This window comes from Delftia sp. CH05 (assembly GCF_009827015.1).
Classification (GTDB): domain Bacteria; phylum Pseudomonadota; class Gammaproteobacteria; order Burkholderiales; family Burkholderiaceae_C; genus Comamonas; species Comamonas tsuruhatensis.
Genome location: NZ_WUMG01000016.1, coordinates 1 through 105171 on the forward strand (window position 1 = coordinate 1; position 105171 = coordinate 105171).

Annotated in this window: 100 protein-coding genes, 4 tRNA genes and 1 pseudogene; 51 read left to right on the forward strand and 54 right to left on the reverse strand. The window is 66.7% G+C overall.

Annotated elements, in window-relative coordinates; translation table 11 throughout:
* The coding region (locus tag GRX31_RS30805) for a hypothetical protein (RefSeq protein WP_237426684.1) at positions 1 to 347 on the forward strand (347 nt) is incomplete at its 5' end.
* Between the two features lie 34 nt (positions 348 to 381).
* On the opposite strand, the gene GRX31_RS14585 is transcribed toward GRX31_RS30805, so the two are convergent.
* The 3 genes from GRX31_RS14585 to GRX31_RS14595 all read right to left on the reverse strand — a co-directional run bounded on the left by GRX31_RS14585 (position 382) and on the right by GRX31_RS14595 (position 1733).
* A complete protein-coding gene (locus GRX31_RS14585; RefSeq protein ID WP_046240535.1) occupies positions 382 to 987 on the reverse strand; it encodes an ATP-dependent Clp protease proteolytic subunit in 606 nt (201 codons plus the stop codon).
* 78 nt (positions 988 to 1065) lie between these two features.
* Complete coding sequence (locus GRX31_RS14590; protein WP_160853285.1) at positions 1066 to 1422, reverse strand: SRPBCC family protein; 357 nt, start codon at positions 1420 to 1422, stop codon at positions 1066 to 1068.
* Positions 1419 to 1733, reverse strand: coding sequence for an ArsR/SmtB family transcription factor (locus GRX31_RS14595; RefSeq protein ID WP_016454521.1), 315 nt, complete (start codon positions 1731 to 1733; stop codon positions 1419 to 1421). The genes GRX31_RS14590 and GRX31_RS14595 overlap by 4 nt, the downstream gene beginning before the upstream one ends.
* 238 nt (positions 1734 to 1971) lie before the next feature.
* Here GRX31_RS14595 and GRX31_RS14600 point away from each other — a divergent pair, with 238 nt between their 5' ends.
* Entirely contained in the window at positions 1972 to 2556 is a 585-nt protein-coding gene (locus GRX31_RS14600; RefSeq protein WP_160853287.1) for a DUF4124 domain-containing protein, read from the forward strand.
* On the forward strand, positions 2557 to 2856 hold the full coding sequence (locus tag GRX31_RS14605) for a hypothetical protein (RefSeq protein ID WP_160853289.1): 300 nt from the start codon (positions 2557 to 2559) through the stop codon (positions 2854 to 2856).
* A gap of 205 nt (positions 2857 to 3061) precedes the next feature.
* On the opposite strand, the gene GRX31_RS14610 is transcribed toward GRX31_RS14605, so the two are convergent.
* Positions 3062 to 3448, reverse strand: a complete 387-nt coding sequence (locus GRX31_RS14610; RefSeq protein WP_047325945.1) for a hypothetical protein — start codon at positions 3446 to 3448, stop codon at positions 3062 to 3064.
* Positions 3449 to 3554: 106 nt separating this feature from the next.
* On the opposite strand from GRX31_RS14610, the gene GRX31_RS30560 reads away from it, so the two are divergent.
* The 3 genes from GRX31_RS30560 (at position 3555) to dbpA (ending at position 7428) form a co-directional block, all read left to right on the forward strand.
* Entirely contained in the window at positions 3555 to 3866 is a 312-nt protein-coding gene (locus GRX31_RS30560) for a hypothetical protein (RefSeq protein ID WP_193584884.1), read from the forward strand.
* Positions 3867 to 4009: 143 nt separating this feature from the next.
* Positions 4010 to 5686, forward strand: a complete 1677-nt coding sequence (locus GRX31_RS14620) for a hypothetical protein (protein ID WP_160853291.1) — start codon at positions 4010 to 4012, stop codon at positions 5684 to 5686.
* Between the two features lie 341 nt (positions 5687 to 6027).
* Entirely contained in the window at positions 6028 to 7428 is a 1401-nt protein-coding gene (gene dbpA, locus GRX31_RS14625; protein WP_016454517.1) for an ATP-dependent RNA helicase DbpA, read from the forward strand.
* A gap of 162 nt (positions 7429 to 7590) precedes the next feature.
* On the opposite strand, the gene GRX31_RS14630 is transcribed toward dbpA, so the two are convergent.
* Positions 7591 to 8538: a LysR family transcriptional regulator gene (locus tag GRX31_RS14630; protein ID WP_160853293.1), complete on the reverse strand. Its 948-nt coding sequence runs from the start codon at positions 8536 to 8538 to the stop codon at positions 7591 to 7593.
* Positions 8539 to 8604: 66 nt separating this feature from the next.
* On the opposite strand from GRX31_RS14630, the gene GRX31_RS14635 reads away from it, so the two are divergent.
* Positions 8605 to 9387 (forward strand): SDR family NAD(P)-dependent oxidoreductase, encoded by a 783-nt coding sequence (locus tag GRX31_RS14635; protein WP_160853295.1) that lies wholly within the window; start codon positions 8605 to 8607, stop codon positions 9385 to 9387.
* A gap of 63 nt (positions 9388 to 9450) precedes the next feature.
* On the opposite strand, the gene GRX31_RS14640 is transcribed toward GRX31_RS14635, so the two are convergent.
* Both GRX31_RS14640 and GRX31_RS14645 read right to left on the reverse strand, forming a co-directional pair.
* Entirely contained in the window at positions 9451 to 10488 is a 1038-nt protein-coding gene (locus tag GRX31_RS14640; RefSeq protein WP_047325948.1) for an LLM class oxidoreductase, read from the reverse strand.
* Between the two features lie 20 nt (positions 10489 to 10508).
* A complete protein-coding gene (locus GRX31_RS14645; RefSeq protein WP_047325949.1) occupies positions 10509 to 11132 on the reverse strand; it encodes a glutathione S-transferase family protein in 624 nt (207 codons plus the stop codon).
* 117 nt (positions 11133 to 11249) lie between these two features.
* Between GRX31_RS14645 and GRX31_RS14650 the strand changes: the two genes are divergently transcribed.
* From GRX31_RS14650 to GRX31_RS14660, 3 genes are read left to right on the forward strand one after another with little or no spacing between them, the layout of a single operon-like run.
* Entirely contained in the window at positions 11250 to 12152 is a 903-nt protein-coding gene (locus GRX31_RS14650) for a LysR substrate-binding domain-containing protein (protein WP_160853297.1), read from the forward strand.
* 29 nt (positions 12153 to 12181) lie between these two features.
* Entirely contained in the window at positions 12182 to 12649 is a 468-nt protein-coding gene (locus GRX31_RS14655; protein ID WP_016454514.1) for a MerR family DNA-binding transcriptional regulator, read from the forward strand.
* Positions 12642 to 13097 carry a PaaI family thioesterase gene (locus tag GRX31_RS14660; protein ID WP_160853299.1) on the forward strand — a complete coding sequence of 152 codons (456 nt, stop codon included), beginning with the start codon at positions 12642 to 12644 and terminating at the stop codon, positions 13095 to 13097. The genes GRX31_RS14655 and GRX31_RS14660 overlap by 8 nt, the downstream gene beginning before the upstream one ends.
* Positions 13098 to 13196: 99 nt before the next feature.
* Here GRX31_RS14660 and GRX31_RS14665 read toward each other — a convergent pair whose 3' ends face one another.
* The 3 genes from GRX31_RS14665 to GRX31_RS14680 all read right to left on the reverse strand — a co-directional run bounded on the left by GRX31_RS14665 (position 13197) and on the right by GRX31_RS14680 (position 18931).
* Positions 13197 to 14498 carry an MATE family efflux transporter gene (locus GRX31_RS14665; protein ID WP_160853301.1) on the reverse strand — a complete coding sequence of 434 codons (1302 nt, stop codon included), beginning with the start codon at positions 14496 to 14498 and terminating at the stop codon, positions 13197 to 13199.
* A gap of 959 nt (positions 14499 to 15457) precedes the next feature.
* Positions 15458 to 16573, reverse strand: a complete 1116-nt coding sequence (locus tag GRX31_RS14675) for a 3-deoxy-7-phosphoheptulonate synthase (RefSeq protein WP_160853305.1) — start codon at positions 16571 to 16573, stop codon at positions 15458 to 15460.
* Between the two features lie 72 nt (positions 16574 to 16645).
* Positions 16646 to 18931 carry a hypothetical protein gene (locus tag GRX31_RS14680; protein WP_160853307.1) on the reverse strand — a complete coding sequence of 762 codons (2286 nt, stop codon included), beginning with the start codon at positions 18929 to 18931 and terminating at the stop codon, positions 16646 to 16648.
* A gap of 176 nt (positions 18932 to 19107) precedes the next feature.
* Between GRX31_RS14680 and GRX31_RS14685 the strand changes: the two genes are divergently transcribed.
* From GRX31_RS14685 to GRX31_RS14705, 5 genes are all read left to right on the forward strand, one after another.
* Entirely contained in the window at positions 19108 to 19851 is a 744-nt protein-coding gene (locus GRX31_RS14685; RefSeq protein WP_016450321.1) for a GntR family transcriptional regulator, read from the forward strand.
* Positions 19848 to 20666 (forward strand): 3-hydroxybutyrate dehydrogenase, encoded by an 819-nt coding sequence (locus tag GRX31_RS14690; RefSeq protein ID WP_160853309.1) that lies wholly within the window; start codon positions 19848 to 19850, stop codon positions 20664 to 20666. The genes GRX31_RS14685 and GRX31_RS14690 overlap by 4 nt, the downstream gene beginning before the upstream one ends.
* 75 nt (positions 20667 to 20741) lie before the next feature.
* A complete protein-coding gene (gene fahA / locus GRX31_RS14695; protein WP_160853311.1) occupies positions 20742 to 22058 on the forward strand; it encodes a fumarylacetoacetase in 1317 nt (438 codons plus the stop codon).
* 98 nt (positions 22059 to 22156) lie between these two features.
* Positions 22157 to 23728: an SPOR domain-containing protein gene (locus tag GRX31_RS14700; RefSeq protein ID WP_160853313.1), complete on the forward strand. Its 1572-nt coding sequence runs from the start codon at positions 22157 to 22159 to the stop codon at positions 23726 to 23728.
* Between the two features lie 175 nt (positions 23729 to 23903).
* Complete coding sequence (locus tag GRX31_RS14705; protein ID WP_151019665.1) at positions 23904 to 24257, forward strand: I78 family peptidase inhibitor; 354 nt, start codon at positions 23904 to 23906, stop codon at positions 24255 to 24257.
* 76 nt (positions 24258 to 24333) lie between these two features.
* Here the strand turns inward: GRX31_RS14705 and hemW are convergent, their stop codons facing one another.
* The 4 genes from hemW to GRX31_RS14725 all read right to left on the reverse strand — a co-directional run bounded on the left by hemW (position 24334) and on the right by GRX31_RS14725 (position 28210).
* Positions 24334 to 25578: a radical SAM family heme chaperone HemW gene (hemW, locus tag GRX31_RS14710; protein WP_160853315.1), complete on the reverse strand. Its 1245-nt coding sequence runs from the start codon at positions 25576 to 25578 to the stop codon at positions 24334 to 24336.
* Complete coding sequence (gene rdgB, locus GRX31_RS14715; RefSeq protein WP_016450315.1) at positions 25575 to 26177, reverse strand: RdgB/HAM1 family non-canonical purine NTP pyrophosphatase; 603 nt, start codon at positions 26175 to 26177, stop codon at positions 25575 to 25577. Before rdgB ends, hemW begins: the two co-directional genes overlap by 4 nt.
* Before the next feature lie 99 nt (positions 26178 to 26276).
* Positions 26277 to 27182: a PP2C family protein-serine/threonine phosphatase gene (locus tag GRX31_RS14720; protein WP_016450314.1), complete on the reverse strand. Its 906-nt coding sequence runs from the start codon at positions 27180 to 27182 to the stop codon at positions 26277 to 26279.
* Complete coding sequence (locus GRX31_RS14725) at positions 27179 to 28210, reverse strand: serine/threonine protein kinase (RefSeq protein ID WP_016450313.1); 1032 nt, start codon at positions 28208 to 28210, stop codon at positions 27179 to 27181. Before GRX31_RS14725 ends, GRX31_RS14720 begins: the two co-directional genes overlap by 4 nt.
* A gap of 89 nt (positions 28211 to 28299) precedes the next feature.
* On the opposite strand from GRX31_RS14725, the gene GRX31_RS14730 reads away from it, so the two are divergent.
* The 4 genes from GRX31_RS14730 to GRX31_RS14745 all read left to right on the forward strand — a co-directional run bounded on the left by GRX31_RS14730 (position 28300) and on the right by GRX31_RS14745 (position 32458).
* Positions 28300 to 29193, forward strand: coding sequence for a YicC/YloC family endoribonuclease (locus GRX31_RS14730; protein WP_017407182.1), 894 nt, complete (start codon positions 28300 to 28302; stop codon positions 29191 to 29193).
* Positions 29194 to 29237: 44 nt separating this feature from the next.
* Positions 29238 to 29867, forward strand: a complete 630-nt coding sequence (gene gmk, locus GRX31_RS14735) for a guanylate kinase (RefSeq protein ID WP_016450311.1) — start codon at positions 29238 to 29240, stop codon at positions 29865 to 29867.
* Positions 29868 to 29885: 18 nt separating this feature from the next.
* Positions 29886 to 30089, forward strand: coding sequence for a DNA-directed RNA polymerase subunit omega (gene rpoZ / locus GRX31_RS14740; RefSeq protein ID WP_016450310.1), 204 nt, complete (start codon positions 29886 to 29888; stop codon positions 30087 to 30089).
* Positions 30090 to 30190: 101 nt separating this feature from the next.
* A complete protein-coding gene (locus GRX31_RS14745; protein ID WP_016450309.1) occupies positions 30191 to 32458 on the forward strand; it encodes a RelA/SpoT family protein in 2268 nt (755 codons plus the stop codon).
* 27 nt (positions 32459 to 32485) lie between these two features.
* On the opposite strand, the gene GRX31_RS14750 is transcribed toward GRX31_RS14745, so the two are convergent.
* Positions 32486 to 33343, reverse strand: coding sequence for an NAD-dependent protein deacetylase (locus GRX31_RS14750; RefSeq protein WP_052151735.1), 858 nt, complete (start codon positions 33341 to 33343; stop codon positions 32486 to 32488).
* Positions 33344 to 33431: 88 nt separating this feature from the next.
* Between GRX31_RS14750 and GRX31_RS14755 the strand changes: the two genes are divergently transcribed.
* On the forward strand, positions 33432 to 34826 hold the full coding sequence (locus GRX31_RS14755) for a lytic murein transglycosylase (RefSeq protein WP_160853317.1): 1395 nt from the start codon (positions 33432 to 33434) through the stop codon (positions 34824 to 34826).
* Positions 34827 to 34830: 4 nt separating this feature from the next.
* Here the strand turns inward: GRX31_RS14755 and greB are convergent, their stop codons facing one another.
* From greB to GRX31_RS14770, 3 genes are all read right to left on the reverse strand, one after another.
* A complete protein-coding gene (gene greB, locus GRX31_RS14760) occupies positions 34831 to 35397 on the reverse strand; it encodes a transcription elongation factor GreB (protein ID WP_012203948.1) in 567 nt (188 codons plus the stop codon).
* Positions 35398 to 35514: 117 nt separating this feature from the next.
* Positions 35515 to 35591 (reverse strand) — tRNA-Arg (locus GRX31_RS14765).
* Between the two features lie 159 nt (positions 35592 to 35750).
* A tRNA-Arg gene (locus tag GRX31_RS14770) sits at positions 35751 to 35827 on the reverse strand.
* A gap of 183 nt (positions 35828 to 36010) precedes the next feature.
* Between GRX31_RS14770 and pdxR the strand changes: the two genes are divergently transcribed.
* Positions 36011 to 37540: a MocR-like pyridoxine biosynthesis transcription factor PdxR gene (gene pdxR / locus GRX31_RS14775; protein WP_160853319.1), complete on the forward strand. Its 1530-nt coding sequence runs from the start codon at positions 36011 to 36013 to the stop codon at positions 37538 to 37540.
* A gap of 47 nt (positions 37541 to 37587) precedes the next feature.
* On the opposite strand, the gene GRX31_RS14780 is transcribed toward pdxR, so the two are convergent.
* Both GRX31_RS14780 and GRX31_RS14785 read right to left on the reverse strand, forming a co-directional pair.
* Positions 37588 to 39030: an amino acid permease gene (locus GRX31_RS14780; RefSeq protein WP_016450754.1), complete on the reverse strand. Its 1443-nt coding sequence runs from the start codon at positions 39028 to 39030 to the stop codon at positions 37588 to 37590.
* Positions 39031 to 39154: 124 nt separating this feature from the next.
* Positions 39155 to 39553: a nuclear transport factor 2 family protein gene (locus GRX31_RS14785; protein WP_016450755.1), complete on the reverse strand. Its 399-nt coding sequence runs from the start codon at positions 39551 to 39553 to the stop codon at positions 39155 to 39157.
* A gap of 334 nt (positions 39554 to 39887) precedes the next feature.
* On the opposite strand from GRX31_RS14785, the gene GRX31_RS14790 reads away from it, so the two are divergent.
* On the forward strand, positions 39888 to 41309 hold the full coding sequence (locus tag GRX31_RS14790) for an NAD(P)/FAD-dependent oxidoreductase (RefSeq protein ID WP_160853321.1): 1422 nt from the start codon (positions 39888 to 39890) through the stop codon (positions 41307 to 41309).
* Between the two features lie 80 nt (positions 41310 to 41389).
* On the opposite strand, the gene GRX31_RS14795 is transcribed toward GRX31_RS14790, so the two are convergent.
* Together GRX31_RS14795 and GRX31_RS14800 are read right to left on the reverse strand one after the other, a co-directional pair.
* Positions 41390 to 41791 (reverse strand): group II truncated hemoglobin, encoded by a 402-nt coding sequence (locus GRX31_RS14795; protein ID WP_034367729.1) that lies wholly within the window; start codon positions 41789 to 41791, stop codon positions 41390 to 41392.
* A gap of 39 nt (positions 41792 to 41830) precedes the next feature.
* Positions 41831 to 43345, reverse strand: a complete 1515-nt coding sequence (locus GRX31_RS14800; RefSeq protein ID WP_160853363.1) for an MFS transporter — start codon at positions 43343 to 43345, stop codon at positions 41831 to 41833.
* Positions 43346 to 43550: 205 nt separating this feature from the next.
* Here GRX31_RS14800 and GRX31_RS14805 point away from each other — a divergent pair, with 205 nt between their 5' ends.
* On the forward strand, positions 43551 to 44432 hold the full coding sequence (locus tag GRX31_RS14805) for a LysR family transcriptional regulator (protein WP_160853323.1): 882 nt from the start codon (positions 43551 to 43553) through the stop codon (positions 44430 to 44432).
* A gap of 753 nt (positions 44433 to 45185) precedes the next feature.
* Here GRX31_RS14805 and GRX31_RS14810 read toward each other — a convergent pair.
* Both GRX31_RS14810 and GRX31_RS14815 read right to left on the reverse strand, forming a co-directional pair.
* Positions 45186 to 47720 (reverse strand): ABC transporter permease, encoded by a 2535-nt coding sequence (locus tag GRX31_RS14810; RefSeq protein WP_160853325.1) that lies wholly within the window; start codon positions 47718 to 47720, stop codon positions 45186 to 45188.
* A gap of 84 nt (positions 47721 to 47804) precedes the next feature.
* The gene (locus GRX31_RS14815; RefSeq protein WP_016450761.1) at positions 47805 to 49025 is read right to left on the reverse strand and encodes a porin; all 1221 of its coding nucleotides are present in this window, start codon (positions 49023 to 49025) and stop codon (positions 47805 to 47807) included.
* Between the two features lie 247 nt (positions 49026 to 49272).
* Here GRX31_RS14815 and GRX31_RS14820 point away from each other — a divergent pair, with 247 nt between their 5' ends.
* Genes GRX31_RS14820 through GRX31_RS14830 form a run of 3 tightly spaced genes read left to right on the forward strand, consistent with a single transcriptional unit; the run spans position 49273 to position 52223 of the window.
* Complete coding sequence (locus GRX31_RS14820) at positions 49273 to 50241, forward strand: Bug family tripartite tricarboxylate transporter substrate binding protein (protein WP_017407306.1); 969 nt, start codon at positions 49273 to 49275, stop codon at positions 50239 to 50241.
* A 20-nt stretch (positions 50242 to 50261) separates the two neighbouring features.
* Complete coding sequence (locus tag GRX31_RS14825; RefSeq protein WP_016450763.1) at positions 50262 to 51107, forward strand: TauD/TfdA dioxygenase family protein; 846 nt, start codon at positions 50262 to 50264, stop codon at positions 51105 to 51107.
* 57 nt (positions 51108 to 51164) lie between these two features.
* Positions 51165 to 52223 carry a 3-keto-5-aminohexanoate cleavage protein gene (locus GRX31_RS14830; RefSeq protein ID WP_126312797.1) on the forward strand — a complete coding sequence of 353 codons (1059 nt, stop codon included), beginning with the start codon at positions 51165 to 51167 and terminating at the stop codon, positions 52221 to 52223.
* A gap of 4 nt (positions 52224 to 52227) precedes the next feature.
* Here GRX31_RS14830 and GRX31_RS14835 read toward each other — a convergent pair whose 3' ends face one another.
* The 5 genes from GRX31_RS14835 to GRX31_RS14855 are packed head-to-tail and all read right to left on the reverse strand — an operon-like array spanning position 52228 to position 57253.
* Positions 52228 to 53310 (reverse strand): AraC family transcriptional regulator, encoded by a 1083-nt coding sequence (locus GRX31_RS14835; protein ID WP_160853327.1) that lies wholly within the window; start codon positions 53308 to 53310, stop codon positions 52228 to 52230.
* Between the two features lie 12 nt (positions 53311 to 53322).
* On the reverse strand, positions 53323 to 54294 hold the full coding sequence (locus GRX31_RS14840) for a quinone oxidoreductase family protein (RefSeq protein ID WP_046240897.1): 972 nt from the start codon (positions 54292 to 54294) through the stop codon (positions 53323 to 53325).
* 39 nt (positions 54295 to 54333) lie between these two features.
* On the reverse strand, positions 54334 to 55302 hold the full coding sequence (locus tag GRX31_RS14845; protein ID WP_063327991.1) for a Bug family tripartite tricarboxylate transporter substrate binding protein: 969 nt from the start codon (positions 55300 to 55302) through the stop codon (positions 54334 to 54336).
* 14 nt (positions 55303 to 55316) lie between these two features.
* Complete coding sequence (locus tag GRX31_RS14850) at positions 55317 to 56375, reverse strand: 3-keto-5-aminohexanoate cleavage protein (protein ID WP_160853329.1); 1059 nt, start codon at positions 56373 to 56375, stop codon at positions 55317 to 55319.
* 29 nt (positions 56376 to 56404) lie between these two features.
* Positions 56405 to 57253, reverse strand: coding sequence for a TauD/TfdA dioxygenase family protein (locus tag GRX31_RS14855; protein ID WP_016450062.1), 849 nt, complete (start codon positions 57251 to 57253; stop codon positions 56405 to 56407).
* A 162-nt stretch (positions 57254 to 57415) separates the two neighbouring features.
* Here GRX31_RS14855 and GRX31_RS14860 point away from each other — a divergent pair, with 162 nt between their 5' ends.
* The 3 genes from GRX31_RS14860 (at position 57416) to nirD (ending at position 61565) form a co-directional block, all read left to right on the forward strand.
* Entirely contained in the window at positions 57416 to 58423 is a 1008-nt protein-coding gene (locus GRX31_RS14860) for an AraC family transcriptional regulator (protein WP_160853331.1), read from the forward strand.
* A gap of 251 nt (positions 58424 to 58674) precedes the next feature.
* A complete protein-coding gene (nirB, locus tag GRX31_RS14865; protein ID WP_160853333.1) occupies positions 58675 to 61191 on the forward strand; it encodes a nitrite reductase large subunit NirB in 2517 nt (838 codons plus the stop codon).
* 32 nt (positions 61192 to 61223) lie between these two features.
* Positions 61224 to 61565: a nitrite reductase small subunit NirD gene (nirD, locus tag GRX31_RS14870; protein ID WP_047325972.1), complete on the forward strand. Its 342-nt coding sequence runs from the start codon at positions 61224 to 61226 to the stop codon at positions 61563 to 61565.
* A gap of 41 nt (positions 61566 to 61606) precedes the next feature.
* Here the strand turns inward: nirD and GRX31_RS14875 are convergent, their stop codons facing one another.
* Positions 61607 to 62377, reverse strand: a complete 771-nt coding sequence (locus GRX31_RS14875) for a hypothetical protein (protein ID WP_237426686.1) — start codon at positions 62375 to 62377, stop codon at positions 61607 to 61609.
* 286 nt (positions 62378 to 62663) lie between these two features.
* Positions 62664 to 62897 carry a hypothetical protein gene (locus tag GRX31_RS14880; protein WP_160853335.1) on the reverse strand — a complete coding sequence of 78 codons (234 nt, stop codon included), beginning with the start codon at positions 62895 to 62897 and terminating at the stop codon, positions 62664 to 62666.
* 37 nt (positions 62898 to 62934) lie between these two features.
* On the opposite strand from GRX31_RS14880, the gene GRX31_RS14885 reads away from it, so the two are divergent.
* From GRX31_RS14885 to GRX31_RS14905, 5 genes are all read left to right on the forward strand, one after another.
* Positions 62935 to 63462 (forward strand): low molecular weight protein-tyrosine-phosphatase, encoded by a 528-nt coding sequence (locus GRX31_RS14885; protein WP_442874082.1) that lies wholly within the window; start codon positions 62935 to 62937, stop codon positions 63460 to 63462.
* Positions 63463 to 63484: 22 nt separating this feature from the next.
* Positions 63485 to 64252 carry a hypothetical protein gene (locus GRX31_RS14890; protein WP_046240903.1) on the forward strand — a complete coding sequence of 256 codons (768 nt, stop codon included), beginning with the start codon at positions 63485 to 63487 and terminating at the stop codon, positions 64250 to 64252.
* A 248-nt stretch (positions 64253 to 64500) separates the two neighbouring features.
* A complete protein-coding gene (locus GRX31_RS30810) occupies positions 64501 to 65178 on the forward strand; it encodes a hypothetical protein (protein WP_236884691.1) in 678 nt (225 codons plus the stop codon).
* Positions 65179 to 65652: 474 nt separating this feature from the next.
* A complete protein-coding gene (locus GRX31_RS14900; protein ID WP_160853337.1) occupies positions 65653 to 66693 on the forward strand; it encodes a hypothetical protein in 1041 nt (346 codons plus the stop codon).
* The gene (locus GRX31_RS14905) at positions 66684 to 67730 is read left to right on the forward strand and encodes a hypothetical protein (RefSeq protein ID WP_202396592.1); all 1047 of its coding nucleotides are present in this window, start codon (positions 66684 to 66686) and stop codon (positions 67728 to 67730) included. The genes GRX31_RS14900 and GRX31_RS14905 overlap by 10 nt, the downstream gene beginning before the upstream one ends.
* Positions 67731 to 67812: 82 nt before the next feature.
* Here GRX31_RS14905 and GRX31_RS14910 read toward each other — a convergent pair whose 3' ends face one another.
* The 4 genes from GRX31_RS14910 to GRX31_RS14925 form a co-directional block, all read right to left on the reverse strand.
* Positions 67813 to 69651 carry a sensor domain-containing diguanylate cyclase gene (locus GRX31_RS14910; protein WP_016450069.1) on the reverse strand — a complete coding sequence of 613 codons (1839 nt, stop codon included), beginning with the start codon at positions 69649 to 69651 and terminating at the stop codon, positions 67813 to 67815.
* Between the two features lie 226 nt (positions 69652 to 69877).
* The gene (locus GRX31_RS14915; protein WP_160853339.1) at positions 69878 to 70543 is read right to left on the reverse strand and encodes an SCO family protein; all 666 of its coding nucleotides are present in this window, start codon (positions 70541 to 70543) and stop codon (positions 69878 to 69880) included.
* 123 nt (positions 70544 to 70666) lie between these two features.
* Positions 70667 to 71035, reverse strand: coding sequence for a DUF2946 family protein (locus GRX31_RS14920; protein WP_016450071.1), 369 nt, complete (start codon positions 71033 to 71035; stop codon positions 70667 to 70669).
* Positions 71036 to 71060: 25 nt separating this feature from the next.
* Positions 71061 to 71798: a helix-turn-helix transcriptional regulator gene (locus GRX31_RS14925; protein WP_223275176.1), complete on the reverse strand. Its 738-nt coding sequence runs from the start codon at positions 71796 to 71798 to the stop codon at positions 71061 to 71063.
* An 86-nt stretch (positions 71799 to 71884) separates the two neighbouring features.
* Between GRX31_RS14925 and GRX31_RS14930 the strand changes: the two genes are divergently transcribed.
* Positions 71885 to 72505 carry a hypothetical protein gene (locus GRX31_RS14930; RefSeq protein ID WP_046240915.1) on the forward strand — a complete coding sequence of 207 codons (621 nt, stop codon included), beginning with the start codon at positions 71885 to 71887 and terminating at the stop codon, positions 72503 to 72505.
* Between the two features lie 108 nt (positions 72506 to 72613).
* Positions 72614 to 73378, forward strand: coding sequence for a 3-oxoadipate enol-lactonase (gene pcaD / locus GRX31_RS14935; RefSeq protein ID WP_160853341.1), 765 nt, complete (start codon positions 72614 to 72616; stop codon positions 73376 to 73378).
* 57 nt (positions 73379 to 73435) lie between these two features.
* On the opposite strand, the gene GRX31_RS14940 is transcribed toward pcaD, so the two are convergent.
* From GRX31_RS14940 to GRX31_RS14950, 3 genes are read right to left on the reverse strand one after another with little or no spacing between them, the layout of a single operon-like run.
* Positions 73436 to 75127, reverse strand: coding sequence for a cobaltochelatase CobT-related protein (locus tag GRX31_RS14940; protein WP_160853343.1), 1692 nt, complete (start codon positions 75125 to 75127; stop codon positions 73436 to 73438).
* A complete protein-coding gene (locus GRX31_RS14945) occupies positions 75117 to 76094 on the reverse strand; it encodes an AAA family ATPase (RefSeq protein ID WP_013803829.1) in 978 nt (325 codons plus the stop codon). The genes GRX31_RS14940 and GRX31_RS14945 overlap by 11 nt, the downstream gene beginning before the upstream one ends.
* Positions 76087 to 76914 (reverse strand): IclR family transcriptional regulator, encoded by an 828-nt coding sequence (locus tag GRX31_RS14950; protein WP_016454304.1) that lies wholly within the window; start codon positions 76912 to 76914, stop codon positions 76087 to 76089. Before GRX31_RS14950 ends, GRX31_RS14945 begins: the two co-directional genes overlap by 8 nt.
* Before the next feature lie 131 nt (positions 76915 to 77045).
* Between GRX31_RS14950 and xsc the strand changes: the two genes are divergently transcribed.
* The 4 genes from xsc (at position 77046) to GRX31_RS14970 (ending at position 81530) form a co-directional block, all read left to right on the forward strand.
* Positions 77046 to 78857, forward strand: coding sequence for a sulfoacetaldehyde acetyltransferase (gene xsc / locus GRX31_RS14955; protein WP_126312785.1), 1812 nt, complete (start codon positions 77046 to 77048; stop codon positions 78855 to 78857).
* A 212-nt stretch (positions 78858 to 79069) separates the two neighbouring features.
* Positions 79070 to 80044: a bifunctional enoyl-CoA hydratase/phosphate acetyltransferase gene (locus GRX31_RS14960; RefSeq protein ID WP_160853345.1), complete on the forward strand. Its 975-nt coding sequence runs from the start codon at positions 79070 to 79072 to the stop codon at positions 80042 to 80044.
* Positions 80041 to 81087 carry a YeiH family protein gene (locus GRX31_RS14965; RefSeq protein ID WP_016450079.1) on the forward strand — a complete coding sequence of 349 codons (1047 nt, stop codon included), beginning with the start codon at positions 80041 to 80043 and terminating at the stop codon, positions 81085 to 81087. The genes GRX31_RS14960 and GRX31_RS14965 overlap by 4 nt, the downstream gene beginning before the upstream one ends.
* 137 nt (positions 81088 to 81224) lie before the next feature.
* Entirely contained in the window at positions 81225 to 81530 is a 306-nt protein-coding gene (locus GRX31_RS14970; protein WP_016450080.1) for a hypothetical protein, read from the forward strand.
* 27 nt (positions 81531 to 81557) lie between these two features.
* Here the strand turns inward: GRX31_RS14970 and GRX31_RS14975 are convergent, their stop codons facing one another.
* On the reverse strand, positions 81558 to 82451 hold the full coding sequence (locus tag GRX31_RS14975) for a LysR family transcriptional regulator (protein WP_016450081.1): 894 nt from the start codon (positions 82449 to 82451) through the stop codon (positions 81558 to 81560).
* 101 nt (positions 82452 to 82552) lie between these two features.
* Here GRX31_RS14975 and GRX31_RS14980 point away from each other — a divergent pair, with 101 nt between their 5' ends.
* Positions 82553 to 83521, forward strand: coding sequence for an NAD-dependent epimerase/dehydratase family protein (locus GRX31_RS14980; RefSeq protein ID WP_160853347.1), 969 nt, complete (start codon positions 82553 to 82555; stop codon positions 83519 to 83521).
* A 64-nt stretch (positions 83522 to 83585) separates the two neighbouring features.
* Here GRX31_RS14980 and GRX31_RS14985 read toward each other — a convergent pair.
* The 5 genes from GRX31_RS14985 to GRX31_RS15005 form a co-directional block, all read right to left on the reverse strand.
* A tRNA-Gln gene (locus tag GRX31_RS14985) sits at positions 83586 to 83662 on the reverse strand.
* Between the two features lie 77 nt (positions 83663 to 83739).
* Complete coding sequence (locus GRX31_RS14990; RefSeq protein WP_133072785.1) at positions 83740 to 84720, reverse strand: CobW family GTP-binding protein; 981 nt, start codon at positions 84718 to 84720, stop codon at positions 83740 to 83742.
* Complete coding sequence (locus GRX31_RS14995; protein ID WP_160853349.1) at positions 84717 to 86381, reverse strand: amidohydrolase; 1665 nt, start codon at positions 86379 to 86381, stop codon at positions 84717 to 84719. The genes GRX31_RS14990 and GRX31_RS14995 overlap by 4 nt, the downstream gene beginning before the upstream one ends.
* 14 nt (positions 86382 to 86395) lie before the next feature.
* Positions 86396 to 87778: a sodium:solute symporter family protein gene (locus GRX31_RS15000; RefSeq protein WP_016450085.1), complete on the reverse strand. Its 1383-nt coding sequence runs from the start codon at positions 87776 to 87778 to the stop codon at positions 86396 to 86398.
* A gap of 13 nt (positions 87779 to 87791) precedes the next feature.
* Positions 87792 to 87998 carry a DUF3311 domain-containing protein gene (locus GRX31_RS15005; protein ID WP_016450086.1) on the reverse strand — a complete coding sequence of 69 codons (207 nt, stop codon included), beginning with the start codon at positions 87996 to 87998 and terminating at the stop codon, positions 87792 to 87794.
* A gap of 142 nt (positions 87999 to 88140) precedes the next feature.
* On the opposite strand from GRX31_RS15005, the gene GRX31_RS15010 reads away from it, so the two are divergent.
* A complete protein-coding gene (locus tag GRX31_RS15010) occupies positions 88141 to 89061 on the forward strand; it encodes a LysR family transcriptional regulator (RefSeq protein WP_047219220.1) in 921 nt (306 codons plus the stop codon).
* Here GRX31_RS15010 and GRX31_RS15015 read toward each other — a convergent pair.
* On the reverse strand, positions 89046 to 90008 hold the full coding sequence (locus GRX31_RS15015) for a LysR family transcriptional regulator (protein WP_160853351.1): 963 nt from the start codon (positions 90006 to 90008) through the stop codon (positions 89046 to 89048). The two genes, GRX31_RS15010 and GRX31_RS15015, sit on opposite strands and share 16 nt — an antisense overlap.
* 138 nt (positions 90009 to 90146) lie before the next feature.
* Here GRX31_RS15015 and pdxA point away from each other — a divergent pair.
* Positions 90147 to 91172 (forward strand): annotated as a pseudogene (gene pdxA / locus GRX31_RS30815) (4-hydroxythreonine-4-phosphate dehydrogenase PdxA); the annotation flags it as partial.
* Between the two features lie 804 nt (positions 91173 to 91976).
* Here pdxA and GRX31_RS15025 read toward each other — a convergent pair.
* Positions 91977 to 92327, reverse strand: a complete 351-nt coding sequence (locus GRX31_RS15025; RefSeq protein WP_160853369.1) for a DUF1304 domain-containing protein — start codon at positions 92325 to 92327, stop codon at positions 91977 to 91979.
* Positions 92328 to 92426: 99 nt separating this feature from the next.
* Positions 92427 to 92807: a bacteriocin gene (locus GRX31_RS15030; RefSeq protein WP_160853353.1), complete on the reverse strand. Its 381-nt coding sequence runs from the start codon at positions 92805 to 92807 to the stop codon at positions 92427 to 92429.
* 401 nt (positions 92808 to 93208) lie between these two features.
* Between GRX31_RS15030 and GRX31_RS15035 the strand changes: the two genes are divergently transcribed.
* The 4 genes from GRX31_RS15035 to GRX31_RS15050 all read left to right on the forward strand — a co-directional run bounded on the left by GRX31_RS15035 (position 93209) and on the right by GRX31_RS15050 (position 94969).
* Entirely contained in the window at positions 93209 to 93565 is a 357-nt protein-coding gene (locus tag GRX31_RS15035; RefSeq protein WP_016450092.1) for a PRC-barrel domain-containing protein, read from the forward strand.
* 119 nt (positions 93566 to 93684) lie between these two features.
* Entirely contained in the window at positions 93685 to 94035 is a 351-nt protein-coding gene (locus GRX31_RS15040) for a four-helix bundle copper-binding protein (protein WP_016450093.1), read from the forward strand.
* 152 nt (positions 94036 to 94187) lie between these two features.
* On the forward strand, positions 94188 to 94547 hold the full coding sequence (locus GRX31_RS15045; protein ID WP_016450094.1) for a hypothetical protein: 360 nt from the start codon (positions 94188 to 94190) through the stop codon (positions 94545 to 94547).
* A 140-nt stretch (positions 94548 to 94687) separates the two neighbouring features.
* A complete protein-coding gene (locus GRX31_RS15050) occupies positions 94688 to 94969 on the forward strand; it encodes an H-NS histone family protein (protein WP_012203893.1) in 282 nt (93 codons plus the stop codon).
* Positions 94970 to 95087: 118 nt separating this feature from the next.
* Here the strand turns inward: GRX31_RS15050 and GRX31_RS15055 are convergent.
* Positions 95088 to 95177, reverse strand: a tRNA-Ser gene (locus GRX31_RS15055).
* 33 nt (positions 95178 to 95210) lie between these two features.
* Positions 95211 to 96527: a serine--tRNA ligase gene (gene serS / locus GRX31_RS15060; protein WP_016450096.1), complete on the reverse strand. Its 1317-nt coding sequence runs from the start codon at positions 96525 to 96527 to the stop codon at positions 95211 to 95213.
* 137 nt (positions 96528 to 96664) lie between these two features.
* Between serS and GRX31_RS15065 the strand changes: the two genes are divergently transcribed.
* Positions 96665 to 97363, forward strand: coding sequence for a CBS domain-containing protein (locus tag GRX31_RS15065; RefSeq protein WP_017406743.1), 699 nt, complete (start codon positions 96665 to 96667; stop codon positions 97361 to 97363).
* 76 nt (positions 97364 to 97439) lie between these two features.
* Here GRX31_RS15065 and ispH read toward each other — a convergent pair whose 3' ends face one another.
* Positions 97440 to 98438, reverse strand: coding sequence for a 4-hydroxy-3-methylbut-2-enyl diphosphate reductase (gene ispH, locus GRX31_RS15070; RefSeq protein WP_016454293.1), 999 nt, complete (start codon positions 98436 to 98438; stop codon positions 97440 to 97442).
* A 1-nt stretch (position 98439) separates the two neighbouring features.
* The gene (locus GRX31_RS15075; RefSeq protein WP_016450099.1) at positions 98440 to 98910 is read right to left on the reverse strand and encodes an FKBP-type peptidyl-prolyl cis-trans isomerase; all 471 of its coding nucleotides are present in this window, start codon (positions 98908 to 98910) and stop codon (positions 98440 to 98442) included.
* Positions 98911 to 99007: 97 nt separating this feature from the next.
* Between GRX31_RS15075 and radC the strand changes: the two genes are divergently transcribed.
* Together radC and GRX31_RS15085 are read left to right on the forward strand one after the other, a co-directional pair.
* Positions 99008 to 99688, forward strand: coding sequence for a RadC family protein (gene radC / locus GRX31_RS15080; RefSeq protein ID WP_160853355.1), 681 nt, complete (start codon positions 99008 to 99010; stop codon positions 99686 to 99688).
* A 62-nt stretch (positions 99689 to 99750) separates the two neighbouring features.
* Positions 99751 to 100410: a Smr/MutS family protein gene (locus tag GRX31_RS15085; RefSeq protein ID WP_013803859.1), complete on the forward strand. Its 660-nt coding sequence runs from the start codon at positions 99751 to 99753 to the stop codon at positions 100408 to 100410.
* A 30-nt stretch (positions 100411 to 100440) separates the two neighbouring features.
* Here the strand turns inward: GRX31_RS15085 and GRX31_RS15090 are convergent, their stop codons facing one another.
* Positions 100441 to 101724, reverse strand: coding sequence for an MFS transporter (locus GRX31_RS15090; protein ID WP_017406746.1), 1284 nt, complete (start codon positions 101722 to 101724; stop codon positions 100441 to 100443).
* 35 nt (positions 101725 to 101759) lie between these two features.
* Positions 101760 to 102266, reverse strand: coding sequence for a MarR family winged helix-turn-helix transcriptional regulator (locus GRX31_RS15095; protein ID WP_160853357.1), 507 nt, complete (start codon positions 102264 to 102266; stop codon positions 101760 to 101762).
* A 105-nt stretch (positions 102267 to 102371) separates the two neighbouring features.
* On the opposite strand from GRX31_RS15095, the gene GRX31_RS15100 reads away from it, so the two are divergent.
* Positions 102372 to 102980, forward strand: a complete 609-nt coding sequence (locus tag GRX31_RS15100; protein WP_160853359.1) for a PaaI family thioesterase — start codon at positions 102372 to 102374, stop codon at positions 102978 to 102980.
* A 72-nt stretch (positions 102981 to 103052) separates the two neighbouring features.
* On the opposite strand, the gene GRX31_RS15105 is transcribed toward GRX31_RS15100, so the two are convergent.
* Positions 103053 to 105131 (reverse strand): bifunctional 2',3'-cyclic-nucleotide 2'-phosphodiesterase/3'-nucleotidase, encoded by a 2079-nt coding sequence (locus GRX31_RS15105; RefSeq protein ID WP_160853361.1) that lies wholly within the window; start codon positions 105129 to 105131, stop codon positions 103053 to 103055.
* Between the last annotated feature and the right edge of the window lie 40 nt (positions 105132 to 105171).

A 105171-nucleotide genomic window follows, 5' to 3' on the forward strand; every position in this document is an offset into this window, starting at 1 on the left:
GGGTTAGCGTTTCGCGCTGGTTGCTGGCGTGGGGTGGGGTCCTGTTTTTGACCCTGCCGGGGGGTTGTTTTTCGAGGCCGGGTCTCGGCCCGGCGGCCGACCTACTTTCCTTTGTTTCGCCACCGGTACGCCGGCCGAAGGAAAGTAGGCAAAGCAAAGGCGACCCGGATGTCCGCGACCCCTTCGCTTCGCTGCGGGGCAACCTGCGTCGTGGCGGTTGCGGGGTTCGCCGTGAAACTCACTTCGCGCTGCGCGCTACGTTCAAACATCACGGCGAGTCAGATCACGAAGCAAGCCTGTCCTTCGGCAGGCTTGCAACCCCGCAACCGCCACGACGCAGGCGCTGACATACGGGGGTGGGGAGAGGGGGCGCGCTGCGGCTCAGGGAGTTACTGTGCGCCGGTCCAGAACCTTGTCTATCAGGCCCCATTCGCGGGCTTCTTCTGCGGTCATGAAGCGGTCGCGGTCCAGGTCGCGCTCCACCTCTTCGTAGCTGCGGCCGCAGTGCTGGGCGTACAGGCGTGTCACGCGGTCCTTGGTGCGCAGCATTTCCTCGGCATGGATGCGGATGTCGGAGGCCTGGCCCTGCACGCCGCCCAGCGGCTGGTGCACGTGCAGGCTGGCATTGGGCAGGGCCATGCGGTGGCCGGGCTCGCCGGCCATGAGCAGGAAGGAGCCCATGGAGCGCGCCGTGCCCATGCACAGCGTGTGCACGGGGGATTGGATGAACTGCATGGTGTCGTACATGGCCAGCCCGCTGGTGATCACCCCGCCCGGCGAGTTGATGTAGAGGTGAATGGGCTTGTCCGGGTTCTCCGCCTCCAGGAACAGCAGTTGCGCGCAGACCAGGGCAGAGACCGCGTCGTTGACCTCGCCGTTGAGAAAGATCACGCGGTCGCGCAGCAGGCGCGAGTAGATGTCGAAGGACCGCTCTCCGCGCGCCGACTGTTCGACAACCATGGGGACGAGCATCATCGATTCGCGCATGGGCGAACTCCTGTGTGTGGTGGTGAAAAAGAAAGGGCTGCGGCCCTGCGCCGCATGCCCCGTTGCCCGGGCAGGGTTTCAGGTCGCGTACATCAGGAAGCCGCCGTCGTTGGCCGCCTCCCTGGCCGGCTGCACCCGCGCATCGGTCAGCACATGGACGATGCGCAGCAGCGTGCCGCCATCGGCGCCGGGGCTGATCTGCAGGTCCACCGTGCTTTCAAGAAAGGGAGGCTCCGCCTCGCGCAGCCGCAGGCGCAGTTCCTGCTGCGGCACCTGCCGCAAAGGCTCGGCATGCTCGGTGCCCGGCAGCCACTGCGCGCGCAGCTCGGGAATGCTCAGCGCGCGCCAGACCTTCTCGGGCGGAGCGTCCAGCGCGTACTCCTGCACCAGCTCGCGGGCCGCATCGTCGGTGTCCATATCGCTCATCTTGTTCATTGGTCCATGTCCTTGAGCAGGCCCTTGAGTGCATCCACGCGCTGCGGCCAGTAGGCGCGGTACTTCGCCAGCCAGCCCGCAATCTGCGCCAGCCCTTCGGGATCGACCTCGTAATGCATGAAGCGCCCCTGGCGCTGCTCGCTCACCAGCCCCGCGTTGCGCAGCACGGCCAGATGCTGGGACATGGCCGACTGGCTGATATCCATCCCCTCGCGCAGCGCGCTGGCATGCATGCTGCCAGCGGCCAGCTTCTCGAAGATGGAGCGGCGCGTAGGGTCGGCCAGGGCCTTGAAGATGTCGTTCTCGGGCATGGCGACACTTTAGCAACCACTTATTTCAAATGCAAGCGGTCCATGGCAAACGCCACCGACAAGGCCTGCTCAAGGAAGTCTGGCTCGGCGGGTGAATTGGTGGGTTGAAGTGGCTGACGTATAACCGCTGCACGGGGCCGCAAAAGAGTCAGGAAACCCGTCATTTCCAGCCCCGCAGCGCATTGGCAAAGCCGAGGGCAAAGGCTCGCAGCAGCCAGTTCACTTCATTGGAGACTCAATGGCCCATTCATCCACTGGCGGCAGCAGACCTGCAAAGCACACTTCCCTCAAGCCACCCCGAAACAAGACCGCTCTGCTGAAAAGCCTGCTGTGGATAGCGGCCGCAGTCGGCCTGGCCCCCGATGCCCAGGCCGTCATGAAATGCCTTGCCGACGGAAAAACCTGGTACCAGGATGCCCCTTGCCCGCAAGGCACCACCGCCAAGCCCATGCAACTGGACCCGCCCCCTGCATCCCCCGGGCCTTTGCGGGACACAATGCCGACCGAGCCCGCCACCAAGCCCGCGTCTGCCCCCGCACCACAGGCTGTATCGCCCTCCTCCATGCTGGAGGAAGAAGCGCGCATGTGTCTTGACTGGTACCAGAAGAATGCCGGCCTGCCCCCGGGCGCAACGTACCTGAGTGCCACCAAGGATCGCCGGGTGGTGACCCTCGTGATTGCCGCCCCCGTTTCCATGACAAACCACACGGGCGCCAGAGTGCAGGGCACGACGCAGACGCCAGCTTCCTGCGAGATCAACGGCGGCAAGCTCGATGACGGATGGACGCGCACCCATGCCCGGCGTGGCAACTGGATTCAGTGAATGCAGCCCCGCAGCAAAACTTTGAAATTCAACCCAATGGACACGCGCATCCTGCTTTTGCATCTGGAGCACCCGCTGCAAGCCTATTCAGGCAGTGCATCGCCCGTTGAAATCGTCCTGGCCGGCCTGGGCTACGAAGCCTCCGACTACTGGCCGGGCTTGGCCATCGAATGGCTGGAGCAAGGTGCACCAGTGAACGCTGAGGTGCTTCAAGCGCTGGCTCGGGTATCTGAGAACAAGCACATTTCCCAACGGATTCGGCATCGCTGCTTCGCCGTTCTGCGCCGACATAAGGCGTAGCTGCATAGGGAACGGTTGCCAACGCCAAGCCTCTAGCGTCGCCAAAAAAAGCCCAATCAGTACGAGCCTGCAGCGACGAGCATGGCTCTGTTCAAAACTCCGTCGCCACAGTGCACGAATTCATGGCTCCGGCGAACTGCAGCCTTCCAACGCACGCAGATTCCCTGCATGTGAAGCGCAGGCAATATGTTCGCGCCCTCCCCCATCACGACACCCCAGCCGACAAGCCTTCATCCGCAAACCGCTTGGCCGCCTTGAGCAGATAGCTCACGGCATAGAGGATGGGGTCGTCAGCCTCGTCGCCATTCAGGTGGTCCACCACCTCGATGGCATAGCCCAGGTTCACCGCCGTGTCGTGCAACAGGCCCAGCAATTCCTTGTCCTCAGGCTCCAGCGACTGCGCCTGATCGGCCTTCACGTAGTAGATGCGCAGCAGATCCCGGCAGACGCAATTGATGGCCGTGATGTTGTGGCGTGCGTGCAGGTCCAGCACATCCAGCGCGGCGCCCATGTGCAGGACGGCGTCGATGGCGAGGTCGGCGAGCCGAGGCGCGGCAGAAGCAGCCGTTGAATGATCGGGATGATGAGGCATCCTGCGATGCTCGTTGAATCGGCGAGGGGCGTCTCTACGGAATTCGTAGAAGGAAGCCGAGCCAGGATGGTTGTCTTCGGCTTGGATACGACGATGGCGGCCACCCGTGGAAAAGTCTCACCGGATTGCGCAAATCCTCGGAGTGCCGACTGCCTACCTTTACTGCGAGGACGATGATCTTGCTGAAGTGATCCTGGCGTGGAGCACGCTTGCTCGCGGCGGTCGGGCGCAGGAGAAAAAAGCTGTATTGGGGTTGGTGGCTAGGCGGCAGGGGGAACGCCTGGGCAGCCGCTATGACGGGATGTCGGCAGGATGGGGCGGCAAGAGATTGCTGGCTGCGTATCGATATCGCCAAGAGAAGCTGCTCCTCTCAGACGACGGCAACCGGCCAAGAGCGGACATTGCTTTTATCCGATAGTCAAATCCAAAGCCGAATTTGCAACGTCGATTGAAAGTCGCAAAGGCTGGATATGGGTGTGTGGACAAAGTGTCAAGCTAACGGGCACCGAGCTTGGACACAATGGCGCCTCAGACGCCTTCTCGCCTGTCTACACCCCCCTCATGTCTTCCAACATCCTGACCTTTACCTGCATCGGCGCTGATGCCCTTATGCTCTCCGCGCTGCACGGTCACCTCCAGACCGCAGTCGGCCAGTTCGCCGACCAGTGGCCCGCGCCGCTGCAAGCTTGCTTCGACGACTGGGAGAAGCCCTTCGTGACCAGTACGTCGCTGCGGGGCGAGACGCTGCGCTTCGTGATTGACACCTCATCCGGTGACGAATTGGAGAAGGCGCATATCCAGGCACTGCACGACGCCGGCGCGACGCACATCCGAGTGCGCATCTGGTACGGGCAGGTCGGCGAAACGCGAACGCTGCATTACCAAGGCGGCAAAAAGGTTGCTGCCAAGGCCTTCCCGGCGCCGATGCTGACTGAGGAGGAGGAGCTGCTGGAGCTGCTGCTGGACGGCAAGGAGGCTGCCTTCGCCAAGGCCATCAAGGCCGGCGCACCGAAGAATGCCGTGGTCGATGGCACGCCGCTTCTGGTGCATGCGGCCAAGGCCCGGCTAGGCAAGGCGGTGTCGGCGCTGCTGGACGCGAACGTCGACCTAATCGCCTGCCTGGCCTGGGTCGACGAGGTCGCAGAGGTTGTGCAGAGCTACGGCGGCAAGAACACTCCGGCACTGCTGCGCACGCTCGTGCAGGCGCCACAGGCCGACCCCGTGGCGCTGTGGCGCTCGGAGTGTGTGCTGCGCGCGCTCTGCGAACATCCCGAACTGCTGGCCTTGCTGGCCTCTCGCGAGGGCGTGGACGTCAACGCGCAGATCCGCTGGGCCCTGCACCCGGAGCAGGTGAGGGGCAGCCTTCTCTTCAACAGTGTGAGTTTCTTTAAGGACCGGCTGGACGTGCTGGCCGTGCTGGAGACACTGGGCGCGCGCTCCGTTGCGCCGCCGGCCATGAGCGATCAGCGCCGCCTGGAGCGCCTGTACTGGCAGGAGCGCGACGCAGGAACCGTTGCCGAGCTGGTCGCCGCAGGGGTGAATCTGGACACCCCGCTGTGGGATGACCGCCCCACCTCCCTGCTGCGTAACGTCATGCGCCACCCGACGATGGGTTGCCAGCCGCTGACCCTGGCCAATGAGTTGCTCACCAACGGTGCCAGCGCCGCGTTCTGGATGGAGCCCGATGCGTTTCAGCGCGAGGTGTTAGTTGGCATTTTCGACGCCAAGGAGCGGGCGCTCATGGCCGACGTCCCACTGAACGGCGACCGACACTTCGTCCCGGCGCGCGATGGTCAGTTGATCTTGGATTTCTTGGCCGGGCTGCTTGCCCAGGGGTTAGACGCCAACATGCCTGTGCGCCTGTGCTTGCACAAATTGACGGGCAGCGGCATTGACGCTGACTTCCGCTACAAGCGTCTGTACTGGCGCGGCTCGCTGCTCGGTGCCGTCGCGCTGCAGCTGTGCGGTCGCGGCAGCGAGATGCGCCCGATCTGCCTACCGCTGGCGGCGCTGCTGCTGAGCTACGGCGCAGCCCCCGATGACGCAGGCGATCTGGTGGATAGCACGAAAGGCGAGATCTACTGGGACATCTTGCTGCGGGGCGACTGGAGCCGCGAGGCGTGGGACAGCCATCCCCCGACCGGCACGGTGGTTGAACGACTTCGCCATCGACAGAACCAAGTGCCGGACGAGGTCGACGCAGAACTCATCGCGATTTTGGAGAAGCGCGGCCGGTAGTAGGCCAGCCGACCGCTCGCCAGCCAACGTTTGCAAGAGCCTTCAGGCTTGCATTGAGTTACGCCGATGCGGCCGCAGGTCTTCGAAACTGGGGTGCTCTGGACGACCGCTTTTGAATTTGCTTCGAAGACCGCAATGGGTCGCCAGCCGACTGCTGGCCGGCAGCTTCAGGCTGGTTGCTATCTGTTAGCCCCACGGCAGACCTCTTGCCATCCATGCCGTCAACACCCAGCTTCCCGTCTTCTCGCACATGCCGGCAATGGCCCAGCAAGCCCCTGTTCTTTCTCAGTGACCAGCGTGCCGCGCCCCGGTCCTGAGAGCGCCAAAACTAAAATGCCGCCATGACTGCACCCTCGGCTTCCCCCCATTCCTTCGACAAACTTGCGCTTTCGCCTGCGACGCTCGCCAATCTTGAGCGGCTCGGCTACCTTGAAATGACGGCGATTCAGCTCGCCAGCCTGCCCCCTGCGCTTGAAGGCAAGGATGTGATCGCCCAGGCGAAGACCGGCAGCGGCAAGACCGCAGCCTTTGCCCTGGCGCTGCTGGCCAAGCTGGATACGCGCAATTTCTCGGTGCAAGGCCTGGTGCTCTGCCCCACCCGCGAGCTGGCCGATCAGGTGACGACCGAGATTCGCCGCCTGGCGCGTGCGGAAGACAACGTCAAGGTGGTGACCCTGTCCGGCGGCGTTCCGCTGCGCGGCCAGAACGCGAGCCTTGAGAACGGCGCGCACGTGATCGTGGGCACGCCCGGCCGTGTGATCGATCACCTGGACCGGGGCAATCTGAACCTTGATTCGCTGAACACCTTGGTGCTTGACGAAGCAGATCGCATGCTCGACATGGGTTTCGTCGATGACATCGCCAAGGTCGCCAAGCAGTGCCCCCCGCAGCGCCAGACCTTGCTGTTCTCCGCCACCTACCCTGAAGGCATCGCCAAGCTGGCCGCGCGATTCATGCGTGACCCGGTCACGGTCAAGGTCGCCGCGCAGCACAGCGGCGAGCAGATCGAGCAGCGCTGGTACGAGGTGGACAAGGAAGAGCGGCTGCCTGCGGTGGCTCGCCTGCTGGAGCATTTCCGGCCCGAGAGCACGCTGGCCTTCTGCAATACCAAGGCGCGCTGCCGGGCCCTTGCCGAGCTGCTGCAGGCCCAGGGCTACAGCGCGCTGGAGCTGCACGGCGATCTGGAGCAGCGTGACCGTGACCAGGTGCTGGTGCGCTTCGTGAACGGCAGTTGCTCCGTGCTGGTCGCCACCGATGTGGCGGCTCGCGGGCTGGATGTGACCAACCTGGGCGCCGTCATCAACGTGGACATCACGCCCGACCCTGAAGTGCACGTGCACCGCATCGGCCGCACAGGCCGCGCCGGCCAGAAAGGCCTGGCCCTGAGTCTTGCGACGATGGACGAAATGGGCGCGGTCGGAAACATCGAGCAGATGCAGGGCAGCCCATCCGTCTGGTACCCGCTGGACGAGCTGACGCCGACTCCCGGCGGCCGGCTCCTGCCATCCAAGGCCACCATCCACATCAATGCCAGCCGCAAGGACAAGATCCGCCCGGGCGATGTGCTGGGCGCGCTCACCGCAGACCTGGGCTACACCCGCGAGCAAGTGGGCAAGATCGACATCAACGAGTTCGCAACCTATGTGGCCGTGGACCGCAAGATTGCGCATGACGTGGTTGCCCGGCTCAATAGCGGAAAGATCAAGGGGAGAACGGTGAAGGCGCGCTTGCTCAAGGATTGAGCGGTTGCAGGCGCCGAGGCACGAACGACCACAACGGGTCGTTTCGCGCCAGCCACTGCCCATTCTTGTTTCGTTGGGATCGACGGCCAACGATGGTCCTGGCTGCTCACCGGGTCCGTCGGCCGCGCCCTCGCCTTGAACGGTCTGGAAAGACCGGACCTGTCATGACTGCGCGGCAGGGTTGGCCGCTTCGGCTTTTTCTGCGGGCGGCTGCAGCCCTTCGGCCAGCGCCGCGCCCAGCGCGTCGATCACTGCCCGCACGCCCGGCACGTTGCGGCGGTCGCGGTGATAGGCCAGGTACACCGGGCAGGACGGCAGCGGCGCATCCACCTCCAGCCGTGCCAGGCCGGGCACGGCATGGGCCATGGCGTCGGGCAGCAGGCAGATGCCCTGGCCTTGCTCCGTGGCCTCCTGGCGGGCCAGGTCGGAGCCGGATCGAAAGACGAACCGGGTGGCGCCCCGGCTGGCCAGCCACAGGTTGGAGGTGTCCTGCCGGCCGGTGGCCAGGTCCTGTCCCACGAAATCGTGGCTGGCGAAGTCCTGCACGCGCAGGCGGCGACCCGGCAGGCGCTGCTCGACATAGCCGTGCGAGGCGTACAGGCCAAACGTCAGTTGCCCCGCCCCTTTCTCCACCACCACGGCCGAGCTGGAGCGCCCGACCCGGAGCGCAACGTCCACTTCGCGCCGCCCGACATCCGTGAAGCGCGACTCCACGGCCACTTCGATATGCAGCCCGGGGTGCGCGCTTCTCAACTGCGAGAGCACGGCGGTCACCGGCTTCACGAAGCCTTCGCCCATGCTGACGCGGATGGTGCCGGTCAGCGCATGGGCCTTCTCAGCGGGCCGGTCGTCGCGCTTGATGCCGCCCAGTCCCAGCTCGAATTGCTCGGCCAGCTCCACCAGTTCCATCGCATCGGGCTCGACCGTCGTCCCTGAGCTGCTGCGGTGTACCAGGGCGCGGCCCAGGGATTGCTCCAGCGCCTCGATGCGCCGCGCGACGGTGGAGGTGGACAGGCCCAGGGCAGCGCCTGCGGCCAGCAGGCTTTGGTGGCGGTGAAGCGCCAGGAGCACGCGCAGGTCATCCCAGGTGGTGGGCGGTTGGTTTTTCATGAATGCAAATCAGCTTACCAGCGCTGCCCATTCCCAGGCGGGCCCCCTGTCGCAATACTCGAGTGCATGAAAACCCCTTTTGATTTCTCCCAGAAAACCGTCCTGGTGACCGGCGCCTCCATGGGCATCGGTGAAGTATTCGCCAGGGAGCTTGCCCGCCGTGGCGCCAAAGTCGTGCTGATCGCGCGCAGCCGCGACAGGCTCGAGAAGCTCGCCCGCGAATTGCCCGGCGCCGAATTCCTGGTGGAGGACCTGGCCGCACCCGGGGCGGCCCGGCGGGTCTTCGAGGCCGTCAGCGCCAGGGGCCTGCTGCCGGACCTGCTGGTGAACAACGCCGGCTTCGGCACCCACGGCAGGTTTGATGAACTGGCGCTGGACATACAGCGGGAGGCCATCGATCTGAATGTGGGCGCCCTGGTGGAATTGACGCACCTGTGTCTCCCCGCACTGGAGCATCGCCAGGGCGGCGTCATCAACATCGCCTCCACGGCAGCGTTTCAGCCGGTCCCGTACATGGCGGTCTACGCCGCGACCAAGGCCTTTGTCCTTTCGTTCAGCGAAGCGCTCTGGGCCGAGTACCGGCCGCGCGGCGTGCGCGTGCTGGCGTTGTGCCCGGGCGCTACCGACACGGCGTTCTTCACCCGCGCCGGCGAGGCCGCATCCTTCGGGAAAAAAGCATCCAGCGAAGACGTGGTTCGCCTGGGGCTGAAAGCCTTCGACGACAACCGCGCATCGGTGGTGCACGGCTGCGCCAACTACCTGACGGCCCTGGGCGGGCGCATTGTCACGCGCGAGTTCATGGCCCGGTTCACGGCGCGCGTGATGAGTCCTGCAGCGCAGCCGGCTTGAATGCCCCCGGTCTCAGGGATGCAAGTTCGCCGCGACCCGGCCATTCCTGGCCCAGGCCTGCGTTCACCAGTCAGCCGCCACTGCCGGCAGCCCTTCGTGCGAGGGAAAGTGCGGCAGCACCTCCTGGGCCAGTTCCTCCAGCACCTCGGCGGGCGGGCGCTGTGACCACTGGATGCCCAGCGCCGCGTGGTTCACCCCCGCCGCCTGCCACTGTTCGAGCAATGCCACCAGTCCCTTGCGCCCGGTGCGCAGGACATAGCCCCCATGCAACGGGGTCGGGGGGTGGCCGGGGTCATCGACCAGGTCGATCCACTCGTTCGTCATGTGCGGGCGGAACGCGCCTCCAGGGATCAGGTCACGCCAGGCGCGGATTTTCTCGGCCAGGTGCTGGGGCCCCCGGGGGGTATGGGTGGCACCGGGGTAGGTCAGCCAGCCATCTGCATGCTCGGCAATCCACGCCAGCGACTGGCCGGACGATCCCGTCACCATCAGCGGAATGCTCCCCGCAACGGGCTGGGGGAGAAACTCGGCGCCTTCCAGGCGCCCCAGCGGGGAATCGATGTCCAGGTGCCCGGGCTGCATGAGCTGGCGCATATAGGCAACCGCGTGGGAAAAGCGCTGTGCCCGGGCCTCGTGTTCCAGCCCGTAGGCGGGAAACTCCATCGGCCTGTCGCCGGAGGCCACGCCCATCACCAGCCGGCCACCGGAAAGCTGGTCAATGCTTGTGGCGGCCTTGGCCAGGTCGATCGGATGGCGCAGGGAGACGATGGCGCTGCCGGTGGCCAAGGCGACCTTGCGGGTACGGGCCGCCAGAAAAGACAGGTAGGTGAAGGGGTCGAATACCTGCCCGGCGTCCCCGAACGAGGGATCGAACAAGGGGACATCGCGCACCCACACGGCGGCAAAGCCATTCTGGTCGATGCGGGTGACCAGATCCGCCTGCCCGCGCAGCACCGACATGTCGCCCTTGTAGCTGCGCAGCGGCAGGAAGATGCCCACGGTCAGCCGGTCTGGTGCGAACATGCGCCGGTAGCCAGGGTGTGCGTAGAACGAGGCATAGGAAGCCCCGCCCGTGCGCGGGGAGAGAGGAGTTGCATTCATTGTCTGGACCTGACTCGTGTTCATGCGCCGGTTGCCGGTGCCGGCAGCGTGATGCCCTTGCGCACCGCAGGCCGGGCCGCGACCCGCTCATGCCATGCGCTCAGATGGCGGTGCCGGCTGAAGTCGAAGTGGATGATTCGCGCGATGTGCATCCAGCCGAAATGGGCAATGTCTGCAATGGAGTAGCTGTCGCCAGCCAGATAGGGACGGCCTTGCAGCGCGTGGTCCAGCACCGTGAACGCCTCCTCCGTCAGGCGCCGGTAGCGTTCGATGGCCGCAGGGTCAGGGCTGTCCGCGAACAGCTCGAAGTGCACGCGCTGGCCCAGCAGCGGCCCGACACTGGACGCCTGGAATTGCAGCCATTTGATCGCCTCCCAGCGGGCCTGCAGGTCCGCTGGCAGCAGCTGCCCGCTCCTGTCGGCCAGGTACAGAAGAATGGCCGCTGACTCAAACAACACCACACCCGTCTCGCTGTCCGTGAGCACGGGAATGCGGCCATGGGGATTCAGCGCCAGAAAGGCCGGCTGCCGGTGCTCGCCTTCATCGATGCGCACATGGTGCAGCTGGTAAGGCAGCGAAAGCTCTTCCAGCGCAATGGTCGCCTTGAAGCCATTGGGGGAGCTGTCTGAATAGAGATGGAGCATATAACTTTTAGATAAACTGAATTCATAGAATCACTGGCAAGACTTATTCTCAAGCGATAAACATCTCATTCAAAGCGATGATTTTTGCTCCATGAATTTAGTAAATCTAAAAACAATATGACCTATCCATTGCAGGCGCTGCGCACTTTCGTGGAAGTGGGGCAGCGCAAAAGCGTCAAGGCCGCGGCGCAGGCCCTGCACGTCACGCCCGGCGCCGTCAGCCAGCAGATCCGCGTGCTGGAAGACCGCCTGGGAGTGGTGTTGCTGGAGCGTGAGCGCCTTGGCATGCGGCTGACCGAGGCAGGCGCCAGCGTGTTCCCCAGGCTGCGTGAAGCGTTTCTTCAAATCGACCAGGCCATGCACGACCTGGAAAGCACCAAGGCAAGACGGAGCCTGACCGTCAGCACGGTCGCCACGTTCGCGGCATCGTGGCTGGTGCCCCGGCTGGGGCGTTTCAAGCAATTGCACCCGGACATTGAAATCCGCGTGGAGGCCACGTCGGAACTGGTGGACCTGCGGCGCGACCGGGTGGACGTGGCCTTGCGCCATGGGCTGGGAGACTATCCGGGGCTGGAGGTTCTCCCCCTCATGGCGCCGGTTCTGACGCCCGTCGCCTCGCCGGGATTCCTGAAGGCGCACGGGGCAGTGATCCATGAGGCCGGCGATTGCCTCGACTACCCCCTGCTGCATGACGGCGACCGCGCAGACTGGCCGCTCTGGCTGAAAGCGCATGGCGTGGCCGACGACATGCGCGCGGAGCGCGGCAGTGCCTTTGACGATGACTTCCTGCTGATCCGTGCGGCAGAGGCTGGCCAGGGCCTGGCGCTGGTGCCGCAGGCCTATGCCCAGGAAGAAATCGCGGCGGGCCGGCTCATCCAGGTGCTGGACAAGCCATGGCCCGCACGATTTGCCTACTACGCGGTGACGCGGCCCGGAGCGGCCGACCGCCCCGAAGTGCGCGCGTTCCTGGACTGGATTCGCGACGAGGCGGGAAAAAACCTGCCCCCTTCCCAACCCTAGCCCAGCACGAGCCTTGCTAGCCTTGGCACATGCTGATCTCCGAACTCGCCCGGCTCACGGGCGTCTCCATCCACGCGCTGCGGCACTACGAGCGCGCGGGCCTGCTCAAGCCCCGGCGACTGCCCAATGGCTACCGCGACTATCCGCGCTCGGCCCGGCGCGAGGTGGTGTTCATCGCCATGTCCCGCGCGCTGGGGTTCGGGCTGCCGCGCATTGCGGAGAACCTGCGCGCCTGGCGTGCGGGGCGCATAGGCCCCGGTGACCTGGCCGATGCCGTGCAGCAGCGCGTGCAGGAGATAGACGAACAGATCGCCGCGCTGCAGGCCCAGCGCGCCCAGGCCCTGGACCATGTGCAGTGGCTGCGCGCCCGCCAGGCCGAGCGGGATCTGGCGCAGACGGCACCGGCCCCATCCAACGCACCCGACAAACCCGCCGCGCCCTGGCCGCGCGTGCGCCGTGCCGCTTCACCCACCACGAAGGAGACAGGCCATGACTGAGCCGACCACCCACCCCACCCCATCCACCCAGGCGCTGCAGAACGCCGTGCTGGCCATGCCCATGGCGCGCACCCTGGGCCTGCGCTTCGTGCGTGCCGAGCCCGGAGCCACCGAGCTGGAGATGCCCATTGCCGATGCCCTGTGCTTTCAGCCGGGCCAGTTGCAGGCCACGGCGGTCTTTGCACTGGGCGACTTTGCGGCGGTGTCGGCCGCAGGTTCACTGCTGCCTGCCGGCTGGGCCAATGCCACGGTGGACGGCAGCGTGAAGCTCTTCGCCCCCGCACGCGGCACCCACCTGCGGGCGCGCGGCCGCGTGGTGGATGCCGGCCGCGTGCTCAGCATCTGCGCAGCCGACCTGTTCGCGGTGGCCGAGGATGGTCATGAAACGCATTGCGCGACCTGGCTGGGGACTGCGCGCAATCTGGAGCCCAGGCCAGCGCGGGCCTGAGGGCGCTCCCGCCGCCTCCCCACCCCGTATGTCAGCGCCTGCGTCGTGGCGGTTGCGGGGTTGCCGAAGGACAGATCACCTCGCCAAGGGCCACCACTGCTACAGGCTCTGCTTCAAGCCAATCTTCTCTTCGGATAGGGAATCTCGCCTGTTGCGGATAAGCAGGACCAACAGCGCACAGGACAGGAGAGAAGAAAATGAGAAAACATAATTGATCATGGAATAACTGGAGCCATGAAATCCCAATGACATCGGGGCAAAAAACACCAATGCGTAAACAACCCAAAAAATGATTCTTGACGACCAATAAAAGCCTAGCCCGCCAGAAATTGCTGCCGCATAGAAAAACCCCACATCCGTAGTTCCTTTGCACACCAAGGAAAGGAACCCCTCACCGACAATTTGATAACCATTGGCCATCGATATTTCATAGAACAGCATGAATACAAACAATGCAACAGCCGGAATAATGGCACAATAAATCATCAATGAAGAAGAATCTTTGATGAACTGAAATTGCACTGCCCATCTTCCACGATTTTTTGATATCTCCATCGCCAGAAGAGCACAGACTCCCATGGCAGGCAGTTCTGCCAAAAGCAATATGGCAGAAGCTTGGGATTGAATTGCAGAATACATTGCACCCAGCCCTGCAACAGACATTGACAATATATAAAGCAGATATTTTCCAAAGAAAGAATTGGCATAGCCAGGAATCAAAACGGAAAATATTCTTCTGCCAGGCAATCCACGAAAATTGAATGAAAAACCGAATTGACAGTATTTCCGCATCAAAGCATATGCGGCAATGGAAAAAATGATGTCACTGAACAGATAGGCAAGAGCGACCGAGTCATCACTCATCCACTCATTCCTCCCAAGCAGCACCAGCACAACAATCACACAGGCTGCATGGAAAAAAACCTGCCACATTCTGAATTTTGCAACGATGGCAGTATGTGATCTTGACTCAAGAACGCAGCTACATACATTGATGATTCCGAAGAATGGAATACACAGAATTATCAATCTTGCCTGCGATACGGCCCCATCCAACAGTTCCTCTGGCAAACCGGATATCAGGGTTTTCGAGATAACAGGAAGCCAATACACCAGAATAAAACAAAACCCGGTGTATAGGAGGACCAGCCAAAGCAGCAAACTGATGAGTGAGTCTGACTGCTCCTTATCTTTGCTGGCAGCCATTTCCGAAAAGAAGATGGCGCCAATACTCGCCGGAAATACAAAGAAAAGTGAAGCAAAGGAAAGGGCGATGCTGAATTGGGCAACAAGAGCAGGGCTATGGAAACTAATGGCAAAAATGGTGACCATGGAGGCAAGCGGTGGTGCGGAGCGCCCAACTGCGAGGTCAAATACCCGCTTTGCATCACCAGGCCTCATTTCCAACCCTCCTCCGCAGAATCAAAGCTCATGATATATGACCCAAATTCTTTGAAATGAAGATCCTGGGTTACTTTGAAGGAGTCATGCATTCTCTTATTATCCTCCGGACCTCTCATTCCGAAGTATGGATAATGATGAAAATAATGACCAAATATATTGTAGCAATCCTTGAAGTATTTCTCCGTGTCCAAAATATGATGATGCCATATTTCATCAATTTCCGAAGAAGGAGGTATATGATCGTACGATCGGTAGTATTTCCTATTTATCCATAGAAAATTTTTGTAATAACGAATAGCCACCTCCAATGCATCATTGCTCCACAATATTGCAATATTAGGATCAGGCTGCGTCAACTTCAAAAATAGCATACTAAAATCCATCGATTCTATATATATTCTTGATTGATCCAAATCAGGCTTGACCAACATCTTTCACCTCATGCATTGTTTGTGATATTTCAACAATGAAAAAGGGGCGTTTGCCCCTTTCTTTAAGTATGGTCAGGCCATCTGCCTTCACAATGCTGACCAGTTGCCATTTTTTGGCTAGACACGCATTTCATGATTTTTCTCTTCTGGATTTTCATATCAGTCCTCTGACGAATTTCGATCACTGTTATCAGCAATCGGTCGGCGTGATACCAACCCATGTACACCTCGCATGTGAATAAAACATGCGGATGCAGCAATTGAAGTTTCTTTTTAGCCAATCCGAATTGGCCAAATCATTGATTGCAAAACTGCATGACGCAATCGGACTGGTCTGAAAAGCGTGATGCGGGCATGCGCTGCCCCAGCATCTGAATGAGATCTCGCAGTCTGCCGACCCTGTCTTTACATCGGCGACCTGTATGCACGCCACTGCGCTGTAGCGGTTGCAGCATTGCAGTCCTGCCGAAGGACAGGACTGCTCCCTTGTCTGACGCGGGTCCAAAACAGACCCGACCAGTCAACTCACCCCCGCAGCTTCGCCCGCCGCGCCTTCACTGCTGCAGCCAGCTGCTCCAGCACAGGCACGGTCTGCTCCAGGCTGATGCAGGCATCGGTCACGGACACGCCATGCGCCAGCGGCTGGCCGTTCACGATGTCCTGCCGCCCTTCCTGCAGGTGGCTTTCGATCATCAACCCCGTGATGCGGGCATCGCCACCGGCGATCTGCTGGGCCACGTCGGCCGCCACGTCGATCTGGCGGCGGTGCTGCTTGCTGCTGTTGGCGTGGGAGACATCGATCATGACCTGCGGGCGCAGGCCTGCGCCTTCCAGCAGGGCGCAGGCGGCCTGCACATGCTCGGCGCCGTAGTTGGGCTGCTTGCCGCCGCGCAGGATGACGTGGCAGTCGCCATTGCCGCGGGTCTCGAAGATGGCGGACTGGCCCATCTTGGTCATGCCCATGAAGGCGTGGGGCGCGCTGGCCGCCTGGATGGCATCGCTGGCCACCTTGACGCCGCCGTCCGTGCCGTTCTTGAAGCCCACGGGGCAGGACAGGCCGCTGGCCAGCTGGCGGTGGCTCTGGCTTTCCGTGGTGCGCGCGCCGATGGCGCCCCAGCTGACCAGGTCGCTGATGAATTGCGGCGACAGCAGGTCCAGGAATTCCGTGCCCACGGGCAGGCCCAGGGCCAGCACGTCCAGCAGCAGGGCGCGGGCCATTTCCAGGCCTTCGTTGATGGCGAAGCTGCCGTCCAGGTGCGGGTCGTTGATGTATCCCTTCCAGCCCACGGTGGTGCGGGGCTTCTCGAAGTAGACGCGCATGACCACGAGCAGCTCGCCGGCCAGGGCGTCGGCCTGGGCCTTGAGCTGGCGCGCATAGTCCATGGCCTGGTCGTGGTCGTGGATGGAGCAGGGTCCGACGACGACGATGAGCCGGTCGTCCCGGCCCTGCAGTACGTCCGAGATGGCGGCGCGGCTGGTTTCCACCAGTTGCTGCGCGGCTTCGGGCGCGGGCAGCCATTCCTGCAGCAGGGCCGGGGTGATCAGGGGGCGCACGGCCTTGATGCGCAGGTCGTCGATGCGGGTGGTGTCGTGCGTGCTCAGGGGCACGGCACTGCGTTGTACGTGGGTGGGGGTGGTCATGGCGCTATTGTCGCGCCTTGAGGTTTCCCGACCGGGGCGGGGCAAGTGCCCTGCCCGCCCCTTGGCATCGACTTACTGGGCCGCCGCTGCAGGTGCCGCTGCAGGTGCCGCTGCAGGTGCCGCTGCAGGTGCCTGTGCCGCTGCTGGCGCAGGCGCAGGTGCGGACTCTGGCGCAGTCGGCACAGCGGCCGGTGCCGCGCCGTACTGCCAGCCGGCGGGCAGCAGGCCATCGACCCAGTGCAGGCGCCAGGCCATCAGTGCCAGCAAGGCCACCACGGCCAGCGCCACCAGGGTGTTGCGCAGGCCGTTGCCTTCCGCATAGGGATCGCCCGCCGTGCGCCGTGCGCCCACCGGCACCTTGGCGGTCTGCGACAGGCTGCGGCCCAGCGGCAGGTTGATGCGCATGCGGCCGTTGATGGCCCAGCCGCTGGCGTCCAGGATGGGCCCCAGGCTGCGCTGGCGCAGCTTGAGCCAGGCAATCATCATGCTGGGCCCTGAGATGGCCGCGATGAGGCCGACCAGGGCCACGGGAATCCAGGGCCCCAGGTCAATGAACTTGCCGAAGATGCCCACCAGCACGGCGCTGATGGAGCCCAGGGCCACGCCCAGGGCGGCCACGGTGCCCACATCGGTCTTGCGCGGGGCGGCGGCCGCCGTGGCCGTGGCGGCGCTGGCCGCTGCGGTGCCGGGCGCCGTGACCAGCTGGCCGGCCTGTGTGCCCAGGCTGGCGGTCACGCCCTCCTCCTTGGCCGAGGCGCGCTTGGCCACCTGTTCCTCCACCATGCGCAGGAATTTCTTGTAGGGCAGGAAGAAGGCCTGGCCGATGCTGGTGGGGTTCTCGATGAGCTTGACGATGGTGGCGTCCCAGTCGTTGCCCGCGCGGTCATAGAACACGCCGTTGCGGCCCACGAAGAGAAAGTCCACATCGCCCGCCGTGAAGGCCGCGACGATGGCTTTCTTCTTGCCCTCGCGCCGGAGCTCGCAGTAGGCCAGGCAGGTCTTGGCGCGGCCGGCCAGCGCGGCATGGGCAGCCGTGTCGCTCACTTCCACGGTCAGGTCGCAGCTGCGGGCATCCAGGTAGAGCGTGCCGGCCTGGAAGGCCGCGCCCTCGCGCCGGTAAAAGAGGCTGAACGAGACGAAGTTGTTGAGCAGCGCCAGCAGGTCGCGCTGCAGGCGGATGAGCTTTTCCAGCGCCACGGCCTGCAGGCTGTGTTCCTTTTCGGACTCGTCCTGGGCGATGAGGTCCAGCAGCGCGGCTTCCTGGCCGCCGTCCAGCAGCGCCTGCACCTCCTGCTGCGACAGGGCATCGAGCGGCGTGGCGGGCCGGGCCGCCAGCCATTGGCGGCAGGGCTGCAGGGCGGCCTTGACCTGTTCCCACTGCGCGGCGGTGATCTCCTGCAGGTCTTCGCCCAGCACGGGCTGCACGGCCTGCTCGCGCAGCGCCTGCAGCGCGCCGGCCCATGCGGGGTTGACGCCCTGGGCCAGCGGCAGCGCGCGATCGGCCGCCACGGCGGCCAGGGGCAGCGCGGCAATGGCTTGGGCGCCGCTGTCCAGCACTTCGCGGCCCAGGGCGGCATAGCCCTCCACGGAGGGGTTGAGCGGGTCCTGCGCGCGCGTGTCGAAGGCGGCCAGGCGTGTGCGTGCGAAGAAGTCGTCCACCTTGGCCTGGACCGCGTCCACGGCGCGGGCGGCGGCTAGGGCCTGGTCGCGCTCGGCAATGCCGCAGCCCAGGGCCTCGGCGCCCGCATGCCAGTCGCGCAGTGCGCGCAGGTCCGCATAGAAAGCCTCTGCCTGCTGGCGCGCGATGCCGGCCACGCCGTCGGCGCCGGCAGCGGTGCCGTAGGCCTTGCCAATGCGTTCGATCAGCTCGGCCAGTGCCTTGTCGCCCTCGGCCGTGGCGGGGCTGACGATGCCGTCGCCATTGAAGCGCATGGCCGCCAGGGAGGCCAGGCGCTCGCGCACCTGGGCCAGGCTCAGCGCGGCGCCGCCGGCCTGACCGGACAGGGCCAGCATGCGCTCGGCCTCGGCATGCAGCAGGGCGCCCTGCTCGCTGTCGCGCTCCAGGCTGGACAGTTGCAGCACGTCGCCGCCATCGGCCAGCACCTGCGGGTCGCGCACGCGCGCCACGGCCCATTGGCAGGCGGCGATCAGCTCGGGCGGGCGGATGCGGCCGTCCTTGTCTTCGTCGATCAGGTCCAGCGTGTCGCTGTCGAACTCGATGCCGCGCGTGGGGCAGGCCAGGGCCACCCACAGCTTCTGGTCCAGCTCGCCGATGTGCGCAATGTCCTGCCCGGTGCGGATGACCACCTGGTCCACTCCACCGGCGCGAAAAAACTCCCAAGCATGTTGCTGCTGCATGAAATACCCAACGGCCGCTCTGGCCAACGTTCGAAAAACGGAAAAAGGGCCGCAGTTTAAAAGTCATTCGGCCTGTCCAATTGAAGACATTTGTCAACGACGGGCGTCAGTGCAGGCTGTCAGGGCTATTGCTTTGTGCAAAAATAAAAGCACTGAATAGATACTTTATTGCCTTCATGCCCTCCAACTCCACCGCGTCGGCCCCTCAACAAGGCCGGGACAAGCTGCACCTGCAGCTGGCGCGGCTGTTCCGCAGCAAGGTGTCCACGGGCGCCTGGCCCGTAGGCAGCGCCATTCCCACGGTGCAGGAGCTGCAGGCGCTGCATGGCGTGTCGCGCACCACGGTGCGCATGGCGCTGGGCGCCCTGGTGGCAGAGGGCCTGCTGCTCACGCGCAAGCGCGGCGGCACGCGGGTGATTGCGGCGCCCTACAAGCCGCCGTCCTTTCTGCTGCCCACCAGCTGGAAGGAGCTGGTGGCCTTTGGCGCCCACATCGGCCAGATCACCCTGCACACCGGGCGGGACTGCCTGCCGCCGATTCCCGAAGGCTTCCCCGACGTGGGCCGCATGGCCCCCGCCTACGTGCACCTGCTGCGCGTGTACGACCATGACGCGGCGCGGTTTTGCCTGTCGCAGCTGTACCTGGAGCAGGAACTGTTCCCCGAGATCGAGGCCCAGCTGCAGCGCAGCTCCCTGGCCGTGGCCCTGAGCAGCGACCCCTCGCGCATTGCCGTGGCGCGCCAGCACCTGAGCGTGGCGCCGGCCGACGAACTGGCCGCCGAGCACCTGGGCGTGGCCCTGGGCACGCCGCTGATGCAGGCGCTGCGCTGGGCCTGCAATGCCGACGGGCTGCTGATCTACTGGGCGCGGGTCCGCTTTCTCAGCGAGTACGTGCATATGGAAATGGATCTTCTGAAATGAACCCCACCCCCTCCACCCCGGCCAGCCGCCCGCATGCGGGCCGCGTGGCCTGGATCACCGGCTCGACCAGCGGCATCGGCCTGGCCGTGGCGCGCCATCTGGCCAGCGAGGGTGCAGCCATCGCGCTGCATGGCCAGGCCGCCGCTTCTGCCGAGACCGATGCGCTGGTGCGCGAGATCGCCCAAACGCATGGCGTGCCGGTGCGCCACTACGGGCTGGACCTGCGCGACGGCAGCGCCATCGCCCCGCTGGCGCAGCGCATTGCGGCCGAGATGGGCGCCATCGACATCCTGGTCAACAACGCAGGCATGCAGCATGTGAGCCCGCTGCTCGAATTCCCGGCCGGCAAGTGGGACGAGCTGCTGGCCGTCAACCTATCGGCGCCCTTCCACGCCATCCAGGCCTGCGCGCCGCAGATGCTGGAGCGCGGCTGGGGCCGCATCATCAATATCGCCTCGGTCAGCGGGCTGGTGGGCGTGGCGCGCAAGCCGGCCTATGTGGCCAGCAAGCACGGGCTGATCGGCCTGACCAAGTCGGTGGCGCTGGAGTTCGCCACCACGCCCGTGACCTGCAACGCCATCTGCCCCGGCTGGGTGCTGACGCCGCTGGTGCAACGGCAGATCGATGCGCTGGCCGCGCACGAGGGGCTGGATGCCGACGCGGCGGCCCGCCAGCTGCTGGGCGCCAAGCAGCCCTCCCAGGCCTTCGTGACCGTGGAGCAGGTGGCGGCGCTGGCCGGTTTCCTGGCCAGCGAGCAGGCCGCCCAGGTGCGCGGCGCACACTGGAACATGGACGGCGGCTTTGCCGCTGCCTGAGCCGGCCACGCCTCGCCCTGCCCCGCCAAACCCCTTTTCATACCAACGACAGACAAACCCAACCAGGAGAGACAGATGTCCTTGAACGAAACCCATGACGCAGGCCTGCGCAGCTGGGTGGCCTCGGCCAACACCGGCGCCAGCGACTTCCCCATCCAGAACCTGCCCTACGCGGTGTTCCGCCGCGCAGGCAGCCAGGAGGCCTGGCGCGGCGGCGTGGCCATCGGCGACCAGGTGCTGGACCTGGCGCGCGCAAGCGCCCTCAAGGCGCTGGGCGATGCCGTGCAGCCGCAGCTGGAGGCCGCTTCGCAGCAGCGCCTGAACGGCTTCATGGCCATGGGGCCGGCCGCCTGGTCGGCCCTGCGCCTGGCGCTGTCGCGCGCGCTGCGCGAAGGCGCTGCCGCGCAGGACGCCCTCAAGGATTGCCTGGTACCCCAGGCCGAGGTGGAGTACGCCGTGCCGGCCCAGGTCGGCGACTACACGGACTTCTATACCTCGGTGCACCACGCCACCAACGTCGGCAAGCTGTTCCGCCCGGACAACCCGCTGATGGAGAACTACAAGTGGGTGCCAATTGGCTACCACGGCCGCGCCTCCAGCCTGCGCGTGTCGGGCGTGGACTTCCGCCGCCCCATGGGCCAGCTGAAGGCGCCCGACGCTGCCGCGCCCGCACTCAAGCCCTGCGCACGCCTGGACTATGAGCTGGAGATGGGCATCTACACCGGCGCCGGCAACGCCTGGGGCGAGGCGATTTCCATGGACGAGGCAGAGAACCACATCTTCGGCCTGTGCCTGCTCAACGACTGGTCGGCGCGCGACATCCAGGCCTGGGAATACCAGCCGCTGGGCCCCTTCCTGTCGAAGAACTTCGCCACCACGGTCTCGCCCTGGATCGTGACGCTGGAGGCGCTGGAGCCCTACCGCACGGCGTTCACGCGGCCCGCCGCAGATCCCCAGCCCCTGCCCTACCTGAGCTCGGCCGCCAACTCCGAGCGCGGCGCGTTCGACGTGCAGTTGAGCGTGGCGCTGGAGACCGGCCGCATGCGCGCCGAAGGCCAGGCGGCCCAGCAGATTACCCACACCAGCTACCGCCACGCCTACTGGACCATGGCCCAGCTGGTGGCCCACCACAGCGTCAACGGCTGCGACCTGCAGCCCGGTGACCTGCTGGGCACGGGCACGCTGTCCGGCCCCACCTCCAGCGAAGCCGGTGCGCTGCTGGAGCTGACCGAAGGCGGCAAGAAGCCCGTGGCGCTGGCCAATGGCGAGAGCCGCACCTTCCTGCAGGACGGCGATGCCGTGATCCTGCGCGGCTGGTGCGAGAAGCCGGGCGCCGCGCGCATCGGCTTCGGCGAGTGCCGCGCCACGGTGCTGCCCGCGCGCCAGGGCTGACAGCAGCCTCCAATCGATCGGGCGCGATGGATTCGCCCGATCGATAGCCACGAATGTCGTGATTCCGACAGCCACGAGTGCATGACACAATTGCTGACATGCCCGCCCCATCGGAAGAAGCCCTCTCAGCACCTCCCGCCACCATCGACTTCGGAAGGCAGGCGGCCCCTGCACGGCAGGAGCCCGCCTTTGCCGAGCCCGGCACCGCCAAGAGCCCCAGCAAGCTGCCGCCCTCGATCGCCAGCGCCTTCGCCGCCGCAGCCTATGCGCTGCAGCACGGCGATGACGGCCCAGCCGCCGACGAAAGGGCGGCCCCCGGCGCAAGTTCCGGCACGAATTCCGGCACGACCAGCTTCACCGGTGGCCAGGGTGCAGGCCTGATGCCCGGCCTGTACGCCAGCCTGATTGGCGAGCCCTCGCGCGACTACTACCTGCGCCTGTTCGAGCGCTTCGATGCGCTGGGCAAGCCCCTGCCCACCTGGAACCTGGCCGCAGGCCTGTTCACCCTGCCCTGGTGCGGGCTGCGCGGGCTGTGGCAAGAGGGCGGCCTCTACGCGCTGGCCGCCGGCGGCACGGGCCTGGTCTGGGGCCTGCTGCTGCGCCCCGCGCTGGGCCTGCCCCCGGCCATAGCCCACGGCATCGATGCCATGCTGGTGCTGATGGCGATTGCCATTCCCGGCCTGGGCGCCAATGCCCTGTACTGGCACCATGTGCGCCGCCTCACCCTGCAAGCCATTGGCGAGGCCCCCAACATGGCCGCAGCGCACGAACGCCTGGCCCGCCGCGCGGCCACGCCCTTGCGCAAGCGCCTGGCCGTGGCGGCCGGTGCGGTGCTTGCCGCCGCTGCGGGTGCCGGCATCTGGGCGCTGTCGGGCACGCCACATTTCATGGCGGCACAGACCGAGGTGATTCCATCCGAAGCCGTACCGGCCGCTGCACCAGTTTCGCCAGCTGCACCAGCCGTGGCGCCAACGCCCGCCGCAGCCGTAGCTGCCGTTGAAACGCCAAGGACGGAACCGGCGCCCACACCCGCCCCCACTCCCGCACCCACGCCCCAGCCGCAAGAGCCAGTCGCCCAGGCCGAGGCGCGCCCTGATCCGCAAGCGCCCTTGCCCGTTGCCGGCAGCACCGTCTCCGGCACGGTCGAACCCATGCCCGTAGTAGCAGCTGCCGGCGCTGCGGGTGCCGTCGCGGCCACTGCAGCGGCAGCCATTCCCGTCAAGGCCGCGTTGGTGCCAGCCAAAGCGCCTGCGCCTGCACCTGCACCAGCGTCCGTACACACAGCCACTCCAGCGCCCGCCAAGCCCTCCAAGGTGGCGGCTGAAACCAAACCAGCCAAGCCTGCCAAGCCTGCCGAACCCGTCGCAAAGGCCCCGGCACCTGCCAAGCCTGCCTCGGCGGCTCTGGAGCCGGGCAACTACTACATCAACATCGGCGTGTTCTCTGAAGCCGCCAATGCCGGGCGCGTGGTGGAGCGGCTGGAGAAAGCCAAGCTGCCCACGCTCAGCCAGACCCTGCACAGCAACAAGGGCGAGATCGTGCGCGTGCGCTCGGGCCCCTTTGCCAAGCAGCGCAGCGCCGATCAGGCGGCGGCCAGGATACGCGCCATGGGCCTGGAGGCCACGGTCTTCCACCACGCCCCTGCGGAAGGCCGCAGCGCGCGGCGGTGATGCCCTGGCAGCACCTTGGCAATGCCTTCGTGATGCCTTTGCTGCCGCCTGTTACTTCCGCATGCCAATGGCACCGCCCGAGCCCGGCTAAGGTATGCGGCGTTGTCCGAGGCGATGCGCCAGCGCCCGCCCTGATACTGCGCAGCACACACCCCCTGAATTGAGGAGACAGACCATGCCGACGATCACCACCCCAGCCCTGCACCGCCGCCTTGCCGCCCTGGCCCTGCTGGGCGCCACCACCCTGGTTGCGGGTTGCGCCGGCATGAGCAATCCTTTTGGCGGCAGCAGCGGCGGCGCGGCGCAACCGGCCCCGCGCCCCGTGCAGGTCTGCAATGCGGCATCGGCCCAGTCCTTCGTGGGCAAGAGCAATACCTCGGCCACGCTGGAGGCCGCCCGCAAGCAGTCGGGCGCCTACATGGCCCGCGTGCTGCGCGAAGGCCAGCCAACGACGATGGAGTTCAACCAGGAACGCCTGAACCTGGTGGTCGATGGAACCGGCCGCATCGTGGCCGTGCGCTGCGGCTGATCGCCGACCGATTGCGCTGTGGCGCTGGATGAAGAAAGGACGCCGAGGCGTCCTTTTTCAATCGTCGTCGGCCCGCTCACTCTGCCAGGAACAGCTCCTGCAGGTCGCTGAGGAAGTCAAAGCCCCGCTCCGTGGGCACCACCCGGCCCAGGTCGCGCTTGATCAGGCCCTTGGCCTGTGCTGCATCCAGCCCCTTGGCGATGGACGACAGCGGCAGGCCCGTGCGCTCCATGAAGTCCTGCAGCGCAAAGCCTTCGCGCAGGCGCAGCGCGTTGAGCATGTACTCGAAGGGCAGGTCGGCGCGGCGCACCTCGCCGTCCTGCGCCAGTGGCGCGCCGGCCAGGGCCTGGTCCATGTAGCGCGCGGGATCGCGAAAGCGCACCTGGCGCACGATGCGGTGGGCAAAGCTGAGCTTGCTGTGCGCGCCCGCGCCAATGCCCAGGTAGTCGCCGAACTGCCAGTAGTTGCGGTTGTGCCAGCACTGGTGGCCCTCGCGCGCATAGGCTGATATCTCGTAGCGCTGCATGCCTGCGGCGGCGGTGCGCGCGGTGATGCGGTCCAGCATGTCGTAGGCCAGGTCGTCCTCGGGAATGGCCGGCGGGAACTTGGCGAAATACGTATTGGGTTCGATGGTCAGGTGATAGACCGACAGGTGCGGCGGCGCGAAGGACAGGGCCACGTCCAGGTCACGCGCCAGGTCCAGCTCGGTCTGGCCGGGCAGCGCGTACATCAGGTCGATGTTGAAGGTCTCGAAGCTGTCGGCCGCCTCGCGCACGGCCGCACGCGCCTGGGCGCCATCGTGCACGCGGCCCACGGCCTGCAGCAGGCGGTCGTCGAAGCTCTGCACGCCAATGGACAGCCGCGTGACACCGGCCGCGCGGAAGGCGCGGAAGCGGTCGGTCTCGAAGGTGCCGGGGTTGGCCTCCATGGTGATCTCGCAGTCGGCCTCCATGCGCAGGCGCGCACGGATGGCGGCCAGCAGCCGGTCGATGGACTCGGGCGCGAACAGGCTGGGCGTGCCGCCACCGATGAAGATGCTGTGCACGGTGCGGCCCCAGATCAGCGGCAGCGCGCTTTCCAGGTCGGCGACCAGGGCGTCGATGTAGCGGTCTTCGGGCAGCTCGGGGCCGTCGCGGCCGTGCTCGTGCGAGTTGAAGTCGCAGTACGGGCACTTGCGTATGCACCAGGGCAGGTGCACGTACAGCGACAGCGGCGGCAGGCTGCCCAGCTGCAGCGTGCCGGGGCGCATGTAGTGCTGGATGTCGCGCTGCACGGCGGCCTGGGCGCCGGCGGCCGCATCCTGGGGCTGGATGGGAATCATCGCACCCAGCGCTCGCGCACGAGTTCGATCATCTGCAGCGTGGCGCGGCCGCGGTGGCTGTGCGCGTGCTTCACGGCCGGGTCCATCTCGGCGAAGGTCTGGCCCAGCTCGGGGATGTACATCACGGGGTCGAAGCCGAAGCCCTGCGTGCCACGGCGCTCGGTGGTGATCTCGCCGAGCACACGGCCCATGGCGATCAGCGGTTCGGGATCCTTTGCGCTGCGAACGCCCACCAGGGTGCTGACCATGGCGGCGCGGCGGTCGGCCACGCCCTGCATCTGCTCCAGCAGCGCGCGCACGTTGTTGTCGTCGCTTTTCTCGTAGCCGAACTGCGTGCAGTAGTAGGCCGTATCCACGCCCGGCAGCCCGCCGAAGTGCGAGACGCACATGCCGGCGTCGTCGGCAATGGCGGGCAGGCCCGTGCGCTCGGCCGCGAAGCGGGCCTTGGCCAGCGCGTTCTCCACAAAGGTGCAATGCGGCTCGGGCGCCTCGCCCTCGAACAGGTCGCCCTGGCGGATCAGCTCCACCCCCAGCGGGGCGAACATGGCTTGCAGCTCGGCGAGCTTGCCGCGGTTGTTGGAGGCCAACACAATCTTCATCGTAGAAATCCATTCGGGCGCCCGTGCGCCCTTTGTCGTCAATAGGTTCGGTAGTCCATGCGCGCCAACGGCACCGCTGCCGCGGGCCAGCAGCGGCATTCAGCGCTTGAACTGGCGCTCGGCCGAGCGGCGTATCGCTTCGTTGATCTCGGCGATGGAGCGCTCGATGGCCGCGTCGTCGAGCTCATCTTCCAGGTCTTCGATTGCCCCGCCCTGGATCGTGGATTCAAACGCGTCGTTCTCGATGTCCTGGGTGGAGATGCCCATGGTGGACTCGAAGGCGTCTGGCGTCTCCCACTCCATGGCAATGGCCGTGACGTTGTCGCTGGCATCGCCCGCATTGCGCAGTGCCGTATCGACCAGCTGGGGAATGGCCTGGGACACGGTGCGGCCGTGCAGGGTGCGCAGCAGGTGCCCTTCGTCCACGCTGCCCCACAGGCCGTCGGAGCACAGCAGCAGCTTGTCGCCCTGCTCCAGCCGGCGCGGCTCGGTCACGTCGTAGATGGGCTTTGACGGAGAGCCCAGGCAGGTGAACAGCACGTTGCGGCTCGATGTCTTGAGCTGGGCCGCGATCTCGCCCATCTCCAGATAGGAGTGATCGCGCGTGCGCACCAGCAGCTCGCCGCCGCGAACCAGGTACAGGCGCGAGTCGCCGCAATGGATCCAGGTGATCTTGCCCTTCTGGATGACGGCGGCGACCAGCGTGGTGCGCGGCGTGTCGATCATTCCCTTGGCGCTGGCATAGCGCAGGATCTGCCGGTGCGCGTGCAGCAGCGCATCGACCAGAAAGCCCTGCGGATCTTCGAGCAGCGGCTTGGCCTGGCGCTGGAAATGCACGGACATCACCTGCAGCGCCAGCTGCGCGGCGACCTCGCCTTCGGGATGGCCGCCCATGCCGTCGGCCAGCACGAAGAGCACGGCTTCCCGCGTGTAGCAGTAACCCATGCGGTCTTCATTGAGCGCACGGCCGCCGCGGCGGCTCAGCTGGAATACCGAAAACCTCATGGCTTGCGCTCCTGGCCCACGGCTGGCAGGCCCGCTGCGCCGCTGATCTTTTGCATGTTCTTCTTGGCGTCGGTCACCAGCGTGTCCAGCTGCAGGCGCATGCGCTCGGAGACGCTGAGCTTGGTGTAGCGGCGCTCGCCTTCGCGGCTCAATTCCTTTTGCAGAGCAAACACCGACTGCGGACGCGATCCCGGGTCCACGGCCATGCACCACTCGACCACCTCGATGAGATTGTCCGAATACACGCCGCGCAGCTTGGTCAGCGCCAGCGTGAGCCGGTCCTTGTCCTGGCGCTGCGGCGCCTCGTTGGGCGGAAATCCCTGCATGCAGGCATAGATGCAGGCGCCGATGGCGTAGATGTCGGTCCAGGGACCCAGCGATGCGTCGCGGCGGTACATCTCGGGCGCGGCAAAGCCCGGCGTGTACATGGGGCGGATGAAGTTGCCTTCCTTGGACAGCACCTCGCGCGCCGCGCCGAAGTCGATCATCACGGCACGGTCGTCATTGGTGATGAAGATGTTGGCCGGCTTGATGTCCAGGTGCAGCATCTTGTGCTGGTGCACGATGCGCAGGCCGCGCAGCACCTCGTCGAACAGCGAGCGAATGGTCGATTCACGGAACACCTTCTCGGCCTTGAGCTCGCGCGCGGTGACGACGAAGTCCTGCAGGGTGGCGCCCTCCAGGTAGTTCATCACCATGTAGACGGTTTCGTTCTCGCGAAAGAAATTGAGCACGCTGACCACGGAAGCGTGCGAGATCTGCGCCAGTGAACGCCCTTCCTCGAAGAAGCTCTTGAGGCCCAGGCGGTACAGCGAAAGTTTTTCGGGCGCCACGGCGGGCTGCAGCTCTCCGGGGGCACGGGTGGCCAGCGAGGCGGGCAGGTATTCCTTGATCGCCACCTGCTTGCCCTCTGCATCCAAGGCCAGGTAAACGACGCCGAAACCGCCGGAAGCAAGCCTGCGCACTACCCGATAGCCGCCGATCGTGCTGCCTGGCGGCAATGGCGCCGGCTTGATCTTGGAAGACATTTTTCTCCGGTGAGTCTCAGGGATGGGGCGAAACCCGGATAATCGGGCAATTGCAAGCATCCATCAAAAGTCCAATGCCAGTTTACAGCATGACCGGATACGCCAGTGCCCAGCACGGCGCGTCCGAAGAAGATGGTGGAGCGTCGGGCCGCAACAGCCGGCTCGGTCTGGAGATCCGCTCGGTCAACAGCCGCTTCCTGGATCTTTCGTTCCGCCTGCCCGACGAACTGCGCGCGCATGAGCCAGCCTTGCGGGCCCTTTTGACCGCCCGCCTCAAGCGCGGCAAGGTCGAGGTGCGCGCCGCCATCGACAACGACGACGGCAACTCCCTGCCCGACCCCTCCACCGCCATGCTGCAGCGCCTGGCCATGCTCCAGGACACTGTCCAGTCCTGGCTGCCCGACGCCCGCAGCCTGTCCGTCTCCGACGCCCTGCGCCTGGCCAGCGGCAGCGGCAACTCGGCCGTTGACTGGAGCAGCGTGCTGCCCACGCTGGCAGAGCAGGCCCTGACCGAACTGCTGGAGGCCCGCGCCCGCGAAGGCAAGCGCCTTGCCACCATGCTGCTGGACCGCATCGCGCAGCTGCGCAAGCTCGCGGCAGATGCCACGCCCCTGGTGCCCCAGCTCGTGGAGCAGCAGCGCCTGCGCTTCATGGAGCGCTGGAAGGAAGCGATGGCCCTGGCCGAAGGCGCCGTGGCGCCCGAAGCCGCCCAGGACCGCGCCCTGACCGAGGCCACCGCCTTTGCCATCCGCATCGACGTGGCCGAGGAAGTCACCCGCCTGGACTCGCACCTGGACGAGATCCAGAGCCTGCTCAAGAAGGGCGGCGAGATCGGCAAGCGCCTGGACTTCCTGATCCAGGAACTGCACCGCGAAGCCAATACGCTGGGCTCCAAGTCCGCCACGCTGGAGCTGACCCGCATCAGCGTGGACATGAAGGTGCTGATCGAGCAGATGCGCGAGCAGGTGCAGAACATCGAATAAGCCCAACACAGATGCCCATGCGTGAACACACTGCGCAAAATTCCATGGATTACCCCGGAAACCTCTTTGTCGTCTCGGCCCCCAGCGGGGCCGGCAAGTCCAGCCTGGTGCGCGCGCTGCGCGAGTTCGATGCGCGCGTCTCCCCTTCCGTCTCCCACACCACGCGCGCGCCGCGTGGCCAGGAAAAGCACGGCCGCGAGTACTACTTCGTCTCCGACCAGGAGTTCGACGCCATGGTGTCGAACAACGCCTTCGTCGAATGGGCGAACGTGCACAGCCGCCGCTACGGCACGGCCAAGAAGGCTCTGGAAGAGCGTATCCAGGTCGGCACCGACGTGCTGCTGGAGATCGACTACCAGGGCGCACTGCAGGTCAAGCAAGCGTTTCCGAACGCCGTCCTGATCTTCATCCTGCCGCCCAGCTGGGACGAGCTGCGTGCCCGCCTGGAAAACCGGGGCGAGGACGCGCCCGAGGTGATCGAGCTGCGCCTGAAGAACGCGGCCGAGGAGATGGCCCAGGTGGCGAAATTCGACTTCGTTATAATCAACGAATTGTTCGAGAGCGCACTGTTTGATCTCAAGACGATCATCCACGCCCAGCGCCTCAAGTATGCGGCTCAGCGCAGCCGCCGCGCAGAGACCTTCGAGTCTCTCAATATTTCTGAACCCAACTGACGTTTCCCGGAGATCCTGATGGCACGCATCACTGTTGAAGACTGCCTGGAGCAGATCCCTAACCGCTTCCAGCTCGTGTTGGCCGCCACTTACCGCGCACGCATGCTGAGCCAGGGTCACACGCCCAAGATCGAAACCAAGAACAAGCCCGGCGTCACCGCGCTGCGCGAGATCGCCGAAGGCAAGGTCGGCATCGAGATGCTGAAGAAGGTTCCGGGCTGATTTGCTGCAAAGCAACACAATGGCCCCACAAAGAGCACCGCACAGCGGTGCTTTTTTTACATGAAGCCTGCACAAACCAGCATGCACGCTACATTTAAGTCATGAAAGCGGCCTTGACTTCGTTCACAGCCCCCTCTGATCCCGTACCGCCACCCCGGCCCGAGCGCATGTCTGCAGAGCAGGCAACCGCCGTGTCGGCCAATGCCTTTGCCGGACTGATGGAGCACCTGGGATACCTGGATGCCACCAGCATCGAGCAGGTGCGCGAAGCCTATGCCTTCGCCGACCAGGCCCACAGCGACCAGTGGCGCAGCAGCGGCGAACCCTATATCACCCATCCCATCGCGGTCACGGCGCTGTGCGCGAGCTGGAAGCTCGACGCCCCGGCCCTGATGGCCGCGCTGCTGCACGATGCGATGGAAGACTGCGGCGTCACCAAGGCCGATCTCGCCCAGCGCTTCGGCCAGGACGTGGCCGAGCTGGTCGACGGCCTCACGAAGCTGGACAAGCTGCAGTTCAACACGCGCGAAGAGAACCAGGCGGAATCCTTCCGCAAGATGCTGCTGGCCATGGCGCGCGATGTGCGCGTGATCCTGATCAAGCTGGCCGACCGCACCCACAACATGCGCACCATGGGCGACATGCCGCGCAGCAAGTGGGGCCGCATCTCCTCGGAAACGCTGGAGATCTACGCACCCATCGCCCACCGCCTGGGGCTGAACCAGACCTACCGCGAGCTGCAGGACCTGGCCTTCCGCCACCTGCATCCCTGGCGCTACGCCACGCTGGAAAAAGCCATCGCCCGCTCGCGCAAGCGACGCCGCGACCTGGTCCAGCGCGTGCAGGACGAGGTCAATGCCGAGTTCGCCGGCGCGGGGCTGCAGGCCCGCCTTGCCGGCCGCGAAAGCACGCTGTATTCGCTCTATCTGCGCATGGAGAAGAACCAGCTGAGCTTTGCCAAGGTGACGGACATCTACGGCTTTCGCATCATCTTGCCGCGTGTGATCGATTGCTACACGGCGCTGGGCGTGCTGCACCAGATGTACAAGCCCATGCCGGGCCGCTTCAAGGACTACATCGCCATTGCCAAGAACAATGGCTACCAGTCGCTGCACACCACGCTGGTGGGTCCCTCGGGCGTGAACATCGAGTTCCAGATCCGCACCGAGGAAATGCACATCGTCGCCGAGGCCGGCGTGGCCGCCCATTGGCTCTACAAGGCCCAGCCCGGCCACGATTCCGAGCAGCTGGGCACGCAGTGGCTCCAATCGCTGCTGGACATCCAGAACGAGACGCGCGATGCCGCCGAGTTCTGGGACCACGTCAAGGTGGACCTGTTCCCCGACGCCGTCTACGTGTTCACGCCCAAGAGCGAGATCATGGCCATGCCGCGCGGCGCCACCGTGGTGGACTTCGCCTATGCGATCCACAGCAAGGTCGGCAACCACATGACCGCCGCGCGCATCAACAACGAGGAAGTGCCGCTGCGCACCGAACTCAAGAGCGGCGACGTGGTGCAGATCGTCACCTCCGAAGACGCCACGCCCAACCCGGCCTGGCTGGGCTTCGTCAAGACCGGCCGCGCGCGCTCCAAGATCCGCCATTACCTGAAGTCGGCCGCGCAAAGCGAATCGGCACGCCTGGGCGAGAACCTGCTGGCCCAGGCCATGCGCGCCGAAGGCATGGACGCCGTGCCGCCGGCCGATGAAGCCAACCAGGCGCTGTGGGACGAAGTGCTGCGCATGGCAGGCAGCCGCAGCCGCGCCGACCTGATGGTGGACATCGGCATGGGCCGGCGCATTGCATCGCTGGTGGCCTCGCGCCTGACGGCGCTGATGGCGCGCCACGGCCACCGGCCCGACGCCCTGCTGCTCACGCGCGAACGCTTCAATGCCAGCAACCGGCCCTTCCAGGGCGCCGTGCTGCTGGACGGCTCCAACCAGGGCTCCATCCACTACGCGCAGTGCTGCCGGCCCGTGCCGGGCGACGCCATCGTGGGCTATCTGGGCAGCGGCGAAGGCCTGATCGTGCACCACGCGCAATGCAAGATCGCACAGCGCCTGCAGGAAAAGGACAGCGACCGCTTCATCGTCGTGGAATGGGCAGATGACATCGATGCCGCGCGCCTTTTCGAGGCCCGCATCGTCGTCACCGTCAACAACGGCAAGGGCGTGCTCGCCCGCGTGGCAGCCGAGCTGGCCGGCGCCGAAGTGGACATCCTGCGCGTGGACATGGCCGACGAGGCCGCCATGAGCACCACGGACCTGTGCTTCGTGATCTCGGTGCACGACAACCAGCAGGTGGAGTCCGCGCTGCGCAACCTGCGCCGCGTGCATTCGGTGGTGCGCGCATCGCGCGTCATTCCCTGACCCCGGCCCTGCGGGCCGATCTCGTCTCTACAGGCCCTGCACCAGTTGCTGAAGCAGCTGGCCGCAGTCGTGTTCGAACTTGCAGGCCAGCAGATCTTCGGCCCGCATGCGGCCCTGGTTGACCGCCACCACCGGCTTGCCCTGGGCCACGGCCTCGTGCACGAAGCGCAGGCCCGAATACACCATCAGCGACGAGCCCACGACCAGCAGGCCCTGCGCATGCCCGAGCGCGGCCCGCACCGCCGCCACTCGCTCGCGCGGCACGCCCTCGCCGTAGAACACCACATCGGGCTTGAGCACGCCACCGCAGTGCGGGCAGGCCGGCACGTCGAAGCGGCTGAAGTCGCGCCCCTCCAGGTCGGCATCGCCATCGGGCGCGGCCTGGGCGCTCAGGCCGGCCCAGCCGGGGTTGCGCTGCAGCAGCATGGCCTGCAGCGAGGCGCGCTCCATGCCGGCGCCACAACCCATGCAGCGCACGGCGGCAATGCGGCCGTGCAGGTCGATGACACCCTCGCTGCCTGCCGCCGTATGCAGGCCATCCACGTTCTGGGTGACCAGGCCGGCCATCCATCCGCGCTGCTGCAGCAGCGCCAGCGCCTCATGGGCCGGGCCGGGCCGGGCCTGTGCCATCACGGGCCAGCCCAGCAGGCTGCGCGCCCAATAGCGCTGGCGCGTGGCATGGCTGCCCATGAAGGCCTGCAGCGTCACGGGCTGGGGCCGCTTCCACTGCCCCGCCGCATCGCGGTAGTCCGGAATGCCCGAGCCTGTGCTGCAACCTGCGCCCGTCAGCACCAGCCAGCGCTGGCCAGGGCGCAGCAGGGCACGCAGCGCCTGCGCGGCATCCTGCACAGGCGGGGAAAGGGAGGGCGATGGTGCAGCAGTCATGGGAGCACAGCATAGCGATCCATGGATGGCTTGGTGCGGAAACACCGTGTTGCATTCAGCGCCAGGGCGCAGCGGAGACAATGGCTGCATGCCCCACGCACATGCCACCGCCCCCGTCCCCAGCAACGCCAACGGCCCCCACAGGCTGACCCGCGCCGGACTGGCCACCGCCCTGACTGCCGCTCTGCTGGCCGGCTGCGCCTCCCGACCTGCGCCCACGCCGGTGCCAGCGCCAGCTTCCGCTGCGGCAAACTCCACGGCTGCGGCCGCCCCTGCCGCCCCTGCCGCAGCGGCACAGGCCGGCCCGGCCGCAGCGCCTGCTGTCGAGGCAAGCGGTGCGCAAGAGGCGCCCCAGCAGGCCGAGGCCGCCAGCTTCGAGGCCTGGAAGCGGGACTTTGCGCGCAAGGCGCTGGAGGCCGGCATCTCCGCCAAGACCGTGAGCAGCGCGCTGGAGCCGGCCCGGCTGCAGCGGCGCGCGGTGCAGCTGGACCGCTCGCAGCCCGAGTTCACGCGCACGCCCTGGCAGTACCTGGACAGCGCCGTCTCGGCCCAGCGCATTGCCCAGGGCCGTGCCAAGCTGCGCGAAGCGGCTGCACCGCTGCAGGCGGCCAGCCAGCGCCATGGCGTGCCGGCCGAGGTGATCGCCGCCATCTGGGGCATGGAAAGCAATTACGGCAGCAACTTCGGCAACTTCCCCACCGTCGATGCGCTGGCCACCCTGGCCTTCGACGGCCGGCGCGCGGCCTGGGCTCAGAAGGAGTTGCTGGCCGCCCTGCGCATCATCGACAACGGCGACATCGACGCGGCCCACATGATCGGCTCCTGGGCCGGCGCCATGGGCCATACGCAGTTCCTGCCCTCGGTCTTCCTGGCCTATGCGGTGGATGCCGATGGCGATGGCCGCCGCGACATCTGGGGCAGCCTGCCCGATGTGACGGCCTCCACGGCGAACTACCTGGCCCATTCGGGCTGGAAGACGGGCGAGCCCTGGGCCGTCGAAGTGCGCCTGCCGGCAGGCTTTGACCATGCACGCGCCGAGACCAGCGTGCGCCAGGACAGCGCGCAATGGGCGGCCGAGGGCGTGCAGGCCGTGGACGGCTCCGCCCTGCCCGCCATGGCCAATGCCAGCGTGATCGCACCGGCCGGCGCGCGTGGCCCGGCCTTCATGGTGGGCGCCAACTTCCGCACCATCCTGCGCTACAACAACTCCGTGAATTACGCGCTGGGCGTGGGCCTGCTGTCGCAGCAGCTGGCCGGCGGCCCGGGCGTGCAGGCGGCCTGGCCACGCGATCTGGCCCCGCTGTCGCGCGAGCAGTTGCGCGCCTTGCAGGCCGCGCTCAACGAACGGGGATTTTCGGCCGGCACGGCCGATGGCGTGATGGGACCTGCCACGCGCGCGGGCCTGCGCCAGTTCCAGCAAAGCCAGGGCCTGGTGGCCGATGGCTATCCCACGCTGGAGCTGCTGCAGAAACTGCAGCCCTGAACGCTCACCCGGCGGCGCTGCCCGGCTCCGGGTAGGTGACTTCCAGCACTTCCAGCGTGCGCACACCTGCGGGTGTGGGCAGGGCCACCTCGTCGCCCACACGGGCCTTGAGCAGGGCGCGCGAGACGGGTGCGATCCAGCTGACCTGCTGGCGTGCGCTGTCGGCCTCGTCGATGCCCATGATGGTGATGGTGCGCTCCTCGCCCTCGTCATCGACATAGGTGACGGTGGCGCCGAAGTAGATCTGCTCGCTGCCGGCATGCACGGAGGGATCGACCACCTCGGCGATCTCCAGCCGCTTGGTCAGAAAGCGGATGCGCCGGTCGATCTCGCGCAGGCGCTTCTTGCCGTAGAGATAGTCGCCGTTCTCGGAGCGGTCGCCATTGCTGGCCGCCCAGTGCACGATCTCCACGATGCGCGGGCGCTCGTTGTCGATCAGGTCCAGCAGCTCCGTCTTCAGCCGCTCGAAGCCCTGGGGCGTGATGTAGTTCTTGCCGCCCGGCGGCAAGGGCGGCAGGCCGACTTCATCATCGTCGTCGCCGTCGGATTCCTTGGTGAAAGCCTTGCTCATAGGGAGCCGATCTTCACACAGATCACCGCAGCAGGCGAAGACGCCGCACAAACCTCGACACCAACTGAGCACAAACGAAAAAGCCTCAGAACTTTGCAGTTCTGAGGCTTGTCGTTTTGGTGCGGCTGGCAGGAATCGAACCCACGACCCCTTGGTTCGTAGCCAAGTACTCTATCCAGCTGAGCTACAGCCGCCAATCTTCGAATTATAGCGTGCTTTTTGAACGCCTACGGAAAACCATGAAAATATCGAAAAATAACCGTTGACCAGCGCCTGAACCATGGCCACGACCACCGTGCGGGCGCCTGAAACGAAAAAGCCTCAGAACTTTGCAGTTCTGAGGCTTGTCGTTTTGGTGCGGCTGGCAGGAATCGAACCCACGACCCCTTGGTTCGTAGCCAAGTACTCTATCCAGCTGAGCTACAGCCGCCAAGACAACGATTGTATATCAATTTCCGGCCTCTCCGCAAAAATTGCAACCATCGCAAACTCCTGGCCCCGTGGCGCACCGCGCTGGCCTATATTGGCCGGTCGCGGATGCAGGCCCTGCCCTGCACCTGCGCGGGAGACAAACACAGCGAGCGGCCCGCTGCAGCGGCGGGAACGACAAGACATGACAGACAACCGCGCGGCCACGCAGCCGCAACCGCCCGAGGGCGCCATGTGGGGGCAGCTGTTTCGCCGCAGCGCCCGCCCTGCCCTGAGCCTGCAGGGCCAGATCCGCGAGATGCTGGTCGATGCCATCCTCTCGGGCATCCTCGCACCCGGCGAATCCATTCCCTCCAGCCGCGAGCTGGCGCGCCACCTGGGCGTGGCACGCATCACCGTGGTGCTGGCCTACCAGCAGCTGGCCGAGGAAGCCTTTTTGCTGAGCCGCCAGCGCAAGGGCCACTTCATCCATCCCGACGTACTCAAGGGGCGCACGCCGGGCGGCGCTGCGGCCAGCAGCCCCCCTGGCGAAGGCCGCCGCACCGACTGGTCGCGGCGCCTGTGGCTGCTGCCCAGCCAGCAGCGCAGCATCGTCAAGGAAGAGGACTGGCAGCGCTACCCCTATCCCTTTCTGTATGGCCAGTTCGACAAGGAGCTGTTTCCCACGGCCGCCTGGCGCGAATGCTGCCTCAAGGCCCTGGGCGTGCTGGACATACGCCAGTGGGCGCCCGACCAGATCGCGCGCGACGACGAGATGCTGATCCAGCAGGTGCAGACCAAGATCCTGCCCAGGCGCGGCGTCTGGGCCTCGGCCGACGAGCTGATCATTACCGTGGGTGCGCAGCACGCCCTCTACATGGTGGCCGACCTGCTGATGCGCGAGGGCACGGCCGTGGGCATCGAGGAGCCCGGCTACCCCGACGCGCGCAACATCTTCAGCAGCCGCACTTCACAGGTCATCCCGCTGCCGGTGGACGGCCAGGGCCTGCCGGTCACGCCGCTGCTGCGCCAGCTGGACTACCTCTACGTGACGCCCAGCCACCAGTGCCCCACGGGCGTGACCATGCCGCTGGCCCGGCGCGAGGCGCTGCTGGAGATGGCCGAGGCGCACGACATCATCCTCATCGAGGACGACTACGAGAGCGAGAGCAGCTTCGACGGCCAGCCCATCCCGGCACTCAAGAGCCTGGACCGCAGCAACCGCGTGATCTACGTGGGCAGCCTGTCCAAGAGCCTGGCGCCGGGCCTGCGCGTGGGCTACATCGTGGCGGCGCCCGAGCTGATCCGCGAGCTGCGCGCACTGCGCCGGCTCATGATCCGCCACCCCGCCACCTTCGTGCAGCGCACGCTGGCCATGTTCATCTCCCTGGGCCACTACGAGGCCCAGCAGCGGCGCCTGGCCCAGGCGCAGAAGGAGCGGCACGCAGCCCTCACGGCCGCCATGGCCGAGCATGCGCCCGGCTGCCGCATCACGCCCGTGCGCGGCGGCGGCTCGTGCTGGGTGCAACTGCCCGACCACATTCCCGTCGATGCCCTGGCGCAGCGTGCCGCCGCGCACGGCGTGCTCATCGAGCCCGGCGATGTGTTCTTCGCCCGCCCGGGCACGCCCGGCAGCTACATGCGCATGGGCTACCAATCCATACCCGCCAACGACATCGGCCAGGGCGTGAAGGCCCTGGCCGATGCGATCCGTGAGGAGCAGCCCGAGAAGTAACGCCAGGAATGGCCGGGACCGGCCCTGCCGGTCCCGTCGCCCCTGGGTCAATACTTCTGCGGCTCGGGCCGCGCAGCCTCGGACAGCGATGTCACCACGGGCGCCACGCCGCGCTGCAGGAACTGCCGCACGGCGTAGGCCAGCAGCAAAATGCACAGGCTGGCCACGCCCAGCGCCAGCGGCGTGCGCTGCTCGGGGATGAAGGCCATGGCGATGACGATGGACAGCATGCCGAAGATGGCGAACCAGGTCAGGTACGGATAGCACCACATGCGCACCTTGAGCTGGTGGGGCGCCTCGCGCTCCAGCCGGGCGCGCAGGCGCAGCTGCGAGATGGCGATCAGGATGTAGACGAAGATCGCCACCGTGCCGTAGGAGTTGACCAGGAAGGCAAACACCTTGTCGGGCGACACATAGGACATCACCACGGCGCCGTAGCCGAACAGCGTGGCCACCAGGATGGCCCGCGTGGGCACGCCATTGCGGCTGACCTTGGCCAGCGCCTGGGGCGCGTCGCCGCGCCGCGTCAGCGCGAACAGCATGCGAGATGACGCATACAGCCCCGAGTTGAGCGCCGACAGCACGGCCGTCAGCACGATGGCATTCATGATCTGCGCGGCGGCCGGCACGCCCATGGTGTTGAGCGCGCTGACATACGGCGTGGCAATGCCGCCCGCATTCCAGGGCACCAGGCAGGCCACCAGGAAGATGGAGCCCACATAGAACACCAGCACGCGCGTGATCACCGAGTTGGTCGCCTTGGCCACGGCCTTCTGGGGCTCGGCCGTCTCGGCGGCGGCAATGGTCACGATCTCGGCGCCGAAGTAAAAGCCCGTGGCCGCCACCGCCCCGGTCAGCACGGGCACGATGCCGTTGGGCATGAAGCCGCCGTTGCCGGTGAGGTTGCCGAAGTGCATGCCCTGCGAGGCGGGCGTCAGGCCCAGCACGTAGACGCCGGCCACGAACAGGAAGACCACGATGGCCGCCACCTTGATGGAGGCGAACCAGAACTCGAACTCGCCAAAGGACTTGACCGACACCAGGTTGGTCAGCGTCAGCATCACCAGCAGCACCAGGCTGATGCTCCAGTTGGGCACATCGGGCAGCCAGTAGCGCACCAGGTCGGCTCCGGCCACGGCCTCCAGCGCCACGACGATGACCCAGAAGTACCAGTACATCCAGCCCGTCAGAAAGCCTGCCAGCCGGCCCACGCCGGGGCGGTCGCGCCAGGCCTCTCGCGCAAACTCGTAGAACGAGCCTCCCCCGGGCATGGAGCAGGCCAGCTCGCCCAGCATGCGCATGACCAGGACCACGAGCAGGCCCGTGATGAGGAAGGAAAGAATCGCGGCCGGCCCGGCCGACTTGATGACGACGCCGCTGCCCACGAACAGCCCGGCGCCGATGACGCCACCGAGGGCGATCATGGTCATGTGGCGTTCCTTGAGCCCGTGCGAAAGCCCCGGTGAAGAGGCGTGCTGATTTCCGATCATGTCTTGTCTCCTGTTTTATTCAGGCGCCACGGCTGATGCTCTGTTGTGGTGGCTGCGCAGGTGCGCGCCTTGCCGTGGCGTATCCGGTGTTCCCGGTGGCACGGGGCCGCAAGGCCCCGCGCCGTCAGGCGGCCGCCACCGGCGGGCGGTCCTTGCGGAAGGCGTTCTTCACGGCGATCTTTCCGTCCTTGAAGGTGAAGACATCCACCATGCGCGCTTCCACGCGCAGGCCGTCGGCCTTGGTGCCCTTGAAGGTGCTCTCGGACACGCCACGGTCGCCCTGCACGAAGTGGTCTCCATCGAGCCAGGCCGCATCGGGAAAGGCCTGCCAGGCCATCTGGAAGCCCTCGCGCACCGCCTGGCGGCCGATGAAGCTGCGGCCCATGAGGTCGGGGCCGGCCACGGCGTGGAACTCGCATTCATCGGCCATGAAGTCCATCAGGGCCTCGATGTCGTGGCGGTTCCAGGCCTCGGCGAAGCGGGCCAGGAACTGTGCGTCGGGAGGGTTGGTGTCTGCGCTCATGCTGTCTCCTTGTCTGTGGTGGGTCCCACGGCGCCGGGCCCGGGCAGGGCCGCCGCGCCGCGTCATCGAAATGTCGATGGGCCATGGTAGGTAGCAGGCACACGGACCCGTTAGAACCAGATGCCATCAATCGTTAGGTCCAGGCGCGCGCACCGGCCGCCGCTGGCTCTATCGAAAGCTGGGCTGTGGCGCTAACTGGCTCCATGGCCTGCTGGCTATGCTGATTCCATCGTCGGTGCACCGCCTTGCAGGGCTCGCCGGCACTGGCCCCATTCCACCGAATCCATAGCAAAAAGCGGCAGATCCCAAGCCGCCGCACCAGGAGACATCCGCCATGAAAGCCGAGGACATCCGCCCCAGCCACCTGCGTCCCTACGACCCTCAGTACGACCCGCTGGTGGCTGCCAACCCGGGCCACGGCACGGGCTATGCGCCCACCTACTGGGTCGGCACGGCGGGACGACCGCCAGACGATGACGGCCCGGTCACCGGCGACATGGACGTGGACGTGGCCATCGTCGGCTCGGGCTTCACGGGCCTGGCCACGGCGCTGTTCCTGGCGCGCGAGCACGGCATCCGCGCCGTGGTGCTGGATGCCAACCAGACCGCCTGGGGCTGCACCAGCCGCAATGGCGGCCAGGGCCAGAACGCCAGCGGGCGCCTGTACCGCTCGCAGTGGATCGCACGCTGGGGCAAGGACGTGGCGCTCAAGCTCGACGCCGAGATCCGCGAGGGCTTCCAGACCTTCAAGGACCTGGTGGCCGAATTCCCCGAGTGCGAGCCCCAGCCTGGCGGCCACCTCTACATCGCCCACCGCGAAAAGAAACTCGACTTCCTGCGCAACGAGACCCAGATCATGCGCGAGGTCTTCGGCTACGACGCCCGCATGCTCAGCCCCGAGGAGCTGCGCCGCGCCTATGTGAACGACGCCGACAGCCACGGCGCCATGCACGAGCCCGACGGCATCGGCGTGCACCCGCTCAAGCTGGCCTTCGGCTACCTGCGCAAGGCGCGGGAGCTGGGCGTCAAGGTGCACCCGGCCAGCCCGGTGCTGGGCGTCGAGACGCGCAACGGCGTGCACCACCTGCGCACGCCCGGCGGCACCGTGCGGGCGCGCGCCGTGGGCTTTGCCACGGGCGGCTACACCAGCAACGCCCTGCATGGCAGCCTGCGCTCCAAGATCATGCCCATCCTCTCGAACTCGCTGGTCACGCGACCGCTGACCGAGCAGGAGCTGGAGGCCACGGGCTTCAAGACCACCCAGGTCATCACCGACACCCGCACGCTGCGCTTTTACTACCGCCGCCTGCCCGACAACCGCGTGCAGATCGGCAGCCGCAGCGCCGTCACGGGTGCCGATGCGCCCAACCCCATCCACATGGCCAAGCTGGTGGACGGCCTGCACCGCAAGTTCCCGGCGCTCAAGGGCATCACCATCGACTACTCCTGGTGGGGCTGGGTCGATGTGAGCCACGACATGATGCCGCGCGTCTTCCAGCCCGATCCGGCCCAGAGCATCTTCTACGCCGTGGGCTATGGCGGCAACGGCGTCTCCTTCTCGGCCCACGCGGGCCGGCGCATGGCCGAGCGCATCGCAGGCCGCCAGAGCAAGACCTTCGAGCTGCCCATCTACAACTCGGAGCTGGAGTATCCGAACGTCTTCAACATGGTGCGCTCGCCCGCGTTTGCGCCGTTTCGCCGGTTGGGGCAGCGGTTCCTGTACCACTGGTACTACATGCGCGACGAAAAGCTCTGAACCCCAACCGATTGCTGCTTGGGCCGGCCTCCTGCAGGGGGCCGGCCCTTTTTTTCAGCAGCGCCGGGGGCAGCCACCTGCTACCGGTTCCGCATCCAGTCGGCCGTGTTCATGAAGCTGGCCTTGAGGCGCACGCGCAAATCCTCGGGCACGCCGGTCTCGCCCATGGCCTGGTCCATGCAGGCCACCCATTGGTCGCGTTCCAGGATGCCGATGGAAAACGGCATGTGGCGCATGCGCAGGCGCGGATGGCCGAAGCGCTCCTGGTAATGGTCCGGGCCGCCCAGCCAGCCGCACAGGAACCAGAACAGCTTCTGGCGCGCATCGGCCAGGGTGCTGCCGTGGGCGGCACGCAGTTCGGCATAGCCGGGCTCCAGGTCCATCAGATCGTAGAAACGGTCCACCAGGGCCTGCACCCTGGGCTCGCCGCCGATCCATTCATAGGGGGTCTGGGGCGCGTTGTTCTGGGATTCCTCGGACATGACTGGAAGCGGCTGGCGGCTGAGTGAAACCCGCGATTGTCAGGCATGTGCCATGTCCGTGCTTGCGTGCGTGCCGGCCCGCAAGAAGGCATACACGCCCAGCGCCGTCAGCACGGTGATGCCGGCCAGCACATCGAGCAAGGTGGAAAAGGCCTGGCCATACGCGGCCAGCACGGCCGATGCAGGCAGGCCGGGCAGCAGCGACAGCGCGCCGGCGAGATCGCCCGTCACCAGCAACTGTGCGGCCGGGCCGGTGGCCGCCAGCGCCTGCGGCGCCAGTGGTGCAGCCAGTGCCGACAGCCGCCATGACAGCAGCGCCGCCAGGCCCGCGCCCACCAACGCCAGCGCAATGCCCTCGCCCGCCACGCGCACCGTGCTGAAGATGCCCGTGGCCATGCCGGCGCGCTCGCTGGGCACCACGCTCACGGCCAGGCCATCCATCAAGCCCCAGGGCAGCCCGATACCCAGGCCGATCAGCAGCAGCGGGGGCGCCATCTGCACAAAAGCCGTGCCCGGCGCGCACCCGCCCAGCCACAGCAGGCCCGCAGCGCACACCAGCAACCCCGCCAGGCACAGCAGCGCGGCCGAGATCCAGCGCGTGAGCCAGCCCGCCAGCAACGGCACGAACAGCATGGGCAGGGACAGCACAAACATCAGCTGCCCCGCCTGCAGCGGCGCCATGCCCTCCACGCCGATGAAGCGCACCGGCAGCAGCACCAGCAGCACCACGAAGGCATAGGCCGGCGCACCCGCCAGCAACTGCACGCCCACGAAACGCGGATAGCGAAACAGCGACAGGTCCAGCATGGGCTGCCCCGTGCGCTGCTGCACGCGCCGCTCCACGGCCACGAAAGCGGCCAGCGCCAGCGCGGCGCCGGCCAGCGGCAGCAGCGTTGCAGCGCTGGACCAGCCCGCCTCCGGCCCCTGCAGCACGCCCCAGGTCAGCAGCGCCAGGGCTGCGGTGAACAGCAGCGCGCCGGCCCGGTCCAGCCGCTGCGCCTTCGGGTTGCGCGACTGCGGCATGCAGCGCAGCCCCAGCACCAGCGCGGCCAGCGCCACGGCGGCCACGCAAAGCACCACGCCGCGCCAGCCCGCCACGCCCAGCAACCAGCCCGACAGCAACGGCCCGAAGGCCAGGCCCACGCCAAACGACGTGCCCACGCCACTGAAGGCACGCATGCGCCCCGCTCCATCGAACACCTGGGCCAGCGCCGCCGTGCCGCCCGCCAGCGCGGCCGCCGCGCCCAGGCCCTGCAGCGCACGCAGCAGGTTAAACACGACAATGGCCCCCTGCCCGCCCAGGCAGGCCTGGGCCAGCGCACTGGCCAGCACCACGCCCAGCCCGGTCAGGAAAACTCGCCGCCGCCCGTGCAGATCGGCCAGCGCGCCGGCCGCCATCAGCGTGGCGCCAAAGCTCAGCATGAAGGCATTCGTCACCCAGTTGAGCGCCAGCGGCCCGCCGCCCAGCGCCTCGCGCAGCGCAGCCAGCGCCACGGCCGGGCCGGTAAAGCTCAGCGGCATCGCCAGCGCTGCAAGGCACACCGACAACAGCACCCAGACCGGGGATGCATGCGGTCGCGCTGTACCGTGGAGCGCACCCGGTGCGCGGGAAGAAGTCAGGCAGGAGGACATGGTTGGCAAGGCTTTCGCAATTTCCCGGCCGCACATGGCCAGGCATGCATGAACGATAAAAGCGCTGCAATGCCGTGAAAATAGGCGCCAGACTCCCCACACTCCCAACCCCAGGTTGGCAATCGACATGGACAGCTTCAGCGGACTCGAATCCTTTGTGCGTGCAGCCGACCTGCTGAGCTTTGCCGAGGCCGGGCGCGCCCTGGGCATCTCGGCCTCGGCCGTAGGCAAGAACGTGGCGCGGCTGGAACAGCAGCTGGGCCTGCGCCTGTTCCAGCGCACCACGCGCCAGGTACGCCTCACGCAGGAAGGCGCACTGTTCCATGAGCGCTGCCGCCGCATCCTGGATGAACTGCACGATGCGCGCGCCACCATGCAGGCCGCCGCCGAGGCGCCGCGCGGGCGGCTGCGCGTGAGCCTGCCCACCATCGGCTACCGCTTCCTGCTGCCCGTGCTGCCCGAGTTCCAGGCCCTGTACCCGGAGGTTGACCTGGACCTGGACTTCAACGATCACCTGGTGGACGTGGTCGAGGCCGGCCTGGACGTGGTCATCCGCAGCGGCGAACTGGCCGACTCGCGCCTGGTCGCGCGCCGGCTGGGGCCGTTCCGCTTCATCCTGGCCGGCTCGCCCGCCTACCTGGCGGCACGAGGCATACCGCAATCCCCCGCCGAACTGGCACAGCACAGCTGCCTGCGCTACCGCTTCCTGAGCAGCGGCAAGCTGGAGGAATGGGTGCTGCCCGGCATGCCGCCCCACCTGCCCTCCGCCCTGGTCTGCAACAACATGGAAGCCATGCTGGGCGCGGCCGTGGCGGGCATGGGGCTGGCCTATATGCCGGACTTCCTGGCGCGGGATGCACTGGGGCGTGGCGAGCTGCAGCGGGTGCTGGCGGAGGACCTGACGCACACGGGGCAGTTTTCGGCGCTGTGGGCGTCGAGTCGGCAGTTGTCGCCTAAGGTGAGGGCGTTTGTGGATTTTGTGGGGGAGAGGCTGTTCAAGGAGTCTTGAACGGGGCCGTCCCCTGCTGTTGCTCGTTCTTGTCCCTGCTGTTGCTCGTTTCTGCCCCTGCCGGGTGGTTGTTTTTCGAGGCCGGGTTTCGGCCCGGCAGCCGACTGCCCTTTCTTGATTCGCCAAGAAAGGTCAGATCAAAGAAGGCGACCCGAATGTCCGCGACCCTCCGCTTCGCTGCGGGCAACCTGCGTCGTGGCAGTTGCGGGGTTCGCCGTGAAACTCTCTTCGCGCTGCGCGCTACGTTCAAACATCACGGCGAGTCAGATCACGAAGCAGTCCTGTCCTTCGGCAGGACTGCAACCCCGCAACCACCACGCCGCAGGCGCTGACATACGGGGAGTTTGCCCGGGCCTTCGCTTCGCTCGGCCCCTGGTTTGAAGCCGAACGCAGTGATGGCGCCGGCTGTTGGCTGTTGGCTGTTGGCTGTTCCCCAGCCTCCCCCCCTTCTGTCCACGCCTGCGTTGGGCGGGATGCGGGGTGGCAGCCCTGCCGAAGGACAGGGCTGCTTCGTCATCTGACTTGCCGCAGTTGTTTGAGCGAAGCGCGCCAGCGCGCAGCGAGTTCTGCGGCACACCCCGCATCCCGCCCAACGCAGGTCGCCCGCAGCGAAGCGAAGGGTCGTGGGCAGTGCGGGGCGCGCTTCTTTGCCTACTTTCTTATCGCGCGATAAGAAAGTAGGTCGGCCGCCGGGCCGAACCCCGGCCTCGAAAAACAACCACCCGGCAGGGGCAAAAAACAGAACCCAAAGACCTACTCAGCCACATGCCTCAACGTATCCATCACCGGCCTCCTCAACACCTCCCGCAACGCCCACCACCCCGCCATCCAGGCCAGCAAGGCCCCGGCAACGGCCCCCGCCAGCGGAGCCCACCAGGGCACGGTCCAGTTGAACTCGAACACCCAGCGCGCCAGGGCCCAGCCCACGGCCCCCGCCGCACAACTGGCCAGGAAACCCGCCAGCAGGCCCACGCCAGCCAGCTCGGCGCGCTGCACCTGCGCCAGCAGCCGCGCCTGGGCACCGACGGCGCGCATGATGGCGTACTCGCGGGCGCGCTCCTCGCGCGTGGCGGTGACGGCGGCGAAGAGCACGACCAGGCCGGCTGCCAGGGTGAAGCCGAAGAGGAATTCCACCGCGCGTATCACCTGGTCCAGCACGCGCTGCACCTGGGCCAGCGTGGTGCTCAGGTCCACGTTGGTGATGTTGGGAAACTCGCGCACCAGGGCGTTGTCGAAGCCCGCCACGTCGGGCGCGCGGTAGGCGGCCAGGTAGCTGACGGCCACGTCGTCCAGGTGGTCCACGGGATAGATCACGAAGAAGTTGGCCCGCATCGATCCCCAGTCCACCTTGCGCAGGCTGGTGATGCGCGCCTCGCTGGGCACGCCGCCCACGTCGAAGCCCAGCGTGTCGCCGAGCTTGAGGCCCAGGGTCTCGGCAATGCCGTCCTCCACGCTGATCTCACCCTTGGCACCAGGCGTCCAGGTGCCCGCCGTGATCAGGTTGTGTGCGGGCGCCTGCGCCGTGGTGGAGAGATTGAACTCCCGGTCCACCAGGCGCTTGGCACGGTCTTCGCTGAAGTCGTCGGGGCTGACCGGCTTGCCGTTGACGGTGACCAGACGCCCCCGGATCATGGGGAACCAGTCATAGGAGGTGACGCCAGCCTTGTCCAGCGCCGCGCGGAAACCGTCGGCCTGCTCGGGCTGCACGTTGATGACGAAGCGGTTGGGCGCATTGGCCGGCGTGGCCTGGCGCCAGCTGCCGATGAGGTCGGTGCGCAGCAGCACCAGCAGCATGAGCGCCAGCAGCCCCACGGCCAGGCTGCTGATCTGCACCACGGCATAGGCGGGGCGCGCGGCGATCTGGCGCGTGGCCAGCACCAGCCAGCGCGGCGCCGTGCTCTCGTGTACCAGGCGGCGCAGCACCTGCACGGCCAGCCAGCCCAGGGCCGCGAACAGCAGCACGGCCACGGCAAAGCCGCCCACGGCGATCAGGCCCAGCTTGATGTCGCGGCTGGCCGCCAGCAGCAACGCCGCAAAGCCTGCCACGCCCACAGCCAGCACCACCACCGAGGCAGGCTTGAGCGCGCCCAGGTCGCGGCGCATGACGCGCAGCGGCGGCACGCGCGCCAGTTGCAGCACGGGCGGCAGGCCAAAGGCCAGCAGCAGGGTCAGCCCCATGCCCACGCCAAAGGCGGCAGGCCACAGGCCCGGTGCGGGCAAGGCGGTTTCCACCAGCCCGGCCAGCAGCAGCACGAAGACATGGTGGATGGCCCAGCCCAGCAGCACGCCAGCGGCGCTGGAGGCCAGGCCGACCAGCACGAACTCCACGGTGTAGGCGCCCGCGATGCGCCGCTGGCTCTGGCCGAGCACGCGCAGCATGGCCGAGGCGTCGAGGTGGCTGTTGGCAAAGCCGCGCGCAGCCAGGGCCACGGCCACGGCCGACAGCAGCGCCGCCAGCAGGGCGACCAGGCTCAGGAATTTCTCGGCGCGGTCCAGCGTCTGGCGCATCTCGGGGCGGCCGCTGTCCAGCGACTCCACGCGCACGCCATGCACGCCGGGCGCCTTGGCCTGCTGCTCGGCCCAGACGCGGTAGCGCTGCACGGCCGCCTCGGAGCCATCACCCGCGCCGGCCACGGCCAGGCGGTAGGTGATGCGGCTGGCCGGCTGCACCAGGCCTGTGGCGGCAAGGTCGGCGGAGGTGATCATCACGCGCGGCGCAAAGTTCATGAAGCCTGCGCCCCGGTCGGGCTCGATGGAGATGATGCGCGCCACGCGCAGTTGGGCGTCGCCCAGCAGCAGCATGTCCCCCACGCCTATGCCCAGCGACTCCAGCAGCGGCGCATCGACCCAGGCCTCGCCCCGCGCCGGTATCTCGCGCGTGGCCCGGTCGGCCGCGCCGGGGGCATCGGCCACGCGCAGGCTGCCGCGCAGCGGATAACCTTCGGGCACGCTCTTGAGCGCCACCAAGCGGCTCATGCCGCCTTGCGCGTCGCTGGCGCGCGCCATGGTCGGGAAGCTGGATGTCTCCAGGGCCTGCAGCCCTTCGGCGCGTGCGCGCTCGGCAAAGGCCGGCGCCGTGGGGTTGTCGCCGACCACGACCACGTCGCCGCCCAGCAGCTGGCGCGCATCGCGCTGCAGCCCCGCCTGCAGCCGGTCGGCAAAAAAGCCCACCGAACTGAGCGCGGCCACGGCCAGCATCACGGCGACGATCAACAGGCGCAACTCGCCCGCGCGCAGGTCGCGCCACAGGGTGCGCCAACCCAAGGTCCATGCAGAAGATCCATTCATGCCGCGCAGATTAGCGCAGGCGAAGATGGGCACCCGGGCGCCACGGCTATTGGCACGGCCGTTCAGAACGATTGGCCCAGCCGTTCAGAACATCAGCCGCAGGCCCAGGTCCAGCCCGAGCGCGCCGGCCGGCTGCATGCCGCCCGTGGTCAGGTAGCCGGGCTGGGGCAGGATGGCCGGGTTGCTGACCACCAGCGGCGTCACGCCCATCACGCCCGGGTTGTTGCGCCCGTTGCCCACGCTGATGCGCGACACCGTGGCGTACAGCGCCGTGCGTTTGGACAGCGGGTGCACATAGCCCAGGGCGAGCTTGTTCACCGAGGAATCGCCGTCGGCCAGGCCCTGGCCATTCCTGAACTGCACACGTGCATAGGAGGCGCGCAGCGCCCCCTGACCCACGGGGATGTTCACGCCGGCCAGCACGCCCAGGTAGCGGTCGTTGATGGCGGCCAGCGTGCCGGCGTCGCGCCGCTCATTGCGCACGCCGGACCATTCGCCAAACAGCTTGACCGGGCCGAAGTCATAGGAGCCGCCCAGGTTCAGCGAGCGGATCTTTTCCGCGCCGGCGCCCGAGGTGCCCAGGGTGTTCTCGCCATAGCCCAGCGCCACATCGGCCGCCCCCATGGCCCAGCCGATGCGGGCACCCGCGTAGCGCCCCCGCTTCGAGCTGTTCTCGGGGAAGGCGTACATGGCCTGCCCGTAGACGCCGCCCAGGCCCGGCGGCAGGAAATAGCCGATGGAATTGCCTGCGCGCAGATAGGTGTCCGTGCCCGCCGACAGCCCGCCGCCCAGCAGGCCGCCCGTGGCCAGCGCGCGGGCGATGGCCAGGTTGCTGTTGACCACGGCGATCAGGTTGGTGCCCACGCCGTTGACGGTGAAGGGGTCGAAGGCCCAGTCGTTCAGAAACGAAGGCGTGTGGTCGCGCCCCATGCGCAGCTCGCCCAGGCGCCCGGACAGGCTGATGGTGGCGCGCCGCCCGAAGTTGAGCGCGCCGCCGCCCGTGTCATTGGCCACCGGCGCCTCCAGCCACAGGCCGGCCATGAGGCCGCCGCCCAGGTCCTCGCTGGCGCGTATGCCGATGCGGCTGGCCAGGTTGCCCGAAGGCGACAGCGCCCAGGTGCTTTGCCGCGCCGAGCGCGCGGGGCCCGCGTCCCAGGATTCGCTGCGCACGCTGTAGCGGCTGATGCCGGCGTCCATCACGCCGAACAGCGTGACCGAGGTGGGCGCCTGGGCGGCGGCCGCGCCTGTCAGACACAGCAGGCCCAGCGCGTGCAGGCCGCAGGGATGGGGGTGAAGTCGGGGCATGGGGGTCTCCTGTTCATCGTGGGGGCTGGCGCGGTCCTGCGCCACGAATCGACTCTAGGAACGCCATCGCGCCGCTTCTTGGCAGTTCATGCCAACGGCTTTGCAATTCACGACATGCGCGGGTTGCCCTGGTCAGGGTTGCCATGGATTTGTCCCAACAAGGCAAATGCCTGTCCCCCAATGGCAAGTCCCGGGAAAGCGGGCTTTCGATACTGGATGCCAGAACACGGAACAAGGAGACACGGATATGAGACTGCCCCACGCCATCGCCACGCTGCTCGCGGGCTGCGCCATCACCATCGCCATCGCCGGCACGGCCTGGAGCCGCCAGCCGCTCAGGCTCATCGTGCCCGCACCGCCGGGCGGCACCATGGACATCGTGGCGCGCGTCGTGGGCCAGCAGCTCGCGTCTGAAACAGGCCAGGCCGTGGTGATAGACAACCGCCCGGGCGCGGGCGGCCTGCTGGGCATGCAGACCCTGCTGCAGGCGCCCTCCGATGGGCAGACGCTGCTGGTGGGCGCAAGCAATCTGCTGGCCGAGATCCCCCATGTGATCAAGATGCCGTTCGATCCGCTCAAGGACCTGGTGCCCCTGGCCTCGCTGGCCCGCTCGGGCGTGGTGCTGGTGGCCGGGGCCAGCCAGCCCGCCCAGGACATGCAGGAGCTGCTCGCGCAGCTCAAGGCACGCAAAGGCCAGACCAGCTTTGCCAGCTACAGCCCCGGCACCGTGTCGCACTACGCCGGCCTGATCCTCAGCGACAAGGCGGGCCTGGACCTGCAGCACGTGGGCTACGCGGGCTCGCCGCCGGCCGTGCAGGCCCTGCTGGGCGGCCAGGTGGACGTCATGTTCGACGGCATGCTGACCTCGGTGCCCCTGATCAGGGCCGGCAAGCTGCGTGCCTACGCGTTTTCCGGCCCCCGGCGTTCGCGCCACCTGCCCCAGGTGCCGACCACCGCCGAACTCGGCTACCCCGAGCTGCAGTTTCGCGGCTGGGTGGGCCTGATCGTGCCGGCCCGCCTGCCGCCCGAAACCATGGAACGCCTGCGCGCCGCCATCGGGAAAGCGGCCAGCGCGCCGGCCGTGCAGCAAAAACTCTCCGACGTGGGGCTGGAGCCCGAGGTGCTCACCGACACCGCCGCACTGCAGCGCGAGACACGCCAGATGTCCGAGCGCAACGCCGGCATCGTGAAGAAATACCAGATCACCGCGAACTGACTTCCAGGGAAACACCGACCATGCAGATCCGACAGATCACCCCCGCCATCGGCGCCGAAATATCCGGCATCCATCTCGGCGATGCCGCACGCGACGCCGCACTGTTCGCGGACATCCGCGCCGCGCTGCTGACCCATCGCGTGCTGTTCTTCCGGGACCAGGACATCACGCGCGCCGAACATGTGGCCTTTGCCAGCCGCTTCGGCCCACTGGAGGACCATCCCGTGGCAGGCAGCGATCCCGAGCACCCTGGCCTGGTGCGCATCTACCGCAGCGACGATCCGCACAGCTACGAAAACACCTGGCACTGCGATGGCCTGTGGCGCCCCAACCCGGCCATGGGCGCGGTGCTGCGCTGCATAGAGTGCCCGCCGATCGGCGGCGACACCATCTGGGTCAACATGGTCAAGGCCTACGAGGAGCTGCCCGAGAGCATCAAGCGCAGCATCGACGGCCTGCGCGCCAAGGCCGGCATAGAGCACACCTTCGGTGCCGTGATGGCGCCCGAGGCGCGCGCTCGGCTGGCCAGCGAGCACCCGCCCGTGGAGCATCCCGTGGTGCGCACCCACCCCGAGACCGGCGAGAAGCTGCTGTTCGTGGGCGCGGGCTTCAGCACCCACTTCGTCAACTACAGCACGCCCGAGAACGTGCGCCACGGCATAGACAAGGCGCCCGGCGCCGCGCTGCTGATGAACTACCTGATCAGCCGCGCCACGATTCCCGAATACCAGGTGCGCTGGTCCTGGAAGCCCGGCGACGTGGCCGTCTGGGACAACCGCAGCACCCAGCACTACGCGCTCAACGACTACTACCCGGCGCCCCGCCGCATGGAGCGCGCAGGCATCGTCGGCGACATCCCGCGCTGAGGCCCTGCACAGACTCTTTCCACACCTACCCCTCACCCCCACCCACCGGAGCGTCCCATGAATTTTCTCGATGGCCACCTGTTCCCCGAAAACCAGCAGCCCCTGATCATCACGGCGGCCCCCTATGCGCCGGGCTGGCTGCCCGGCGATTTCCCCGAAGACATTCCCGTGACCATGGACGAGCAGATCCAGAAGGCCGTGGACTGCTACAACGCCGGCGCCACCGTGCTGCACCTGCATGTGCGCGAGCTGGATGGCAAAGGCAGCAAGCGTTTGTCGAAGTTCAACGAGCTGATCGCCGGCGTGCGTGCGCGCGTGCCCGAGATGATCATCCAGGTGGGCGGATCGATCAGCTTTGCTCCCGAGACGGACGGCGCGGCCGCCAAGTGGCTGTCCGACGATACGCGCCACATGCTGGCCGAGCTGGAGCCCGTGCCCGACCAGGTCACGGTGACCGTCAATACCTCGCAGATGAACGTGACGGAGCAGGCCGAGGACGCGGACTTCAGGGGCACCTCGCGCGAGAATCCCGCCATCTTCGACGCCTACAAGGAGATGACCGTGCCCGCCCAGCCCGGCTGGGCCGAGGAGCACATCCGGCGCCTGTCCGCCGCCGGCATCCAGAGCGCCTTCCAGTGCTACAACATCAACAGCTTCGAGTCGGTGGAGCGGCTCATGCGCCGGGGCATCTACAAGGGCCCGCTGGTGATGAACTGGGTGGCGATCGGCGGCGGCATGGACGCGCCCAGCATCTACAGCCTGGCCCACTTCGTGCGCGCCGTGCCCGACGGCGCCGTGCTCACCGTGGAAAGCAATGTGCGCAACGTGCTGCCCGTGAACATGATGGGCATCGCCATGGGCCTGCACGTGCGCTGCGGCACCGAGGACTGCCTGTGGAACCAGTCGCGCAGCGCCAAGGCCAGCACGGTCTCCCAGATCGAACAGCTGGTGCGCATCGCGCGCGAGTTCGGCCGCCCCATCGCCACGGCGCAACAGGCGCGCGCCATCAGCAAGATTGGCGTGTTCTACGACACCGCCGAAGAGACATTGGCGGCCAACGGCTTCGCGCCCAACCGCAACGGCGGCAACCAGGGATTTCTGCGCAAGACCGCCTGACGCACTAGGCCTCGCCAACCCGTCCCTGCCCCCGCCTGCGCCAGTCCGAGACGCTGGCGCCGAAAGCGGCCCGGAACCAGTGGCAAAAGCCGCTGGGCGCGGCAAACCCCAGCAGGCCCGCCACCTCGCTCAGGGGCTGGCCACCGTCTTGCAGATGGCGCAGCACCAGTTCCCTGCGGAGGGTGTCGAGCAGTGCCGAGAAAGTCTGCCCCTCCGCAAGCAGGCGGCGGTGCAGCGTGCGGCGGTCCATTCCCAGGTGGCGCGCCACCTGCTGGGCCGTGCAGCGGCCGCCCGGCAGCAATGCAATGATCAGCTCCCTGCAGGCCGCCTGCATGCCTTCGCCCCGGCTGCGCAGCGCCTGCTCCAGATGGCTTCGCGCAAAGCGCGCAACGCCCGAGCCCTGCGCCTGGCCGCATTCGCGCAGCAGTTGCAGATCCGCCAGGCGGCAGACCATGCCGTTGAAAGGCTGGTCAAACAAAGGGGTCACGCCGAAGAAGGCACGGTGGGCCGACGCATCGGCCGGTGCACGGTGTACGAAGCTGACCTGCTGCGGGCGCCACTGGGCGCCGATCAGCTCGCGCAGCACGCGAAACATCACGCCCACCGCCAGCTCCATGGACTGGCGCATGGCCATGCCCGCGATGGGCACCAGGTCCTGGCGCACCAGCACCCCGGAGCCCGCGTCCTCGATGCGTACGAACATGCCCGCACTCAGCAGCTTGAGGTAGCGGCACAGCGTGTCCAGCGCCTGGCGCGGCGTGGGCTCTTGCTGCAGCACAAGGCTGATGGGGCCCAGGTGGGACAGGCTGCGCCGCGCCGCCAGGCGCAGCGCGAAATCCTGCGTTCCCGTGGTGCGCGCGGCCACCTCCAGCAGCTCGCGCACGGCATGGATGGGAATCAGCGTCTCCGGGTCGTCGAGCAGGCGCGCCGACAGTCCCGCCGCGCGCACAAGGACGGCGGGATCATGGCCCAGGCTTTTCACCAGGTCGGCATAGCCATGCAGGCTGGCACTGCGGATAAGGCCGCAGGTGACGGGCCTGCGGCCTGCGGCCACGGTGCCGAAGGCATGGAGCGCAGGGGTCTGCATGGCAGGTCCATTTCAGGGAATCAGCACCGTCGCGCCCGTGGTGCGGCGCGACTCCAGCGCCTGGTGCGCCTGGGCCGCATCGGCCAGCGCAAAGCTTTGCTGGGGCTCGCTGGCGATGCGCCCGGCCAGCACATGGTCGAACAGCTCGCGCGCCATCTCCAGCATGTGGGCGCGCGGCTGGATGTAGTGCACCATCGCGGGCCGCGTCATCCAGATCGATCCCTTGGAGGCCAGCAGCTGGGAGTCCACCACCACCGAGCCCGACGAGGTGCCGTTGCTGATCAGCCGGCCGCGCGGCTGCAGGCAGTCCAGCGAATCCATGAGCGTGTCCTTGCCCACCGAGTCATAGACCACGGGCACGCCCTTGCCGCCCGTGATCTCCATCACGCGAGCGACGGTGTTCTCGCGCGAGGTCACGATGACGTGGGCGCAACCGTTGGCGCGCGCGGCGGCGGCCTTTTCGTCGGTGCTCACCGTGCCGATCATGGTCACGCCCAGGGCACGCGCCCACTGGCAGGCGATCAGCCCCACGCCGCCGGCCGCCGCGTGGTAGAGGATGGTTTCGCCACCCTGCAGCGGATGGACCTGGCGGAACAGGTACTGCGCCGTCATGCCCTTCATCATCAGCGTGGCCGCCGTGCGGTCGCTGATGCCGTCGGGCAGCGGGATCAGCACATCGGCCGGCATCACGCGCACATCGCTGTAGGCGCCCTGCGGGCCCATCAGGTAGCCCACGCGGTCGCCGGGCCGCACTTCGGTCACGCCCTCCCCCACGGCCTCGACCACGCCCACGGCGTCCGAGCCCAGGCCGTTGGGCAGGGCCAGCGGATAGCGGCCCGTGCGGAAATAGATGTCGATGAAGTTGACGGCGATGAAGCTGTGGCGCACGCGCGCCTGGCCGGGTCCCGGCGCGCCGGCCTCGGCATGCTCCAGCCTGAGCACCTCGGGGCCGCCGGTGGTATGAAAGCGTATGGCCTTTGCCATGGAGTCTCCTTGTGTAGCGCCTGGGTGGGGCGCCCTGCATCAGTTGAGCCGGATGTCGAAGTTCCGGACGATCTCGGCATTGCGATCGAACTCGGCGCGCAGGTCGGTGGACATCTGCTCCAGCGAGCGATCGCCTTCGACGGGCTCGAAGCCCGTGCCCGCATAGCGTTCGCGCACGGCCTTGCGGGCGTTGACCCGGGCCAGCGCGCCGTGGATCTTCTCCAGCAGCGGGCGCGGCGTCTGCGCCGAGGCGAACACGCCGCTCCAGTTGCTGAAATCCACCTCGGGGTAGCCCAGCTCGGCCAGCGTGGGCACCTGCGGGTAGTCGGGCAGCCGGCTCTTGTAGGCCACGGCCAGCAGCCTGACCTTGCCGCCAGCGATCAGCGGCTTGGAGGTGACCGATCCGTCGAACATCAGCGGGATCTGGTTGCCCATGACCTGGGCCAGCGCGGGCGCCGAGCCCGGGAAGGCCACATGCTCCATGTCCAGGTGGGCCCTTCTGTTGAGGATGGCGCCCGCGTACTGCGAGGCCGTGCCCTGGCTGTACGAGGCGAACGACAGCGTGCCCGGGTGGGCCTTCACGTAGGCGATGGCCTCGGCCCCGTCGCGCGCGGGAAACTGCGGCGAGGCGATGAACAGCATCACCGAGCGCGCCATCTGCGCCACGGGCCGCACGTCCTTCATGGGGTCGAAGCCGACCTTGAGCACATGGGGCACCTCGGTGAGGATGTTGGTCACCGTCACCAGCAGCGTGCTGCCGTCGGCCGGCTGGGACAGCATGTGCTTGACGGCGATGGCGCCACCGGCGCCGGGCCGGTTCTCGACGATGACGGGCTGGCGTATCTCCTGCGCCAGCTGGTCGCTGATGATGCGCGCGAACACATCGATGGTGCCGCCGGGCGGCGCCGGCACGATGAGCCGGACCGGCTTGTCGCCGAAGGCGTGGGCGCCACCGGCCAGCAGCGAGGCGGCCAGGGCGATGGCAGTCCAGGGGGGCATGCGTTGCATCATGGGCTCCCGGTTCAGGCGGCCTTGCGCAGAAACCCCTGCTGGGCGCCGTTGCGGTTGGGCGCGAAGCCGTTGGCCGCCAGCGTCTCTTCCACGGTGCCGTAGAACTGGCCGATCCGGCAGATCTCCCGAGCCTGCTGCGCCGTGGCGATGGGGCGGCCGAACTCGACTGCGATGCGCACCAGCTGCTCGATCTGCGCCACCGTGCCCATCTTGGCCGTGCGGCGCTGGTTCCAGAGGTTGTCCTCGGTGCCGCAGCGCACGTGCAGCCCCATGGCAATGCCCATCATGTTCACGGGCAGCACGTTAAGCACCGAGCTTTCCACGGTGAGCACGGCGCCGTCGGGCACGGCGCGCACGAAGTTGGCCAGGCTGTAGATGCTGGGCGCATCCATGCCGCCGCCAATCGCCACCCAGTTCATCACCAGCGGGCCCTTGTAGATGCCGCGGCGCATGAGCCGCTCCACCGACTCGAAGCTGTTGATGTTGTAGCACTGGAAGGCGCTCTGGATGCCGGCGGCGGACAGGCGCCGGATGTGCTCCTCGGCCCAGCCGGGCTGGGCGGGCACGGTCATCTCCCTGTAGGCATTGAAGACGGCCGGGTCCTCCATGGAGGTGCCGCGTATGTCGCGCGCATCGAACTGCTCCAGGAAATTCATCTGCGAGGTATTGATGGTCACCGTGACCTGGTCGGGCACGGGCTCCAACTCGGCCAGCATGTGGCGCGTGTCGTCGGACAGCCACTTGGCGGCCGCGCCGTCCGTCTCGGGAGCAAAGCTGATCGATCCGCCCACCTGGATGATCATCTCGGGCACACGCGCACGCACGCCGGCGATCAGCTCGTTGAACTTCGACAAACGCTTGCTGCCTTTGCCATCCAGCTCGCGCACATGCAGGTGCAGCACGGTGGCGCCGGCGTTGTAGCAGTCCACGGCCTTCTGGATCTGCTCGTCCATGGTCACGGCGATCTCGCCGGGAAAGTCCGAGGGCAGCCACGAGGGCGCATAGGGCGCGGCCGTGATGATCAGGGGCTGCTGGTTTTCGGGGAACAGGTGGCCGTCGAGAAAGTTCATGGCGTGTCTCCTTGTGTCGTGATCGTGGTTCAGAAGGTCGGCGTGCCGACGATGCCCGCGCGCTCCATCTTCCGGTGGCTGGGCGGGTAGTCCATGGCCGCGTAGTGCTGGGTGGCGCGGTTGTCCCAGATCGCCACGCTGCCCGGCCGCCAGCGCCAGCGCACCTGGTACTCGGGGATGGCAGCCTGGCCGATCAGGTACTGCAGCAGGCCGGAGGCGCCCTGCGTGAAGTCCTGGCCCACGCGCACATTGGCGGGCGTATGGAAATTGGTGAAATGCGTGGTGAAGCCGTTCACGAACAGCACCTTCTCACCGGTCTCGGGATGGGTGCGCACCACGGGATGCTCGGCATCGGGGTACTGGGCCTTGAGCGCCAGCCGCCTTTCGATGGGCATGGCCGCACCGAACGTGCATTCGATGCTGTGGCGCGCGCGCAGCGGCGCGATCAGCGCCTTGACGGCGTCCGGCAGGCGTTCGTAGGCCAGCGCCATGTTGGCCCACAGGGTGTCGCCGCCCACGGGCGGGCATTCCACGCAGTGCAGCACGCAGCCCATGGGCGGCGCCTCGCGCCAGGTGGCGTCGCAGTGCCAGGAATTCTCGTAGCGGTCGTTGGGCTGCTCGGGCGTCCTGTAGATGCGCACCAGGCCCGGATGCTCGGGATCGCTGCCGGCCACCGGATGGTCCTCCAGCTCGCCGAAGCGCCGCGCAAAGGCCACATGCTCGGCGCGCGCCAGGCCCTGGTCGCGCAGGAACAGCACCTTGTGGCGCAGCAGCGCCGCCCGGATCTCCGAGAAAAGCGCGTCGTCGCGCACCGCGTCGGCCAGCCGCACGCCGAGCAATTCGGCGCCGATGGCGCATGTCATGGGCTCTATGCGCATGCCTGTCTCCTGTCATTGTTGTGAAGGCCCGTGGCGGCACGGTCCGCCCGGCGTGGGGCCGGTCTCTGCAATGTAGGAAAACCCGGTTCCGCGGACTATGCAAGCCATGCCATCCTCTTTGCATTTCGTGCCACCAGGCCACGGACTGACAGGAGGGCAAGCATGGTCACCATGGTGCGCGCGGCGGCCTTGACCCATTTTTCGGACGTCATGCGCGAACTGGGCGGCGACCCCGACAAGGCACTGCGCCAGGCCGGCCTGCGGCCCGCGCTGCTGCGCGAGCAGGACCAGCTGATCGACGTGGCCATCGTCGCGCGCCTGCTGGAAGACGCGGCCCAGTCCACGGGCTGCGAGTCCCTGGGCCTGCGCATGGCCCGGCACCGCCAGCTGTCGAGCTTCGGCGCCGTGAGCCTGCTGCTGCAGCACCAGCCCACGCTGCGCCATGCGCTGGACACGCTGGTCGCGCACATGCACCTGGTCAACGAATCGCTGCTGATCCACCTGGAGGATGCAGGGGGCATCGTCATCCTGCGCGAGGACTTCGTCCTGCACGGCGCCATGCGCCAGTCCGTGGAACTGGCCATGGGCGTGCTGTGGCGCATGTGCGAGGCATTGCTGCGCGAGCGCTGGCGGCCGCAGGACGTCAGCTTCAGCCACGCGCCACCGGCCGACCTGTCCGAGCACCGCCGCATGTTCCGCTGCCGCATCACGTTCGGCGCCGAGTTCAACGGCATCACCTGCCGCGCCGCCGACCTGGACGAGCCCAACCCGCTGGCCGACCCCGCGCTGGCGCGCTATGCGCTGCGGCTGGTGGAGGCCATGCCGGCCCACCGTGCCGCATCCGTGGGGCACCAGGCGCGCAGGGTCATCTACCTGCTGCTGCCCTCGGGCAACGCCACCTGCGCAGGCGTGGCGCAGGGCATGGGGCGCAGCCTGCGCACGCTGCAGCGCGAACTGGACCGCGAAGGCCTGAGCTTCAGCGAGCTGCTGACCGAAGTGCGCCACGAACTGGCCCTGCGCTACCTGGACCATCCCCACTACAGCGTGGGCCAGGTCGCCGCCATGCTCGGCTATGCCAGCCACAGCGCCTTCACGCGCTGGTTCGCTGCGCAATTCGGTTGCGCGCCCGAGGCCTGGCGCAGCCGCGCGCAGGGACTGCCTCGCGCCTGACGCACCCAGCGTTCCTGGCGCACCTGGCGGACCTGGCGCACTTGATCGCACTTGACGCACCACCACGGCGCACCCCGCCCCTGCACGGTGCGGCGGGCGCATTGCGGTGCACGCTGTCTGCGCACCAGACAGCGTGCACCACGGGCAGGCACCGCGCCGCGGTGCTGGCACGGCACTTGCATGGGCAGCCCTGACCCGCCGGCCCTGGCCTGCGGCCCGCAAAACACTGGATGCGCAACGCAGGACGCCAGATGAACATCGTTGTGATCGGCCACGGCATGGTGGGCCACAAATTTCTCGAGCAGCTGCATGCCCTGGGCGTGGCAGACGCGAACGTCACTGTGCTGTGCGAGGAGCCGCGCGCCGCCTACGACCGTGTTCACCTGTCGGAATTCTTCTCCGGCAAGAGCGCCGAGGACCTGAGCCTGGTCGAGCCCGGCTTCTTCGAGGCCAGCGGCTTCACGCTGCGCCTGGCGGCCAGGGCGGCAGCCGTGGAGCGGCGCGAGCGCACCGTGACCACGGCCGATGGCGAAATCATCCCCTACGACAGGCTGGTGCTGGCCACGGGCTCGGCGCCCTTCGTGCCGCCCGTGCCGGGACGCGACCGGCCGCACTGCTTTGTCTACCGCACCATCGAGGACCTGGAGGCCATGCAGGCATCGGCCGCGCGCTCCAGAACCGGCGTGGTGGTGGGCGGCGGCCTGCTGGGCCTGGAATGCGCCAAGGCCCTGCGCGACCTGGGCCTGGAGACCCATGTGGTCGAGTTCGCCCCGCGCCTGATGGCCGTACAGGTGGACGACGGCGGCGGCCGCGTGCTGCGCAGCAAGATCGAGGACCTGGGCGTGCAGGTGCACACGGGCCGCAATACGCTGGAGATCACCGACGGCGCCACGGCGCGCCACCGCATGGTGTTTGCCGACGGCACGCACCTGGAAACCGACATGATCGTCTTCTCCGCCGGTATCCGCCCGCGCGACGAGATCGCCCGCCAATGCGCCCTGGCCATAGGCCCGCGCGGCGGCGTGGCCGTGGACGACCATTGCCGCACCAGCGACCGCAGCGTCTACGCCATTGGCGAATGCGCCTCCTGGCGCGAGCAGACCTTCGGCCTGGTGGCACCCGGCTACGACATGGCGCGCGTGGCGGCACGCCACATTGCGGGCGAGGCCGAGGCCGCCTTCGGTGGGGCCGATCTCAGCACCAAGCTCAAGCTCATGGGCGTGGATGTGGCCAGCATCGGCGACGCACAGGGCAAGACGCCGCGCAGCCGCAACTACCAGTTCATCGACGAGCGCAAGCAGGTCTACAAGAAGATCGTGGTCAGCGAGGACGGCCGCCAGCTGCTGGGCGCCGTGCTGGTGGGCAATGCCGATGAGTACGGCACGCTGCTGCAGATGACGCTCAACAGCATCGCGCTGCCCGAGGAGCCGGAGTTCCTCATCCTGCCCTCCAGCGACGGCAAGGCCAGGCCCGGGCTGGGCGTGGACGCCCTGCCCGACACGGCGCAGATCTGCTCGTGCAACAACGTCACCAAGGCGCAGATCTGCGCGGCTGTGGGCGAAGGCGCCTGCACCATGGCCGAGCTCAAGTCCTGCACCCAGGCCGGCGCCACCTGCGGCGGCTGCGTGCCGCTGGCCACCCAGGTCATGAAGGCCGAGATGGCCCGGCGCGGCATGGCCGTCAACAACCATGTCTGCGAGCATTTCCCGCACTCGCGCCAGGAGCTGTACCACTTGGTGCGTGTGGGCGGCATCAAGACCTTCGACGAGCTGCTGCACCGACACGGCAAGGGCCTGGGCTGCGATGTCTGCAAGCCGCTGGCCGCCAGCATCCTGGCCTCGTGCTGGAACGAGTTCGTGCTGCAGCCCCAGCTGGCCAGCCTGCAGGACAGCAACGACTACTACCTGGGCAACATCCAGAAGGACGGCAGCTACTCCGTGGTGCCGCGCATGCCCGGCGGCGAAGTCACGCCGGACGGCCTGATCGCCGTCGGCCAGGTGGCCAAGAAATACGGCCTGTACACCAAGCTCACGGGCGGCGCCCGCGTGGACCTGTTCGGCGCGCGCGTGGAGCAGTTGCCACTGATCTGGGAGGAGCTGATCGCGGCCGGCTTCGAGTCCGGCCATGCCTACGGCAAGTCGCTGCGCACTGTCAAAAGCTGCGTGGGCTCCACCTGGTGCCGCTACGGCGTGGACGACAGCGTGGGCCTGGCCGTGCAGCTGGAAAACCGCTACAAGGGCCTGCGCGCGCCGCACAAGATCAAGTTCGGCGTCTCGGGCTGCACGCGCGAATGCGCCGAGGCCCAGGGCAAGGACGTGGGCGTGATCGCCACCGACAAGGGCTGGAACCTCTACGTCTGCGGCAACGGCGGCATGAAGCCGCGCCATGCCGAGCTGATCGCCTCCGACCTGTCCAAGGACAGGCTGCTGCAGCTCATCGACCGCTTCCTGATGTTCTACGTGCGCACGGCCGACCGCCTGCAGCGCACCAGCACCTGGCGCGAAAACCTGGAAGGCGGCCTGGACTACCTCAAGGACGTGGTGGTCAACGACAGCCTGGGCCTGGGCGCCGAACTCGAGGCCCAGATGCAGCATGTGGTGGACACCTACCAATGCGAGTGGAAGACCGCCGTCACCACGCCCGAGGTGCGCCAGCGCTTTCGCAGCTTCATCAACAGCGACCAGCCCGACGAGCACATCGTCTTCGTGCAGGAGCGCGGCCAGATCCGCCCGGCGCGCTCCGAGGAGCGCAGCGAGGCCACGGCCTGACACCCCCTAGAGACCCGCGACAAGGACCCGCCATGGCACATGCCTCCCAAGAACACTGGCTGCCCGTTTGCGCCACCCAGGACATCGTCCCCGACACGGGCGTCTGCGCCCTCGTCCAGGGCCGCCATGTGGCGGTCTTTCGCATCGGCGACGACCGCTTCTACGCCATAGACAACGTGGACCCGCGCTGCGGTGCCAGCGTGCTAGCGCGCGGCCTGGTCGGCAGCCTGGGCGAGCGCGTCGTCGTCGCCTCGCCCATCTACAAGCACCACTTCGACCTGTCCACCGGCGAATGCCTGGAAGCGCCCGAGCACTCCGTGCGCGCGCATGCGGTGCGCAGCGAGAACGGGCAGTTGATGGTGGCGCTGCATTGAGATTCGTGCGGAGCACAGCCGCGCAGGAAGGTCCTGCGTGCCTACCTTCCCACACCATCCCTGCGCCGTTGCCACGCTGCAAGACCGGCCACGCCGCCCATCAGCGCCAGCAGCGCAGGCCACCCCAGCAGCGGCACCGCCACCGGGCCGGGCTGCGGGGGAATGTAGGGTTGCATGCTCCAGCTGCCTTGGGCAGGCGAAAAAGTGAATCCTGTACCACCATCAAGCACCTGGCTGCACACATTGCCATTCAACAAGACGCATGTGGTGTCCGAATGGTCACCAGCGATGTCCCCCGAGCCTGAGGCGATATTGAAAGCGTCCACCGGCTGGCCTGGGACATGGGGCGCAGCGGGTGAAACCATCGCCAGGTTCCAGGCAGTGATATTGCCGCTGCCATCGGTAGAAACCTTGAAGCGCGGCGGATCACCGATCGAAATACCAGCCAGGATCTGTGCATTGGCCTGCGTATAGGTATTCACGCCGTCGCTGAACGACCAGTTGCTGATCGGGTAGGACGTTCCCGGACCGATGACGATGTCCGTCTGGCTGGCCGGCAGGGTCGCAGGCAGGACCATTGAGCCGCTGATGCCCATGGCGGTGGTGTAAGGCGCATGAGCATCGTTGTAGTTGACGCCCGCATAGGTGTACTGGGTATCTGCCCATGCAGATCCAAGGCCTGAGAAGGAAAGGCATACGCTGGCAACTAAAGGCCTTATTCTCATCAATCTTTCCTTCAGTGGCTGAATGAAGATAAAAACAGAATCAATGAAGCAACTATTCCAATCCATTGTCTCGAGAAGGCACGTCAAAAATATATCCTGGAAATTTCAGGGATCTCAATTGATTTAATAAATAGAAAGCCACGGCCAATTAATGACTGGCGAGCGTTTATGTCTGGAGCATGTCGTCCACTTTTGCGTGCCCGAGACGTTCGGGGGTGCCGAGCCGGGAAAGCGGCCGCCCATGTTTGATGCCTCGCCTGCGCCGTGATCGAAGCATCCGCACTGGAATGCGAGGTGGCGCTGCATTGGGTTCGGCAGCTGCCCATGGCGCGGACCCCTGACAACCGGCACGACGGTACCCGGGACAGCGGGCTCAGGCGTAAAAGGACAGCAACGCCAGGCACACGATGACCGCGATGGCCGCCGTGATGACGGTCACCCTGAAGCCGCCGTCGCTGCTGCGCAGCAACCGCAACTCCAGCAGGGCCGCGCCCACCCGGGCCATCCAGGAACAAAGCAGTTCCACCATGGGCGCAGCATAAGCGGCCCGGCAGATCAGGTGCGGGGCGTGGAAAATGCCGGCGAGCGCCTTGGCATCGCAGGCCATCGAGATGTCGTGAAGCCCGTTACCCACAGGGAGGTTTATGGAACAGATTCGGGAACAGTCAGCTGACCACAGGCCAGCCACCAAGAGGAAAAGAATCCTCATGGTCTGCACAGGGAACATCTGCCGCAGCCCCACGGCCCACGGCGTGCTCGAGAAAATGGTGGCCGACGCGGGCCTGGCGGGCCGCATCGAAGTGGACTCTGCAGGCACGCACGGCTACCACGTGGGCGAGGCACCCGACCGCCGCTCCCAGGCCCATGCCGCGCGGCGCGGCTATGACCTCTCGCAGCAACGCGCGCGGCAACTGCGGGCCGAGGACTTCACGGCATTCGACCAGGTTCTGGTGATGGATGGCGCCAACGAATCCGCCGCGCGCAGGATCTGCCCCGAGTCCGAATGGCACCGCGTACAGCGGCTGACGGACTTCTGCACCGAGCACTCCGCACGCGAAGTGCCCGACCCCTATTACGGCGGCGACCGGGGTTTCGAGGACGTGCTGGACCTGGTGGAGGACGGCTGCAGGGGGCTGCTGGCCACGCTGGGCATGGCGCCGCAAAAGCGCTGACAAGCCACTGCACTGCGACGATATGCGGGCTCTCATCCTGGTTTTCGGCATCGTGGGCACGGTTCTGTTCGGATCGGCCTTCGTGCTCTCGTTTTCCTCGCCATTGCTGGTCGAGAACCTGGGCAAGGAGATCATCCGCATCGAGATCGAGCACAGGCTGGGCACCCAGCTGGACACGCTGACAGGCTCGCGCATGGCGGACCTGGCCCAGAAAGCGCTTGGCAGGACAGATAGCGAGATCGCCGCAGTGCGGCGCGAGATCGAGGCAGGCATCCCCGACAAGCTGGCTTCGGTCATGACCGACATGCGCCGCGCCGACTGCGAATGCCGCAAGCGCAATGCCGTCTACATGCAGCAGCGCCAAGCCACCCAGCTGGCATCGCTGATCCAGATGCGCGCCCGGCTGGTGGAATTCATCGAGTCGGCCTACCACCAGACCACGGCCAGCCTGCTGCGGGAGTTCAGGATCTTCACTGCGTCCAATGCGCTGGTGTTTCTGGCCCTGACCGGCGTGACGGCGCGACGCAGGCGGGCGGGGCTGCAGCTGGCACTGCCCGCCATCGTGCTGGTGACCGCCTCAGCGGTGACTGCCATGCTGTATCTGTTCGCACAGGACTGGCTGCACACCATTGTGTTTGGCAGCTACATCGGCCTGGCCTACATGGCCTATCTGGCCTTTGCCATCGCGCTGCTGTGCGACATCGCATTCAACCGGGCACGCGTGTGCACACGGGCCATCAACGGCCTTGCGTCGTCTTTTGGCTCGGCATTCGAGGTCTTGCCTTGTTGAGCCCACGGCCCCACTTGCCCCGGCACCACGGCCTCCATAGCCCTCCCCACCCGCCACCACAATCCGCCCCTTGCCCGCACGCTTGGCCGCGTGGGCACCGAAGGTGCGCGCATGCTGCTGCAATGGATGCGCGCAGAGGCCGGGGAATCGCCAAGCCTGGATCTGGGTCATGAGCTGGTGGTGCGACAAAGCAATTGACTGGCTGATGCCTGGCTATCCATTCGCATATTGAGATAGAGTTCGGCGGCTTGGCCATTCCCGCCCAAGCCATTCTTCTCCACTGCACCTGTGCAATGGAGATTTTTCATTTCAATCCATCTTCAAAGAACATGAACACCATTGCATTGGGAGGACGCCTGCGACCGCAAGGCCCAATCCGGACTCGCCGGATCATGGCCGCCTTGCTGGCTGCGAGCGCTGTACTGTGTGTGCCGAACGGAGCATCGGCGGCCGAGAACGATGCACTATCTGCCTCTCTGGCTGCATTCGGTGATGCCGCTGCGGCAAGACGCCTGGAGGACCAGATCGCGGATCTTGTGAAAAAGCGCAATCAGGCGGGCATGACCAAGCTGGTGGGGCAGATCGCGCAGAACGATGGGGCTTTCATGGAAAAGATGGACAGCCTGACGCAGGCCAAAAATCGCGTTCCTGATCCTGAAATGGCCAGGATTGCCATGGCCCTCGGCCCTTGCCACCATGCCGGTTTTCTTCTCAGGAAAATGGCCTTCGCCCTTGCCGATGGTCAGGCAAAGCCCATCATTCGCAATGGGGTGATCATGATTGACGGCACGCACATGGACGATATGTATGCCGAGCAAATGTCGCGCTGTGAAAGGCTGGCCAAGCAGCCCATGCGGAAAATCAAGATAGGTTCCATGTGCTCCGTCAATGGCTCGGGCTGCGACGAGGATCCGGATATGGATTGAAGAGGCCGAGCGCTGAAAAGCGAAAGCAAGAAAAGAAAAGGCCGGGTCTGCCGCCCGGCCTCGGGCTATCAATGGCATGGCGTCGACTTTTGGTTCGACTCTCGAAATTGGGGCTTTCTTAGCCTGCTGGCATTTGCCGCACGCGGAGCGAGCGTCTCGCAACGCCCATTTTTGCTGTTCACAACCGTGAACAGCCCAAACTGCCAAATTGGTTTCGGCAGAGCCTTGTCTGCGGCATTAACGCGATGCCGCCATATGGCTTCACCACCTAGCTCCGCGCACCCGAACTAGGAACACTCCTATTTTTCCTTCAAAAACAAAGAAAAATAGGAGCTGTCTTATTTTCAACGAGACGCATAGAGAATAGCATGAATTCCTCGCGTATGAAAATCCAATCATCTTTAGTTTCTAGGCAATCTACGACATCTATTGCCGCCGCATTCATATATCAACCGAAAATTGAAATGAAATTCCATGCGCAATATAAAATACTATTTCCTTCTTGCATTTCTCATCTATGCAAACAATGTATTTTCAAAAGGATACATTGACAACTATTCGGTCGCAATGGTTACTGGCTGGGCGTGTGATGTCAGATTTCCGAATGACATAGTGGCCGTACACGTTTGGCGCGATGACAACCAATTTCTTGGTGGGAGCAGCGCAAATATAATCAGGGAACCCGCTGTAGGATCGGCTTGCCTTGGCAGCCACAGTGCGCATGGTTTCTCCATACCCATAAATCTTACTGAAGACTTGAAAGACGGACAGGAACACAGAGTTCTAGTTTACTCCATAGGACGTAATGGTTTCGTCGAGCAATTGAACAACTCACCTGTAAAAATCAAGTTCCCTGGCGACGGAATTAAAGAGCGCCCATATTATGTCGGAGACATAGTTGCGAGAAATCTAGATTGGCCAGTTATCGAAGGTGCCGGGCACATCGGAATATGGGATGGAACTTCCGTAATTGAAGTTCTCAACGAGCCGCAGGTTGTTCAGAAAAACAACTACGAGAATTTTTTCAAACGCAGCAAAGTTTGGCCAATAAGCAGAACCAAATGGCCTGCCCATAACGTACTCTCTTGCTTCTCTTCTGCATGCACAGAGGATTTTGACAGACCAAGAGCTAACAAGCAATCTTACCCAGCCTTGTATGCGATGGTTGCGAGAGCAAATCAAATATATGTCATAGGTGCAACATATGTTGTGACACCTTACGTTATTCCAGCCGAGCCTACGGTGAATATTCCACCCAGCAGGGACTGGAATAAATACGTAACCTGGCCTCCGACGAAAAGAAGATATCGGTGTGATACTTTTATAACGGATATTATGGGCGCAACGGTTCGAAGTCCTGGATCACATACTCACTCACACATTCAGGGCCGATGGCTACCTTTACGAATTATTGATGCAAATATAGCCTCATGGTATCAAAAATATATTGATGCAACAGGAGCCAATGTCAAAGCACCTGCTGCCTTGTACAACAAACTCAAGCAATGGCAATGAAGCGAATAATATCTTACTCCATCATTGTCGCCGCATTATATGCAGCCTATCTATTTATAAACGAATCTTTAAAACCGCAGAACCACATCACACCAAATGTAAAGACCGAAATTTTTAATCAACAATCAAAAAGCACAGCAAACGAAGACACAAAAAATGCGAATCAAGTCACAGTGGAACAGCAACAATCAAGTGCATCCCAGACTTCCGCATTCATTCAGGATGAAATTGATAGATTTCGCACATCTCTTGCAGATCCGTTATCCCACGATGAGAAATTGCAAGCAACTAACCGGCTTCACAACATCATTCGATCGACCCAACGCAGAGAGGTCAGAGAATCCCTCCGCCAAGAACTGCTTAGCGTCATTGACAGCAACAGATCCAAAGACATAGTCAAATCCGCAATTTTCGACTATACGAGATCACTCAATAGTCTGGATAACGCCTCCGAAGCCATCAGAGTTCTCGACTTGGGACTGAAAAATGGGATCCTGACCACCGCAGAATATGCTGGAGAATCTATACACATGGGTTTTCTTTTTGACGACAAAGCGATGATCAAAAACGGTTTAAACACAGGGGACGAATATTCAAATATTGTGCTATACAATTACATATCCGGCATAACAGAAAGCAACGGAAAAAAGATCATAGATCAAGAACTATTGGTTTACATAAACAGCCATCCCATAAAATTTTCCGGCGCTCCTTTCAGTTTCAGCCTGACAGAAGCCATTCAATACAATGAATGGGCCATGGCCAAAGCAAACGTTGAGTCAATCCTCAATGGGGCAGATTCCGTGGATATTCTTTCTGCCCCCTTCAAAAATCCACTCATAGATCCCAGAGAGCTGCTGGCGCTATCCATTTCTCCGGATATTGGATTAAAAATCATGAAGAAAGTGATAGCAAGCAAAGATCACCAAATAGGCCTTGAGAATCTTGATAAGTTCATGACCAGCTATTCTTATATACCCGCCATAAAATCTGCATCGGAAAATATGGAGCGCCATAAGACAGGCTTGGAGAAGTGATCTCTCCATCAGAGCTTCCCCAAAGAGAGACTCCACAATCCAATTTTCGGATTTATCCGAGGGATTACCATATTTTCCGCCTTTACTCCTCCGCCACCACCACCCTCCCCTTGCCCGCGCGCTTGGCCGCATACATGGCCTCGTCGGCGCGCTGCAGCAGCTGGGTGGTGTTTTCCCGGGCGGCATTGAGGGCGATGCCGATGCTGGCGCCGACCTGGACGGTGGCACCGTTTTCCAGGCGGATGGGCTGGCAGATGGAGGCCAGGCAGCGCTGCATGGCCTGAAGGGCGTCGTTGGCCGAGGCCAGTTCGCCCAGCAGCAGCACGAATTCGTCTCCACCCATGCGGGCCACGCAGTCGGTTTCGCGGGCCTGGGTGGTGAGGCGGCGGGCGACGATGCGCAGCACTTCGTCGCCGGCATCGTGGCCTTCGGTATCGTTGATCTGCTTGAAGCCGTCCAGGTCCATGAAGCAGACGGCCAGTTGCCCCGGTCCGCAGGCCTGGGCCAGTTGGCGCTGCAGCCGGGCCTGCAGTGCGCGGCGGTTGGCCAGGCCGGTCAGCACGTCGTGCAGCGCCTGGTGCTGCGCGGCTTGCTCGTCACGCTTGAGCGCGTCTATGTCCACGAAGACCCAGATCGATTCGCCGTCGGCCAGGCCTGCGCCGCTGACATCGACCCAGAGCAGGCTGCCATCGCTGGTCTTCAGCTGCATCTGGGCATGGCATTTGCCGCTGGAGCGCAGTGCGCCATAGGCCAGCTCGCCGGAGCGTTCATAGGTTTCCTCATCCGGGTAGAGGATGCGCGCCGAGGTGCCCTGCAGCTCGCCGGCCGGGCGCTTGAGCATGCGCTGCAGGGCCTGGTTGGTCCACAGCAGCCGGCGCTCGCGCAGGCGGGCGATGCCGATGAGGTCGTTGTCCATGAACAGTTCCTGCTGGCGCAGCAGCTCGGCAAGCCGGATGCGCGCCACGCGCTCGCGCTGCTGCAGCAGGTAGAGGCTGACCGAGCCCAGCGCGATCAGTGCCATGCTGAGGCCCGTGAGTGCCCAGGCGCGCCAGGCCGATGCACGCCATGCGGCCAGGTAGCTTTGTGTGCCCAGGCCCGTGAAAACGGTCAGGGGATAGCCGGCCAGCCGCTGGTAGGCCGTGATGCGCTCCACGTCGTCCATCACCGTGGGCGTGATGTACCAGCCGCTGTCCCGGTTGCCGGCCAGGGCATGGTGGTACTCGCTGGAGACCGCAGAGCCGCCAATGCCGGCCACCGACCACGGATCGGCCGCCGAGTAGCGGGCCACCAGCAGGTCCTTGTCCGAGCGCAGCGCAATGGCGCTGTCGGGCCCGAAGGCCTGGCGACGGAACAGCGACTGGAAATGCGTGGCCGAGACCACGGCATAGACGATGCCCTTGAAATCCCCGTCCCCGGACTGCAGCCGGCGCGCCATCACGATGGCCCATTTGTTGAAGGAATGGCTGACCAGCGGATCGGAGATCACCATGCGGTCGGAGTGGCGCGCGCGCTCGAAGTAGCTGCGGTCGGCCACGGAAAACGGAGGCTCTTCCTCGTTGGCCGTCAGCAGCACCTGGCCCTTGGCGTCGGTCACGCGCAGCGCGGTGACAAAGGGCAGCAGGGCACGCTGCTCCTGCAGGATTTCATAGAGGGCGAGGGCCGCCACATCGTCGCCGTCCAGGCCCCGGCTGCGGTAGCGGCCTGCCACGGTGGCCAGTGCGTTGTCCACCAGCCGCATCTCGGCCGTCAGCTCCAGGCTCAGGCTGCGGGCCTGGTTCTGGGTGACAGCCACGCCCAGGTCCAGGTCGGCCTGGTGGTTGGCGCGCAGGCTCAGCCAGGTGGCCAGGCCCAGCAGGCCGGCGACCAGCAGGTTGCCAAGCACCAGGCGCCGCAGCACCTTGTCAGAAAGAAGCGTCTTCATGGCGCCGGGTGTCCCTTTCCGTCTGGCTGGATGAGCGTCCGGGTGGATGGAGCCGCACATTTTTAGCACAAGGACGGGACGATCCAGACAAGGTTTTGACCGATGGCAACGGCGCTCGCGCCGCTGGCGTACCTTCACCCCCGCAAGAATGGTCGCTGCCTGGGCCAGGGCGGGGGCCGCTGCGCAAAGGCCTGTTGCGCCGGCCTCCTGAGAAAGTGCAGAGCCGTCATGCAGCCTGCAGGATCTGCCGCAGGTCGGCTGCGCAGTCCTGCGCGTCCTGCTCATGGCGGAACGCCACGCGCAGCTGGCCCTCGGGATCGAAGACATAGGTGATGGCCGAGTGGTCCATGGTGTAGGACGCACCCGTGGGCACCTTCTTGTAGAAGACCTTGAATTCCCTGGCGACCTCGGCCGTCTGCGCCTCGTCACCGCGCAGCGCGACAAAGCCGGGATCGAAGGCGCCCACATAGGCCTTGAGCACGTCGGGCGTATCGCGCTCGGGGTCGATAGTGATGAAGGCCACGGCCAGGCGCTGGCCATCGGGTCCCAGCAGCTGGCGTATTTCCAGGGCGCGCGTCAGCGCCGTGGGGCAGACATCGGGGCATTGGGTGAAGCCGAAAAAGACCATCAGGGCCTGGCCCTTGAAGTCGGCCAGCGTGCGCTCGCGGCCATCGGCATCGCGCAGGCGGAAGTCCCGGCCGTACTGGGCGCCGGTCAGGTCTATGCCCTTGAACGGTACGGCGGCGGGCTTGCAGCCGGCCAGCAGCGCCAGTGCGGCCAGGCCGCCGCCAAGGCAGGCACGGCGAGACAGGGCGACGCAAGCAACGGATGGGCGGGTCGAAGAAAAATCGGCGGCGCGCTGCGGCGCCGCATGGCAATCGAAACGGAACATGGCATCCCTGCGTGGAATCTTGGCGAAGCCGCGCCGCCAAGGCTGCGCCCGGCCGGTGCGGCAATGTTCTGAGACAGGCCAGCGGCCAGACAGCGCGGGACAGCGCTGCAAGCAGCCAAGGGCTCAGGCGATCAACAGCAACAAGGGAGGCCCGCGCGGCGGCAGCGGCGCGCCGACCAGGGAGGCAATGCGGGCAGAGACGATGGGCTGCAGCGCGCGGCCCATCGGCTGCAGTTGCGCCCAGGAGGGAGGGACATGCGCCGGCGGCGGCGTCACCGCCAGGCACAGAGGGCAGTCCAGCGAATGCTGGGCAGACACCGCCTGTCCTTCTTCACCATTGACCACGACCAGCCTGACGCTGCCGCCAGCCGTGCAGACCAGCTCCATGGCCTGGGGGTGCACCAGGGGCGATGCAATGGCCAGGCCCAGCGTCAGCGCGAACCACGCCATGACCAGGCGGGCCAGTGGGACGGAGTTGCGCAGGGCTTGCATGGCTGGGGATTATGGGGGCAGGCCGTCACAGGGCCACGCCGACCTCGTCGCAGGCGGCCCAAAACCGGGCCGGGTCGCGCACCTGAAAGCGCTGTCCGCCGCGACGCGCCTGCACGATGCGGTCCAGCCGGAAGGTGCGCACGCCCTCGCGCTCGCAGTCCCAGGCCAGCAGGTACCAGAACGGCCAGGCCAGCAGCAGACATTGCGGCTCCACCACGCGCTCGCTGCGGCGCTGGCGTCCGTCCAGGTAGGTCAAGGCCAGCATCCATTGCTGTGCAAATGCCTGGTAGACGCTGGCGCGCGCCTCCACGCCCTGCGCACGCTCGCGCAGCGAAGCCTGGACTTCGACGGACACCGGCGAGGCCACGCGGATGCGCTGGCGCAGTTGCGCGATATCTGCGCGATCGGCCGGCGCAAAGCAGCGCGCGAACTGGCGGCGCAGTTCGCCATGACGCCCCGCCAGCGACAGGCCCAGGGCTTCCGACAGCGCCAGGGACATCAGCAGCTCCAGCGCGTCGTCACCCCGCAGGGTCACGCGGCCGGAGGGCCAGCGATGGACCACGCGGACACCGCCGCCCCTGCCCGAGGAGCTGTCCAGCTCCCAGCCCTGCTGCCTGAGCAACGACAGGTCGCGCGCCAGCGTGCGCTGGCTGACGCCCAGTTCCTCGGACAGCGCCGCCACGCCGTGCACGGCGCCATCGGACAGGCGCTGGGAAAGGGCGTCAAGCCGGGACAGACGGGCGGGCAGCGTGCGCGGTTTCATGGCCGGCATCATGGCGCAATTGACAGCCATTGAATGGCAGCGATGCAGGGACCATGGGCGGCATGTTCAATCCACGGAGAAATGCCATGCAAGTCATCGAATGGGCAGCGTTCAGCCTGCTGCCCGGTGTGACGGAAAACACCCTGCTGCAAGCCGCCAGCGCCATGCAGCACCAGTTCCTGGATGTGCAGGGCGGATGCCTGTCACGCCATCTGGTCCAGCTGGGCCAGGGGCGCTATGCGGATGTCGTCACCTGGCAATCACAGGAGGCTGCCCGTGCCGCCCTGGCGCAGGCCGGCCGGTCGGCTGCCTGCGCGGCCTACTTCGGGCTGATGCGCGTGGAGCATCCTCCCTTGCTGGGCGCCAGCGTGTTCAGCCACGGCGGGGAACGTGGGCTGCCGCAGGGCATGGAGTTCTCGTTGTTCCGGCTGCGCCCCGGCGCCGATTCCCATGCCTTGGCCACCGCCGCGCACCGCATGGCCGATGGCCTGTACCGGAATGAGCCCGGCTTCACGGCCCATGGCGTGATGCGCAGCGCCCACGACCCCGGCCTGTATGCCGACGTGGTGCTGGCCGACAGCGCCGGCCGCGCCCACCAGCTGTGCAGCAAGTGGGGCCAGGGACCGTTCGATCCGGCCTGCCAGGACTATCTGGAACTGATCGCGCCGGGGTCGGCACAGCTGCAGTTCTGGGACAGGGTGGCCTGAGCGCCGCCATCGCCGCGCCTTGGCCGGATGCCGGATATGCGTGGTATCCGTATCCGCCAGCCTGCACCGGCCATCCCATAATCACCTTTTCCCCAAGCAGTGACCGCCATGTCGAAACTCCATGTTGTGCAGCAGGGCCAAGGCCCGGCCCTCGTTCTGAGCCACGCGCTCGGTTGTGACCTCCAGATGTGGGACGGCGTGGCCCAGGCCCTGCAAGACCGCTTCACCGTGGTGCGCTACGACCACCGGGGCCATGGCCGCTCGCCCGCCATCGGCGAGGCCTTCGACATGAACGACCTGGCCGACGACGCAGCCGGCGTGATCGAGGCGCTGGGCCAGGGGCCGGTGCACTTCGTGGGCCTGTCCATGGGCGGCATGACGGCCCAGGCCCTGGCAGCGCGCCATCCGGCGCTGGTGCGCAGCATCACCGTCGCCAATTCGGCCAGCTACTACGACGAGGCCGCGCGCGCAGGCTGGCAGGCGCGCATTGCCACGGTGCGCGCCCAGGGCGTGGCCGCGATTGCCGATGGCGCCATGCAGCGCTGGTTCACGCCCGAATTCCGCGCCGGGCAGGCCGCCCGAGTGGCAGCCTTGCGCACCGGGCTGGAGGCCACGGCGGCCGCGCCCTATGCGGCGGCCTGTGCGGCCGTGGGCGGCATCGATCTGCGCGAGAGCAACCGGCGCATCGCCTGCCCCGCGCTGGTCATTGCAGGCAGCCGCGACGAGGCCACGCCACCTTCCCTGTCCGAAGACATGCAGGCGCAGATTCCGGGCGCGCAGCTGGTGTCGCTGCCCGCCGCGCATTTGAGTGCCGTGGAAATGCCCGCGGAGTTTGCGCAGTTGGTGAGCGACTTTGTCGCGCAGATCCGCTAGATCTGCCGCCCTGCCCGGACGGAATGGTCGCTGAGCGACGCCGCTAGCAGGCCGGCATCACGGCCGGCAGATCAACTCCGCCACGTCCATCAGCAAGGCCTCATCGATCTGCTCGCGCAGGTCCACGGCCAGCCTGCGCCGGTAGAACACGCCCAGGTCCAGGCCCACGCCCAGCGCGCGGATCTGCACATCGCCCGCGCGCTCGTGCCGGGCGATGACCTGGCGCAGGTGCTGGTCCAGATAGTGCTCGTCGTTGGCCTGGTGCGTGGCCGTGTCCATGGGGCAGCCGTCCGAGATGACGAGCAGGATGCGGCGCTGCGCGGGCCGCGCCAGCAGCCGCTCGCAGGCCCATTCCACGGCCTCGCCGTCCACGCCCTCGCGAAAGAGGTCGGGCCTGCGCAGCGCGGCAACGCCGTGGCGGGCGTGGCGCCAGGGTCTGGCGGCATCCTTGAAGACGATGTGCAGCCGCTCGTTGAGCCGGCCCGGGATGTGGGGCTGGCCCGCGCGCTGCCAGTCGCGGCGGGCGCGGCCGCCGTTCCAGGCCTGGGTGGAAAAGCCCAGCACGTCCACCGGCACGCCGGCCATGGACAGCGCGCGGCCCAGCAGGTCCACCAGCAGGGACAGCGGGCGCGCATGCGCCTTCATCGAGCCCGAGCAGTCCAGCAGGATGGCCACGGCCGCATCGCTGACGGGGCGCGGCAGCTCGTTCCTGAAGATGGCGCGCTGCTGCGGATCGCTGACCAGTTGCGCCAGCCGGCTTGCATCCAGGTGCCCATCCTCCAGGCCGAACTGCCAGCCGTCGTGGCGCGGCACGGCCAGGCGCTGCTGCAGGTGGCGGGCCAGCCGGCCCGCATGCAAGCCGCTGCGCGCCAGTTCCTCATCCATCTGCTCGCGGAACTCGGCCAGTTGCGCGGCGCGGATCAGCTCGGCCGCCTGCGCCTCGCGGTCATAGGCGCGCGTGAACACGCGGTAGCTGTGGGCCGAGCCGGCCCAGGCGCGGCTGTCGCCGCTGAGCGCCACGGGCGGCGCATCCAGGCTTTGCGATTCAAAGTGCAGCGGCAGCGCGAAGCTGCCCCGCCGGCGCGGCCCGCCAGCGCCGCGCGGCGCCTCCTCCTGGGCTGACCGCACGGCCTGGCCCACCCAGCGGCTGATGGCCAGGGCCGGCGCAATGAAGGCCTGCTGGTCCTGCCGGTGGCGGCGCAGCAGGGCCCACTGCGCGCCCAGTTGCGCCGACAGGCCGGCGCGCGTGGCCTCGGCCAGGTCGGCCAGGGCATCGGGCGGCTCATGGCCGCTCAGGCGGCTCCAGGCGGTCAGCGCCACGGTGAACAGCAGGATGCCCAGGCTGCTTTCGGTCAGGCCCGAATCGGCAAAGGCCTGGCTCCAGTGCACAAAGCGCGCATGCAGGTTGGCGCGTGCACCGGGCCATTCCTCGGGCGCCAGGCTTTCCACGCGCAACTGCTCCAGCAGTTCGAACACCAGCCGCTCCACCGGGTCGCCGGGCAGGTGGCGCGCGTGCAGCGCGGCATCGCTCAGGCGCAGGCGCAGGCTGGCACCGTCGAGCAGGCCGCGCTGGTCGGCCAATCGGGCCGGCACATCGGCCTGGTGGGCCGCTGCCAGCACCACGGGCGCCGTGCCCCGGTACAGCGTCTGCCCGCTCCATTGCAGCGAGGCATCGCCCGCCATGGCGCGCAGCAGCGCGCCGCCCCAGGCCTCCATGCGCGCCAGCGAGGGGGATGCCTCAGCAGGCATGGGCGGGCTCGTCGCGCAGCGCCAGTTCCTGGCCGAAGCAGCGCTGGAAGTACTCGGCCACGATGGCCCGCTCGGCCGGCTCGCACTTGTTGAGGAAGGACAGCTCGAAGGCCAGCCGCAGGTCATGGAAGATCTGCGCGTTCTCGGCCCAGGTGATGACGGTGCGCGGCGACATCAGCAGCGACAGGTCGCCCACGGCAAAGCCCTTGCGCGTGAGCGCGGCCAGCGCCACCATGGCGGCCACCTGCTCGCGCCCCTGCGGCGTGGCCAACTGCGGCACGCGCGCCAGCACGATGGCGGCTTCCTCGGCCGGTGCCAGGTAGTCCAGGCTGGTGACCAGGTTCCAGCGGTCGAGCTGGGCGTGGTTGAGCATCTGCGTGCCGTGATACAGGCCGCTGAGGTTGCCCTGGCCCAGGGTGTTCATGGTGGCGAAGAGGCGGAACTGCGCATGCGGCTGGAGCACGCGCTTTTGGTCCAGCAGGGTGAAGCTGCCCTCGCGTTCGAGCACGCGCTGGATGACGAACATCACGTCGGGCCGGCCCGCGTCGTATTCATCGAAGACCAGGGCCACGGGCCGCTGCAGCGCCCAGGGCAGGATGCCTTCCTGGAACTGCGTGACCTGGCGGCCCTCCTGCAGCACGATGGCGTCCTTGCCCACCAGGTCCAGCCGGCTGATGTGGCCGTCGAGGTTGACGCGCACGCAGGGCCAGTTCAGCCGCGCCGCCACCTGCTCGATATGGGTGGACTTGCCCGTGCCGTGCAGCCCCTGGATGACCACGCGCCGGTTGTGTGCAAAGCCGGCCAGGATGGCCAGCGTGGCCTGCGGGTTGAAGCGGTAGGCCGGGTCCACGGCCGGCACATGCTCGCTGCGCTCGGCAAAGGCCGGCACCTGCATGTCGGTGTCCAGGCCGAAGGTCTCGCGCACGCCAAGCGTGCGCGTGGGATGCATCAGGGTCAGCTCAGTCATCGTCAGGGGCTCCCGGGGGGACTTCGTCGTTGATGCGCGCAATCGCCTCGGCCGCCGCGCGCAGTTGGGGAAGAAAGGACAGCGCCCGTTCGCGCGTGAAACGCATGATGGGCGCCTGCACGGCCAGCCCCATGTTCGAGGGGCCGCCCTGGATGGAGGGCACGAGCACGCCCAGGCACAGCAGGCCGGGCAGGAATTCCTCGTTGTCGAAGGCATGGCCCTGGGCGCGCACCTGGTCCAGCTCGGCGTCCAGCGCGTCAAAGGCCGTCAGCGTGTTGGCCGTGAAGCCTTCCAGCGGCACGGCCGACAGCAGCCGCCTGCGCTGCGCGGGCGCCATCTGGCTCAGGAACAGCTTGCCCGTGGCCGAGCAATGGGCCGGCACGCGCGAGCCTGGGTGCAGATAAAAGCGCAGCGGCGCGGGCGTCTCCACCCGGTCCAGGTAGAGCACCTCGCTGCCCGAGAAGGCGGTGATGTTGCAGCTCTCGCCGATATCGCGCACCAGTTGCGCCAGCACCGCGTGGCGCGCGCCATGCGTGGTGTTGTTGAGCAGCACGCTTTCGGCCAGCCGCATCAGGCGCCGGCCCGTGCCGTAGTGCCGGCCATTGCCCTCGCGCTGCAGGATGCCCGCGCCTTCGAGCTGCTGGAGCATGCGGTGCATGGTGGGCTTGGGCAGGCCTGTCTCCTCGACCATGGTCTGCAGCGTGAAGGGCTCGTTCTTCTGCGCAATGGCCTCCAGCAGCGCGAACAGCCGCAGGTTGGGGGTATCGCCATCAATACGGGCAGGGACAGGGTCTCGGGTGTTCATGGTGTTGGCCATCATATGTTTTTCAATTTTTCGAGTCAATTTGTTCCGAAAAAAGAAATTTGTTTGACATCCAGGCGAAATCACACCTAGACTTGCGCCGTAATTTCTTTTTTCGGAACTTAAAGTTCCATTTTCAAGGAGACAACATGACTGCAGCCAACAATCGTACGGTGGTCGAAGGCGTCCAGAAGATGACCCCTTCCGAAGCCTTTGTGGAGACCTGCGTGGCCAACGGCGTCACGGAGATGTTCGGCATCATGGGCTCGGCCTTCATGGATGCCATGGACATCTTCGCGCCCGCCGGCATCCGCCTGATCCCCGTGGTGCACGAGCAGGGCGCGGCCCACATGGCCGACGGCTATGCGCGCGTCTCGGGCCGCCACGGCGTGGTGATCGGCCAGAACGGCCCCGGCATCAGCAACTGCGTGACCGCCATTGCTGCCGCCTACTGGGCCCACAGCCCCGTGGTCATGATCACGCCCGAGACCGGCACCATGGGCATGGGCCTGGGGGGCTTCCAGGAAGCCAACCAGCTGCCCATGTTCCAGGAGTTCACCAAGTACCAGGGCCATGTCTGCAACCCCAAGCGCATGGCCGAGTTCACGGCCCGCTGCTTTGACCGCGCCATCTCCGAGATGGGCCCCACCCAGCTGAACATTCCGCGCGACTACTTCTATGGCGAAGTGCAGTGCGAAATCCCCAAGCCCATGCGCGTGGAACGCGGCTCGGGCGGCGAAAACAGCCTGCAGGCCGCCACGGAACTGCTGGCCACGGCCAAGTTCCCCGTGATCCTGGCCGGCGGCGGCGTGGTCATGGGCGATGCGGTCGAGGAGTGCAAGCAGCTGGCCGAGCGCCTGGGCGCACCCGTGGTCACGGGCTATCTGCGCAATGACGCCTTCCCCGCCAAGCACCCGCTGTGGGCCGGCCCGCTGGGCTACCAGGGCTCCAAGGCCGCGATGAAGCTCATCGCCCAGGCCGACGTGGTGATCGCGCTGGGCTCGCGCATGGGCCCCTTCGGCACCCTGCCCCAGCACGGCATGGACTACTGGCCCAAGAACGCCAAGATCATCCAGGTCGAGGCCGACCACACCAACCTGGGCCTGGTCAAGAAGATCTCGGTGGGCATCCACGGCGACGCCAAGGCCGTGGCACGCGAGCTGGGCCGCCGCCTGCAGGGCCAGACCCTGGCCTGCGACGCCACCAAGGCCGCGCGCGCCGACACCATCGCCACCGAGAAGGCGGCCTGGGAAAAGGAGCTGGACGAGTGGACGCATGAGCGCGACCCCTACAGCCTGGACATGATCGAAGAGGCCAAGGGCGAGCGCACGCCCACGGGCGGCCAGTACCTGCATCCGCGCCAGGTGCTGCGCGAGCTGGAAAAGGCCATGCCGCCGCGCGTGATGGTCTCCACCGACATCGGCAACATCAACTCCGTGGCCAACAGCTACCTGCGCTTCGACGAGCCGCGCAGCTTCTTTGCGCCCATGAGCTTCGGCAACTGCGGCTATGCCCTGCCCACCATCATCGGTGCCAAGTGCGCGGCGCCCGACCGCCCGGCCATCGCCTACGCCGGCGACGGCGCCTGGGGCATGAGCATGGTGGAGATCATGACCGCCGTGCGCCATGACATTCCCGTCACGGCCGTGGTCTTCCACAACCGCCAGTGGGGCGCCGAGAAGAAGAACCAGGTGGACTTCTACAACCGCCGCTTCGTGGCCGGCGAGCTGGAAAGCGAGAGCTTCGCAGCCATTGCCAGCGCCATGGGCGCCGAGAGCATCGTGGTCGACCAGATCGAGGACGTGGGCCCGGCGCTGAAGAAGGCCATCGACCTGCAGATGAACCACGGCAAGACCTGCGTGATCGAGGTGATGTGCACGCGCGAACTGGGTGACCCGTTCCGCCGCGATGCGCTCTCCAAGCCCGTGCGCTTCCTCGAAAAGTACAAGGACTTTGTCTAACCCCCTGAGGCGCTGACGCGCCTTCCCCCTCTCTACCCGCTGCGCGGGGGGGGGGGACGACACCCTCGGTGCGGGGCGGCCCTTCCTCGGTGTCCCTGGGATGGGCCGCGCCGGTTTCATGCGCCTGGGTGAAGCGCAAGGCCCTCGAAAGCCGATTCCCAGATTCCCTGCGTTGCTCGCGCCGGGCCCTGTACTTTCCCGCAGGAGCTTTCATGGTCCCCCCACTTTCACTTGCCGTGGCCGCCGACGATGCGCCCGCCACGCCCCGCCCCCATCTCCAGCACTTGCTCGACCAGGCCAAGGCGCAAGGCCCCATTCCCGTGGCCGTGGCCTATCCCTGCGATGCAGGCTCGCTGCAGGCCGCCATGCAGGCCGCACAGGCGGGCCTGATCACGCCGCTGCTGCTCGGCCCCGAGGCACGCATCCGGGCGGCGGCCCAGGCGGCCGGGCTGGACCTGGCGGGCGCGTCCATCCATTCCACCGCCGACGATCCACGCGCGGCGGCTGCCCAGGCGGCGGCGCTGTGCGGCAGCGGCCAGGCCCGCGCGCTGATGAAGGGCAGCCTGCACAGCGACGAGTTGCTGGGCGCTGCCGTGGCGCGCGAGGCCGGCCTGCGCGGCAGCCGCCGCGCCAGCCATGTGTTCGTGATGGACCTGCCGGGCTTTGAGCGCCCGCTGCTGATGACCGATTGCGTGGTCAACATCTTCCCCACGCTGATGGACAAGCGCGACATTGCGCAGAACGCCATCGACCTGGCCCGTGCCATCGGCATTGCCCGGCCGCGCGTGGCCGTGCTCTCGGCGGTGGAGACGGTCAACCCCGCCATTCCCGGCACCATCGACGCGGCCGCGCTGTGCAAGATGGCCGACCGGGGGCAGATCAGCGGCGCCATCCTCGACGGGCCGCTGGCCTACGACAACGCCATCTCGCTGCGCTCGGCGCACCACAAGGGCATCGTCTCCGATGTGGCCGGCCAGCCCGACGTGCTGCTGGTGCCCAGCCTGGAGGCCGGCAACATGATCTACAAGCAGCTGGTCTACATGGCCGACGCCGAGTGCGCGGGCCTGGTGCTGGGCATGCGCGTGCCCATCGTGCTGACCAGCCGTTCGGACTCGGTGGCCAGCCGCATTGCGTCCTGCGCGCTGGCCGTGCTGGCCAGCGCGGCGGGCGGCAAGGAGCAGTCATGAGCCAGGTCCAAGCACAGGTGGCTGCGCAGGCGCCCGTGCCGCGCATGCTGCAGTGGCTCAGGCTCCTGCCCGGCACGGGCCTGTCGGGCGTGATCGCGCTGGCGGCGACCTTCGTCTCCACGCTGCATGGCGGGCCGCAGCTGCTGTTCGCGCTGTTCTTCGGCGTGGCCTTCCACTTCCTGAGCCAGGACGCGCGCGCCAAGCCGGGCATCGAGTTCTGCGCGCGCGGCGTGCTGCGCCTGGGCGTGGGCCTGCTGGGTGCGCGCATCACGGCCACGCAGATCGCGGGCCTGGGCTGGACCACGGCGCTGATCGTCATCGCGGCCGTGGTCACCACGCTGCTGTGCGGCACGCTGCTGGGCCGGCGCCTGGGCCTGACGCGCCCGCAGGGCGTGCTGTCGGGCGGCGCGGTGGCCATCTGCGGTGCCTCGGCGGCGCTGGCCATCTCGTCGGTGCTGCCGCGCGACAAGGACAGCGACCGCTTCACGCTCACCGTGGTGGTCACGGTCACCGTGCTGTCCACGGCCGCCATGGTGCTGTATCCGCTGGTGGCGCGCGCCCTGCATCTGCCGCCCGAGCTGGCGGGCCTGTTCATCGGCGGCACCATCCACGATGTGGCCCAGGTGGTGGGCGCGGGCTACACCATCGACCAGGCCACGGGCGACTACGCCACCATCGTCAAGCTGTTCCGCGTGTCCATGCTGGCCGTGGTGGTGGTCATGGTCTCGGCCCTGTTCAAGCGCCAGCGCGAGGCAGCGGCCGAGCAGCACCACGGCAAGAAGCCGGGCCTGGTGCCCTGGTTCCTGTGGGTGTTCGTCGCGCTGGTGGCCATCAACTCGCTGGGCTGGGTACCGCCGGGCCTGCAGCACCAGTTGAGCGACCTGTCGCGCAACTGCCTGGTGCTGGCCATTGCGGCACTGGGCCTGAAGACCTCGTTCCAGCAACTGGCCCAGGCAGGCTGGCGACCCTTTGCGCTGCTGGTGGTGGAGACGCTGTGGATGGCGGCCTTCGTGCTGATCGCCATCGAGATCGAGATGCGCTGACGCCTGCACAGGCATTGCCGCAAGAGGCCCGCCCTGCGCGGGCCTTTGTCATGGCGCCACACATCGCTTGATGAGCATGCACCAAGATGATACATTTGCACACAAATTTTTGATCCACATCAACGCCCTACCGCGCCGTGAACGTTTTTCGCAAGCAAGCCGGCAGATTCCGCAGGCTGACCGCCACCCAAGTCCTCACCCTGCTGCGCAATCAGCAACCCCGGCAAGCCGCCCTGCTGCGGCTGCTGCCCTGCCTGTCGATGCTGGCCGTGTGCGCGGTGCTGCTCGATTCCCTGCTGCCCATTCCGCTGTGGGCCATCGCCAGCCTGACCGTGGTCATGGCCGCCTACATCGCCCACAACTGCCAGTCCTTTGTCGCCACCCAGCGCAGAAAGTCCACGCTGCGCCATCTCGCGCGCTCCTGCCTGCTGCACGCCGGCTGAAGCACAAGTGCCCCTGGGTGCCGGGCGTCAGGCACCGCCTCTGGCATAGGCCGTCAGCGCCTGGGCCACGGCCTTGAAGACCACGGCGCAGCGCTCGCTCTTGCGCAGGTCCTCGTGCATGGCCACCCAGGTATCGAGCTTCCATGAAAACGCCTGGGGCAGCACCCGCACCAGGCCCGGCTCCCGGGCCGCCAATGCCGACTGGCACACGCCAATGCCAAAGCCCGCGCGGATGGCGCCCAGCTGGGCCAGGTCGCTGTCCGAGCGCAGCGCCATGCCTTCGCGCGTGAGCATGGGAAACTGCTGCTGCATCTTTCGGATCAGGGCGCTTTCATGGTCGAAGCCGATGAGCGAATGCCCGGCCAGGTCCTCCAGCGATTCCGGCACGCCGCGTGCGGACAGATAGCTTTCATGGGCATGCAGCCCCAGCTCGATGGCGCCGATATGGCGTGCCACCAGCGCCTCCTGCTGCGGCCGGAACATGCGCACGGCCACGTCGGCCTCGCGGCGCAACAGGTCGTCCACCGCGTTGGACAGCACCAGCTCGATGCCCAGTTCAGGGTGTGCCGCGCGCAATTGCGCAAGCACAGGCGGCAGCACCTCCACGCCCACCACCTCGCTGGCCGTCAGCCGTACCGTGCCGCGCACGCCCGAGCCATGGCTGGCCGCCACGCGGCGCAGCGCGGCCGCCGTCGCGGCCATGCTGGCTGCATAGGGCTGAAGCTCGTAGGCCGCCTCCGTGGGCGCGAAGCCATCGGATGAGCGGGTGAACAGTTGCAGGCCCAGCGCCGACTCCAGCCCGTCGATGTGGCGGCCCACGGTCGGCTGCGCCACACCCATGGCCCGGCCCGCCGCTGACAGCGACCCGGACTCCAGCACCTGCAAAAAACTGCGATACCACTCCCAGTGGGGTTCCGACATCACTCATCCATTCATTTATGCATGGACACCAGAGAATTCTAGGCAATTTTCTTTTTGCAGCGGGTTGCTGACACTGAGGCTGTCACCACAGGACCCAGCCCATGCCATCCATTGCACTCTTCGGCGCCGCAGGCGCCATCGGCCAGAGTCTGGCCGCCGCGCTCAGACAACAGGGCCGCGCCTACCGCGTGGTCGGCCGCAACGCAGCCAGCCTGCGCCAGACCTTCGGCGCCGACCCGCTGGCCGAGATCGTCCCCTGGAACCCGGACAGCACCGGCTCCGTCGAGGCTGCCGCCCACGGCGTGGACACGCTGGTCTACCTGGTGGGCGTGAACTACTGGCAGTTCGCATTGCATCCCGAGCTCATGCGCAGGACGCTGGACGGCGCCATTGCCGCCGGCGTGCGCCGCATCGTACTGATCGGCACCGTCTATCCCTATGGAAAGGCGCAGGCCCATGCCGTGAAGGAAGACCATCCGCGCAACCCGCATACCTTCAAGGGACGCATGCGCAAGGCGCAGGAAGACCTGCTGCTGCAGGCCCACGCACAGGGCCGCATCGAGGCCGCCGTACTGCGCCTGCCCGACTTCTACGGCCCGGGCGTGCACAACAGCCTGCTGCACGGAGCCTTCGAGGCGGCGGCCCGTGGCGGCCGGGCCGACATGGTCGGCCCGCTGGACCGGCCGCATGAGTTTGTCTATGTGCCCGATGTGGGCCCCGTCGTGGCGCGCCTGATCGGCACGCCGCAGGCTTTCGGCAAGGTCTGGCACCTCGCCGGCGCGGGGGCGATCACGCAGCGCGACGTCGTCTCGGAGATCGAACGCCTGACCGGCAGGCCGTTGAAGCTGCGCGTTGCAGGAAAGACCGCGCTGCGCCTGGCCGGCCTGTTCAACCCCTTCATGCGCGAGCTGGCCGAGATGCACTACCTGCTGACCGATCCGCTGATCATGGAGGACTCCGCGCTGCACGCCCTGCTGGGCCCCATCGCCAAGACGCCCTATGCGCAGGGCATACGCGCAACGCTCAACGCCGCCATGGCAAGTGCCGACTCACACTTGGCTGCGGCCTGAGCCTGGCCTGCTGCCCGAAAACAAAAAAGCCCTGACAGCACAACTGTCAGGGCTTTTGTCTATCTGGCAGGGGAGGAAGGACTCGAACCCTCGCATGCCGGAATCAAAATCCGGTGCCTTTACCAACTTGGCGACTCCCCTAGAAGACCTAAATTCTAATACGTTTTTTTGGCCCGAAATCCAAAATTCCAAAAATTTCGACACCGCCAAAGTTGTCTTCATGGCGCGGCCAGGGCTCCCTCAAGACAGCGGAGTATCGCCTCCCGCCCCATCGCCGTGAAACAGCCAATGAAGACAAACACGGACTCCGAGACCCTGGCCCCATGCAGGCTGGCAATGCGCAAGCGCCCACCCACCACGTGGACTTCCTGGACGCTGTCCTGCCCGCCCAGCCGCACGATGCCCTTGGCCCGCAACAGGGGGACAGGCAGCGTACGCAGCGCCTGCCGCAACCGCTGCCGGTCAAAGCAGCGGCGCGTTGCATAGGAAAAGCTGCCCACATCGGCCATGCCGGCCATGTTCCCGGCCTGGCTTTTCCAGGAGCCGCCCGCTTGCAGCAGGCCTTGCGGGCGGCGTGGCGAGGCAGCCGCATCAATGAACACGGCCAGCGGTATCTCGCCATGGCGGGCCGCCAGCACCACAGCACCGGGCGCCATGCCGGCCACGCGCGCGGCCACCTTTTCGGTGGCACATGCGCCGGCCAGATCGGCCTTGGTCAGCACCAGCGCCGTCGCGCCCGAGATCTGGCGGCGGACCATGTCGCCGACCAGCGGGTCGCGCAGTTGCTCATCGACGTCCTGGACATCCACCGCCACCAGGATGGCGTTGAGCTGCAGCGCGGGGTCGAGCATGCCGACCTGGGCGATGCGCACGGGGTCGGAGACGCCGCTGGCCTCGATGACCAGCAGGTCCGGGCGGTCGGGCCGCGCACCCACGGCGGCCAGGGCCTCGGCCAGCCGGCCGCCGATGGAGCAGCAGATGCAGCCGTTTTCCAGCTGCAGCACGTCGCTGCTGCGTGTGCGGATCAGGGCGGCGTCGATGTTGATCTCGCCGAAGTCGTTGACCAGCACGGCCACGCGCAGGCCATCGGCGCGCTCCAGCAGCCGGTTGAGCAAGGTGGTCTTGCCCGCGCCCAGATAGCCGCCCACGACGACCATGGGAACGGGCGCCCGCTGCGCCGCGGCGGCCGGCGTGCTCATGGCGCTGACCCGGGCGCGGGGAAGATGCGGCCGCCCAGCACGGTGCCCCAGACCTTCACGTCCTTGAGGGCGGCGGGCGCCACCGCGCGGGGATCGTCCTCCAGCACGGCGAAGTCCGCCAGCTTGCCGGGCTCGATGCTGCCCACGCGCCGCTCCAGTTTCAGGGTACGGGCCGCGCCCATGGTGATGGCGTGCAGGGCATCGTCCACCGACAGGCGCTCGGCCTCGCCCAGCACGCGGCCTGAAGCGGTTTCGCGCTGCACCGCGCACCAGGCGGTGAACAGGGGGTGGATAGGGGTGATGGGCGCATCGGAATGCATGGCGAAATCCATGCCCAGGCGCCGCGCCGTGCCCGCTGCATTCATGCGCGAGGCCCACTGCATGCCCACGGTCTGCTCGGCGTGGGCATCGCCCCAGTAATAGAGATGGTTGGAGAAGAAGTTGACGCACATTCCCAGGCGCGCGGCGCGCTGCAGCTGGGCGCTGCTGGCCAGCTGGCAGTGCTGCAGGGTGTGGCGATGGTCGGCGCGCGGGTGCCTGGCCAGCAGGTCCTCGATCACATCCAGCACCACCTCGGTGGCCTCGTCTCCGTTGGTGTGGATATGCAGTTGCAGCCCGGCCAGGTGGAAGGGCTCGAACAGCGCGGGCAGCTGCGACGGGGGAATCAGCCACAGGCCGTTGGGCTGCCCGCCCGCGTAGCCGGGAGCGCGCAGGCGCGCGGTGAAGCCCTGGATGGAGCCGTCCACGATGAACTTGACGGGGCCGAACTGCAGCTTGTCGCTGGCCGAGGACGCCGCTGCAGCATGCACGCGCGCGGCACCGCCTTCCGGGTTGCGCTGCGGCGCGAAGGCCGGGACGATGCGCAGCGGATAGGCCGCGTCGCCCGTTACCTCGCGCAGCGCGGCCAGGCCCTGGGGCGAGAGATCGCTGACCAGGTCGGTGGCCGTGGTCACGCCCGCGAGCTGGGCCACGCGGCCGAACTTCCAGATCGCCTCGCGCTGCTCGGCGGCGGCCAGAGACAGCGCGCTGCCGATCACCTTCTGCACCGGATACATGGCGGCGAATTCCTGCAGCTCGCCCGTGGGCTGGCCCTCGGCGTCCTTGTGGATGCCGTCGATGTCGGTGTCCTCGTCAATGCCGGCCAGCGCCAGCATGGCCGAGTTCACATTCATCAGGTGCACGCTGGCGTGCAGGATGACGATGGGCCGCGTGGCGGAGACACGGTCCAGCTCGCGCACCGACAGCCGGCTGCTGCCGAAGAGGATGGGATCGAAGCCCCAGGCCAGCAGCGTGGCCTGCGCATCGGGCAGGGCACGCTCGGCCTCGGCCAGGCGCGCCAGCACGGCGTCCAGCGTGCGCAGGCCGGGCCACAGGCGGCCCTCGGGATCGCGCCGATCGAAGTAGCCCAGGTACACGGCCTCCCACATGGCGCCTTCCATCAGGTGGCTGTGCGCCTCGATCAGGCCGGGCATGAGGACCTTGCCGTGCAGGTGGTCGATGCGTTCGGCCTCGGGCCAGGCAGCCATGTCGGCCTCCTGGCCAACGGCCAAGATGCGGCCGCCCTGCACGGCCACATGGGTGGCCTGCGGCTGGGCCGGGTTCATGGTGAGGATGGTGCGCGCCACAAAGACCTGCGTGCGCGCGTTCTCGTCGTGGTTCATGGTGGTGGTCTTTTTCAGGCGGCCTTGACGCGCGCGGCACCGGGCAGATAGTGGACGATGGCCGTGACCAGCAGGTTCAGCGCCAGGCTGATGAAGCCCAGGTTGATGCCGCCGAAATCCGGCTGCTGGATGTACAGCGCAATGGCCAGCGCCTGGCCGCAGGCAATGCCCAGGGCAACGGCCATGGGCCGGATGCGCCAGCCGAAGAGGATGGCCATCATTCCGGGGAAGAACTGCGTCACGCCGTAGTAGGTGGTGTTGATCAGCGTCAGCATCAGATTGGGCGTGAGCAGCGTCATCACGATGGACAGCACCAGGTAGATGACGATCACCACCTTGGCGCCCTGCTTTTGCTTGGCCTCGGGCAGGCCGGGCAGCAGGTTGCGGGCCACGATGGGGCCGATGGCCAGGCAGATGCCCGCCAGCACCAGCAGGCCCGACAGCGCGGCGCCTGCGGCCACCAGGCCCAGCAGCCAGTCGGGCAGCAGTCGCACGGCAGCCGCGAAGAAGGCCTCGTTGGGCGATGCCAGCTGCAGGTTCTGGCTGATGGCGTAGTACGAGGCCAGCACCAGGAAGGGGTACATCAGCATGTACAGCGGCATGGCGATCTGCGTGCGGCGGATGGTGTGCGAACTCTTGGCCGTGAAGAAGTTCTGAACCGCAAACGGCATCATGTAGAAGCCCAGCGCCTGGAACAGCATGGTGCTCATGGAAAAGCGCAGCTGCGTATCGGTCATGTGGTTGCTGACCTTGGCGCTGGCGGCGGTGAACACATCGCCCACGCCCGCATGCCAGCCCACGGCCACGCCCGTGGCGATGATGGCCACCACCATCAGGATGTCCTTGAGGATGGCGATATAGGCCGAGGCGCGCACCCCCGAGATGGCGATGTAGGTGAAGGCCAGGCCCGCAGAGATCAGCAGCAGGTGCAGCGGCTGGAAATTCCATCCCAGGCCCTTGAGCGCGGCCACCAGCCCCGTGAACTGCAGCTGGCCCCAGGGCAGCAGGAACAGGATGGCCGAGCCGGCCACGATCAGCTCCAGCGCGCGGCTGCCGAAGTGGCCCTTGAACAGGTCCGGCAGCGTGATGGCGTTGTGGCGCAGGCCGGCTTTCCAGATCATGGGGCCGAGGAAGTAGCCCAGCGGATAGGCCAGCAGGATGTAGCCCAGGAACCAGACGCCATAGGTCGGCCCCTTGGCGTAGATGCCGCCCGGAAAGCCGACCATGGTGCCGATGCTGTAGATCTCGCCGGCGGCCAGGAAGAACACCAGGTAAGCGCCGAACTGGCGGGAGGCGACGAAGAAGTCATGCACGCTTTGTGCACCCTTGCCCGTGCGCGAGCGGATGGCCAGGTACAGGGACAGCGCGATGAAGCCCAGAAAGACTGCGGTGGTCATGGCGGTGCTCCCTTCAGGCGGACTGCGCGTCGTCGGCTTCGTGGCGGTCGAACATCAGCCAGCACACAAGCATGCACAGCGACGTCAGCACGAACCACATGAAGATCCACAGGTAGATGAAGGGCACGCCGAACACGAAGCGATCGACGGACGCGACCCAGGGAAGCAGGCCGATCACCGCGATGTACGGGATGCCTATGCCGATGAACAGCTTGAGCATGGTTTGTCTCCTTTTGCTCCGATGAAAGAGTTGGCGGTTGTGGCCGCTCTATAGAACATTTCAATGTCCCTGGATGCGATCTTAGGAAGCGCCTACCTATAATTCAAATGAAAAATTTGCCAATAAACCATGAGGATTCCGCATGGATACACAGAAGCTGCGGCACCTGCTGGCCATCGTCGAGCACGGCACCTTTTCCGACGCAGCGCGCGCCGTGCATCTCACCCAGCCGGCGCTGAGCCGCAGCATCCGCGCGCTGGAAGACGAACTCAGGGCGCAGCTGTTCGACCGGGGCGCGCGGCGCGCCCGGCTGACAGTGTTTGGCGAGCTCGTGGCCGAGCGTGCACGCCGCATGCGGCTGGAGGAAACCCAGTTGCGGCGTGACCTGGAGCTGCTGCGCGGCGGCCAGGAAGGCGCGCTCGCCATTGGCGTGGCGCCCGCGCCCGCGGCGCTGCTGCTCAAGCCCTTTCTGATCCACATGGCGCAGGCGCATCCGCGCGTGAAGGTGCGCGCCGAAATGGGTGCCACCAGCGCATTGCTGCAGCTGCTGCGCAACGAATCCATCGATGCCATCGTCGGCGACGCCTACGTGCTGCGCGCCGCCGATGACGTGGAGATGGAACTGCTGGGCGAGCTGCCAGCCGGCCTGGTCTGCCGCGCGGGCCACCCCGTGCTGCAAAACCCCGGCATGGACGAGATCCGCCGCTACCCGCTGGCCACCACCACGTTGAGCACGGCCATGGCGCGGCAGCTGGCCGAGCTGTGGGGCGAAGGCGCCGAGCCCGACAAGCTGTTCACCCTGCACTGCAACGACCTGGACCTGCTGCGCGGCGTGACCCTGGCCACGGACACCTTGCTGTTCGGCGTGCTGTCCATCACCCGCAAGGAGCGCGCCAGCGGCGCCATGGCCGAAGTGCCCCTGCCCGCCGATCCCCGCCGATGCGGCCGCTACGGCATGGCGCGCATGGCCGCGCGCACCCTGTCACCGGCGCTGGACACGGCCTACGCCTTCACACGCACGCACTGGCGCGAGCTGTCGGAGCACGATCAGGAGCCCGGTTGATCGACGCTCAGCCGGCCGCCGGCCGCCGGGGCCTGTGCATGTGCCTGTGCATGCGCCAGGCCCAGCGGCAAGGTCTGCGCGCGCAGCCAGTCCAGCACCAGGGCGAAGCTGGCCTCGTCCTGCACCGGCCGGGGCGACATAAGCACGTAGTGCGAGCCATCGGCCACGAAGCCGCGCGGCGCGCACAGCGTGCCGCTGGCCAGGTCATCGGCCACCAGTGCCAGCGGGCCGATGGCGACGCCGGCCCCGGCCACGGCGGCCTGCAGGCTCAGGTAGAAATGCTCGAAGCGCACCTCGCGACCGGCCCGCAGCGGCACGCCGGTCAGTTCGCTCCAATGCCGCCATGCGTCCGGCCGCGACTGCGTATGCAGCAGCACCCCGCCCAGCGGCCCTGAGCGTGCCAGCGCCTTGGCAAGCGCGGGCTTGCAGACGGGCCCCACGCGCTCTTGCAGAAAGGGCTCGGCCACCACATCGGCGCCCATGTCGAAATCCGCGCGGCGTATGGCCAGATCAATGCCCTCGCGCGCAAAGGGCACGGAGCCGCCGGCCGATACCAGGCGCAGCTCGCGCTGCGTGCCGATCGCTTCCTGCAAACCGCCCAGACGCGGAATCAGCCAGCGCATCAAAAACGTGGGCTCGCACGACAGCACCAGCGGCCGGTCCGGCCCTGCCGCCTGCCGCGCGCGGCCCAGCGCGCCGCGCAGGCGCTCCAGCGCCAGGGCCACCTCCTCGGCCAGCACGCGGGCCGTGGGCGTGGCAATGATGCTGCGGTTGCTGCGCTGGAACAGCGCAAAGCCCAGCGCCTCCTCCATGTCGCGCACGGCACGGCTCACGGCGCCATCGGTCAGGTGCAGCTCGCGCGCGGCCTTGGAGACACTGCCATGGCGCACCGTGGCCTCGAAGGCGCGCAGGGCAGACAGCGGCGGCATGTGGACGGGTGCGGGCATGGCAATGGCGGCTCTAGACAGGTGGAACAGCGGACTTTCAGTTGAACATTTCTCAATTGAATGATGAGTCTATATCGATTTATTACTGGAGCATCTTCATGCAAAGTAAGCCCATCGATTGAGGTTTCAGCAAGAACCATGAAGCACTCCAGCCCCAACTCCGCCAACCCCTCGGCCAGCACCCCGGCCAGCGCGCCCCTGGCCATCACCATGGGCGATCCATTGGGCATCGGGCCCGAGATCATCGTCAAGCTGGCAATGGACCCTGCGCGGCCCTGCACGCCGTTTCTCGTCATCGGCGACATCGCCCGGCTGCAGCGGGCGGCCGATGGGCTGGGCGTCCATCCGCAGATCCGGGCCATCGAGACACCGGCCCAGGTCCCTGCCCTGGTGCCGCCCGCCACGCTCTTCGTGCTGCAGACCGGCGAGGACCTGCCGCCGGACCTGCCCTGGGGCTGCGTCGATGCACGCGCCGGCGCGGCCTGCCATGCCTATATCCAGCGCGGCATCGACCTGGCCCTGGCTGGCGACGTCTCGGGCCTGGTGACCGCCCCCATCCACAAGGAAGCGCTGCGCGCGGCAGGCTGCCCGCATCCGGGCCATACAGAGATGCTGGCCGAGCGTTCCGGCACACGCGACTTCGCCATGATGCTCGCCAATGATGAGCTGCGGGTGCTGCTGGTCTCCATCCATGTGCCGCTGCAGCAGGCCATCGCCTCCGTGACCATGGACAACGAGCTGCGCGCCATTCGCCTCGCGCACCAGGCCTGCCGCGCGTTCGGCATCCCCCGGCCCCGGGTGGCCGTGGCAGGGCTCAATCCGCATGCCGGTGAAAACGGTCTGTTCGGGGACGAGGACCGCTCGGTGATCATCCCCGCCATTGCCGCCGCGCGCGCCGAAGGCATCGACGCCAGCGGCCCCTGGCCCGGCGACACGGTCTTCATGCGGGCGCGCCGGGGCGAGTTCGACGTGGTGGTCGCCCAGTTCCATGACCAGGGGCTGATTCCCGTGAAATACCTGGGTGTGGAGCAAGGCGTGAACATCACCGTGGGCCTGCCCTTTGTGCGCACCTCGGTGGACCATGGCACGGCCTTCGACATCGCGGGCACGGGCCGCGCCGACCACGCCAGCCTGGCCTGCGCGCTGCGCCAGGCGGCAGCCATGGTGCAGGCCACCCGTACCGGTGCCAGCGCACGAACGCAGCGCCCGGACTTCATCTTCATGCTCACGCAGCAGGACAGGACCATTGCCGATGCGCGCGAGCGGCTGCGCGAGGTGCTGGCCCAGGGCGTTCGCCATGTGGGCTTCAAGGACATCGGCCTGCCCCTGCCCGAGCTGCATGCCCTGGCCCGGGACATCCGGGCGGGCGGCGCCAGGGTTTATCTGGAGGTTGTCAGCCTGGACGAGGCCAGCGAAGTGGCCTCGGCCCGCGCGGCGGTCGAGCTCGGTGTGGACGTTCTCATGGGCGGCACGCGGCCCGAAGCCGTGCTGCCCGTGCTGCACGGCAGCGGCATTGCGTACTACCCGTTTCCCGGCAAGGTGAGCGGGCATCCGAGCGTGCTTTCAGGCCCGGTACAGGACATCGTGGCCAGCGCCCGCCGCATGGCGGGGCTGGACGGCGTGCATGGCCTGGACCTGCTGGCCTACCGCTTCCACGGCGATGTGCCGGCCCTGATCAAGGCCGTCTGCGATGCGGTGGACAAACCCGTGGTCGTGGCCGGCTCCATTGATCGCAGTGAACGCATCGCGGCCGTGCTGGCCGGCGGCGCAGCGGGCTTCACGATAGGCACTGCCGCCTTCGAGGAGACTTTCCCGGCCGCGCGGCCCGGGCTGCGGCGCAATTGCAGGCCATACAGGCGCTGGTGGACTGACGCCGGCCATGTCGGCTATGCCGGCCCGCGCCTCGCACGCCGGGGTCACGGTCCAGCAGCAGCTGCAGCGGTTTCGCCCACCGGTGCCCGGGCGTTCTCACAGCCCCAGGTACAGGGCCAGCAGCGAAACGGCGGCCGGCACGGCCTGCACCCAGAGGATCTTGCGGCTGGCCGTGGCGGCGCCATACAGGCCTGCCACCAGCACGCACAGGAGAAAAAAGTACTTGAACGCCAGGCCGTCGGCGCCCTGCGCCAGCCCCCAGATCAGCCCTGCGGCGAGAAAGCCGTTGTAAAGCCCCTGGTTGGCGGCCAGCGTCCTGGTCTGCTGCGCAAATTCCGGCGTCAGCCTAAAGGCTTTCCTGCCAGCCGGCCGGTCCCAGAGAAACATCTCCAGCACGAGGATGTAGACATGGATTGCGGCGACGATGCCTATGAGAACGTTGGCCATCTGGGTGGATAGGAAAGTGGACAGGCCCCTGTATACGGGATGCATCCGCCGCCGTCCATGCCCGCCGCGCCACACATGGCCTGCAACGGCCTGCCCGTGTCACCCGGAAGACTTGCTGCCGGTTGGCACAGGCTTTTCCACTGGCTTTTGCGCACTCTCTGCCGGCGCCACGGCACCTGCGGCCGCACCGCCCAGCGCACCGGCCACGCTGCCTACTGTGCCGCCCACCACCACGCCCACCGGGCCTGCAATGACCGCACCGGCGGCAGCGCCGGCAGCGGCTCCGGCCAGTACGCCGCCGCCGATGAACACCGAGCGTGACTCGCGCTGCGCATCCTGCGGCGACAGCTGGTACTGGGCAGCTGCCTCGGGGTCCTGGGAAGGTACGCCGTGGCCCGGTCGTGCCTGTTCGGCCAGGTCTTCGTCCTCCACCGCATCTGCAGACACCGGCGGGATGGATGGCTTGTTGCTTGCATTCATGGGAATCTCCTTCGGGGATGGACCGTGGACGCGGGACTGCATCCGCAGCATCCCTCTTGCAGTTTTCGTTGTACGCCTGTGCCCGCCAGGCCGACGCCGGCCCAGGCTGCACTGCCGCGTCAGCAAAGGGCCGCAGCTGCGCAGACCATGACTACAAGGGCTCGTAGGACCTGGCCTCCGGCGCCCAAGGACCCTCCTACGCCGGTCGCGGCGCACCGACTACCCGGAGCACTTCATTGCGGTCCTAAGCTGGAACCCAGAAGCACACAGGCTTCGACTTCGCCAGGCGATGCACGGGCTATGAAGGGGCCGCCTCCCGCGCCTTTTCCCATGCCGCATCGCCCAGCCGCCAGATGCACAGCGTCGGCGTGCCAGCACCAACCCACTCAATGGAGAGCCTCATGGTCACACCCAACACCGTATCGAGCGTCATTTCTTCCGAAACCGTCAGCGGCACCAATGTCTACAACCCCGCAGGCGACAAGCTGGGCAGCATAGACACGCTGATGATCGACAAGCTGTCCGGCAAGGTGCGCTACGCCGTGATGGAATTCGGCGGCTTCCTGGGCATCGGCACGGACCGCTATCCGCTGCCCTGGGAATCCCTCAAGTACGAGCCCGACATGAACGGCTACGTGGTGTCGCTCACGCGCGAGCAGTTGGACAACGCGCCCCGCTATGAGCGCGACACGGCACCGGCCTACACCGATGAATATGGACGCCGCGTGAACGATTACTACGGCGTGCCCTACCTGTAAATCCCGACCCTTGCGGTCTTTGACACAGCCCCGTTCGCGGGGCGTTTTCTTTGGTGCGGATAGCTGGCCAAGGAAGAACGCCCTGCGCGACTTCACTCCCTCATTCCAGGAGAACTCCCATGAATACCACCCCACCGGCCATCGACTACAAGGCCTGCATGGATGCCTGCCAGGCCTGCATCATTGCCTGCAATACCTGTGCCGCCGCCTGCCTGAAGGAAACAGACGTCCAGATGATGGCCGCCTGCATTGCCCAAGATCTTGAATGCGCGCAGGTCTGCGAACTGGCCGTGGCCTCAATGGCGCGCCAAAGTCCGCATGTCTCAGACATCTGCCGCCTGTGCGCCCGGATCTGCCAGGCCTGCGCCGACGAATGCGGCAAGCATTCCCACGACCATTGCCAGACCTGCGCGGCAGCCTGCCAGCAATGCGCCATGTCCTGCAATCTCATGGGCATGCAGTCGCACTGACGCCGCTGGCCTTTGTCACGACAGCCGGCCAGGCGCCCATCCTGCAAACCGGCAGGAAAAAAAGCCACCGGCGCTGTCGTCATCCGCCCTATACCGGCAGCCTTCGGCGCTGCCTACACTTTGATGCATATCCACGCACAAAGGAGATGGGCATGGCACTGAACATCAGCATAGAACAGCGGTTCCTTACCCTCCTGGGCCAGTTGAAGCACATGCCTCCCTGCTCATCCCGCCAGGAAGCGCACGACATGCTCCTGCTGCTGTGGATGCGCATCTGCGAAGGCGCAGGCGCGCGCAGGCAATTGCTCAACAGCATGCGCCAGCGCACGCTGTGCGCAGAGCACGGCTGGAAAAACCTCGACAAAAGCCCCTGCTACTGGGATTCGGAGACCACGCCGGGCATCCGAATCTATCTGCATGCCAATGGCACCATCGTCATTCAAAGACAGGGCGGAGCGCAGGATTCCGAAATCCTGCACTTCAGCAGCCACCGGGAGTTTGTCGAGGCGTAGACAAAGGCCTCGCGCTCTATCCCGAACAATGGCGAAATATTGAAAAACCTAGGTGCAAACACCGACGATGTCCCACATGCGACATCGACCCTGTCTCCATAAAATGCGTCATTGTGTAGCACACTATCCATGAGGAACATATGACAGCAGATTACAAAACCCTCCTCCAGCAGAAGGCCGAGCTTGAGGCAAAGATCGCCGCCACCCTGAAGGCGGAAAAAGGCGGAGTCATCGCCAAGGTCCGCGAACTCGTCGAGCAGTTCGGTCTGACCCAGGATGACATCTTCAGCACCGGCAAGGCCAAGTCCGCCAGCATTGGCGTGGCCAAATACCGCGACCCCGCCAGCGGAGCCACCTGGACCGGCCGGGGCAAACCGCCGCGCTGGATTGAAGGCAAGGACCGCAAGGCCCTCGAGATCTGAGCACGGCCCGCCAACGCGGGCATTTTTTATGGCGGCCCCAATCGCCCGGACTCTCGCCAGGCAATGCCGGAAACAGAAAAACCCAGTGCTATTCACATAGCACTGGGTTTCATGTTTCTGGCGGAGAGGGAGGGATTCGAACCCTCGGTACGTTCGCACGTACGCCTGATTTCGAGTCAGGTACAATCGACCACTCTGCCACCTCTCCGCAGCGTCGAAGCTGAAATTATAGCCTAAAAATTCAGGCCTTCAGCAAAGTCTGTCCGCCCATGTACGGGCGCAGCGCTTCGGGAATGGTCACGGAACCGTCGGCGTTCTGGTAGTTCTCCAGCACCGCCACCAGCGTGCGGCCCACGGCCAGGCCGGAACCGTTGAGGGTGTGCACCAGCTCGTTCTTGCCCTGGGCATTCTTGAAGCGCGCCTGCAGGCGGCGCGCCTGGAAGGCCTCGCAGTTGGAGACCGAGCTGATCTCGCGGTAAGTGTTCTGCGCAGGCAGCCAGACTTCCAGGTCATAGGTCTTGGCCGAGCCAAAGCCCATGTCGCCCGTGCACAGGCTCATCACGCGGTAGGGCAGGCCCAGCTTCTGCAGCACGGCCTCGGCGTGGCCGGTCATCTCTTCCAGCGCCTCGTAGCTCTTTTCCGGATGCACGATCTGCACCATCTCGACCTTGTCGAACTGGTGCTGGCGGATCATGCCGCGCGTGTCGCGGCCGTAGCTGCCGGCCTCCGAGCGGAAGCAGGGGCTGTGGGCCGTGAGCTTGATGGGCAGCTGGTCCTCGGCCACGACCACGTCGCGCACGAAGTTGGTCAGCGGCACCTCGGCCGTGGGAATCAGGTAGAGCGCCGCATTGTCGGGCACGGGCTCGCCGTCCTGGCCGCCCTTCTTGGCGGCGAACAGGTCGCCCTCGAACTTGGGCAACTGGCCCGTGCCCTTGAGCGAGTCGGCATTGACGGCGTAGGGCACATAGCACTCGGTGTAGCCATGCGAGTCGGTCTGCAGGTCGATCATGAACTGCGCCAGGGCGCGGTGCAGGCGGGCGATGGGGCCCTTCATCACGGTGAAGCGCGAGCCCGACAGCTTGACGCCCATGTCGAAATCCAGGCCCAGCGGCTGGCCCACGTCCACATGGTCCTTGACCTCGAAATCAAAGGTCTTGGGCGTGCCCCAGCGGCGCGCCTCCACATTGCCGCTTTCGTCCGCACCGACGGGCACGCTTTCGTGCGGCAGGTTGGGCACGGCCAGCAGCATGGCGTGCAGCTCGCCCTGGATCTGCTCCAGGCGCGTGGCCGACTGGTCCAGCTCGGTCTTGAGGCTGCCGACTTCGGCCTTGGCGGCCTCGGCAGCGTCCTTCTCGCCCTTGCCCATCAGCATGCCGATCTGCTTGGACAGCTGGTTGCGCTTGGACTGCAGCTCCTCGGTCCGTGTCTGCAGGGACTTGCGCTCTGCTTCCAGGGACTGGAAGGCCTCCACGTTCAGGAAGGCCTGGGGCTTTTTGCGGGTCTCCAGCCGTGCGACGGCCGAGTCAAGGTCTTTGCGAAGAAGAAGGATATCGAGCATAGCCGGCAATTTTAGGCGGTATCGCCATGGCAGCGCCCGCCCCTGGGCGTTGGGGGTCTTGCCGCTACAGAAATCCCGCGCCGGCGCCGATACTTCCAATATGCCGCCCACAGCGGTTTGCGCACCCGGGAGCACCCATGTTTTTTGTCTTCGGTCCCAACGGACAGATGTTTCGCGGTCCCGCCGAGCGGCTGGGCCAGGTGGCGCCCGTGCGCCGCGTACAACGCCCGCAGGCCCTGCGCACGCGCTCGGCCGATGTGATGGCCGACGATGCAGCCGCCTCGTTCCCTGCCATCCTGGCCGACCTCGCGGGCCAGCCTGCCGGCGCGCCGGAGCCCGCCCCGCGCAGCCGCGGCGCGGTCGATGCCTACCTTTCCACGGAAAAAGGCCCCAGCCAGCCACGCCAGCCCCTGCAGACCGTGGCCGACGTGATGAGCCACGAGGCCGTGACGGTGTCGCCCGAGGCCGGTGTCAACGACGCCTGGCGCGTGCTGGCCGAGCACGGCGTGGCCCAGGCCCCCGTGCTGGATGCCGGTGGCCGCGTGGTCGGCCTGCTGCTGCGTGCCGACATGGCGCCGCTGGACCTGCTGCCCGAGCCCGGTGCGATCAAGGACGCCATTGCCCTGGCGCGCCGGCCCGTGAACGAGGTCATGATCTCCCCCATACCCACGGTGGCCACCACCACCGACCTGCGCCGCGTGGCCGGCGTGCTGCTGGAGACCGGCCTGCCGGGCCTGCCCGTGACCGATGAGCAGGGCCTGCTGGCCGGCTTCATCAGCCGCACCGACATCCTGCGCGCCGTGGCCTCCGATCCGCCGCTGGATCTGTGGAGCTGAGGCTTTCGACCCCACCATGCAAAACGGGCGCCAGGCGCCCGTTTGCTTTTTGGCCAATGTCCGCTGCGCCTGCGGTTCAGCCGCCCGTCTCGGGCTGCTTGCCCACGGAGATCTCCAGGCCCGTGGCCGCGTCGATCTTCAGGCCCTTGGGCAGCGGGAACTTCACGGTCTCCTCGATGCCATCCATCTTGCGCACCGACAGCGCGCCCAGCTGGCGCAGGCGCTGGATGACCTCGTCCACCAGCACCTCGGGGGCGGAGGCGCCGGCCGTCAGGCCCACGCGCCCGGCATTGGCAAACCATTCCTCGCACAGCTCGCCCGCGTTGTCCACCATGTAGGCGGGCGTTCCCAGGCGCGCGGCCAGCTCGCGCAGGCGGTTGCTGTTGGAACTGGTGGGGCTGCCCACGACGATGAGCACATCCACCTGCGGCGCCAGCACCTTGACGGCGTCCTGGCGGTTTTGCGTGGCGTAGCAGATGTCCTGCTGCTTGGGCTCGCGCACCTGCGGAAAGCGCGCGCGGATGGCCGCCGTGATGCCGGCGGCATCGTCCACCGACAGCGTGGTCTGCGTGACCACGGCCAGCTTCTCGGTCTGGCGGGGGGTGACACGTGCCACATCGGCCTCGTCCTCGACCAGGTGGATGCCCTCGGACAGCTGGCCCATGGTGCCCTCGACCTCTGGATGCCCCTTGTGGCCGATCATCAGGAACTCGTAGCCTTCCTTGGCCAGCTTGGCCACTTCCACATGCACCTTGGTCACCAGCGGGCAGGTGGCGTCGAAGATGGAGAAACCGCGCCGCCGCGCCTCTTCCTGCACCGCCCGGCTCACGCCGTGGGCGCTGAACACCAGGGTGGCGCCGGGCGGCACGTCGTCCAGCTCCTCGATGAAGATCGCTCCCTTGGCCTTGAGATCGTTGACCACGAAGGTGTTGTGCACGATCTCGTGGCGCACGTAGATGGGCGCGCCGAACTTGGCCAGCGCACGCTCCACGATCTCGATGGCGCGGTCCACGCCGGCACAGAAGCCCCGGGGCTCGGCCAGCAGGATTTCCTGGGGCGAGGTCGTATCCGGCACCTCAGAGCACCCCGATGATCTGCACTTCGAAGGTCACCGGCTGGCCGGCCAGCGGGTGGTTGAAGTCGAACAGCACGGCGCCGTCCTCGCGCACCTGCACCACGGCGCCCGCGTAGCTGCCCAGGCCGTCGGGCGTGGGGAACTGCACCACGTCGCCGGGCGCGTACTGCTCGTGCGGGTCGCCCAGCTCGTTCATCAGCTTGCGCGCCACCCACTGCATCATGTCGCCGTTGCGCTCGCCGAAGGCTTCGCCGGCCGGCATCTCGAACGTGGTGCGCGTGCCTTCGGCCAGGCCCAGCAGGCGCTGCTCGACGGCGGGCGACAGCTCGCCCGCGCCCAGGGACAGCGTGGCGGGCTTGTCGTTGAAGGTGTTGATCACATCGCCTGCAGGCCCGGACAGGCGGTAGTGCAGCGTGAGGAACGAGCCGGCCTGGACCGTGGGGTGGGCCGGGGAAGAAGCGCTAGAGGTCATGGAAGTCCCGATAAACTGGCCCGTATTGTAGAAAAACATCCATGTCCCCACGCCCCGTGCAACGGTGCCCCTGCGGCGCCCCTCACCTGGCTGAACCATGGCTCTCAAAGACCTGCCCGCCCAGGCCCAGCCGCGCGAAAGGCTCGCGGCACACGGCCCCTCGGCGCTTTCCGACATCGAACTGCTGGCCATCGTGCTGCGCACCGGCATGGCCGGCAAGGGCGTGCTGCAGCTGGCCCAGGAACTGCTGCAGCTGCCCGGCCGGCCCGGCCTGTCCGGACTGCTGCAGGCCGGGCACGCCGACCTGAAGGCCATCAAGGGGCTGGGGCCTTCCAAGAGCGCACAACTCCTGGCCGTGCTCGAACTGGCGCGCCGCGCCACGGCCGAGCAACTGCGCGAGCGCCCTGCCCTGGCCTCGCCCGAGGCCGTGGCGCGCTACCTGCAGCTGCACCTGGCGGCACGCCAGCACGAGGTGTTCGCCGTGCTGTTCCTGGACAGCCAGCACCGGCTGATCGCGCTGGAGGAGATGTTCCGCGGCACGCTCACGCGCACCAGCGTCTATCCCCGGGAAGTGGTGCTGCGCGCCCTGCACCACCACGCGGGTGCCGTCATCCTGGCCCACAACCACCCCAGCGGCCATGTCCAGGCCAGCGCTGCGGACAGGGCCGTCACGCAGAGCCTGCAGGCTGCCCTGGGCCTGATGGACATCCAGGTGCTGGACCATGTGATCGTCGCGCCGGGCGCCGCGCTGTCCATGGCGGGCCAGGGGATGCTGTAGGACCCCGGCTGGGCCCGCCATGGCCGCCGGGGTGCCGAAATTGCGGTACAACCGGCGTCACCATGACTTTGAAAGCCACCAGCCTGCAGGACCTCGCGCCAGTGCGCCGCGCACTGGCCGAAGCCGCCGCCCAAGAGGCCCTGCTCCAGCAGCAGCGCGCCGAGGCGGCGCGCCGCCTCCTGGCCGAGCAAAAGCTGTTCGAAAACACCGTGGGCCCGGTGCATGCGCTCAAGTCCGCGCACGCCCGCCACCTCCATGCCCCCGAGCCCCCCGAGCCGCTGCCCCTGCAGCTGGAGCTGGACGAGCAGCGCGTGCTGCAGGAGGCCATGAGCGACGAGTTCGACGTCAGCACCCTGCTGGACACCGACGACCAGCTCAGCTTCCGGCGCCCCGGCATCGGCCTGGACGTGACGCACAAGCTGCGCGCCGGGCAGTGGAGCATCCAGCGCCAGCTGGACCTGCACGGCCTGCGCGTGGACGAGGCGCGCGAGGCGCTGGGCCAGTTCATCCGCCTGTCGCACCGCACCGGCATACGCTGCGTGCGCGTGGTGCACGGCAAGGGCCTGGGCTCGCCGGGCAAGACCCCCGTGCTCAAGGGCCGCGTGCTGCGCTGGCTGGTGCAGAAAAAGGAAGTGCTGGCCTTTGTGCAGGCCCGCCCGGCCGAAGGTGGCGCGGGCGCCCTGGTCGTCCTGCTGCAGCCGGGCAAGCGCCAGCTGTACTGAAGGCGTGGATGGCGTGAACGGTGATGGGGTTCAGGCCGCGGCCACCGCCGCCGCCTTGCGCGCCCGCCCTATCACCAGCGCCATCACCGCCGCCACCAGGCAGGCCAGGCCGGCCGCATACAGCGCGGGCGTATAGGTCAGCAGCAACGTGCGCGTCAGGCCAGCGCCCCAGGCAGCGGCGGCCGCGCCCAGCTGGTGGGCCGCGAAGATCCAGCCGAACACCAGCCCCACCTTCTGCGGCCCGAAATGCTGGGCCGTGAGCTTGACCGTGGGCGGCACCGTGGCGATCCAGTCCAGCCCGTAGAACATGGCGAACAGGCCCAGGCCGTAGAAGGTGAACTCCGAATGCGGCAGCCAGAACAGCGACAGGCCGCGCAGCCCGTAGTACCAGAACAGCAGCTTGCGGTTGTCGTAGCGGTCCGACAGCCAGCCCGACAGCACGGTGCCCACGAAGTCGAAGGCCCCCATCATGGCCAGCACCGACGCGGCGGGCACCGCGCCCATGCCGTTGTCGCCGCACAGCGAGATGAAGTGCGTCTGCACCAGGCCGTTGGTGGACAGGCCGCAGATGAAGAAGGTGCCCGCCAGCAGCCAGAAGGTGCGGTTGCGCGCGGCCTCGGCCAGCACCTTGAAGGGCGTGCCGAAGTTCATGGCCATGGCCGGTGGCGGCGGGGCCGAGGCATCGCCGCCAAAGGGCGCCAGGCCCAGGTCCGAAGGCCGGTCCCGCACGAACAGCAGGGCCAGCACGGCGATCAGGGCGCTGGCCACGAACACCGGCACCGTGGCCGAGCGCCAGCCCCAGTGCTCGATCATCCAGGCGGCCAGCGGCAGGAAGGCCAGCTGCCCCGTGGCCGCACTGGCCGTGAGCACGCCGATGACCAGGCCGCGCCGCGCCGCAAACCAGCGGTTGGCCACCACGGCGCCCAGCACCAGCGCCGTCAGGCCCGTGCCCATGCCCAGCAGCAGGCTCCACAGCAAAAACAGATGCCACAGCTGCGTGGCCTGCGTCACCATCGCCATGGCGCCGCCCACCAGGGCCAGGCCCATGCACATCACGGCACGCAGGCCGAAGCGCTCCATCATCACGGCCGCAAACGGCCCCAGCAGGCCGAACAGCGCAAAGCGCAGCGCCAGGCTGCTCGATATCTGCTCCGTACTCCAGCCGAACTCGCGCGACAGCGGCTGCAGCATGGCGCCCGGCAGGCCCAGCGCGGCCGACATGGTCAGCATGGTGAGGAAAGTGATGGCCGCGACCAGCCAGCCGTAGTGGATGCCGCGCCGCTGCAGCCAGCGCGCCGTGGAGTTGGAGAGCATGGGAGTCTCTTCGGGGGTTGGGAATTCGGTAGGGCCTACGCCTGCGGGCCGTCTGCAGCGTTGCCATCGCCAGCGCCACCACCAGCGCCATCGCCATTGCCGCCATCGAGCAGCACCAGGCATTCGTCGATCAGCGCATGCAGGGCCGCCACGCGCTCCAGGCCCACGCGGGCGTTGAGCTCGTTCTGTGCGGTCTTCCAGCTTTGCTTGGCCTCTTCACGCTTGGCCTGGCCCGCGTCGGTGATGTGCACCAGGCGGCTGCGCTGGTCCTCGCCCTGGCCCATGCGCACCCAGCCGGCGTCGATCAGCGGCTTGAGGTTGCGCGTCAGCGTCGAGGCGTCCATGCGCATGCGCCGCGCCAGGTCCGAGGGCCGCACCGCACCGGCGGCCAGCACATGGCTGAGCAGCGAGTACTGCGTGATGCGCAGCCCCGTCTCGTTCAGATGGGCGTCATACACCTGGCCCACGCTGCGCATGAGCTGGCGCACGCGGTGGTTGGTGCAGCCCTGGGGCACGGCGAGGATGTCTGGATTCACTGGCATGGCGCAGATTATTGCATATACAACTATTGTAGATACAATAATATCCACACCGCCATCCCAGACAGCCTGGCGCCCGCATTTTTCCCAATGAAAGAGAGACATTCCATGGACACCCGCACCCACTCCCCGGAGCAGGCCGCCCACAGCGCCACCTCCAGCCCCACCTCCGGCGCCATCTCCCCTGCCCTGCAAGCCTGGCTGGACGAGGAACAGGCGGTCACCCTCCGGCTGGACGCCGGCCCCGGCGCAGGCGTGTCGCGCCCCGACCAGGTCGCAGGCCGCAGCGGGCTGGAGCTGATGCAAGCCATGCTGCGCGGCGAACTGCCCTACCCGCCCATTGCACGCACGCTGGACTTCATGCTGATTTCCGTGGGCGAAGGCAGCGCCGTCTTCCAGGGCCGCCCCGGCGCCAACCACCTCAACCCCATGGGCACGGTGCACGGCGGCTGGTTCGCCACCTTGCTGGACTCGGCGCTGGGCTGCGCCGTCCACACCTGCATGCCGCCGGGCCGGGGCTACACCACGGCCGAGCTGGGGGTGAACCTGGTCAAGGCCCTGACCCCGCGCGTGCCGCGCGTGCGCGCCGAAGGCCGCGTGCTGCACTGCGGCCGCCAACTGGCCACGGCCGAGGCGCGCCTGGTCGGCCCCGATGGCACGCTCTACGCCCACGCCACCACCACCTGCCTGGTGTTCGAGATGCCGCCTGCGCGCTGAAGCCCGTCCGGCACAAGCAAAAAAGCCCCGTGCCAGATGCACGGGGCTTTTTTGTTGCTTGCCTGCCGGAACTTACTTCGACAGATCCAGGCGGTACTTGGACGTGCCCTTGCCCGAGCCGTCATCGGCCGCCACCAGCGAGATGTTGGCCAGGCCCGCCGCCTGCGCCACCGGCAGCGCGTTGGCGCCGGAGCTGAACACCACGTTGGCCGAGGTGGCCACCTTGGTGAAGCGCCAGCTCTTGGCCGCGCCATTGGCGGCGCGCGTGATGCTGCCCTTCTTGCGCACGTAGCCGATCACCACGTCGCGGTTGGCGTCCGGCGAGGCCCAGATGGCGCTGGAGCCGTCGAGCTTGGCGATGAAGCTCTTGCCGCTGGTGGCGCGGTAGTTGTTCGTGGCGATCACGAACTCCTGCGCGGGGTCGATGGCCTTGCCCAGGTACTGCAGGTTCTTGATGCGGCTGCCCACGGGCTGGGTCACGTCGATCTCGTACTGCACATCGGCCGTGGTGAACATGTCGAAGTTGTAGCCCGGGAAGGTGCTGATCAGCTGCTGCTCACCCGTCTTGGCCGGATCGATCTGGTTGAAGCGCTTGGCAGCGGCCTCCAGCCAGTCCTTGATGTCGGCGCCATTCACCTTCACCGCATACACGGTGTTGGGGTACAGGTACAGGTCGGCCGCGTTGTAGATGGCCAGCGGGCCCACGGCCACGTCGGTGTAGTCGGCGCCGCCCTGGAAGCCCGACTTGAACGGCGCGCTCACCGACAGCACGGGCAGCTGCGCGTACTGCGGCAGGCTGGCCTTCACATAGTCGGCCACATAGTCGCGCTGCGCCTGGTTGACGATCTGGATGGCGCCCGGGTCGCCCACATCGGCGAACAGCGTGCTCATGCGGAAGTCCGTGCTGCCGATGGGCGTCTTCACGTACTGGATGGCGGCCTGGTGCTGGCTCTCGATCAGCGGCGCCACCGTCGGGTCCACGGCCACGTAGGTGGCCTTGCCTGCGGCGTCCTTGCCGGTCTGGATATTGCGCAGCTCGCTCTTGCCCGCGCTCTTGTCCACGCTCCACTGCTTGCCGTCCCACTTGAGCGCCAGCTGGATCACGCCCAGCGCCTTGCCCCAGGAACTGGCCATCACCGACTGCACGCCGTTGATGGTGCCCGCCTTGTTGTCCACGCCCGCCTGCGTGAACGCCGGCGTGGCCGCCGTATCGGGGAACACGCCGTGCTGGTGGCCCATGACCATGGCGTCGATGCCGGCCACCTTGCTCAGGTGCAGGCCGGGGTTCTCCATCGTCGGCGAGTAGGCCCCGCCGTCCAGGCCGCCGTGCAGCATGGCCACCACCACGTCGGCGCCCTTGGCGCGCATCTCGGGCAGGTACTTCTGGGCGGACTCCACGGCGCCTTCGGTGTAGAGCTTGCCCTCCAGATAGCGCTTGTCCCAGTTCATGATGCCCGGCGTGGTGAAGCCGATCACGCCGATCTTGATGGGCAGCTCCACCGCCTTGCCATCCTTGTCCTTGGCCGCGATCTTGCGCTCCAGAATCACGTAGGGCTGCACCAGCGGCTGCTTGGTCTTGCTGCTGTAGACATTCGACAGCGCCACCGGAAAGCCATTGCCCGCGCACTTGACCGACTTGTCCACGCCGTCCACGTCCAGGCCGCCGCCCAGCACCTGGTTCAGGAAGGGCAGGCCGTAGTTGAACTCATGGTTGCCCAGCGTGCCCGCATCGAAGCCCAGCGCACCCATGGCCTTGTACATGGACAGCTGCTGCGTGCAGGGGATCTTGGCCACCTCGGCCTCGTAGTCGGCCAGGGCCGTGCCCTGGATGGTGTCGCCGTTGTCCACCAGCAGCGTATTGGCAAACTCCTTGCGCGCCGCACGCACCAGAGTGGCCGTGCGCTCGAAGCCGTAGGAGGCATCCTCGGCCAGCTTGAAATAGTCATAGCTGCGCACATTGAAGTGCAGATCCGTGGTCTCCAGCACGGCCAGCGTGGCCGTCGCGGACTGGCTGGCCACCGGGGGCGTCGTGCTGTCGTTGCTGTCGCTGCCACCGCAGGCGGCCACCAGCGCGGCGCTGGCCAGGACGCTCAGCGCCAGGCGGCGGGACAGGAGCAGGGATTGCAATGTGGGGAGGTTGCTCAGTGGCATGTGGTTTTTGTGGGGGTGGTGAAGGGGGGGAGTTTGTTGG

Coding starts and splice junctions, on each gene's coding strand:
- GRX31_RS14585 (WP_046240535.1), bottom strand. CDS start 987: ATGCGCGAATCGATGATGCTCGTCCCCATGGTTGTCGAACAGTCGGCG.
- GRX31_RS14590 (WP_160853285.1), bottom strand. CDS start 1,422: ATGAACAAGATGAGCGATATGGACACCGACGATGCGGCCCGCGAGCTG.
- GRX31_RS14595 (WP_016454521.1), bottom strand. CDS start 1,733: ATGCCCGAGAACGACATCTTCAAGGCCCTGGCCGACCCTACGCGCCGC.
- GRX31_RS14600 (WP_160853287.1), top strand. CDS start 1,972: ATGGCCCATTCATCCACTGGCGGCAGCAGACCTGCAAAGCACACTTCC.
- GRX31_RS14605 (WP_160853289.1), top strand. CDS start 2,557: ATGCAGCCCCGCAGCAAAACTTTGAAATTCAACCCAATGGACACGCGC.
- GRX31_RS14610 (WP_047325945.1), bottom strand. CDS start 3,448: ATGCCTCATCATCCCGATCATTCAACGGCTGCTTCTGCCGCGCCTCGG.
- GRX31_RS14620 (WP_160853291.1), top strand. CDS start 4,010: ATGTCTTCCAACATCCTGACCTTTACCTGCATCGGCGCTGATGCCCTT.
- dbpA (WP_016454517.1), top strand. CDS start 6,028: ATGACTGCACCCTCGGCTTCCCCCCATTCCTTCGACAAACTTGCGCTT.
- GRX31_RS14630 (WP_160853293.1), bottom strand. CDS start 8,538: ATGAAAAACCAACCGCCCACCACCTGGGATGACCTGCGCGTGCTCCTG.
- GRX31_RS14635 (WP_160853295.1), top strand. CDS start 8,605: ATGAAAACCCCTTTTGATTTCTCCCAGAAAACCGTCCTGGTGACCGGC.
- GRX31_RS14640 (WP_047325948.1), bottom strand. CDS start 10,488: ATGAATGCAACTCCTCTCTCCCCGCGCACGGGCGGGGCTTCCTATGCC.
- GRX31_RS14645 (WP_047325949.1), bottom strand. CDS start 11,132: ATGCTCCATCTCTATTCAGACAGCTCCCCCAATGGCTTCAAGGCGACC.
- GRX31_RS14650 (WP_160853297.1), top strand. CDS start 11,250: ATGACCTATCCATTGCAGGCGCTGCGCACTTTCGTGGAAGTGGGGCAG.
- GRX31_RS14655 (WP_016454514.1), top strand. CDS start 12,182: ATGCTGATCTCCGAACTCGCCCGGCTCACGGGCGTCTCCATCCACGCG.
- GRX31_RS14660 (WP_160853299.1), top strand. CDS start 12,642: ATGACTGAGCCGACCACCCACCCCACCCCATCCACCCAGGCGCTGCAG.
- GRX31_RS14665 (WP_160853301.1), bottom strand. CDS start 14,498: ATGAGGCCTGGTGATGCAAAGCGGGTATTTGACCTCGCAGTTGGGCGC.
- GRX31_RS14675 (WP_160853305.1), bottom strand. CDS start 16,573: ATGACCACCCCCACCCACGTACAACGCAGTGCCGTGCCCCTGAGCACG.
- GRX31_RS14680 (WP_160853307.1), bottom strand. CDS start 18,931: ATGCAGCAGCAACATGCTTGGGAGTTTTTTCGCGCCGGTGGAGTGGAC.
- GRX31_RS14685 (WP_016450321.1), top strand. CDS start 19,108: ATGCCCTCCAACTCCACCGCGTCGGCCCCTCAACAAGGCCGGGACAAG.
- GRX31_RS14690 (WP_160853309.1), top strand. CDS start 19,848: ATGAACCCCACCCCCTCCACCCCGGCCAGCCGCCCGCATGCGGGCCGC.
- fahA (WP_160853311.1), top strand. CDS start 20,742: ATGTCCTTGAACGAAACCCATGACGCAGGCCTGCGCAGCTGGGTGGCC.
- GRX31_RS14700 (WP_160853313.1), top strand. CDS start 22,157: ATGCCCGCCCCATCGGAAGAAGCCCTCTCAGCACCTCCCGCCACCATC.
- GRX31_RS14705 (WP_151019665.1), top strand. CDS start 23,904: ATGCCGACGATCACCACCCCAGCCCTGCACCGCCGCCTTGCCGCCCTG.
- hemW (WP_160853315.1), bottom strand. CDS start 25,578: ATGATTCCCATCCAGCCCCAGGATGCGGCCGCCGGCGCCCAGGCCGCC.
- rdgB (WP_016450315.1), bottom strand. CDS start 26,177: ATGAAGATTGTGTTGGCCTCCAACAACCGCGGCAAGCTCGCCGAGCTG.
- GRX31_RS14720 (WP_016450314.1), bottom strand. CDS start 27,182: ATGAGGTTTTCGGTATTCCAGCTGAGCCGCCGCGGCGGCCGTGCGCTC.
- GRX31_RS14725 (WP_016450313.1), bottom strand. CDS start 28,210: ATGTCTTCCAAGATCAAGCCGGCGCCATTGCCGCCAGGCAGCACGATC.
- GRX31_RS14730 (WP_017407182.1), top strand. CDS start 28,300: ATGACCGGATACGCCAGTGCCCAGCACGGCGCGTCCGAAGAAGATGGT.
- gmk (WP_016450311.1), top strand. CDS start 29,238: ATGGATTACCCCGGAAACCTCTTTGTCGTCTCGGCCCCCAGCGGGGCC.
- rpoZ (WP_016450310.1), top strand. CDS start 29,886: ATGGCACGCATCACTGTTGAAGACTGCCTGGAGCAGATCCCTAACCGC.
- GRX31_RS14745 (WP_016450309.1), top strand. CDS start 30,191: ATGAAAGCGGCCTTGACTTCGTTCACAGCCCCCTCTGATCCCGTACCG.
- GRX31_RS14750 (WP_052151735.1), bottom strand. CDS start 33,343: ATGACTGCTGCACCATCGCCCTCCCTTTCCCCGCCTGTGCAGGATGCC.
- GRX31_RS14755 (WP_160853317.1), top strand. CDS start 33,432: ATGCCCCACGCACATGCCACCGCCCCCGTCCCCAGCAACGCCAACGGC.
- greB (WP_012203948.1), bottom strand. CDS start 35,397: ATGAGCAAGGCTTTCACCAAGGAATCCGACGGCGACGACGATGATGAA.
- pdxR (WP_160853319.1), top strand. CDS start 36,011: ATGACAGACAACCGCGCGGCCACGCAGCCGCAACCGCCCGAGGGCGCC.
- GRX31_RS14780 (WP_016450754.1), bottom strand. CDS start 39,030: ATGATCGGAAATCAGCACGCCTCTTCACCGGGGCTTTCGCACGGGCTC.
- GRX31_RS14785 (WP_016450755.1), bottom strand. CDS start 39,553: ATGAGCGCAGACACCAACCCTCCCGACGCACAGTTCCTGGCCCGCTTC.
- GRX31_RS14790 (WP_160853321.1), top strand. CDS start 39,888: ATGAAAGCCGAGGACATCCGCCCCAGCCACCTGCGTCCCTACGACCCT.
- GRX31_RS14795 (WP_034367729.1), bottom strand. CDS start 41,791: ATGTCCGAGGAATCCCAGAACAACGCGCCCCAGACCCCCTATGAATGG.
- GRX31_RS14805 (WP_160853323.1), top strand. CDS start 43,551: ATGGACAGCTTCAGCGGACTCGAATCCTTTGTGCGTGCAGCCGACCTG.
- GRX31_RS14810 (WP_160853325.1), bottom strand. CDS start 47,720: ATGAATGGATCTTCTGCATGGACCTTGGGTTGGCGCACCCTGTGGCGC.
- GRX31_RS14815 (WP_016450761.1), bottom strand. CDS start 49,025: ATGCCCCGACTTCACCCCCATCCCTGCGGCCTGCACGCGCTGGGCCTG.
- GRX31_RS14820 (WP_017407306.1), top strand. CDS start 49,273: ATGAGACTGCCCCACGCCATCGCCACGCTGCTCGCGGGCTGCGCCATC.
- GRX31_RS14825 (WP_016450763.1), top strand. CDS start 50,262: ATGCAGATCCGACAGATCACCCCCGCCATCGGCGCCGAAATATCCGGC.
- GRX31_RS14830 (WP_126312797.1), top strand. CDS start 51,165: ATGAATTTTCTCGATGGCCACCTGTTCCCCGAAAACCAGCAGCCCCTG.
- GRX31_RS14835 (WP_160853327.1), bottom strand. CDS start 53,310: ATGCAGACCCCTGCGCTCCATGCCTTCGGCACCGTGGCCGCAGGCCGC.
- GRX31_RS14840 (WP_046240897.1), bottom strand. CDS start 54,294: ATGGCAAAGGCCATACGCTTTCATACCACCGGCGGCCCCGAGGTGCTC.
- GRX31_RS14845 (WP_063327991.1), bottom strand. CDS start 55,302: ATGCAACGCATGCCCCCCTGGACTGCCATCGCCCTGGCCGCCTCGCTG.
- GRX31_RS14850 (WP_160853329.1), bottom strand. CDS start 56,375: ATGAACTTTCTCGACGGCCACCTGTTCCCCGAAAACCAGCAGCCCCTG.
- GRX31_RS14855 (WP_016450062.1), bottom strand. CDS start 57,253: ATGCGCATAGAGCCCATGACATGCGCCATCGGCGCCGAATTGCTCGGC.
- GRX31_RS14860 (WP_160853331.1), top strand. CDS start 57,416: ATGGTCACCATGGTGCGCGCGGCGGCCTTGACCCATTTTTCGGACGTC.
- nirB (WP_160853333.1), top strand. CDS start 58,675: ATGAACATCGTTGTGATCGGCCACGGCATGGTGGGCCACAAATTTCTC.
- nirD (WP_047325972.1), top strand. CDS start 61,224: ATGGCACATGCCTCCCAAGAACACTGGCTGCCCGTTTGCGCCACCCAG.
- GRX31_RS14880 (WP_160853335.1), bottom strand. CDS start 62,897: ATGGCCTGCGATGCCAAGGCGCTCGCCGGCATTTTCCACGCCCCGCAC.
- GRX31_RS14885 (WP_442874082.1), top strand. CDS start 62,935: ATGGAACAGATTCGGGAACAGTCAGCTGACCACAGGCCAGCCACCAAG.
- GRX31_RS14890 (WP_046240903.1), top strand. CDS start 63,485: ATGCGGGCTCTCATCCTGGTTTTCGGCATCGTGGGCACGGTTCTGTTC.
- GRX31_RS14900 (WP_160853337.1), top strand. CDS start 65,653: ATGCGCAATATAAAATACTATTTCCTTCTTGCATTTCTCATCTATGCA.
- GRX31_RS14905 (WP_202396592.1), top strand. CDS start 66,684: ATGGCAATGAAGCGAATAATATCTTACTCCATCATTGTCGCCGCATTA.
- GRX31_RS14910 (WP_016450069.1), bottom strand. CDS start 69,651: ATGAAGACGCTTCTTTCTGACAAGGTGCTGCGGCGCCTGGTGCTTGGC.
- GRX31_RS14915 (WP_160853339.1), bottom strand. CDS start 70,543: ATGTTCCGTTTCGATTGCCATGCGGCGCCGCAGCGCGCCGCCGATTTT.
- GRX31_RS14920 (WP_016450071.1), bottom strand. CDS start 71,035: ATGCAAGCCCTGCGCAACTCCGTCCCACTGGCCCGCCTGGTCATGGCG.
- GRX31_RS14925 (WP_223275176.1), bottom strand. CDS start 71,798: ATGAAACCGCGCACGCTGCCCGCCCGTCTGTCCCGGCTTGACGCCCTT.
- GRX31_RS14930 (WP_046240915.1), top strand. CDS start 71,885: ATGCAAGTCATCGAATGGGCAGCGTTCAGCCTGCTGCCCGGTGTGACG.
- pcaD (WP_160853341.1), top strand. CDS start 72,614: ATGTCGAAACTCCATGTTGTGCAGCAGGGCCAAGGCCCGGCCCTCGTT.
- GRX31_RS14940 (WP_160853343.1), bottom strand. CDS start 75,127: ATGCCTGCTGAGGCATCCCCCTCGCTGGCGCGCATGGAGGCCTGGGGC.
- GRX31_RS14945 (WP_013803829.1), bottom strand. CDS start 76,094: ATGACTGAGCTGACCCTGATGCATCCCACGCGCACGCTTGGCGTGCGC.
- GRX31_RS14950 (WP_016454304.1), bottom strand. CDS start 76,914: ATGATGGCCAACACCATGAACACCCGAGACCCTGTCCCTGCCCGTATT.
- xsc (WP_126312785.1), top strand. CDS start 77,046: ATGACTGCAGCCAACAATCGTACGGTGGTCGAAGGCGTCCAGAAGATG.
- GRX31_RS14960 (WP_160853345.1), top strand. CDS start 79,070: ATGGTCCCCCCACTTTCACTTGCCGTGGCCGCCGACGATGCGCCCGCC.
- GRX31_RS14965 (WP_016450079.1), top strand. CDS start 80,041: ATGAGCCAGGTCCAAGCACAGGTGGCTGCGCAGGCGCCCGTGCCGCGC.
- GRX31_RS14975 (WP_016450081.1), bottom strand. CDS start 82,451: ATGTCGGAACCCCACTGGGAGTGGTATCGCAGTTTTTTGCAGGTGCTG.
- GRX31_RS14980 (WP_160853347.1), top strand. CDS start 82,553: ATGCCATCCATTGCACTCTTCGGCGCCGCAGGCGCCATCGGCCAGAGT.
- GRX31_RS14990 (WP_133072785.1), bottom strand. CDS start 84,720: ATGAGCACGCCGGCCGCCGCGGCGCAGCGGGCGCCCGTTCCCATGGTC.
- GRX31_RS14995 (WP_160853349.1), bottom strand. CDS start 86,381: ATGAACCACGACGAGAACGCGCGCACGCAGGTCTTTGTGGCGCGCACC.
- GRX31_RS15000 (WP_016450085.1), bottom strand. CDS start 87,778: ATGACCACCGCAGTCTTTCTGGGCTTCATCGCGCTGTCCCTGTACCTG.
- GRX31_RS15005 (WP_016450086.1), bottom strand. CDS start 87,998: ATGCTCAAGCTGTTCATCGGCATAGGCATCCCGTACATCGCGGTGATC.
- GRX31_RS15010 (WP_047219220.1), top strand. CDS start 88,141: ATGGATACACAGAAGCTGCGGCACCTGCTGGCCATCGTCGAGCACGGC.
- GRX31_RS15015 (WP_160853351.1), bottom strand. CDS start 90,008: ATGCCCGCACCCGTCCACATGCCGCCGCTGTCTGCCCTGCGCGCCTTC.
- GRX31_RS15025 (WP_160853369.1), bottom strand. CDS start 92,327: ATGGCCAACGTTCTCATAGGCATCGTCGCCGCAATCCATGTCTACATC.
- GRX31_RS15030 (WP_160853353.1), bottom strand. CDS start 92,807: ATGAATGCAAGCAACAAGCCATCCATCCCGCCGGTGTCTGCAGATGCG.
- GRX31_RS15035 (WP_016450092.1), top strand. CDS start 93,209: ATGGTCACACCCAACACCGTATCGAGCGTCATTTCTTCCGAAACCGTC.
- GRX31_RS15040 (WP_016450093.1), top strand. CDS start 93,685: ATGAATACCACCCCACCGGCCATCGACTACAAGGCCTGCATGGATGCC.
- GRX31_RS15045 (WP_016450094.1), top strand. CDS start 94,188: ATGGCACTGAACATCAGCATAGAACAGCGGTTCCTTACCCTCCTGGGC.
- GRX31_RS15050 (WP_012203893.1), top strand. CDS start 94,688: ATGACAGCAGATTACAAAACCCTCCTCCAGCAGAAGGCCGAGCTTGAG.
- serS (WP_016450096.1), bottom strand. CDS start 96,527: ATGCTCGATATCCTTCTTCTTCGCAAAGACCTTGACTCGGCCGTCGCA.
- GRX31_RS15065 (WP_017406743.1), top strand. CDS start 96,665: ATGTTTTTTGTCTTCGGTCCCAACGGACAGATGTTTCGCGGTCCCGCC.
- GRX31_RS15075 (WP_016450099.1), bottom strand. CDS start 98,910: ATGACCTCTAGCGCTTCTTCCCCGGCCCACCCCACGGTCCAGGCCGGC.
- radC (WP_160853355.1), top strand. CDS start 99,008: ATGGCTCTCAAAGACCTGCCCGCCCAGGCCCAGCCGCGCGAAAGGCTC.
- GRX31_RS15085 (WP_013803859.1), top strand. CDS start 99,751: ATGACTTTGAAAGCCACCAGCCTGCAGGACCTCGCGCCAGTGCGCCGC.
- GRX31_RS15090 (WP_017406746.1), bottom strand. CDS start 101,724: ATGCTCTCCAACTCCACGGCGCGCTGGCTGCAGCGGCGCGGCATCCAC.
- GRX31_RS15095 (WP_160853357.1), bottom strand. CDS start 102,266: ATGCCAGTGAATCCAGACATCCTCGCCGTGCCCCAGGGCTGCACCAAC.
- GRX31_RS15100 (WP_160853359.1), top strand. CDS start 102,372: ATGGACACCCGCACCCACTCCCCGGAGCAGGCCGCCCACAGCGCCACC.
- GRX31_RS15105 (WP_160853361.1), bottom strand. CDS start 105,131: ATGCCACTGAGCAACCTCCCCACATTGCAATCCCTGCTCCTGTCCCGC.